Annotated in this window: 100 protein-coding genes and 1 riboswitch (2 of these 101 cut by a window edge); of the genes, 57 read left to right on the forward strand and 43 right to left on the reverse strand. The window is 72.6% G+C overall.

What is annotated here, in order from left to right; all coding sequences use genetic code 11:
• Positions 1-879, reverse strand: the 5' portion of a protein-coding gene (locus tag BR98_RS19560) for an ROK family protein (protein ID WP_035846421.1). Its footprint begins 54 nt before the window's first position; 879 of the gene's 933 nt are visible here — the first part of the coding sequence; it begins with the start codon at positions 877-879; the stop codon falls past the left edge of the window.
• A 111-nt stretch (positions 880-990) separates the two neighbouring features.
• Positions 991-1,932, reverse strand: coding sequence for an SIS domain-containing protein (locus tag BR98_RS19565; protein WP_035846423.1), 942 nt, complete (start codon positions 1,930-1,932; stop codon positions 991-993).
• A 166-nt stretch (positions 1,933-2,098) separates the two neighbouring features.
• Here BR98_RS19565 and BR98_RS19570 point away from each other — a divergent pair, with 166 nt between their 5' ends.
• From BR98_RS19570 to otsB, 4 genes are all read left to right on the forward strand, one after another.
• The gene (locus BR98_RS19570) at positions 2,099-2,893 is read left to right on the forward strand and encodes a DeoR/GlpR family DNA-binding transcription regulator (RefSeq protein ID WP_035846424.1); all 795 of its coding nucleotides are present in this window, start codon (positions 2,099-2,101) and stop codon (positions 2,891-2,893) included.
• 126 nt (positions 2,894-3,019) lie between these two features.
• A complete protein-coding gene (locus tag BR98_RS19575) occupies positions 3,020-4,309 on the forward strand; it encodes an extracellular solute-binding protein (RefSeq protein ID WP_232247464.1) in 1,290 nt (429 codons plus the stop codon).
• Positions 4,310-4,328: 19 nt separating this feature from the next.
• Positions 4,329-4,559, forward strand: coding sequence for a DUF3263 domain-containing protein (locus BR98_RS19580; RefSeq protein WP_035846425.1), 231 nt, complete (start codon positions 4,329-4,331; stop codon positions 4,557-4,559).
• A gap of 40 nt (positions 4,560-4,599) precedes the next feature.
• Complete coding sequence (gene otsB, locus BR98_RS19585) at positions 4,600-5,451, forward strand: trehalose-phosphatase (RefSeq protein ID WP_035846428.1); 852 nt, start codon at positions 4,600-4,602, stop codon at positions 5,449-5,451.
• Between the two features lie 3 nt (positions 5,452-5,454).
• On the opposite strand, the gene BR98_RS19590 is transcribed toward otsB, so the two are convergent.
• Both BR98_RS19590 and BR98_RS19595 read right to left on the reverse strand, forming a co-directional pair.
• Positions 5,455-6,903: an alpha,alpha-trehalose-phosphate synthase (UDP-forming) gene (locus BR98_RS19590; RefSeq protein WP_035846429.1), complete on the reverse strand. Its 1,449-nt coding sequence runs from the start codon at positions 6,901-6,903 to the stop codon at positions 5,455-5,457.
• 4 nt (positions 6,904-6,907) lie between these two features.
• Positions 6,908-7,939 (reverse strand): glucosyl-3-phosphoglycerate synthase, encoded by a 1,032-nt coding sequence (locus tag BR98_RS19595; RefSeq protein ID WP_232247465.1) that lies wholly within the window; start codon positions 7,937-7,939, stop codon positions 6,908-6,910.
• A 152-nt stretch (positions 7,940-8,091) separates the two neighbouring features.
• Positions 8,092-8,223, forward strand: a riboswitch (SAM riboswitch).
• Positions 8,224-8,240: 17 nt separating this feature from the next.
• Between BR98_RS19595 and thrC the strand changes: the two genes are divergently transcribed.
• The 6 genes from thrC (at position 8,241) to BR98_RS41435 (ending at position 13,328) form a co-directional block, all read left to right on the forward strand.
• The gene (thrC, locus tag BR98_RS19600) at positions 8,241-9,521 is read left to right on the forward strand and encodes a threonine synthase (protein WP_035846430.1); all 1,281 of its coding nucleotides are present in this window, start codon (positions 8,241-8,243) and stop codon (positions 9,519-9,521) included.
• Positions 9,522-9,570: 49 nt separating this feature from the next.
• Positions 9,571-9,849 carry a MoaD/ThiS family protein gene (locus BR98_RS19605; protein WP_035846431.1) on the forward strand — a complete coding sequence of 93 codons (279 nt, stop codon included), beginning with the start codon at positions 9,571-9,573 and terminating at the stop codon, positions 9,847-9,849.
• Between the two features lie 579 nt (positions 9,850-10,428).
• Positions 10,429-10,632: a cold-shock protein gene (locus tag BR98_RS19610; RefSeq protein ID WP_030057071.1), complete on the forward strand. Its 204-nt coding sequence runs from the start codon at positions 10,429-10,431 to the stop codon at positions 10,630-10,632.
• 307 nt (positions 10,633-10,939) lie between these two features.
• Positions 10,940-12,562 carry a chaperonin GroEL gene (groL, locus tag BR98_RS19615; protein ID WP_035846432.1) on the forward strand — a complete coding sequence of 541 codons (1,623 nt, stop codon included), beginning with the start codon at positions 10,940-10,942 and terminating at the stop codon, positions 12,560-12,562.
• A 134-nt stretch (positions 12,563-12,696) separates the two neighbouring features.
• Positions 12,697-13,050, forward strand: coding sequence for a hypothetical protein (locus BR98_RS41430; RefSeq protein WP_035846434.1), 354 nt, complete (start codon positions 12,697-12,699; stop codon positions 13,048-13,050).
• Positions 13,047-13,328, forward strand: a complete 282-nt coding sequence (locus BR98_RS41435; protein WP_063774807.1) for a DUF4031 domain-containing protein — start codon at positions 13,047-13,049, stop codon at positions 13,326-13,328. The genes BR98_RS41430 and BR98_RS41435 overlap by 4 nt, the downstream gene beginning before the upstream one ends.
• Here BR98_RS41435 and BR98_RS19630 read toward each other — a convergent pair.
• Entirely contained in the window at positions 13,309-13,968 is a 660-nt protein-coding gene (locus BR98_RS19630; RefSeq protein ID WP_035846435.1) for an HD domain-containing protein, read from the reverse strand. The two genes, BR98_RS41435 and BR98_RS19630, sit on opposite strands and share 20 nt — an antisense overlap.
• 66 nt (positions 13,969-14,034) lie before the next feature.
• Between BR98_RS19630 and BR98_RS19635 the strand changes: the two genes are divergently transcribed.
• From BR98_RS19635 to BR98_RS19645, 3 genes are all read left to right on the forward strand, one after another.
• On the forward strand, positions 14,035-14,394 hold the full coding sequence (locus tag BR98_RS19635) for a PadR family transcriptional regulator (RefSeq protein ID WP_035846437.1): 360 nt from the start codon (positions 14,035-14,037) through the stop codon (positions 14,392-14,394).
• Positions 14,391-15,299 (forward strand): hypothetical protein, encoded by a 909-nt coding sequence (locus BR98_RS19640; RefSeq protein ID WP_035846439.1) that lies wholly within the window; start codon positions 14,391-14,393, stop codon positions 15,297-15,299. Before BR98_RS19635 ends, BR98_RS19640 begins: the two co-directional genes overlap by 4 nt.
• Before the next feature lie 102 nt (positions 15,300-15,401).
• Positions 15,402-16,088 carry a copper homeostasis protein CutC gene (locus BR98_RS19645; protein ID WP_035846442.1) on the forward strand — a complete coding sequence of 229 codons (687 nt, stop codon included), beginning with the start codon at positions 15,402-15,404 and terminating at the stop codon, positions 16,086-16,088.
• A gap of 68 nt (positions 16,089-16,156) precedes the next feature.
• On the opposite strand, the gene BR98_RS19650 is transcribed toward BR98_RS19645, so the two are convergent.
• Entirely contained in the window at positions 16,157-18,235 is a 2,079-nt protein-coding gene (locus tag BR98_RS19650) for a HelD family protein (protein ID WP_035846444.1), read from the reverse strand.
• 296 nt (positions 18,236-18,531) lie between these two features.
• On the opposite strand from BR98_RS19650, the gene BR98_RS19655 reads away from it, so the two are divergent.
• Positions 18,532-18,747 (forward strand): hypothetical protein, encoded by a 216-nt coding sequence (locus BR98_RS19655; RefSeq protein WP_157537846.1) that lies wholly within the window; start codon positions 18,532-18,534, stop codon positions 18,745-18,747.
• 59 nt (positions 18,748-18,806) lie between these two features.
• Here the strand turns inward: BR98_RS19655 and BR98_RS19660 are convergent, their stop codons facing one another.
• The 5 genes from BR98_RS19660 to BR98_RS19680 all read right to left on the reverse strand — a co-directional run bounded on the left by BR98_RS19660 (position 18,807) and on the right by BR98_RS19680 (position 26,517).
• The gene (locus tag BR98_RS19660) at positions 18,807-20,444 is read right to left on the reverse strand and encodes a DNA repair helicase XPB (protein ID WP_035846448.1); all 1,638 of its coding nucleotides are present in this window, start codon (positions 20,442-20,444) and stop codon (positions 18,807-18,809) included.
• A 113-nt stretch (positions 20,445-20,557) separates the two neighbouring features.
• Positions 20,558-22,615 carry a glycosyl hydrolase gene (locus tag BR98_RS36445; RefSeq protein ID WP_051969945.1) on the reverse strand — a complete coding sequence of 686 codons (2,058 nt, stop codon included), beginning with the start codon at positions 22,613-22,615 and terminating at the stop codon, positions 20,558-20,560.
• Between the two features lie 43 nt (positions 22,616-22,658).
• Positions 22,659-23,081, reverse strand: coding sequence for a DUF7144 family membrane protein (locus tag BR98_RS19670; RefSeq protein ID WP_035846449.1), 423 nt, complete (start codon positions 23,079-23,081; stop codon positions 22,659-22,661).
• A 204-nt stretch (positions 23,082-23,285) separates the two neighbouring features.
• A complete protein-coding gene (gene pgeF / locus BR98_RS19675; RefSeq protein ID WP_035846450.1) occupies positions 23,286-23,996 on the reverse strand; it encodes a peptidoglycan editing factor PgeF in 711 nt (236 codons plus the stop codon).
• 10 nt (positions 23,997-24,006) lie between these two features.
• Complete coding sequence (locus BR98_RS19680) at positions 24,007-26,517, reverse strand: helicase-associated domain-containing protein (protein ID WP_035846451.1); 2,511 nt, start codon at positions 26,515-26,517, stop codon at positions 24,007-24,009.
• Between the two features lie 224 nt (positions 26,518-26,741).
• On the opposite strand from BR98_RS19680, the gene BR98_RS36450 reads away from it, so the two are divergent.
• Positions 26,742-27,608, forward strand: coding sequence for a hypothetical protein (locus tag BR98_RS36450; RefSeq protein WP_051969946.1), 867 nt, complete (start codon positions 26,742-26,744; stop codon positions 27,606-27,608).
• A 75-nt stretch (positions 27,609-27,683) separates the two neighbouring features.
• Here BR98_RS36450 and BR98_RS19690 read toward each other — a convergent pair whose 3' ends face one another.
• Positions 27,684-28,268 carry a TetR family transcriptional regulator gene (locus BR98_RS19690; protein WP_035846456.1) on the reverse strand — a complete coding sequence of 195 codons (585 nt, stop codon included), beginning with the start codon at positions 28,266-28,268 and terminating at the stop codon, positions 27,684-27,686.
• 114 nt (positions 28,269-28,382) lie between these two features.
• Here BR98_RS19690 and BR98_RS19695 point away from each other — a divergent pair, with 114 nt between their 5' ends.
• Positions 28,383-28,688 (forward strand): hypothetical protein, encoded by a 306-nt coding sequence (locus BR98_RS19695; RefSeq protein WP_063774808.1) that lies wholly within the window; start codon positions 28,383-28,385, stop codon positions 28,686-28,688.
• On the opposite strand, the gene BR98_RS19700 is transcribed toward BR98_RS19695, so the two are convergent.
• Together BR98_RS19700 and BR98_RS19705 are read right to left on the reverse strand one after the other, a co-directional pair.
• Positions 28,664-29,548: a class I SAM-dependent methyltransferase gene (locus tag BR98_RS19700; RefSeq protein ID WP_051969947.1), complete on the reverse strand. Its 885-nt coding sequence runs from the start codon at positions 29,546-29,548 to the stop codon at positions 28,664-28,666. The genes BR98_RS19695 and BR98_RS19700 overlap by 25 nt on opposite strands.
• 45 nt (positions 29,549-29,593) lie before the next feature.
• Positions 29,594-30,541 (reverse strand): ABC transporter substrate-binding protein, encoded by a 948-nt coding sequence (locus BR98_RS19705; protein ID WP_035846459.1) that lies wholly within the window; start codon positions 30,539-30,541, stop codon positions 29,594-29,596.
• A gap of 54 nt (positions 30,542-30,595) precedes the next feature.
• Between BR98_RS19705 and BR98_RS19710 the strand changes: the two genes are divergently transcribed.
• The gene (locus BR98_RS19710) at positions 30,596-31,216 is read left to right on the forward strand and encodes an HAD family hydrolase (protein WP_035846461.1); all 621 of its coding nucleotides are present in this window, start codon (positions 30,596-30,598) and stop codon (positions 31,214-31,216) included.
• Here BR98_RS19710 and BR98_RS19715 read toward each other — a convergent pair.
• Complete coding sequence (locus BR98_RS19715; protein WP_035846462.1) at positions 31,213-31,443, reverse strand: hypothetical protein; 231 nt, start codon at positions 31,441-31,443, stop codon at positions 31,213-31,215. The two genes, BR98_RS19710 and BR98_RS19715, sit on opposite strands and share 4 nt — an antisense overlap.
• A gap of 477 nt (positions 31,444-31,920) precedes the next feature.
• Between BR98_RS19715 and BR98_RS42345 the strand changes: the two genes are divergently transcribed.
• Positions 31,921-32,304, forward strand: a complete 384-nt coding sequence (locus BR98_RS42345; RefSeq protein WP_035846464.1) for a cold-shock protein — start codon at positions 31,921-31,923, stop codon at positions 32,302-32,304.
• 37 nt (positions 32,305-32,341) lie between these two features.
• Here the strand turns inward: BR98_RS42345 and BR98_RS19725 are convergent, their stop codons facing one another.
• From BR98_RS19725 to BR98_RS19740, 4 genes are read right to left on the reverse strand one after another with little or no spacing between them, the layout of a single operon-like run.
• Positions 32,342-33,190 (reverse strand): 1,4-dihydroxy-6-naphthoate synthase, encoded by an 849-nt coding sequence (locus BR98_RS19725; RefSeq protein ID WP_035846465.1) that lies wholly within the window; start codon positions 33,188-33,190, stop codon positions 32,342-32,344.
• Positions 33,183-33,884 (reverse strand): futalosine hydrolase, encoded by a 702-nt coding sequence (locus BR98_RS19730; protein ID WP_407639468.1) that lies wholly within the window; start codon positions 33,882-33,884, stop codon positions 33,183-33,185. The genes BR98_RS19725 and BR98_RS19730 overlap by 8 nt, the downstream gene beginning before the upstream one ends.
• Positions 33,881-34,483 (reverse strand): hypothetical protein, encoded by a 603-nt coding sequence (locus tag BR98_RS36455; protein WP_051969948.1) that lies wholly within the window; start codon positions 34,481-34,483, stop codon positions 33,881-33,883. The genes BR98_RS19730 and BR98_RS36455 overlap by 4 nt, the downstream gene beginning before the upstream one ends.
• A 26-nt stretch (positions 34,484-34,509) precedes the next feature.
• Complete coding sequence (locus BR98_RS19740; protein WP_232247901.1) at positions 34,510-35,838, reverse strand: MFS transporter; 1,329 nt, start codon at positions 35,836-35,838, stop codon at positions 34,510-34,512.
• Positions 35,839-36,546: 708 nt separating this feature from the next.
• On the opposite strand from BR98_RS19740, the gene BR98_RS19745 reads away from it, so the two are divergent.
• Positions 36,547-37,425, forward strand: a complete 879-nt coding sequence (locus tag BR98_RS19745; protein WP_035846469.1) for a DUF3027 domain-containing protein — start codon at positions 36,547-36,549, stop codon at positions 37,423-37,425.
• Positions 37,426-37,516: 91 nt separating this feature from the next.
• Complete coding sequence (locus tag BR98_RS19750; RefSeq protein ID WP_083976741.1) at positions 37,517-40,825, forward strand: sacsin N-terminal ATP-binding-like domain-containing protein; 3,309 nt, start codon at positions 37,517-37,519, stop codon at positions 40,823-40,825.
• Here the strand turns inward: BR98_RS19750 and BR98_RS19755 are convergent.
• Both BR98_RS19755 and BR98_RS19760 read right to left on the reverse strand, forming a co-directional pair.
• Positions 40,789-43,320, reverse strand: a complete 2,532-nt coding sequence (locus tag BR98_RS19755; protein WP_083976742.1) for a cation-translocating P-type ATPase — start codon at positions 43,318-43,320, stop codon at positions 40,789-40,791. The two genes, BR98_RS19750 and BR98_RS19755, sit on opposite strands and share 37 nt — an antisense overlap.
• An 82-nt stretch (positions 43,321-43,402) precedes the next feature.
• On the reverse strand, positions 43,403-43,657 hold the full coding sequence (locus BR98_RS19760) for a DUF2530 domain-containing protein (RefSeq protein WP_035846471.1): 255 nt from the start codon (positions 43,655-43,657) through the stop codon (positions 43,403-43,405).
• 176 nt (positions 43,658-43,833) lie between these two features.
• On the opposite strand from BR98_RS19760, the gene BR98_RS19765 reads away from it, so the two are divergent.
• The gene (locus BR98_RS19765; protein ID WP_035846473.1) at positions 43,834-45,291 is read left to right on the forward strand and encodes an NCS2 family permease; all 1,458 of its coding nucleotides are present in this window, start codon (positions 43,834-43,836) and stop codon (positions 45,289-45,291) included.
• 76 nt (positions 45,292-45,367) lie between these two features.
• Here the strand turns inward: BR98_RS19765 and BR98_RS36460 are convergent, their stop codons facing one another.
• The 3 genes from BR98_RS36460 to BR98_RS19780 all read right to left on the reverse strand — a co-directional run bounded on the left by BR98_RS36460 (position 45,368) and on the right by BR98_RS19780 (position 52,052).
• The gene (locus BR98_RS36460; RefSeq protein WP_051969949.1) at positions 45,368-48,193 is read right to left on the reverse strand and encodes a ricin-type beta-trefoil lectin domain protein; all 2,826 of its coding nucleotides are present in this window, start codon (positions 48,191-48,193) and stop codon (positions 45,368-45,370) included.
• A gap of 201 nt (positions 48,194-48,394) precedes the next feature.
• Positions 48,395-51,202, reverse strand: coding sequence for a ricin-type beta-trefoil lectin domain protein (locus tag BR98_RS36465; RefSeq protein WP_051969950.1), 2,808 nt, complete (start codon positions 51,200-51,202; stop codon positions 48,395-48,397).
• A 178-nt stretch (positions 51,203-51,380) separates the two neighbouring features.
• Entirely contained in the window at positions 51,381-52,052 is a 672-nt protein-coding gene (locus BR98_RS19780; RefSeq protein WP_051969951.1) for a hypothetical protein, read from the reverse strand.
• 33 nt (positions 52,053-52,085) lie between these two features.
• Between BR98_RS19780 and BR98_RS19785 the strand changes: the two genes are divergently transcribed.
• The 3 genes from BR98_RS19785 (at position 52,086) to BR98_RS19795 (ending at position 55,069) form a co-directional block, all read left to right on the forward strand.
• Entirely contained in the window at positions 52,086-52,994 is a 909-nt protein-coding gene (locus BR98_RS19785) for a DUF4231 domain-containing protein (RefSeq protein WP_157537847.1), read from the forward strand.
• Between the two features lie 173 nt (positions 52,995-53,167).
• Complete coding sequence (locus BR98_RS19790; RefSeq protein ID WP_035846477.1) at positions 53,168-53,602, forward strand: MarR family winged helix-turn-helix transcriptional regulator; 435 nt, start codon at positions 53,168-53,170, stop codon at positions 53,600-53,602.
• 69 nt (positions 53,603-53,671) lie between these two features.
• The gene (locus BR98_RS19795) at positions 53,672-55,069 is read left to right on the forward strand and encodes an MFS transporter (RefSeq protein WP_051969952.1); all 1,398 of its coding nucleotides are present in this window, start codon (positions 53,672-53,674) and stop codon (positions 55,067-55,069) included.
• Between the two features lie 7 nt (positions 55,070-55,076).
• Here BR98_RS19795 and BR98_RS19800 read toward each other — a convergent pair whose 3' ends face one another.
• Positions 55,077-55,622: a GNAT family protein gene (locus BR98_RS19800; protein WP_198042246.1), complete on the reverse strand. Its 546-nt coding sequence runs from the start codon at positions 55,620-55,622 to the stop codon at positions 55,077-55,079.
• Positions 55,623-55,739: 117 nt separating this feature from the next.
• Between BR98_RS19800 and BR98_RS19805 the strand changes: the two genes are divergently transcribed.
• Positions 55,740-56,756, forward strand: a complete 1,017-nt coding sequence (locus BR98_RS19805) for an ATP-binding cassette domain-containing protein (RefSeq protein WP_035846481.1) — start codon at positions 55,740-55,742, stop codon at positions 56,754-56,756.
• Positions 56,753-57,538: an ABC transporter permease gene (locus tag BR98_RS19810; protein ID WP_035846483.1), complete on the forward strand. Its 786-nt coding sequence runs from the start codon at positions 56,753-56,755 to the stop codon at positions 57,536-57,538. The genes BR98_RS19805 and BR98_RS19810 overlap by 4 nt, the downstream gene beginning before the upstream one ends.
• On the opposite strand, the gene BR98_RS19815 is transcribed toward BR98_RS19810, so the two are convergent.
• Together BR98_RS19815 and BR98_RS19820 are read right to left on the reverse strand one after the other, a co-directional pair.
• On the reverse strand, positions 57,519-60,695 hold the full coding sequence (locus BR98_RS19815) for an ATP-binding protein (protein ID WP_035846486.1): 3,177 nt from the start codon (positions 60,693-60,695) through the stop codon (positions 57,519-57,521). The genes BR98_RS19810 and BR98_RS19815 overlap by 20 nt on opposite strands.
• A 76-nt stretch (positions 60,696-60,771) precedes the next feature.
• Complete coding sequence (locus BR98_RS19820) at positions 60,772-61,518, reverse strand: DUF6215 domain-containing protein (protein ID WP_157537848.1); 747 nt, start codon at positions 61,516-61,518, stop codon at positions 60,772-60,774.
• A 68-nt stretch (positions 61,519-61,586) separates the two neighbouring features.
• On the opposite strand from BR98_RS19820, the gene BR98_RS19825 reads away from it, so the two are divergent.
• On the forward strand, positions 61,587-62,393 hold the full coding sequence (locus BR98_RS19825; RefSeq protein ID WP_232247467.1) for a DUF5984 family protein: 807 nt from the start codon (positions 61,587-61,589) through the stop codon (positions 62,391-62,393).
• A gap of 18 nt (positions 62,394-62,411) precedes the next feature.
• Here BR98_RS19825 and BR98_RS19830 read toward each other — a convergent pair whose 3' ends face one another.
• Positions 62,412-63,194: an SMI1/KNR4 family protein gene (locus BR98_RS19830; protein WP_035846488.1), complete on the reverse strand. Its 783-nt coding sequence runs from the start codon at positions 63,192-63,194 to the stop codon at positions 62,412-62,414.
• 137 nt (positions 63,195-63,331) lie between these two features.
• Between BR98_RS19830 and BR98_RS19835 the strand changes: the two genes are divergently transcribed.
• Complete coding sequence (locus tag BR98_RS19835) at positions 63,332-63,964, forward strand: AAA family ATPase (RefSeq protein ID WP_035846490.1); 633 nt, start codon at positions 63,332-63,334, stop codon at positions 63,962-63,964.
• A gap of 73 nt (positions 63,965-64,037) precedes the next feature.
• A complete protein-coding gene (gene thpR / locus BR98_RS19840; protein WP_035846493.1) occupies positions 64,038-64,628 on the forward strand; it encodes an RNA 2',3'-cyclic phosphodiesterase in 591 nt (196 codons plus the stop codon).
• A 28-nt stretch (positions 64,629-64,656) separates the two neighbouring features.
• Here the strand turns inward: thpR and BR98_RS19845 are convergent, their stop codons facing one another.
• Positions 64,657-65,253 carry a TetR/AcrR family transcriptional regulator gene (locus BR98_RS19845; protein ID WP_035846495.1) on the reverse strand — a complete coding sequence of 199 codons (597 nt, stop codon included), beginning with the start codon at positions 65,251-65,253 and terminating at the stop codon, positions 64,657-64,659.
• A gap of 78 nt (positions 65,254-65,331) precedes the next feature.
• Between BR98_RS19845 and BR98_RS19850 the strand changes: the two genes are divergently transcribed.
• On the forward strand, positions 65,332-66,099 hold the full coding sequence (locus BR98_RS19850) for an SDR family oxidoreductase (RefSeq protein WP_035846497.1): 768 nt from the start codon (positions 65,332-65,334) through the stop codon (positions 66,097-66,099).
• Positions 66,100-66,300: 201 nt separating this feature from the next.
• Here the strand turns inward: BR98_RS19850 and serC are convergent, their stop codons facing one another.
• Positions 66,301-67,422, reverse strand: coding sequence for a phosphoserine transaminase (gene serC, locus BR98_RS19855; protein ID WP_035846499.1), 1,122 nt, complete (start codon positions 67,420-67,422; stop codon positions 66,301-66,303).
• 111 nt (positions 67,423-67,533) lie between these two features.
• Positions 67,534-68,634, reverse strand: a complete 1,101-nt coding sequence (locus tag BR98_RS19860) for a citrate synthase 2 (protein WP_035846501.1) — start codon at positions 68,632-68,634, stop codon at positions 67,534-67,536.
• A 386-nt stretch (positions 68,635-69,020) separates the two neighbouring features.
• Here BR98_RS19860 and pdxH point away from each other — a divergent pair, with 386 nt between their 5' ends.
• From pdxH to fxsT, 6 genes are all read left to right on the forward strand, one after another.
• Positions 69,021-69,644, forward strand: a complete 624-nt coding sequence (gene pdxH / locus BR98_RS19865) for a pyridoxamine 5'-phosphate oxidase (RefSeq protein WP_035853116.1) — start codon at positions 69,021-69,023, stop codon at positions 69,642-69,644.
• Positions 69,645-69,931: 287 nt separating this feature from the next.
• Positions 69,932-70,111 (forward strand): FxSxx-COOH cyclophane-containing RiPP peptide, encoded by a 180-nt coding sequence (gene fxsA, locus BR98_RS19870; protein ID WP_035846503.1) that lies wholly within the window; start codon positions 69,932-69,934, stop codon positions 70,109-70,111.
• Between the two features lie 16 nt (positions 70,112-70,127).
• A complete protein-coding gene (locus BR98_RS19875) occupies positions 70,128-72,575 on the forward strand; it encodes an FxsB family cyclophane-forming radical SAM/SPASM peptide maturase (protein WP_035846505.1) in 2,448 nt (815 codons plus the stop codon).
• Positions 72,575-73,396, forward strand: a complete 822-nt coding sequence (locus BR98_RS19880) for an aminoglycoside N(3)-acetyltransferase (RefSeq protein WP_051969954.1) — start codon at positions 72,575-72,577, stop codon at positions 73,394-73,396. Before BR98_RS19875 ends, BR98_RS19880 begins: the two co-directional genes overlap by 1 nt.
• A 130-nt stretch (positions 73,397-73,526) precedes the next feature.
• Positions 73,527-74,930, forward strand: coding sequence for a TIR-like protein FxsC (locus BR98_RS19885; protein ID WP_157537849.1), 1,404 nt, complete (start codon positions 73,527-73,529; stop codon positions 74,928-74,930).
• A 73-nt stretch (positions 74,931-75,003) separates the two neighbouring features.
• Positions 75,004-78,984 carry an FxSxx-COOH system tetratricopeptide repeat protein gene (gene fxsT, locus BR98_RS19890; protein ID WP_035853122.1) on the forward strand — a complete coding sequence of 1,327 codons (3,981 nt, stop codon included), beginning with the start codon at positions 75,004-75,006 and terminating at the stop codon, positions 78,982-78,984.
• Positions 78,985-78,991: 7 nt separating this feature from the next.
• On the opposite strand, the gene BR98_RS19895 is transcribed toward fxsT, so the two are convergent.
• The 3 genes from BR98_RS19895 to BR98_RS19905 form a co-directional block, all read right to left on the reverse strand.
• Entirely contained in the window at positions 78,992-79,867 is an 876-nt protein-coding gene (locus tag BR98_RS19895) for an alpha/beta fold hydrolase (RefSeq protein ID WP_063774809.1), read from the reverse strand.
• A 90-nt stretch (positions 79,868-79,957) separates the two neighbouring features.
• Positions 79,958-80,884: a DUF4231 domain-containing protein gene (locus BR98_RS19900; RefSeq protein WP_051969956.1), complete on the reverse strand. Its 927-nt coding sequence runs from the start codon at positions 80,882-80,884 to the stop codon at positions 79,958-79,960.
• Between the two features lie 109 nt (positions 80,885-80,993).
• Complete coding sequence (locus BR98_RS19905; RefSeq protein WP_083976746.1) at positions 80,994-81,743, reverse strand: SIS domain-containing protein; 750 nt, start codon at positions 81,741-81,743, stop codon at positions 80,994-80,996.
• A gap of 174 nt (positions 81,744-81,917) precedes the next feature.
• On the opposite strand from BR98_RS19905, the gene BR98_RS19910 reads away from it, so the two are divergent.
• Positions 81,918-82,610: a metal-dependent transcriptional regulator gene (locus tag BR98_RS19910; RefSeq protein ID WP_035846507.1), complete on the forward strand. Its 693-nt coding sequence runs from the start codon at positions 81,918-81,920 to the stop codon at positions 82,608-82,610.
• Positions 82,611-83,095: 485 nt separating this feature from the next.
• Here BR98_RS19910 and BR98_RS19915 read toward each other — a convergent pair whose 3' ends face one another.
• Positions 83,096-83,815 (reverse strand): bifunctional DNA primase/polymerase, encoded by a 720-nt coding sequence (locus BR98_RS19915; protein ID WP_051969957.1) that lies wholly within the window; start codon positions 83,813-83,815, stop codon positions 83,096-83,098.
• Between the two features lie 436 nt (positions 83,816-84,251).
• Here BR98_RS19915 and BR98_RS19920 point away from each other — a divergent pair, with 436 nt between their 5' ends.
• Both BR98_RS19920 and BR98_RS19925 read left to right on the forward strand, forming a co-directional pair.
• Positions 84,252-85,628 (forward strand): hypothetical protein, encoded by a 1,377-nt coding sequence (locus BR98_RS19920; protein WP_035846510.1) that lies wholly within the window; start codon positions 84,252-84,254, stop codon positions 85,626-85,628.
• Positions 85,629-85,895: 267 nt separating this feature from the next.
• Positions 85,896-87,065, forward strand: coding sequence for a hypothetical protein (locus BR98_RS19925; RefSeq protein ID WP_051969958.1), 1,170 nt, complete (start codon positions 85,896-85,898; stop codon positions 87,063-87,065).
• 98 nt (positions 87,066-87,163) lie between these two features.
• Here the strand turns inward: BR98_RS19925 and BR98_RS19930 are convergent, their stop codons facing one another.
• A complete protein-coding gene (locus BR98_RS19930; RefSeq protein ID WP_063774810.1) occupies positions 87,164-88,447 on the reverse strand; it encodes an ABC transporter substrate-binding protein in 1,284 nt (427 codons plus the stop codon).
• Between the two features lie 161 nt (positions 88,448-88,608).
• Between BR98_RS19930 and BR98_RS19935 the strand changes: the two genes are divergently transcribed.
• Positions 88,609-89,127, forward strand: a complete 519-nt coding sequence (locus BR98_RS19935; protein WP_083976748.1) for an SCO4402 family protein — start codon at positions 88,609-88,611, stop codon at positions 89,125-89,127.
• 62 nt (positions 89,128-89,189) lie between these two features.
• The gene (purU, locus tag BR98_RS19940; RefSeq protein ID WP_035846516.1) at positions 89,190-90,068 is read left to right on the forward strand and encodes a formyltetrahydrofolate deformylase; all 879 of its coding nucleotides are present in this window, start codon (positions 89,190-89,192) and stop codon (positions 90,066-90,068) included.
• A gap of 49 nt (positions 90,069-90,117) precedes the next feature.
• Here purU and BR98_RS19945 read toward each other — a convergent pair whose 3' ends face one another.
• Together BR98_RS19945 and BR98_RS19950 are read right to left on the reverse strand one after the other, a co-directional pair.
• Positions 90,118-91,272, reverse strand: a complete 1,155-nt coding sequence (locus BR98_RS19945) for a zf-HC2 domain-containing protein (protein WP_051969959.1) — start codon at positions 91,270-91,272, stop codon at positions 90,118-90,120.
• The gene (locus BR98_RS19950) at positions 91,269-91,763 is read right to left on the reverse strand and encodes a sigma-70 family RNA polymerase sigma factor (RefSeq protein ID WP_035846518.1); all 495 of its coding nucleotides are present in this window, start codon (positions 91,761-91,763) and stop codon (positions 91,269-91,271) included. The genes BR98_RS19945 and BR98_RS19950 overlap by 4 nt, the downstream gene beginning before the upstream one ends.
• A 305-nt stretch (positions 91,764-92,068) precedes the next feature.
• Between BR98_RS19950 and BR98_RS19955 the strand changes: the two genes are divergently transcribed.
• Positions 92,069-92,506, forward strand: coding sequence for an ATP-binding protein (locus BR98_RS19955; protein WP_051969960.1), 438 nt, complete (start codon positions 92,069-92,071; stop codon positions 92,504-92,506).
• 281 nt (positions 92,507-92,787) lie between these two features.
• Here BR98_RS19955 and BR98_RS19960 read toward each other — a convergent pair whose 3' ends face one another.
• Positions 92,788-93,774 carry a GlxA family transcriptional regulator gene (locus BR98_RS19960; RefSeq protein ID WP_035846520.1) on the reverse strand — a complete coding sequence of 329 codons (987 nt, stop codon included), beginning with the start codon at positions 93,772-93,774 and terminating at the stop codon, positions 92,788-92,790.
• A 161-nt stretch (positions 93,775-93,935) separates the two neighbouring features.
• Here BR98_RS19960 and BR98_RS19965 point away from each other — a divergent pair, with 161 nt between their 5' ends.
• From BR98_RS19965 to BR98_RS19980, 4 genes are all read left to right on the forward strand, one after another.
• A complete protein-coding gene (locus tag BR98_RS19965) occupies positions 93,936-95,249 on the forward strand; it encodes an MFS transporter (RefSeq protein ID WP_035846522.1) in 1,314 nt (437 codons plus the stop codon).
• 10 nt (positions 95,250-95,259) lie between these two features.
• Positions 95,260-95,796, forward strand: a complete 537-nt coding sequence (locus tag BR98_RS19970) for a GNAT family N-acetyltransferase (protein WP_035846524.1) — start codon at positions 95,260-95,262, stop codon at positions 95,794-95,796.
• A gap of 91 nt (positions 95,797-95,887) precedes the next feature.
• Entirely contained in the window at positions 95,888-96,214 is a 327-nt protein-coding gene (locus tag BR98_RS19975; protein WP_035846526.1) for a DUF4229 domain-containing protein, read from the forward strand.
• Between the two features lie 13 nt (positions 96,215-96,227).
• Complete coding sequence (locus BR98_RS19980) at positions 96,228-97,232, forward strand: LacI family DNA-binding transcriptional regulator (RefSeq protein ID WP_035846529.1); 1,005 nt, start codon at positions 96,228-96,230, stop codon at positions 97,230-97,232.
• Positions 97,233-97,236: 4 nt separating this feature from the next.
• On the opposite strand, the gene BR98_RS19985 is transcribed toward BR98_RS19980, so the two are convergent.
• Entirely contained in the window at positions 97,237-97,965 is a 729-nt protein-coding gene (locus tag BR98_RS19985) for a TetR/AcrR family transcriptional regulator C-terminal domain-containing protein (RefSeq protein WP_035846531.1), read from the reverse strand.
• Between the two features lie 125 nt (positions 97,966-98,090).
• Here BR98_RS19985 and BR98_RS19990 point away from each other — a divergent pair, with 125 nt between their 5' ends.
• Positions 98,091-99,590, forward strand: a complete 1,500-nt coding sequence (locus BR98_RS19990; protein WP_035846533.1) for an MFS transporter — start codon at positions 98,091-98,093, stop codon at positions 99,588-99,590.
• 235 nt (positions 99,591-99,825) lie between these two features.
• Here the strand turns inward: BR98_RS19990 and BR98_RS19995 are convergent, their stop codons facing one another.
• Positions 99,826-101,034 carry an MFS transporter gene (locus BR98_RS19995; protein WP_035846535.1) on the reverse strand — a complete coding sequence of 403 codons (1,209 nt, stop codon included), beginning with the start codon at positions 101,032-101,034 and terminating at the stop codon, positions 99,826-99,828.
• A gap of 164 nt (positions 101,035-101,198) precedes the next feature.
• Between BR98_RS19995 and BR98_RS20000 the strand changes: the two genes are divergently transcribed.
• On the forward strand, positions 101,199-101,759 hold the full coding sequence (locus BR98_RS20000) for a Uma2 family endonuclease (RefSeq protein WP_035846537.1): 561 nt from the start codon (positions 101,199-101,201) through the stop codon (positions 101,757-101,759).
• Positions 101,760-101,940: 181 nt separating this feature from the next.
• On the opposite strand, the gene BR98_RS20005 is transcribed toward BR98_RS20000, so the two are convergent.
• Positions 101,941-102,144, reverse strand: coding sequence for a cold-shock protein (locus BR98_RS20005; RefSeq protein WP_030235313.1), 204 nt, complete (start codon positions 102,142-102,144; stop codon positions 101,941-101,943).
• A 347-nt stretch (positions 102,145-102,491) separates the two neighbouring features.
• Between BR98_RS20005 and BR98_RS20010 the strand changes: the two genes are divergently transcribed.
• The 7 genes from BR98_RS20010 to BR98_RS20040 all read left to right on the forward strand — a co-directional run bounded on the left by BR98_RS20010 (position 102,492) and on the right by BR98_RS20040 (position 110,205).
• Positions 102,492-103,394 (forward strand): menaquinone biosynthetic enzyme MqnA/MqnD family protein, encoded by a 903-nt coding sequence (locus tag BR98_RS20010; protein ID WP_232247903.1) that lies wholly within the window; start codon positions 102,492-102,494, stop codon positions 103,392-103,394.
• Positions 103,395-103,467: 73 nt separating this feature from the next.
• Positions 103,468-105,084, forward strand: a complete 1,617-nt coding sequence (locus BR98_RS20015) for a serine/threonine-protein kinase (RefSeq protein WP_051969962.1) — start codon at positions 103,468-103,470, stop codon at positions 105,082-105,084.
• A 96-nt stretch (positions 105,085-105,180) separates the two neighbouring features.
• Entirely contained in the window at positions 105,181-106,893 is a 1,713-nt protein-coding gene (locus BR98_RS20020) for a serine/threonine-protein kinase (protein ID WP_035846539.1), read from the forward strand.
• 55 nt (positions 106,894-106,948) lie between these two features.
• Positions 106,949-108,169, forward strand: a complete 1,221-nt coding sequence (gene mqnC, locus BR98_RS20025) for a cyclic dehypoxanthinyl futalosine synthase (protein ID WP_051969963.1) — start codon at positions 106,949-106,951, stop codon at positions 108,167-108,169.
• The gene (locus BR98_RS20030) at positions 108,169-108,696 is read left to right on the forward strand and encodes an imidazolonepropionase-like domain-containing protein (protein ID WP_035846540.1); all 528 of its coding nucleotides are present in this window, start codon (positions 108,169-108,171) and stop codon (positions 108,694-108,696) included. The genes mqnC and BR98_RS20030 overlap by 1 nt, the downstream gene beginning before the upstream one ends.
• A 158-nt stretch (positions 108,697-108,854) precedes the next feature.
• Positions 108,855-109,433: a hypothetical protein gene (locus tag BR98_RS20035; RefSeq protein WP_035846541.1), complete on the forward strand. Its 579-nt coding sequence runs from the start codon at positions 108,855-108,857 to the stop codon at positions 109,431-109,433.
• A gap of 79 nt (positions 109,434-109,512) precedes the next feature.
• Positions 109,513-110,205 (forward strand): demethylmenaquinone methyltransferase, encoded by a 693-nt coding sequence (locus tag BR98_RS20040; protein WP_035846543.1) that lies wholly within the window; start codon positions 109,513-109,515, stop codon positions 110,203-110,205.
• A gap of 54 nt (positions 110,206-110,259) precedes the next feature.
• On the opposite strand, the gene BR98_RS20045 is transcribed toward BR98_RS20040, so the two are convergent.
• Positions 110,260-110,733: a GNAT family N-acetyltransferase gene (locus BR98_RS20045; protein ID WP_198042247.1), complete on the reverse strand. Its 474-nt coding sequence runs from the start codon at positions 110,731-110,733 to the stop codon at positions 110,260-110,262.
• A gap of 102 nt (positions 110,734-110,835) precedes the next feature.
• Here BR98_RS20045 and BR98_RS20050 point away from each other — a divergent pair, with 102 nt between their 5' ends.
• Both BR98_RS20050 and BR98_RS20055 read left to right on the forward strand, forming a co-directional pair.
• Positions 110,836-111,609 (forward strand): SCO2525 family SAM-dependent methyltransferase, encoded by a 774-nt coding sequence (locus BR98_RS20050; RefSeq protein WP_232247468.1) that lies wholly within the window; start codon positions 110,836-110,838, stop codon positions 111,607-111,609.
• A 27-nt stretch (positions 111,610-111,636) separates the two neighbouring features.
• Positions 111,637-113,018 carry the 5' portion of an SCO2524 family protein gene (locus BR98_RS20055; RefSeq protein WP_035846545.1) on the forward strand. 454 nt of this gene lie beyond the right edge of the window, so the window shows 1,382 of its 1,836 coding nt (coding positions 1-1,382); its start codon is at positions 111,637-111,639; the stop codon falls past the right edge of the window.

Raw genomic sequence — 113,018 nt, forward strand, 5'->3', positions numbered from 1 at the left:
GGCGGCGGCGGTGTCTTTGAGCATGGCCGGGACGACCTTCGGGGGCATCTGGAAGGTCAACCGCTCGGCCACCGCCTGGCGCAGGGGAGTGAGGAGCGTGTCGCCGGACTCGGCCAGCCCGCCGCCGATGATCACCGTCGACGGGTCGAGCAGGCTCTGGGCCAGCACGATGCCGTCCGCGAGGGCGTCCACCGCGTTCTGCCAGACCGCCAGGGCGCGCGGGTCGCCGGCGTCGACGGCCAGTGCGCAGGCGGCGGCGTCGGCCGCCGGGTCGCCGACCGCGGCGGCCCAGGCCCGGGAGACCGCGGAGGCCGAGGCCAGCGTCTCCAGGCAGCCCTTGGCGCCGCAGCCGCAGAGCGGACCGCCGGGACGGACCACCACGTGGCCGATCTCGCCGCCGTAGCCGTGCGCACCGGCCTCGATCCGGCCGTCGATCCCGATCGCACCGGCGATACCGGTGCCGAGCGCGATGAACAGGAACCGATCGACGCCGTGGCCGGCACCGATCCGCCCCTCGGCCAGCCCGCCGGAGCGGACGTCGTGGCCGAGGGCGACCGGCAGGCCGCCGAGCCGCTCACCGAGCAGCTTGCGCATCGGCAGGTCCCGCCAGCCGAGGTTGGCGGAGAAGACCGCGATCCCGTTCTTCTCGTCGATCGTTCCCGGCACCGCGACGCCGGCCGCGAGCGGGCCCTCGCCGAAACGGCTGCGGCCCTCCTCGGCGAGGTCGGCGGCGAAGTCGAGGATGGTGGCGACGACGGCATCAGTGCCGTGCTCCCGCCCGGTCGGTCGGCGTGCTTCGAACAGCACGGAGCCGTCCTGGGCGAGCAGCGCGGCCTTCATGCCGGTGCCGCCTACATCGAGTGCGATGACGTGCTTCACGGGGGACAGTTTCCCTTGACCGAGGAGGAGAGGTCTAGTCCAGTGGTCGTATTGGTCTGATCCGGGATGGGTGAGCTTGGTCGCTCCGGCCGCCGGCGGCGCCGTTGCGGCTCAGAGCTGGACCGAGCGGGTGAGCGAGCGCGGGTTGTCCACGTCCAGGCCGCGGGCGCCGGCCAGGACGACCGCGAGGCGGTGCACCCGGACCAGGTCGGCCAGCGGGTCCAGGCCCTCGGCGGCGCGGTCGGAGCCGGCGACCAGCAGGCCGCCGGTCCGGGCGATGTCGCCGGCCAGGCCCTCGGGCAGGGCGCCGAGCATCCAGGCCGCGCGGCCGGGCGCGGTGATCGCGATCGGGCCGTGCCGGTACTCCATCGCCGGGTAGGCCTCGGTCCAGAAGACCGCCGCCTCGCGCATCTTCAGTCCGGCCTCGAGGGCCAGGCCGTTGGTCCAGCCGGCGCCCAGGAAGGTGATCTGGTCCACCTCCAGGATGCCCTCGGGCAGCGGCTCGGCCAATGCCCGCTCGGCGTCCGCGGCGGCCTGTTCCACCGTCGCCACGCCGGGCGGCAGTGCCTGCTCGGCCTCCAGGTGGGCGCGCAGCAGCGCCAGCGCGGTGGTGGCGAACCGGGTCTGCACCACCGAGCGCTCGTCGGCGAAGTCCAGCACCAGCACCTGGTCGGCGGCGGTCATCACCGGGGTGGCCGGGTCGGCGGTGAGCGAGGTGGTGGCGACGCTGCCGTGCAGCCGGCCGAGCAACTCCAGCACCTCGGTGGTGGTGCCGGAGCGGGTGATCGCGATCACCCGGTCGTAGCTGCGGCCGTACGGGAACTCGGAGGCGGCGAAGGCGTCCGTCTCGCCGTGCCCGGCCGACTCGCGCAGCGCGGCGTACGCCTGGGCCATGAACCAGGAGGTGCCGCAGCCGACCACCGCGACCCGCTCGCCGCGGCGCGGCAGGGCGGCGGCCGCCTCCTCAGTCCCGGCCAGGGCCGCGGCGCGGCGCCAGCAGGACGGCTGGGTGGCCAGTTCCTCGGCGGTCAGTGAGCTGTCAGTGGCGGTCATGCCAGTGGGCCCCTCTCTCCTGGTTGCTTAAAACTGATTGATTTATAGCTCTTTCGCGCATGATTGCGCAAGACGCCGGAAGGAGCGCGGACGTCGGCCCGAGTCGGCCCGGTGCTGTGCGACGCTGTCCCGATACGGCCTGGTCGACGAAGAGGGATGGCACGGCGTGTCCAGATACGAGCGGTGGAACGGTCTCCTTGAACTCCTTGCCGAGCACGGCAAGTTGGAGGTCGAAGAGGCAGCGGCCGCGCTGGGGGTGTCGGCCGCCACGATCCGCCGTGACCTGGATCAGCTGGCCCGCCAGCAGATGGTCACCCGTACGCGGGGCGGCGCGGTGGCGCACAACGTCTCCTACGACCTCCCGCTGCGCTACAAGACGGCCCGCAACGCCGGCGCCAAGCAGCGGATCGGGCAGGCGGTGGCCGCGCTGATCGCCCCCGGCGAGGTGGTCGGCCTGAACGGCGGCACCACCACCACCGAGGTGGCCCGCGCGCTCGCGGTGCGCCCCGAACTGACCGAGCGGGCCGAGAACGGGGCCGGCCAGCCGCTCACCGTGGTGACCAACGCGCTCAACATCGCCAATGAGCTGACGGTCCGACCGTCGGTCAAGATCGTGGTCACCGGTGGAGTGGCCCGACCGCAGTCCTACGAGCTGATCGGCCCGCTGGCCGCCGCGGTGCTCAACGAACTGACCCTGGACGTCACCGTGTTGGGTGTGGACGCGCTGGACGTCGAGGCCGGCGCCACCGCGCACCACGAGGGCGAGGCGAGCGTCAACCGGCTGCTGGCCGAGCGGGCCCGCAAGGTGGTGGTGGCGGCCGACTCCTCCAAGTTGGGCCGGCGCGCCTTCGCCCGGATCTGCGGGCTCGAGGCGATCGACACCCTGGTCACCGACGACGCGGTGGACGAGGAGCTGGCCGCCGCCTTCGCAGAGGCGGGAGTACGGGTGCTGACGGTGTGACAACATCCGCGCGAACGTTGCGTGTGGTGCAACGCGAGCGCCCACTTCGGTAACGTTCCGCGGCTGGGGCGCCGTGGTGTGGACCACTGGGGGGTGGGTTTGGCAACCTTTCGCCACCCATCCCCCGTGCGCCCGAAGGCGGTTCCCGCGTTGAAGTCCCGGCTCAGTGCTGCGCTCGCGACCAGCACGCTTCTGCTCTCCGGTTGCGGCACTCTCGGCATCGGCAGTGGTGACACCGTCACCCTCAAGCTGGTGGCTGCCGACTACGGGGACAGCGAGGCGAACAGCTCCCAGCACTACTGGGACGAGCTGGCCAGGCGCTTCGAGGCGGCCAACCCCAAGATCAAGGTCGACGTCCAGGTGATCAGCTGGAACGACATCGACACCAGCGTCGCCGCCATGGTCAAGGCCGGCCGCTCGCCGGACATCGTGCAGACCGGCGGTTTCGCCGACAAGGTCGCCGCCAACCAGCTCTACCCGGCCCGCGACGTGCTCTCGATGGACACCGAGGCCGACTTCCTGGAGGTCTTCAACCGGGCCGGGCAGGTGCTCGAGACCCAGTACGGCATCCCGTTCGTCTCCTCCTCGCGGACCTTCTTCTACAACAAGGCGATCTTCGCCAAGGCCGGCATCGCCCAGCCGCCCGGCTCCTGGGCCGACCTCAAGGCCGACGCCGCGCTGATCAAGGCCAAGGTCCCCGGGGTCACCCCGTACGCGCTGCCGCTCGGGCCCGAGGAGGCGCAGGCCGAGTCGATGATGTGGACGATGAGCGGCGGCGGCGGGCTGACCGACGAGTCCGGCGTCTACACCCTGGACAGCGCCAAGAACACGGACGCCTTCGGCTGGCTCAAGCAGAACCTGGTGGACCCGCACCTCACCTACCCCGACCCCGGCTCGGTGGACCGCAAGACCGCCTTCGACGACTTCGCCGCCGGCAAGGTCGCGATGCTCAACGGCCACCCCGGCCTGGTCCAGAAGGCGCTGCAGGGGAAGATCGACTACGGCACCGCGCCGATCCCGCGCAAGGACCCGCAGTCCAAGAACCGCACCCTGGGCGTCGCCGACTGGATGATGGCCTACACCGCCAACGGGCACCGCACGCAGATCCGCCAGTTCCTCAACTTCGCCTTCAGCAAGCAGAACACGCTCGCCTTCGACGAGCAGTACAACCTGCTGCCGGTCACCCAGGACACCCTGGACGAGATGACCAACAGCGGCAAGCACCCCGATCTCAAGCCCTTCCTCGACGCGCTGCCCGCCGCCAGCTTCTACCCGCTGGGCGACCCGGCCTGGGACACCGTCAGCGGGAAGATCAAGACCGAGATCGGCAAGGCGGTCAAGGGCGACCCGGCGGCGGTGCTCGGCGGGCTGCAGCAGTTCGCGGTGGAGGAGTCCAAGCGTCGGCGGCCGCAATGAGGTGCCCGATAATGGCCCCGTGAACGAGCTGACCGAGCGCGAGCTGGCGGTGCTGGCCCTGGAGGCCCGCCCGTGGCGGACCCAGGGCGCCAAGGAGCAGGCGGTCCGCGAGGAGCTCGGCATCTCCAGCACCCGCTACTACCAGCTGCTGAACGGTCTGCTGGACCGGCCCGAGGCGCTCGCGAAGAACCCGGTGCTGGTCAACCGGCTGCGCCGGATCCGCGAGGCCCGGCGCGCCGAGCGCCAGTAGCGGCGTTAGCGGGTGCGGCGGCGCGGGTAGGTTGGCGGCCATGGGCATCGTGCTGGAACCGACCACCCCCGCCGGCCGGGCGGGCCTGGCCGCACTGCTGGCCGATCCGGCCGGCGCCGTGCTCGCCTTCGACTTCGACGGCACGCTCGCGCCGATCGTCACCGACCCCGAGCAGGCCTTCGCGCATCCCGGCGCGGCCCCCGCGCTGGCCCGGCTCGCGCCGCTGGTCAACGCCGTCGCGGTGGTCACCGGTCGCCCCGCGCTGAGCGCCGTGCGACTCGGCGGCTTCGACCAACTGCCGGGCCTGGAGGGGCTGGTGGTGCTGGGCCACTACGGCGCCGAGCGCTGGGAGGGCAGCACCGGAAAGCTGACGGCGCCGCCGATCCACCCGGGGGTGGCCGCCGTCCGGGCCGAACTCCCGGCCCTGCTGGCTGAACTGGGCGTGCCGGAGGGCACCGCGATCGAGGACAAGGAACGCTCGCTCGCCGTGCACACCCGGCGCACCGCCGACCCGGACGCCGTGCTCGAGCGGCTGCGCGCACCGCTCGCCGAGCTGGCCGCCACCCACGGCCTGGCGGTCGAACCGGGCCGGATGGTGGTCGAGTTGCGCCCGCCGGGGGTGGACAAGGGGGTCGCGCTGAGCGGTCTGCTGGCCGAGCGGGCGGCCCGCACGGTGCTCTACGCCGGGGACGACCTGGGCGATCTGGCCGCCTTCGCCGCCGTCGAGCGGCGGCGCGCCGATGGCCGGCCCGCGCTGCTGGTGGCCAGCGGTCCGGTGACCGGCGAGCCGCCGGTGCGCGAGGTGGCCGAACGGGCCGACCTGGTGGTGCCGGGCCCGGCGGGGGTGGTCGAGCTGCTGACCCGGCTGGCCGAGGAGCTGCTCAGGAGTTGACGGTCAAGGGTTGAGGGCCGCCAGCTGGTCCAGGAACCACTGCTGCGGGGAGAGCGCGGTGGCCGCCGCCGCCAGCCGCTTGGTCCGCTCGGTCCGCTCGGCCGCGGGCAGGCTGAGCGCCCGGTGCAGCGCATCGGCGGTGCCGACCACGTCGTACGGGTTGATCCCGATCGCGTCCTCGGCCAGCTCCGCCCAGGCGCCCGCCTCCCGGGACAGGACCAGTGCGCAGCCGGCCTCGGAGACCACCGGGATCTCCTTGGCGACCAGGTTCATCCCGTCCCGGATCGGGTTGACCAGTGCCACGTCGGCCAGCCGGTAGGCGGCCAGCGAGCGCGCGAAGTCGTCCTCGACCTGGAGTATCAGCGGCTGCCAGGAGTCGGTGGCGAACTCGGCGTCGATCTCCTCGCTGATCCGGCGCACGGCGGCGGTGTAGTCGCGGTACTCGGCCAGGTCCTGCCGGGAGGGGTAGGCGAAGGCGATGTGCACCACCCGCTCGCGCCACTCGGGGCGGCTGCGCAGCAGGTGCCGGTAGGCGAGCAGGCCGCGGACGATGTTCTTGCTCAGCTCGGTGCGGTCGACCCGGACGATGGTCCGGCGGTCGCCGACGGTCTCGCGCAGCGCCGCGAGCCGCTGGTCCACGTCCGCCCGGTGCGCCCGCTCGCGCAGGAACTCGCCGTCCGCGCCCAGGCCGTGCACGCCGAGCCTGGTGGTGCGGCCCCGGTAGCTGACCGAGAGGTCGGCCCGGTCGACCGCTGCGCCCAGTACCGCCTCGCAGCAGTCGGCGAAGGCCAGTGCCCAGCGGCGGGTGTGGAAGCCGGCCCGGTCGGCGCCGAGCACTCCGGTGAGGACGGCCGTGGCGAGCGGGTCCGGCAGCAGCCGGAAGTAGTCGGCGGGCGCCCACGGGGTGTGCAGGAAGTAGCCGATCCGCAGGTCGGGGCGGAGTTCGCGGAGCAGCGCCGGGACCAGGGTCAGGTGGTAGTCCTGCACCAGCACGGCGGCGCCCTCGGCGGCCTCGGCGGCCAGCGCCTCGGCGAAGGCCGTGTTGTAGGCCTCGAAGGCCCGCCACTGCTCGGCGGCCTCGGCGTCGAAGGCGGGGGCGGCCGGGGTGTTGTAGAGCATGTGGTGCAGGAACCAGAGGGTGGAGTTGGCCACCCCGTTGTAGGCCTGGTCGAAGACCTCGGGGTCGATGTCCAGCATCCGGACGGCCTGTCCGCCGACGTCGAAGCCGCCCCGGTCGAGCCGCCCGTGCGGGGAGCGCCCGGCCGCCGCCCGGTCCGCCTCGCCGAGCGCCGCGCAGACCCAGACGGCGTTCGGGTCGTCGATCGCGGACAGCCCCGAGACCAGTCCGCCGCCCCCGCGTCGCAAGGTCAACGTCCCGTCGGGGGCGCTGGAGAAGGAGACCGGCCCCCGGTTGGAAGCCACCAGGATGCGCGCGGTCGTGAGAGCGGCCATGTGTTCAACCTTGCCGGGGTCGTCCGGTGGCAAACGTCGAGTACTCCGGGACCTCGATCATCGGAGGACGCTCCAAAGCCGTGATCGGGTGGCTGTGGGCGCTGAAGTCCCTGGTCCGAGGGTCGCGGGAGAACTGGGTGAGGACCGGACGGGCCAGGTCCTCGGCGGCCTTCAGGCGGTGGGTGCGGTCCAGGCGCTCCAGGGCGGTGCGGTAGATGGTGGCGGCCATCCGGCCCAGCGCCTGGCTGTCCTGGTGGCGGTGGTGGCGCACGCCGACGTCCACCTGGGCCAGCGCGTCCAGGCCGACCAGCTCCAGCGCGTCCACCAGCAGGCCGAGCTCCACCCCGTAGCCGGTCGGGAAGTGCAGCCGTTCCAGCAGGCCGCGGCGGGCCGCGTACTCGCCGCCGAGCGGCTGCACGAAGCCGGCCAGCCGAGGCCAGTGCAGGTTGAGCAGCGGGCGGGCGACCAGCTCGGTGACCCGGCCGCCGCCGGCCGGCACCACCGCCCCGTCGGTCTCCAGGGGCCGGTCGTACATGGCCTTGACCAGCTGGATCCCGGGGTCGGTGAGCAGCGGGCCGACGATGCCGGAGACGAAGGCCGGATCGAACTCGCGCAGGTCGGCGTCGATGAAGCAGACGATCTCGCCGCTGGTGACCAGCAGCGAGCGCCAGAGCACCTCGCCCTTGCCGGGCACCGGTTCGAGTCGGGGCAGGATCGCGTCCCGGTGCACCACCCGGGCGCCGGCCGCCGCGGCCACCTCGGCGGTGCGGTCCGCCGAGCCGGAGTCGACCACCACCAGCTCGTCCACCAGCGGCAGTCGCTCCATCAGTTCGCGCCGGATCACCTCCACGATCCCGCCCACCGTGGACTCCTCGTCCAGCGCGGGCAGCACCACGCTGACCGTGCCGGCCGGGCCGGCCGCCCGCTTGGCGGCGAGCAGCTCGGCGGTCGGCCGGTCGGCCGCGCTCCAGGACCGGCGGCGCAGCCAGTCCGCGGCCTCGGGAATCAGCGCGGGCCCGGGCTCCTCGGCAGGCAAAATCTCGCTCCTCGTGAATCTCGTCTCGCGTTGCGGACGGCCGGGGTCAGCTTCCCGGCCTTCGGTTACAGTCTTCGTACTGCGGTGAGACCTTCGCACGCCGGGGTCGGCTGCGCAGACAGCCCAGCAGATGCAGGACCACAACTTCACAGAGCTCATCCAGAGGGACTGAGGGAACGGCCCGTCGACGTCCCGGCAACCTTCTCGTCCGGCCATCGCAGGCCCCGGCGGGACAGGTGCCAATTCCGTCCTGTGGCGCGCCCGCGCCACGGGGAAGATGAGGAGAGAGGCCTCCGCCATCATGGCTACCGCTACCCCTGTCGAGTCGTCCACCGTCGACCTCGGCCCCGCCGCTTCGCTGTCCTGTCGCGAGTGCGGTACCAAGTTCCCGCTCGGTCCGAGCTTCGCCTGCCTCGAGTGCTTCGGTCCGCTGGAGATCGCCTACGACTACAGCGGCTACCAGGCCGAGGAGCTGCGCAAGCGGATCGAGGCCGGTCCGGCCTCGATCTGGCGCTACGCCCCGCTGCTGCCGGTGCCGGCCGACGTCGCCGGCAAGCCCAACCTGAACCCGGGCTGGACCCCGCTGGTCAAGGCCGACAACCTGGGCCGCGAGCTGGGCTTCACCGCCCAGCTGCACGTCAAGGACGACTCGGGCAACCCGACCCACTCCTTCAAGGACCGGGTGGTGGCCTGCGCGATCGAGGCGGCCCGTGCGTTCGACTTCACCACGCTGTCCTGCTCCTCCACCGGCAACCTGGCCGGTGCGGTCGGCGCGGCGGCGGCCCGGGCCGGGTTCAAGTCCTGCGTCTTCATCCCGCACGACCTGGAGCAGGGCAAGGTCGTGATGGCCGGTGTCTACGGCGGCGAGCTGGTCGGCATCGAGGGCAACTACGACGATGTGAACCGGTTCTGCTCCGAGCTGATCGGTGACCCGGTCGGCGAGGGCTGGGGCTTCGTCAACGTCAACCTGCGGCCGTACTACGGCGAGGGCTCCAAGACGCTGGCGTACGAGATCTGCGAGCAGCTCGGCTGGCGGCTGCCGGAGCAGATCGTGATCCCGATCGCCTCGGGCTCCCAGCTCACCAAGATCGACAAGGGCCTGCAGGAGCTGATCAAGCTCGGCCTGGTCGAGGACCGCCCGTACAAGATCTTCGGCGCCCAGGCGGCCGGCTGCTCGCCGGTCTCCGCCGCCTTCAAGGCCGGCCACGACGTGATCCGCCCGGTCAAGCCGGACACCATCGCCAAGTCGCTGGCGATCGGCAACCCGGCCGACGGCCCGTACGTGCTGGACATCGCCCGGCGCACCGGTGGTGCGGTGGAGGACGTCACCGACGCCGAGGTGGTGGCCGCGATCAAGCTGCTGGCCCGGACCGAGGGGATCTTCGCCGAGACCGCGGGCGGCGTGACCATCGGGGTGCTCAAGAAGTTGGTCGAGAGCGGGCAGCTCGACCCGGCCAAGGAGACCGTGGCGATCAACACCGGGGACGGTCTGAAGACCCTGGACGCGGTCGCCGACGCCGGTCTGACCGCGACCATTCGGCCCACCCTGGAGTCGTTCCGCGCCGCCGGCCTGGCGTCCTGACCGCTTTGCAAACTTTGCAAAGCCGAACTTTGCATTGAGGAGACACCCCATGAGCGCCACCGTCCGCATTCCGACCATCCTGCGCCCCTACACCGACGGCGCCGCCGAGGTGACCGCCGAGGGCGCCACGCTGGCCGAGATCGTCGCCGACCTGGAGAAGAACTACGCCGGGATCAGCGCGCGGATCCTGGACGACACCGGCAAGCTGCGCCGCTTCGTCAACGTCTACGTCAACGACGACGACGTGCGGTTCGCCGAGGGTCTGGCCACCGAGATCAAGGACGGCGCCGGGATCTCGATCATTCCGGCGGTGGCGGGGGGTTGCTGAGGCCTGCTCAGCGCGCTTGCGGGGCGCCGCACGGCCTTCGGGCCGGGTGGCGCCCCGTGCCGTGTCCGGGCCGGTTCTGCGGCCGGTTCCGGGGCCGTGTCCGAGGCGTGTCCGCGCCGTCGCCCGGGCGTGTCCGTGGTGCCCTCCGGCAGGGCATAGGCTGTCCCCGACTTGAGTGGCGCTCAGGGCCCGGGAAAGAGTCCGTCCGCTGAGACGCAACTGCCGATGTACCACCGGAATCATGTCGGCGACTCGTCAGAATTATCTGGACAATTCGCGGTTTTCGTCCGCTATGTCCCCGATGAATTGTCAGTTTCTGTCGCATTCATCCCCGCATATCCCTTAAGGGCCCGGTCGAATTCGGCAGGAGTGGCCCTGTTGCTCAGGGCTCCGATGCGGATACATTCAGCCGCGGTCGACGCACTCGCCTGCCCCGTTCGACGCCAACTGGCGTTCTGGGGTGGAGCGGTGCGGCATGCAGGGCCATGCCCAGGGGGGACACCTCGGGTTGGTCCGCCAGACCCGGGCCCGCGACCTGCGGGCACGTGAAGGGCCAGCACAGCACTAGGGGAGATCGGAATGGCTCAGGGCACCGTCAAGTGGTTCAACGCGGAGAAGGGCTACGGCTTCATCGCGGTCGACGGTGGTGCGGACGTGTTCGTCCACTACAGCGCGATCCAGATGGACGGCTACCGCACCCTTGAAGAGGGCCAGCGGGTCGAGTTCGAGATCTCCCAGGGGCAGAAGGGCCCGCAGGCGGACATGGTCCGCGCGGCGGGCTGACCTTTCCGAACCTCGGAGCCTCGGCTCTCACCGAGCTGGTGGACCAAGCGGCAGGCCCGCACCCGACTCCCCGTCAGGGGAGGGGGTGCGGGCCTGCCGCTGTGTGCGGCGGCTCTCGCCAGGAGCTTGCACTCGCCACCCCAGAGTGCTAATCATTGGCGTTAGCACTCGCAGTGTGAGAGTGACAAACGGACCGGCCGGTGAGGCCCCCGGGAGCGGTAGGGGACAGGACCCCCGCATACCAGGGCCGTCCGTCGCGGGCACCTCTGGTCCGAGCAGTCGACCGTGTCCTGGAGGACCACTTCCGATGGCCAAGATCATCGCGTTTGACGAGGAAGCTCGCCGCGGCCTTGAGCGCGGCATGAACCAGCTTGCCGACGCCGTCAAGGTGACGCTGGGCCCCAAGGGCCGCAACGTCGTCCTTGAGAAGAAGTGGGGCGCCCCCACGATCACCAACGACGGTGTCTCCATCGCCAAGGAGATCGAGCTCGAGGACCCCTACGAGAAGATCGGCGCGGAGCTCGTCAAGGAGGTCGCGAAGAAGACCGACGACGTCGCGGGTGACGGCACCACCACCGCCACCGTGCTGGCCCAGGCCCTGGTGCGCGAGGGTCTGCGCAACGTGGCCGCCGGCGCCAACCCGATGGCCCTGAAGCGCGGTATCGAGAAGGCCGTCGCGGCCGTCTCGGACCAGCTGCTGGCCCAGGCCCAGAACGTCGAGACCAAGTCGCAGATCGCCGCGACCGCCTCGATCTCCGCCGCTGACACCCAGATCGGCGAGCTCATCGCCGAGGCCATGGACAAGGTCGGCAAGGAAGGCGTCATCACCGTCGAGGAGAGCAACACCTTCGGTCTGGAGCTCGAGCTCACCGAGGGCATGCGCTTCGACAAGGGCTACATCTCGGCCTACTTCGCCACCGACCTGGAGCGGATGGAGGCGTCGTTCGACGACCCGTACATCCTGATCGCCAACTCCAAGATCGGCTCGGTCAAGGACCTGCTGCCGCTCCTCGAGAAGGTCATGCAGAGCGGCAAGCCGCTGCTGATCATCGCCGAGGACGTCGAGGGCGAGGCCCTGTCCACCCTGGTGGTCAACAAGATCCGCGGCACCTTCAAGTCCGTCGCCGTCAAGGCCCCGGGCTTCGGCGACCGCCGCAAGGCCATGCTGGGCGACATCGCCATCCTGACCGGCGGCACCGTGATCTCCGAGGAGGTCGGCCTCAAGCTCGAGAACGCGGGCCTCGACCTGCTGGGCACCGCCCGCAAGGTGGTCATCACCAAGGACGAGACCACCATCGTCGACGGTGGCGGCGACAGCGACCAGGTCGCCGGCCGGGTCAACCAGATCCGCGCGGAGATCGAGAACAGCGACTCGGACTACGACCGCGAGAAGCTCCAGGAGCGCCTCGCCAAGCTGGCCGGCGGCGTGGCCGTCATCAAGGCCGGCGCGGCGACCGAGGTCGAGCTCAAGGAGCGCAAGCACCGCATCGAGGACGCCGTGCGCAACGCCAAGGCGGCCGTCGAGGAGGGCATCGTCGCCGGTGGTGGCGTGGCGCTGCTGCAGGCCGGTGTCGCGTTCGACAAGCTCGAGCTCGAGGGCGACGAGGCCACCGGTGCCAACATCGTGAAGGTCGCGCTGGAGGCCCCGATCAAGCAGATCGCCACCAACGCCGGCCTCGAGGGTGGCGTCGTGGTGGAGAAGGTCCGCAACCTGCCCGCCGGCCACGGCCTGAACGCCGCGACCAACGAGTACGTCAACCTGATCGACGCGGGCATCATCGACCCCGCCAAGGTCACCCGTTCCGCGCTGCAGAACGCCGCCTCCATCGCGGCGCTCTTCCTCACCACCGAGGCCGTCATCGCCGACAAGCCGGAGAAGGCCGCCGCGGCCGCCGGCGGCGGCATGCCGGGCGGTGACATGGACTTCTGATCCTTCCTCAAGGATCGGGTGTTCTGACAGGGCGGTCTCCTTCGGGAGGCCGCCCTTTCGCATGCGGGACCGCCTTGCACGCCGGACCGCCTTTCCCGTGCGGGGCCGCCTTTCGCGTGCGGGACAATGGACGGATGGCCGACATCGAAACCGCCCTGCACGGCGCCCGGGCGCTGATCCTCGCCGACCTCGCCGCCCGGGACGTGGCGGATGCCGCCGTGGTCTCGCTGGTCGAGGACGCCGTGACGCACCGGCGCTGGTGGCTGGAGCAGTGGCCGGACGGGGCGGAGTACGTGCTGGGGCTGGTGGCGCAGGACGTCCAGGACGCGCTGCTGGAGGGGTACGGGCGGTGGCCGCTCTGCGAGGCCTGCGCGGCGGCGGACGGCGATCTGCACGCGTTGAGCGTGGAGCCGGAGCTCGGGCCCGACCCGCACTGGGTGTGCGGCAAGGAGGGCGTCCCGGTGGCGCCCGTCGGATCGCTCTCGTGATCCTGATCGACCCCCCGGTCTGGCCCGGGCACGGGCGGCTCTGGTCGCACCTGGTGAGCGACGAGTCGTACCAGGAGCTGCACGCCTTCGCCGAACGGCTGGGCGTGCCGCCGCGTGGCTTCGAGCGGGACCACTACGACCTGCCGGAGAGCCGCTACCGGGACGCGCTGGCGGCCGGCGCCGTGCCGGTCGGCAGCAAGGAGCTGGTGGCGAGGCTGACGGCGGCCGGCCTGCGCCGGCGGAAGGCCCGGACCGTCGCTACGACTCCAGCGAGCTGAGCTCGGCGGCCAGGTTGGCCCGGGCCCGCTCGGTGTAGCGCTCGACGGCGGTGGGGGTGCGGTAGAGGCCGGGCAGCGCGAGGAGTTGGCGCAGGATCGCCGCGCGGCCGGTGCGGAACGCCTGCTCGGGCACGAAGGAGTACTCCGCGCGGACGGCGGCCGCGTACGCCGCGTACTGCTCGGCGGCCCCGCCGAGGACCGCGAGATCGGCGTCGCAGAGCACCTCGCCGTCCCGGTCGCCGGGCTCCGGGTGGTGGCTGACGGTCAGCCGGACCAGCCGCGCCACCTCCTCGATCCGCGGCTCGGCCACGCCCGCCTCGCGCAGCGCGCGGATCGCCAGCTGGGCGCTGCGCTCCTCGTTCTCGCTGCGGTCCGGCTTGTAGACGGCGTCATGGAACCAGGCGGCCAGCCGGACGGTGTCCGGGTCGGCGGCGTGCTCGGCGAGCAGGTCGATCTGGTCCAGCATCGCCAGCAGGTGGTCGGTGGTGTGGTACCGGCGCTGCGGCTCGGCCCAGCGCCGGAGCAGCTCGCGGCCGTACGGCACCGGGTCGGCGGTGGTGCCGCAGCGCTGCAGCAGCGCGGTCCAGCGGTCCAGCAGGGCATCGGTCGCGGGGTGGGCCTCGGTTGCCATGACCGTCATTCTGCTCCTGAAACCCAGTCAGTCGATCACTGGACCTATATGCCGATGAACGGTATATGTAGATGCATGACAGGACGGGCCATACAGGAGCCGACGCTGCTCCTGCTCACCGCGCTGGCCGATGCCCCCAGGCACGGCTATGCGCTGATTCAGGAGATCGACGCGATCTCCGCGGGCCGGGTGAAGATGCGCACCGGTACGCTGTACGCCGCACTGGACCGGCTGCTCGACCAGGGGCTGATCCGGGTCGAGCGGGACGAGGTGGTGGACGGCCGGGCCCGGCGCACCTATGCGCTGACCGACCCGGGCCGCACGGTGCTCGCCGAGGAGGTCGAGCGGCTGCGCGCCGTGGCCGCCGAGGCGCACCGCCGGCTCACCGTTGTCCGGCCGGCCGGCCGGTCGATCGCCAGGGGGGCGTTGGCATGACGGATGATCGGACGCTGCGGCTGGTGCTGCGGCTCTTCTCGAAGCGGTACCGGGCCGAGCGCGGTCCGGAGATCGCGGCGGTCTACGCCGACGCCACCGCCGGGGCGGGCCGGTTCGTCCGGCTGCGCGAGCTGTACGGGGTCGCCGCGCACGGGGCGCGGCAGCGGCTGCGGCTGACGGCGAGCCAGCCGCTCGGGCAACTGCTCGGGGCGGCCGCGCCGCTGGTGGCGGGGATGGGGGCCGGGGTCGCGCTGGTCTGGGGGCTGCTCTTCCTGGACCTCGGCCGGGTCGGGCTGAGCGGCCTGCTCTGGCTCGCGCCGTACGGGCTGGCGCTGCCGGCCCTGCCGGCGGTGCTGCTGGGCCGCGCCACCGTGGCCCGGCTGTGCGCGGTGCTGGCCGGGATCGGGACGCTGGCCTCGATCGGTGCGCTGGTGGCCCAGGGCCCGGGGGTGATCGTGGTCCGGGACGCCGCTTCGCTGCTGCAGGCGGTGGCCGAGTACGGCGCGCCGCTGGTCTGGGCGGTGCTGCTGCTGGCCGCTCCGCGCGAGCTGGTGCGGCGCCCGGAGCGCTACTGGCCGATCCTGCTGGCCGTCGGGGCGGGTCCGCTGGTGATCGCCGGCCTGGTCGCGGTGCTGTTCGGTCACCAGGTGCCCTTCCACCTGCTCGGGCTGCTGGTCGTGCTGTTCGCGAACGCCCTGCTGGTCCTGACGGTGCGGTTGGGCGGGCTGTCGCCGGCCGCGCTGGCGGTGGGCTGGCTGCCGCTGCTGCTGCCGTTCACCGAGCTGACGCTGAGCGCCCGGGCCGGGGCGGCTCGGGTGGTGGGGCCGGTGCTGCTGCTGGCGCTGCTCGTGGGGATCGCGGGGCGCCTGTTCGGGCGCTCCCGTGCGGTGGCCGTAGGCCGCTGACCTCGCGACAGGCGGGCCCGCTCACCCCCCCGGGGTGGGCGGGCCCGCCTTTTGCCTGCGGGGGGCTCGCGGTGAGCCGGGGTGGTGTGGCAGGGTAGCCACATGTCTAGACCAATCTTCGAAGTCATCGCGCTGACCGCGCAGGATGCCAGAGCCGCGCAGTCCGGTGGTGCCGACCGCCTCGAACTGGTCACGGACATGGGCGCCGACGGACTGACCCCCGCCCTCGCCGAGTTCGCCGCTATCCGGGCCGCGGTGGAGCTCCCGCTGCGGGTGATGCTGCGGATCCGCGACGGCTTCACCCCCGGCGACCTGGACCAGCTGTGCACCCGGGCGCAGGCCCTGCGGGCCGAGGGCGCCGAGGAGTTCGTCCTCGGCTTCCTGGCTGCCGACGGTGCGGTGGACCTGCCGGCCGTGCGGGTGGTGGCCGAGGCGGTGGCCGGGTGCCGCTGGACCTTCCACCGGGCGGTCGACCACAGCGCGGACCGCGCGGCGCTGCGCGCGGCGGTGGGCGAACTGCCGGGTCTGGACACCTTCCTCACCGCGGGCGCGGCCACGGGGGTGGACGCGGGGCGCGCGGTGCTCGCCGGTGAGCTGGCGAAGGCCGGGGAGCCGGGGTACCGCCAGCAGATCCTGATCGGCGGCGGCCTGCACGAGGAGCACCTGCCGGAGCTGCGGGCCGAGGGCTTCGACGCCTTCCACGTGGGCGGCGCGGTCCGGGCCGCGGGCTGGACCACTCCGGTGGACGCCGCGAAGGTGGCCCACTGGCGGGCGCTGATCGGGGAGTGATGATCGGGGAGCGATGAGCGGGGGCCCGATCGACCAGGGCACCCGATCGACCAGGGCCCTGCGAACGGCTATCCCAACTGCACGGGCAGCGGCTGCTCGTGGAGCACGGTGAGGCCGGAGACGGCACGGGTGAGCGCCACATAGAGCCGGCGCAGGCCGGTCCGCTCGTCCGGCTCGCCCGCGACCACGGCGGCGGGCTCGTCCAGCACCACGTAGTCGTACTCCAGGCCCTTGGCCAGCGAGGCCGGGACCAGCGTGAGCCGGGCCTCCGCGGTGGTCTCGGTGCCGGGGGTGAGGAAGGCCAGCCCCGCCTCGGCGAGCGCGGCCTCGAAGAGCGGGATCCGGGCGTCGGCGGCGATCAGGCCGGTCGACCCCTCCTGCTGCAGCGCCGTCCGGCAGGCCTCGACCACCGATTCGACCAGCCCGTCAGGCGTGTGACGGATCGTCAGAGTGTCCTGCCCGGTACGGATCGAGGTGGCCGGCGCCAGCCCCGGTGCGATCGCGGGCAGCAGGCGCGAGGCGTAGGCGATCACCTCCTCGGGCACCCGGAACCCCGTGGTCAGCTCCTCGACGTGGGCGCCCTGCTTGCCCAGGTGGCGCAGCGCCTCCGGCCAACTCGCCGTCGCCCAGGGCGTGGTGCCCTGGGCCAGGTCGCCGAGCACGGTGGCCGAGCCGGTGGTGCAGCGCCGGCCCACCGCGCGGTACTGCATGGGCGACAGGTCCTGCGCCTCGTCCAGCACCACATGGCCGAGCGAGGGGGTGCGCTGCACCAGATCGGTCGCCTCGTCGACCAGGACGGCGTCGGCCGCCGTCCACGGCGCGGTCTTCACCGAACGCCCCGGCTTGGCCCAGAGGATCTCGGCCTGCTCCTCGGCGGTCAGGATCCCCTCCGCGCTGGCCGCCAGGAACTCGGCGTCGCTGAGTAGCCGGAGCACCAGCTTGGCCGGGTCGACCGGCGGCCAGCAGGCCTTGACCATGGCCTTGACCTCGCGCGAGCGGGCCACCGCGTCCTGCACCCGGTCGTCCGGGGCCTCGCCGCCCTGCTCCATCTTCAGCAGCACGGCATGCGAGATCCGCTGCGGCAGGGCTTCCATGGCCGCCCCGTAGCGGATCTCCCGGCTCGCCAACTCCTCGATGATCTCGACCAGTTCGTAGACCGGCACGCGCCAGCGCCGGGAGCCGCGGACCACCACGCAGGGCTCGGTGGGCAGCGTGATGCCGGCTCGTACGGCCCGGCGCAGCACCTCGGCCAGCCGCGCGTCGCCCTTGATCCTGGCAGCCGGCGCGGAGTCGGTGCCGCGCACCTCGACATGCGCCACCAGCTCCTGCACGGTGGCCTGGGCGACATCCAACTCGCCCAGGGCCGGTAGGACTTGCTCGATGTAGGAGAGGAAGGAGCTGTTCGGCCCGATCACCAGGGTGCCGGACTTGGCGAGCCGGTCGCGGTGCGCGTACAGCAGGTACGCCACCCGGTGCAGGCCGACCGCCGTCTTCCCGGTGCCGGGCGCGCCCTGCACGCAGACGGTGCCGCCGACGTCGGCGCGGACGATCTCGTCCTGCTCGGGCTGGATGGTGGCCACGATGTCGCGCATCGGGCCGACGCGCGGCTTCTCGATCTCGGCCGCGAGCAGCGCGGAGGCGGTCTCCAGCTCGGCCGGGTCGCTCAGGTTCTCGTCCTCATAGGCCGTCAACTCGCCACCGGTGTAGCCGAACCGGCGCCGCTTGCCGATGTCCATCGGGTCCTTGCGGCTGGCCCGGTAGAAGGACTGCGAGACCGGCGCCCGCCAGTCGATCACCATCGGGTCGCCGTCGGCGTCGTGCACATGGCGCCGGCCGATGTAGAAGCGCTCTCCGCCGGCGCCCTCGGAGGCGTCGGTCGAGATGGCGTGCAGGAAGTCCAGCCGGCCGAAGAAGAGCGGGGTGTGCAGCAGGTCGGCCAGTGCGGCGATCCGTCGCTGGATCTGGTTGTGCAGGACCTGCTGGGTGACCCAGGAGCCGGCGACGTCGGAGATGTCCAGGGACTCGGCGTCCTGGCGCATCGCGCGCAGGGCGGCCCTGGAGGCGGCGAGATGGTCGCGCTCGCGCTGCAGCGGGTCGTCCGAGGCGCCTGGGGTGGGAGTGGCGGCATGGGTGGCGGGGGAATGCACAGCGAACCTTCCCGGCCGCGCCGTCCGGGGCGCGGCGGACTCGTCGTAGCTCACAGTGGGAACCTGACCGGTTGCCGAGCGGTCAGGGCCTCCCACGACTGCCACGAGGGGCGGCGGAGGTCGCTGTGGGAGGGGGCAGACCGGACAGCTTAGACCTGTCGTTCGTCCGCGCGCCAACGGATATTCGCCGGATAAAGGCCTCAGGGTCCCGTACTCCTCGGGGACGACTTCGGTCCCGAGCTTTCGGACCTTCGGACTGATGCCGTTCCGACCGTGCGAAAACTACGGTGGAACACATGAGCACCGTACACATGACGGCGCCCCCGGCAGCGGCCAAGACCCCCCGGGCGCGCACCACCACCGAGTCCCTGACCCCTACTCCCGCCGGCGCCACCCTCGCCGACCACCCCCGCCGGCGCAAGCCGCTGGCCACCGCCGTGCGCAACCTCGGCATCGCCCTCGACACCGCCGCGCGGGTGGTCTTCCTCGGGCGCGACGGCGTCAAGTACTGACAGCGACCTGCTGCTTACAGCACGTCTGCTTACCGTACGTCTGGTTACAGCACGTCTGCTTACAGCACGTCGTCCGCGTCGATGATCCGGTACGCGTACCCCTGCTCGGCCAGGAACCGCTGCCGGTGGGCGGCGAAGTCCTGGTCCACGGTGTCCCGGGCCACCACCGAGTAGAAGTGGGCCGAGTGTCCGTCGGCCTTGGGCCGCAGCACCCGTCCGAGCCGCTGGGCCTCCTCCTGGCGGGAGCCGAAGGTCCCGGAGACCTGGATGGCGACCGTCGCCTCCGGCAGGTCGATCGAGAAGTTCGCCACCTTGGAGACCACCAGCACGCTGATCTCCTTGGAACGGAAGGCCTCGAAGAGCTTCTCGCGCTGGGCGTTGCTGGTCTCGCCCTTGATCACCGGGGCGTTCAGCACCTCGCCCAGCTCGTCCAGCTGGTCGATGTACTGCCCGATGATCAGCGTCTGGTCCTTCTCGTGCTTCTTGACCAGCGCCTCCACCACCCGCCGCTTGGTCGCGGTGGTGGAGCAGTACCGGTAGCGCTCCTCCGGCTCGGCGGTGGCGTACGTCAGCCGCTCGGAGTCGGTGAGCGTGACCCGGACCTCGCAGCAGTCGGCCGGCGCGATGTAGCCCTGCGCCTCGATCTCCTTCCACGGCGCGTCGAACCGCTTGGGCCCGATCAGGCTGAAGACGTCCCCTTCCCTGCCGTCCTCACGGACCAGGGTCGCGGTCAGCCCGAGCCTGCGGCGGGCCTGCAGGTCGGCGGTGAACTTGAAGACCGGTGCGGGCAGCAGGTGCACCTCGTCGTAGACCACCAGGCCCCAGTTGCGGGCGTCGAACAGCTCCAGGTGGGCGTAGGTGCCCTTCCGCTTGGTCGTCATCACCTGGTAGGTGGCGATGGTGACCGGGCGGATCTCCTTCTTCGTCCCGCTGTACTCGCCGATCTCGTCCTCGGTGAGGGAGGTCCGCTTGACCAGCTCGTGCTTCCACTGCCGGGCCGAGACGGTGTTGGTGACCAGGATCAGCGTGGTCGACTTGGCCTCGGCCATCGCCGCCGCGCCCACCAGCGTCTTGCCCGCGCCACAGGGCAGCACGACCACGCCGCTGCCGCCGTGCCAGAACCCCTCCACCGCCTGCTGCTGGTACGGGCGCAGCTGCCACCCGTTCTGCTCCAGCTGAATCGGGTGCGCCTCACCGTCCACGTACCCCGCGTGGTCCTCGGCCGGCCAGCCGAGCTTGAGCAGCACCTGCTTGACCTGCCCGCGCTCCGACGGGTGCACGACCACCGTGTCCGGATCCACCCGGGCACCGACCAGCGGAGCGATCTTCTTGGACTTCAGCACCTCCTCGAGCACCGGCCGGTCGGTGGTGGTCATCACCAGACCGTGCACCGGGTGCTTGAGCAGCTGCAGACGGCCGTAGCGGGCCATCGTGTCGGCGACATCCACCAGCAGCGCGTGCGGCACCGGGTACCGCGAGTACTTCACCAGCGCGTCGACCACCTGCTCGGCATCGTGCCCAGCGGCACGGGCGTTCCAGAGGCCGAGCGGGGTCACGCGGTAGGTGTGCACATGCTCGGGCGCGCGCTCGAGCTCGGCGAAGGGCGCGATGGCCCGCCGGCAGTCGGCGGCGCTGGGGTGGTCGATTTCGAGCAGCAGGGTCTTGTCGCTTTGGACGATCAGTGGCCCGTCGTTCACGTTGAGCAGTCCTCCGTCGGATCAGGCGCAGACTCTCCAGTGTCGCGCATCGGCGGAGTGAATGGGGGCGGTGTGAGCGACGGGGCACTGGAACGGGTGGCGGGCGGGCGGTCTTAGCGGAGGGTGGCGTTGTCCAGGTAGATCGAGGACTGGCCCGAGGCGCCCTTGGCGGGGACGAAGTCGACGCCGATCTCGCAGACCTGGTCGCGGTTGGGAATTCCGCCGAGGTTGAGGAAGAGCCGGGTGCCGTTGGAGTCCACGGACTGGCCCCTGTTGTCGTACCAGGTGAGGGGCCCGCTGCAGCTTGGGCCGGTGCGCAGGTAGAGCTTGGCGGTGGTGCCGCCGGCCTGGTTGCCCCAGGGGGCGGTGCGGGCGGTGACGGAGAGGGTGAGGTGGCCGCTCAGGTCGGTCGGGGTGCTGTAGTGGCGGTTCAGGATGGACTCGTGCCGCTGGTCGAGCATGACGTCGGACTTGAGCGAGTGCGTCCCGGTGGCCGCCCACTCGGTGACCGACCAGGGGACGGAGTTGATGGTCTGCCAGTTGCTCCAGCCCTCCACCCCGGTCTCGAAGTCGGCGAGCAGGGTGGCGGGTCGGGCGGCGGTGACGTCGTCGACGTACACCGAGGCCGGGCCGGTGGCGCCGGTGGCGGGGGTGAAGTCGACGCCGATGTCGTGGACGTCGTTGAGGTTGGGGATGCCGGCGAGCGACACCGTGAGCATCACGCCGTCCGGGCCGATCACGGTGGCGCCGCTGTCGTACCAGGCGTTGCCGGAGCCGGTGCGCAGGTAGAGCTTTGCGGTGGCGCCGCCGGCCTGGTTGCCTCCTGGGGCGGTGCGGGCAGCGGCCGAGAGGGTGGCGTAGGCGCTGAGGTCGAACTGGCCGTGGTGGTAGAGGAAGAGCTGCTTCTGCTGCGAGAGGTCGGTATCGGCCCTGAGCGAGGAGCTGCCCTGTGAGGACCATTCGTTGACCTGCAGCGGCCCGTTCGCCTGGTTGTAGGCGGTCCAGCCGTCGGCGCCGGTCTCGAAGCCGTTCAGCAGCTCGACCGGGTCGGCGGGCCGGGCCGGGCCGGCTGCCTCGGTACGGGCGGAGCGGTCGAGCTCGCCCAGGTTGACCGTCCACGGGTCGTTCATCAGGGCCTTGGCGCCATCCGGGATCTGCTGGGTGAGGCCCCAACTGTCGTTCCAGGAGAGGAAGTAGCTGGTGGCCGGGTAGCGGTGGTGGATCGCGTCCGACCAGCGGCGGAAGTCGAAGCTGTTCGGGTCGGCGGCGGGCGGGGTGAGGTTGTTGTCGGTCGGTGCGCCGATCTCGGCGAACGCGAACGGCTTGCCGAGGGCGGTCATCGCGTCGTAGCCCTGAGCGGCGGACGGATCGGCCGGGTAGCAGTCGAGGCCGACGATGTCGGTGTACGCGGCGCCCGGGTAGTAGCCGGCCGGGTCCGAGGTGTCGCAGAGCGAGGAGTAGACCCAGAGCAGGTTGTGCAGGCCCTTGGTCTGGGTCAGGTAGGTGTACATGTTCCGCCACACCGCGATGAAGTCGGAACGCTGCTGCCCGCTCCACCAGAAGGCCTGCTGGTACGTGGAGTTCATCTCGTGCAGCGGACGGAACAGCACCGGCACACCCGCCGCGTCGAGCTGCTGGAGCCCGGCGGCCACCTGGTCCAGGGTGGCGTGCCACTGCTTGCCGACGGCGGTGGTCGGGTCGGTGATCTGCGCGAAGTCGTCCAGGTGGACGAAGAGCCCGCCGGTGGGCTGCGCGGGGTTGGGTGCGTGGAAGCTGACCGAGGCCAGGCCACCCTGCTGCCACCAGTTGATCAGGCCGCTGTTGCAGGAGGTGTCGATGCTGGAGCTGCCGTTGGCGGCATAGTCGCAGGCCAGCAGGCCGGGGTTCTGGCCGGTCGCCGTCTGAAGCTTCCCCAGCTGGGTGGGCTGCCCGTCGGTGGTGGTCCGGTCGGCCGAGAAGGTCGAGCCGCTGTAGCCGCCGAAGAAGCCGGAGAGCACCCGGTTGCCCGCCCGGTTCGGTAGTTGGGCCAGCCAGTCGAGCGCCTGCGCGGCGGCCGGCGTGGCCTGCGGGTCGGACGGGGCCGCGGTGGCCGCCACGGCGGACGGGGCTGTGGCGAGGAGCGGGAGGAGGAGCAGCGCTGATATCAGCGCGGTGCGGAGTCTGCGCAACATGATCCCCAGTTCTAACAGAGGATCAGATCGGCCAGGAGACGGCTCAGTAGTCCGGGCCGGCGCGGTTGGGACGGACCACGCACAGGCCCCAGATGACGAAGGCGCAGATCGCGATCACGATGATGGACCAGAACGGGTAGTAGGGGATGGACAGGAAGTTCGCGACGATGAGCAGTGCCGCGACGAGTACACCGACTGTCCGGGCCCAGAGCGCCAGTCGGAGCAGGCCGACGGTCACGCCGAGGGCGAGGACGCCGAGGACCAGGTGGATCCAGCCCCAGCTGGTCAGGCTGAACTTGAAGACGTAGTTCGGAGTCCGGACGAAGACGTCGTCCTCGGCGATCGCCATGATGCCGCGGAAGATGTTGAGCAGGCCGGCGATCGCCAGCATCGTGGCGGCGAAGACGACCAGGCCACTGGCTATCACCGGGGATTTGTCGTCGCGGGTGTTCGAGGGTGCGGACATGGCGTGCCTCGCTTCCTGCCGTGAGGTCCTCCTCGCGGAGGCGGGGCGGCCGCGGCCTGTCGGGACGAGGGGCCCGACGAGGGGCCCGACGCGTCTGCCCCTGGTTTCGACCATAGAGCACTCCTGCTCGCGCGCATCTCAGTGCAGTTGGGGCGTACTGGCGAGCGGGGCCGAGCCTGCAGCCCGGCTGGGCGGGCGCAGCCGTCAGGTCAGCCAGATGTAGGCGGCGAAGCGGCCGGTGGCCTGTTCGCGGCGGTGTGAGAAGAGGTCCGCGTCCTCGATGGTGCAGCGCGGGTCGCGGCGGATCTCGGCGACTCCGGCGCGGGCCAGCTGCGCGGTGATGCCGGCGGGGAGGTCCAGGGCCGGGGTGCCCTGGCGGGTGGTGGACCAGACTTCGGGGAGGGCGGCGGCGGCTTCTTCGCGCATGGCGGCCGGGACTTCGTAGCAGTGGCCGCAGGCGGCGGGGCCGATCAGGGCGACCATGCGGGAGGGGTCGGCACCGGCCTCGGCCATGGCGGCGACCAGGTTGGGGGCCACGCCGTCGAGGGTGCCGGCACGGCCGGAGTGGGCGGCTCCGATCACTCGGGCGACGGGGTCGGCGAGGAGGACGGCGGCGCAGTCGGCGCCCAATGATGCGAGCGCCAAGCCCTGCTCGGTGGTCCAGACGCCGTCCAGGCCGGGGGCGTCGGTGCCCCATGGGGCAGTCACCCGTTGCACGGTGGCGCTGTGCACTTGGCGCATCCAGACCACGCGGTCCGGGGCAACCCCAAACTGACTGGCAGTCAGTTCTCGATTCCGCAGCACGTTCTGGTAGTCGTCTGCGGTGGCGCCGCCGAGGTTGCGGTCGTACGGTGCCGGGCTCACGCCGCCGTGGCGGTCGGTGATGGCGTAACGGATGCCAGCTGCGAGGTCCATGGCGTCGACCCTAGCCTTCGTCCAATTCCGCGACGCCGGTGATCCGGTGCAGGGCGAAGGTGTTCAGCTTCTCGGCGTGGTGGTCGAAGGCCGTCACGTACCCGCCTTCCACCTTGACCGGGTCGATCACCCGCTGTGAGGCCAGCCCCTCCGCGTTGATGTAGCCGATCCACATCCGCTCGCCCAGCAGCACCGCGGTCTGCAGGGCGGCGAGTGTGTCCGCGGCCGCTGTGCGCGGGAGTTGGCGGGCGGCGGCCGGGCCCGGGACGGTTTCCCGGCGGACGGCGGTGGCCGCGTGGTCGCCGGCGCGGATCGCCTTCACGGCGGCGCCGAGCAGCACGTCGTCCGGGGTGGCGGGCCCGTCGGCGACCGGGACCGGGGCGGCTCGGAACGGCGTGCGGTGGCTGTCCGGGCGGGTGATCACCAGATCGCCCTCGGCCGATTCGGCGGCCGGCGCGTAGCCCATGCCGCGCAGCACGGCCAGCACGGTGTCCGGCCCGGCCTGGGCGGCCAGCACGGTGGGCGCGAGCAGGCGCAGGCGCAGTTCGACGGCCCGCCGGTCGGCCATGACCTCGGCGAGCACCGCCGGATCGTCGCAGCGCAGGTAGGCGGAGGCGGCACCGACCCGGAGGACCCCGTGCCGCCGCGCGACGTCGTCGATCAGGTAGCTGAGCGGCTGCGGGACGGCGGTGCGGGAGTGCTGTTCCAGGAAGGAGTGCAGGTCGGCGGCGGTGCGGCCGGCGTCCAGGGCACGGCGCACCGATTCGGCGGTGAAGCGGTAGACGGTGGCGCCGCCCTTGGACTCGATCTCGGCGCAGAGTGCGAGGGCCTGGGCGAGCGGGGTGAGCAGCGGGCCGGGCGCGATCGCGGTCAGGTCGGGCTGCAGGATCACGTGGTCCAGCGGCTGCGGGAGGAGCGGATCCAGCAGCGGCACCGGGTCGGCGCCGGCCAGCAGTGCGCGGGCCGGGGCGCCGAGTGCGCCGCGCCCGGTGATGCCGAGCAGCTCGGCCTCGGCGAGGGTGAAGTCGGTGAGCTGGTCGCGCAGGTCGCGGCCGTCCGGGCCGGTGGCGCCGCCGCGCAGTGGGCGGTACCAGCGTTGGACGGGCAGCAGGGTGGCGGCGTCTGCGACGGCGCCTTGCGGCAGTTCGGCGAGCAGGCCGAGGACGGCGCGGCGGGTGGCGGGGGCCAGCACCCGGTCCAGTTCCGGGCCGAGGGGGGCGCGGGTCTTGCCCTTGCCGTCGGGGGTGCCGACCAGTCCGGGCACCCGGGTGGCGGCCAGCCAGCTGCGGGCCAGCAGCGTCCAGCGTTCGGCCACCGGCTGCTGCAGCCACAGGTCGTAGGCGGGGGTCGGGGCCCACACCTCGCCGGTCCTGGCGGTGCTGTCGATGGTCTCGCCGTCGGGGGCGAGCAGGCCCGCGCCGTAGGCGAGTTCGAGCCAGAACGCGGCCTGCGGCTCGCCGGTCTCCAGGGTGACGGCGGCCCGCTTGAGGTCGCGGACGCCGAGACCGCCGGCCCGCAGGGTGGGGGGCGGCTGCAGGCCCCACAGGTCGAGCAGTTCCTCGACGGTGCGCACGGCCGTGTAGGCCTGGCCGGCCGCCGCTTTGTCCACAGCCTGTGGATCGCGCTCGACGGTGGGCACCAGCGGCGGCGGGGTGGGCTCGACGGAGCGGTGGCTGCGCCCGCCGCGCAGGTGCAGGGCCAGCTCGCGGGGGAGCACCACGCTGCCGGGACCCGAGGGCAGCAGCAGGCCGCGGGCGAGCAGCCACTCGACGGGGCTGCGGGCCTCCTCGGCTGTGACCGGGCGGGCGGCGTCCGGCACGGTGCCGGTGGGCGGGCCCCAGAGCAGCTTCTCCAACACGCCGAGCGCGGCCGCCGGGGCCTCGGCGAGCAGCTCGGCGCACCGCTTGCGGTCCTCCAGCAGGGCGGTCAGCGCGGCGACGCCGGTCACCGGGTCGGCTGTGCCGGGCAGTCCGGCGCCGGCCAGCAGCTGCTGCAGCCGGGCCGGGGACATGCCGAGGGTGGCCTCGGCCAGCGCCGGGCCGAGTCCGGTGCCGCCCGGGCTGGCGGCCGACGGCGCGAGCGCCTCGCGGACCGCGATCACCAGGCGCAGCGCGTTGTCGGGGCCCCAGAGCAGGGCGCGTTCGCGCAGCGCGGCGAGGGCCTGCGGGAGGGCGGCGATCACCGCCTTGCGGTCCACCGGCTCGGCGCCGGGGTGCGGCTTGACCCGGGCGGGGCCGGCGAGCAGGTCCCGGACCAGCGTGTCGGGGCTCGCGTCGGGGGCGGCCGCGAGGGCCTCGGCGACCTGCAGGGTGAACCGGTCGAGCCGCTCCAGCGCGCGCAGGGCCGAGGCCCGGCTGGAGAGTCGGGCGGCGAGCTGGGTGAGGTCGGTCGGCACCGGGTTGAGCAGATCGGGGCGCAGGCGCAACAGGGTGGCGAGCGCCTGGTCGCTGCTGGCGCGCAGTTCGTCGGCGAGGGTGCGGGTGCGGGTCCTGCCGGGCTGCCCGTTCGGCTCGGTGGTCATCCGATCCAGAGTAGTCGCAGTCGGTTGCCCGTGGGGGCGGCCGGCGGGAGGGCCGGGTGCTGTCCCAGGTGGCGGCGGGTGGTGGGCGGGGGCGGGCCGCCGCAGGTGGTGGGGGTGGCGGGGAGTCGGGTGGGGCATAGGCCGGGTAGCTCTCGCGTGGTTGGACGCCAGTCGGTAGCGTCAGCGGACGGCGGGGCCTGGAGCACGGAACAGGGTGGCGGGCGATGGCGGGTGAGCAGTCGGGCGGACGGCCGCAGCAGCGGTCCGACACGGCTTCGGGCGGCGGCGCGGGGCAGCAGCCGGCACAGTCGTCCCCGCCGCAACCGCCCGAGCGCCCCGCCGAGGCGTTGACCGGCGGCCTCTCCGGTGGCGAGTGGTGGCGGGTGGAGGGACCCTGGCGGGTCTTCGGCGCCGCCCGGCCCGAGCCCGAGGAGGAGAGCGTCTACGCCCCCGCCCCGCAGGTCCCGGTGGAGCCGGCGCCCGCCAACGGAGAGGCCGCCGGGGGTGCCTCGGCCTGGCTGATCGCACCGGCCACGCCCGGCCCGTTCCGGGTGCCGACGGTCGCGGACTTCCCCGGCTGGGACGCGGTGACCATCGAGTTCCCGCTCGACGAGGTCGAGCCCGCCGAGGCCGTCGCCGACCCGAGGCTGATCCCGGACCAGCGGGCGGGCGAGGAGGCCCCGGCCGAGGTCGAGCCGACGGGGGAGGTGGGGGAGGGGGCGCTCGCCAGGGGGCTGCTGACCGGTCGCCGCCCCTCGCCGCTGCTGCTGCTCGCGGCGGCCGTGCTGCTGGGCGGGGCGGTCAGCGGGTTGATCCTGGTGTTGCTGGCCGGCTGGGGCCTGGCCTACCTCTCGGCCCGACTCGGCGACCTGATGAAGAAGTTCGTCGTCTTCGGCATCCCGCTGCTCACCATGAGCGGTTCCAGCATCTGGTTCTGGGGCCGTGCCCAGGGTCGCTGGGGCGAGCCGCTGGCCAAGGGGTCGCCCGCGACCCACGCCGCCTTCGCCGCCGCCCCGGGCGTGCTGCGGGTCGCCGCCGTGGTCTCCGCACTCGTCCTGCTCGCGGTCGCGTTGCGCCGGCGCAGGGCCTGACGAAAAGTCGGGCAGGGCCTGGCGAAGAGTCGGGCGGGGCCTGACGAAGAGTGGGGAGAGCTGCCTGACGGACCGTCAGGAACCGAGCTTCTGGGCCAGCTTGACCAGCGCCGCGCGCCGCGTCGCGAGGCTGTCCTCGGGCAGGTCGGCCATCACCATGGTGATCACCTTGGGGACGGCGAACCACCAGGCGGAGAGCGCGAAGACGGCGTACAGCAGGTGCTGCGGCGGGAACTCGTCGGAGAAGGTGCCGGCCCGCTGCGCCTGGGCGATGGCGGTGACCCGCTCCGCGTAGTAGGCGGCGCGTTCGGAGTCGCGGGCGGTGGGGCCCGACTCGACCAGCAGGCCCTCCCAGCGCAGCAGGCGCAGGAAGGTCGGGTGGGTCGAGTGCCAGTCGAACAGCAGGCCGGCGAACTCGCCGAGGTCCTCGCAGCGTTCGGGCAGTGGCGAGGCGGCCTGCATCACCTTGGCCAGCTCCTGGTCGACCACGTGGCCGAAGAGCTGCTCCTTGTTGCCGAAGTACTGGTAGAGCCGCTCCTTGTTGACGCCGGCCTTCTTGGCGATCCGGTCCACCCGCGCGCCCTCGGGTCCGTACTCGGCGAACTCGTGTACGGCGGCGTCCAGTAGCAGCTGCTTGGTCTTCGCGGTGTCCCATGCCATGGGCGCAAGTCTACGCACCCGAGCGGCATCTCCAACCAAGTAGTTGGACAAGCGTGGCCGCCCGTGGAAGACTCCAACCAACCAGTTGGTTGGAGTTTCTGGAGGGGGTCCACCATGTCCGTTCCCAAGGTTCCCAGCGTTCCCACCGTGCACCAGCGCGCCGTGATCACCTGGCTCGCCGTCTATCCGACGATCACCACGGCCCTGGCCCTGATCGGCCCGCACACCACCCACCTGCCGCTCTTCCTGCGCACCCTGATCCTGACCGTGGTCGTGGTCCCGGTGGTGGTGTACGGGCTGATACCGCTGCTGCTGAAGGCCCGCGGCGCCGCCCTGACCCGCAGCGCGAAGCACGGTCGGGAGCAGCGCGACGAGGCCGTGGCGGAGCCGGCCGGCTACTCCCGCAGCGCCGTCGTGTAGCGGATCGCCGTGCGCCGCACCAGGCTCCCGTCGGGTGCGCCGAGCGGGGCGAGCGCCGCCAGCGCGGCCTGCTTGGCCTCGTCCAGCCGCCCGGCCGGGATCGCCTCCAGCACCCCGCGCCAGCCGCCGGCCCGCTGCGAGCGCCACCAGGCCTCGGCATCGGGGTAGTGGGTGGCGGCCGGGTACTCGATGGTACGGACGTCGGTGAAGCCCGAGCGGTGGAGCAGTTCGGCCGCCTCCTCGGGGCTGCGGCCCAGCGGGTTGAACCTGGCCGCCCGGCTCTGCCGCAGCCGGGCGGCCTCCGGCGGCAGGAAGGCGTTGAGCGCGGCGCCCGGCCGCTCCCAGCCCGGTTCGTCCGCGCCGAAGGCGGTGAAGCCGAGCCGCCCGCCGGGCACCAGCACCCGGTGCAGCGAGGCAAGCGCGGCGGCCGGGTCGGGGGTGAAGATCACCGCGAAGGAGGAGAGCGCGGCCTCGAAGGAGTGGTCGGGAAAGCCCAGCGCCTCGGCGTCGTCCACCCGGACGCTGACGTTGCGCAGGCCCCGCCCGGTGGCCTCGGAGCAGGTGGCGCGGACCATCCCGGGGGCCAGGTCGACCCCCACCACGTAGCCCTCGGGGCCGACCTCGGCCAGCGCCGCGAAGAGTACGGCGCCGCGCCCGCAGCCGACGTCCAGCACCCGGTCCCCGGGCCGCAGTCCGGCCAGGCCCGCGAGCTTGGCGCCGATCGGATTGAAGAAGCCGCCGTTGGCCTCGTCGTACTCCTCGGCGGCGAGCGAGAAGGCGTGGGCCAGGGCCTGCTTGCGGCGGTGTGCCGCCTGGGCCGGGTCGGCGGGTGACTCACCTCGGAGCTGAGTGTTCGTCATACCGTCATGGTGGTCCGGTGTGTGCTGCATCACAAGAGTCCGGCATCAGGCGCCGAGGAGGCACTGGAGCTGAGTGAGGATCAGGTTCGCGCCGGTGTACCCGATCCCCTCGAACCAGAGCTGGTCGTCCACCGGGAAGGCCCGGTGCGCCCTGACCGCCCCCAGGGCCCGCCAGGCGGGGCCGGCCAGCACGGCGTCGGTGCCGGCCGCGCCCGGGTCGCCGTAGGTCGAGTAGAGCAGCAGGTCGCCGTCGGCCCCGCCGAGCTGGTCGGGGTTGACCTCGACGTCGAACTGGTCGACGTTCTGCGCGTCGGGCCGGCCGAGCTGCAGGTCGGCGAGGATGGTGCCGAGGAAGTTCTGCCGGCCGTAGAGCCGGATCCGCCCGCCCTGGACGAACCGCACCAGGCTCACCCGGCGTCCGGTGGCGCCCGCGCCGGCCAGGGCTCGGGAGACCGTCGCCAGCTGGCCGCGGTAGGCGCCGGCCACCGCGTCGGCCGCCGACTGGCTGCCCAGCGCCCGGGCGTGCACCAGGAAGTTCTCCCGCCAGGGGAAGCCGGTGGTCGGGGTGAGCACGGTCGGCGCGATCGCCCGCAGCGCGTCGTAGTGGGCGCCGTCGCGGGTCTGGTTGCCGAGGATCAGCTCCGGGCGCAGCGCGCGGATCTGCTCGTAGTGCGGGGCGCCGACGGAGCCGGCGGTCGCCACGGCGGTCAGCCGGGAGGCCGGCCAGTAGCCGGGCAGCTCGTGGTCGGCCGCCGGGCGGCAGGCGCCGACCGGGGTGATGCCCAGGGTCATCGCGGAGTCCAGCTCGGCGGTGTCCAGGGCGACCACCCGCACCGGCTCGCCCGGCACCACCACCGGGCCGTTGGCGGCGGTGACGGTGGCGCTGGGCACCGGGGCGGTGACGTCCGGCAGCGGTTCCCCGATGCCGGGGGCCCGGCCGCAGCCGGTCAGCGCGGCGGCCAGGGCGGTGGTGAGCACGGTCCGGCGGTGCATGGCTGGACTCCTCCGCGGGCGAGGTCTCGGGGCGCTGCCATCTAGGCTGGCGGCATGTCTGCGCTCACCATCGGTTTCGACCTCGACATGACCCTGCTGGACACCCGTCCGGGGATCAGGGCCACCCACCTGGCCCTGTCCGAGGAGACCGGCACCTACATCGACGCGGACCTGGTGGTCACCCGGCTCGGCCCGCCGCTCACCCAGGAGCTGGCCAACTGGTTCCCCGCCGACCAGGTCGAGGCCGCCGCCGACCGGTACCGCGTGCTCTACCGCGACCACGCCTTCGAGCCGACCGTCCCGCTGCCGGGCGCGCTGGATTCGGTGGCGGCGGTGCGCGCGGCGGGCGGCCGGGTCGCGGTGATCACCGGCAAGTACGGGCCGAACGCCCGGCTGCACCTGGAGCACGCGGGCATCGCCTACGACGCGCTGGTCGGCGACCTGTGGGCGGAGACCAAGGGTGTGGCGCTGCGCGAGCTGGGGGCCGCGGTGTACGTCGGCGACCACCTCGGCGACATCGTGGGTGCGCTGGCGGCCGGCGCGGTCGCGGTCGGCGTGACCACCGGGCCGTACGGCGCGGCCGAACTCACCGAGGCCGGCGCGCACGTGGTGCTGGCCGACCTGACCGAGTTCCCGGCCTGGCTGGCCGGCTACCGGGCCTCGGACAGGTCCTAGCTCGCGTTGGCCGCGTTGGCGCGGCGGCGCTGGGCGCGGGCCGAGCGGAACAGGCCGGTCAGCGCGAGCAGGAAGCCCAGCGGCATCAGCATGCTCGCCCAGTAGGCGGCGCTGGGCAGCGGGGTGAGGTGGAAGAAGAGCGGCACGAAGGTCACGATCGTGGCCAGCGCGCCCAGCACGAAGACCACCGCCCCGACCCGGACCAGGCCCTCGCCGGTTTCCTTCACCGCAGTACTCCTCACCAGAAGGGGATCTCGCCCCCAGTCTCGCAGAGCCGCGAAATCCCCGGTCGCGGGCCTCACCGGCGGCGTAAACTGACCCCCCGTCACCTGGGCGGATGTGTGGCTCGTCACTGCCTGCGGTTCGCCGGGGACAGGGAGTTTCGACCGCCCGTCGGCGGGGGTATGCAGGTCTCGCACGGGGTCGCCCGACCCCGATTCCAGGCAGGGGGTGTGCGCCATGACGATCGCCGCGTCGCAGTCGTCCGGCCGTGCCGTGCCCTGCCCGGGCTGCCGCGGCAGAGTCCGGCAGCGAGTCGGGGACGTGTGCGAGTGAAACCCTTGAGCGGTCGTCAGCCCCGCTGACCGCCCGCCGTACTCCGGTCCCGCCGGCCACCGTGGCGCCCCGCCCGGACCACCTCCCTCCCCACCAGGCCCCCGACGACGCCGTCGGGGTGCCTCCACACCACACCGAGGACATTCGAGATGCCCACCGGCCAGGTCAAATGGTTCAACGAGACGAAGGGTTTCGGCTTCCTGTCGCGCGACGACGGTGAGGACGTCTTCGTCCACAGCAAGGCGCTGCCCGCCGGGGTGAGCTCGCTCAAGCCGGGTCAGCGGGTGGAGTTCGGCGTGGTCGCGGGGCACCGTGGCGAGCAGGCGATGGGGGTCACCCTGCTGGACGCGCTGCCTTCGGTGGCCGTCGCGCAGCGCCGCAGCGCGGACGACATGGCACCGATCGTGCAGGACCTGATCACCATGCTGGACGCCGTGCTGCCCGGACTGCAGCACGGTCGCTACCCGGCGAAGCCGAACGGACAGAAGCTGGCCACCGCCTTGCGCGCGGTGGCAGATCAGTTCGATGTCTGAGCGGTTCGACGTGTAGACCGCTGGGGCCGGACAGGCCCTAGGGGAACGCCAGCGCGTCCGGCTCGATCGCCGGCACCAGGCCTTCGTCCGCCGCCCGGGTGAGCAGCGCCCGGACGGCGGCGTAGCCCTCCTCGCCGAGCTCGGCGGTGAACTCGTTGACGTACAGCGCGATGTGCTGGTCGGCCACCGCCGGGTCCATCTCCTGGGCGTGCGCGAGCACGTACTCCCGGGAGGCCGCCGGGTCGGCCCAGGCGGCCCGCACCGAGGCCGAGACGGCGGCGGCCAGCTCGCGCAGCCGGGGCGCGCCCAGCGAGCGCTTGGCGATGATCGCGCCCAGCGGGATCGGCAGCCCGGTCTGCTGCTCCCAGGCCTCGCCCATGTCGGCGAGCTTGACCAGCCCGTACTGCTGGTAGGTGAACCGCGCCTCGTGGATCACCAGTCCGGCGTCCACCCGGCCGTCCCGGACCGCCGGCATGATCTCGTGGAACGGCAGCACCACGATCCCGCCCAGTCCGCCGGGCACCGCCGTGGCCGCCCAGAGCCGGAACAGCAGGTAGGCGGTGGAGCGCTCGCTCGGCACCGCCACCACCTTGCCGCCGAGGTCCGTGCCGGTCTCCGGTCGGGTGAGCACCAGCGGCCCGCAGCCGCGGCCGAGCGCGCCGCCGCAGGGCAGCAGCGCGTACTCGTCCAGCACCCAGGGCAGCGCCCCGTAGCTGATCTTGAGCAGGTCCAGCTCGCCGCGCTCGGCCTGGCCGTTGGTCACGTCGATGTCGGCGAAGCTCACCTCGGGGGCCTCGGCGCCCGGCACCAGGCCGTGTGCCCAGGCGTGGAAGGTGAAGGTGTCGTTCGGGCAGGGCGAGTAGGCGATCCGCAGCGGCTCAGCCATGTCGGGCCTCCGGAAGCAGTAGGTCGTACGGCAGCACCGCGAAGGCGTGCTGCAGGGCGGTGAGCGCCTCGCCGATCCGCCAGGCGGCCCGGTCGCGCGGGCCGACGGTGTTGGAGACGGCGCGCAGCTCCAGGGCCGGCACCCCGCGTCGGGCGGCCGCCTCGGCCACCCCGAAGCCCTCCATCGCCTCGGCCGCCACGCAGGGGTGGCGGCGGGTCAGCTGGGCGGCGCGGGCGGCGCTGCCGGTGACGGTGGAGACGGTGAGCACCGGCCCGACCACGGCGCCGGTGGCCGCGGCCAGCAAGGTGACGGTGTGCGGCGGCGGCGTGTGCCGCACGGTGCCGAAGCCGAGCGCGGCCACGTCCTGGAAGCCGTCCGGGGTCTCGGCGCCCAGGTCGGCGGCGAGGATCGCGTCGGCGACCACCACCGAGCCGATCGGCGCGTGCGGGGCGAAGCCGCCGGCGATGCCGGCCGAGACCACCAGCGGGTGCTCCCCGTCGGCCAGCGCGAAGGCGGTGGCGGCGGCCGCGGCGGCGGGGCCCACCCCGGCGGTCACCACGGTGACCCGTCCGGGCGGCGCGCCGCGCAGCACCGCCTCGGCCTCGGCGGCCACCGCGACGACGACGAGCAGCCGACCCCCCGCCTGTTGGGCGCGGGGGATCGGCTGCTCGTCGGTGGACTGCGGCAGGGTCACTGGCCCTGCGAGGGGTCCTGACCCTGGCCCTGGCCCTGGCTGGAGTCCTGGGACTGGGCGGCGCCGGCCGGGGCGGCGTCGTTCTTCAGGTTGAGGAACCAGACGGCGAGGATGCCGGGGTTCTGCGACTCGGCGGTCTTCGGGTCGAACTCGATGACCGTCAGGGTGGTGTCGCGGACCTGGGTCAGCACGTTGACCGCGGGGACCAGGCCGGAGAAGGTGTTGTCCTTCTGGTACGGGGCGACCGAGGCGTTGCCCTGGCCGGCGCCGCCGTTGGTGTAGGCGCGCCAGCCGTTCTTGGCGGTGTCCGGGTCCACGCCGACGCCGATCCGGTCCGCGGTCTTGACCGAGACCGTCTTGAACTTGGCGACCTGGGTGGAGAGCAGCTGGCAGGCCTTGTTCGCGGCGGCGTCCAGCGGCTTGCCGGCGTTGTAGCAGGACGGTTCGAACCGGTGTGAGTCGCGGCCGACGGTGACGGTGGCCTGCGTCTTCAGCGGGGCGTCCTGGCTGGAGGCGTAGGCGATGGACCCGCCGAGCGTGCCGGCGCCGATCACGACCACGGCGCCGAGGGCGGCGATGACACGGTTGTCGAGGCTCATGGACGAAGGCTATCCAACTCCGGCGATCACGCGACGCGGGGGTGCGGTGTGCCGCTGCGAACCCCCAGGCGGACCAGTGCCAGCACCGTCCAGAGCAGCGCCACGCCGAGCAGCGCGGCCGCCACCGACAGGCCCAGCACGCCGTCCAGCGGCAGCAGGATGCCCAGCGCCCCGCCGAACACCCAGGCGAGCTGCATCAGGGTCTCCGAACGGGCGAAGGTCGAGGTGCGGACCGCCTCCGGCACGTCGCGCTGGATCAGCGCGTCCAGCGCCAGCTTGGCCAGCGAGTTGGCGATCCCGGCCACCGCGGCCACCACCAGCACCGTCGCGACGCCGTACCAGATCGCGGCGGCGGCCGCGGCGCCGGTGGCCAGCAGCAGCATCAGGGTGATGGTGGCCTCGGAGCCGCGGGTGCGCAGCCAGGAGCCGAGGACCGAGCCCAGCGCGTTGCCGCCGCCGGCCGCCACCGCGAGCAGGCCGAGCGCGGCGGTGGGAGCCAGGCCGCCGACCGGGTCGACCCGCAGCAGGAAGGCCAGGAAGAGGGTGAGGAAGCCGCTCAGCCCGCGCAGCGAGGCCACCGCGCGCAGGCCCAGCACCACGGCGGGGCCGACCGTGCGCAGGCTCGCCTTGGCCCGCGGGGTCGGCTCGGTGGGCACCGGCTCGCCCGGGTTCAGGTGCGGCTCGGCGTGCAGCACGGCCCGCTGCTCGCCCTTGGCGGAGTCCACCTGGTGCGGCAGGTGAAAGGCCATCAGGGTGCCGATCACGAAGACCAGGAAGGCCCCGCGCAGCGGCCAGGACGGGCCGATCAGGTGCAGCCCCCCGCCCACCGCGGCGGCCACGCCGGTGGCCAGCAGGCCGGCCAGGGTGACCCGCGAGTTGGCCTTCACCAGGGTGATCCTGGCCGGCTTGAGCCGGGGCACCACCACGCTGCGCACCACGCCGTAGGCCTTGGAGGCGACCAGGCAGCCCAGCGCCTCGGGGTAGAGCGCCAGGTCGCCGTCGGTGATCGAGCCGGCCATGGTCCAGGCGAGCACCGCGCGGGCCAGCATCGCCATCGCCATCGCGGCCCGGCGGCCGTGCGGCAGCCGGTCCAGCAGCGGCCCGATCACCGGGGCGAGCAGGGCGAACGGCGCCATGGTGACCAGCAGGTAGAGCGCCACCCGGCCGCGGGCCTCGCCGGTGGGGACCGAGAAGAAGATGGTGGAGGCGAGCGCGATGGTGATCAGCATGTCGCCGAAGGAGTTCAGCGCGTGCAGCTCGATCAGCTTGGCCAGGCCCGACTCGCCGGCGCCGTCGGCCGAGGTGGCCCTGCGGATCCGCCGACCGGTGCCGTGCACCACCTTGCCGGTGCGCAGGCCGGCGGCGGAGGCGCCGCGGAAGAACAGGTTGCGGTGCACGGGAGTGTCCACCGGAGCCGTCTCGGGACCGGCGTCGGGATCGGCTTCGGTCTGGTCCTCGGCCTGGGCCTGGGCCTGGGCCTCGGGCAACTCCTCGGGCAACTCCTCGGGCAGCTCCTTGGGCAGCGGGGACCCGTCCGCCGACTGTGGAGTCGTGTCGTCCACAGGGGGGACCGAGAGCTGCTGTCGCGGCACGGCGCCCGGCTCCTCGGGAGTCGGTGCGTGCAGAGCGTGCTGCGACGGGGTTTCGTCCGCCACACCCGCAATCCTGCCTGACAATCCGGGCTGCGACGAGGGATTGGCCCCGGCTCGGCGCGGCCCGCACCGCCGGGCGGGCCGCTCGGGCTGTCGCACCGGCACGCCCGACGGGTAGCCTGCTGTTCGCGTGCTGCTGCGGCGGAGCGCGTGGCGCAACCCCTCGGCCCGGCCCGACGGCGGCGCGGCCGGTCCCCGCAGGGCTCCCGGTCACGCAGAATAGGGTCGGTACCACCAGCGAGCGGTACCGGCGGTTCGTTCGAACGACGCGATGGCTCCGGGCTGGTGCCCGCCGGGCCCGGCTCCGGCGGCCCGGGCGGACCACGACGGTCCCGTACGGCCCGGGTGAGCCACCGGGCGACTAGGCTGCAGGTAAGAAGACTGGAGAGAACCGACGCCGTGAGTGCTGCGATGCGAAGCCGTACCCCCGACCGGCTCTGTGCCGAGGCCGTCGAACTCGCCAGGCAGGCAGCGGTCGAGGCGGTCGGCGCCGAGGCCGTCGGCGCGCACCTGTCGGCCACTGCCGAGGGCGAGCGCGTGGTCACCCACACCTTCGAGTGCCTGGACGCCGCCTACCGCGGCTGGCACTGGGCGGTGACCGTGGCCCGCGCCCCGCGCGCCAAGCTGGTCACCCTGGACGAGGTCGTGCTGCTGCCCGGACCCGACGCGGTGCTGGCACCGCAGTGGGTGCCGTGGAGCGAGCGGCTGCGCCCCGGCGACCTGGGCCCCGGCGACCTGCTGCCCACCGACGCGGACGACCTGCGGCTCGAGCCCGGCTGGACCGGCGACGACGAGCCGGCCCCCAACTCGGCCGTCTACGAGGTCGATGACGACCTGGAGCTGTCCGACCCGCACGTCCAGCCGGCCCCGGCCCGGGCGCAGATCGGCGCGGTGGCGGACGAGCTCGGCATGGCCCGTCCCCGGGTGCTCTCCCGGATGGGCCTGCACCTGGCCGCCGACCGTTGGGAGAAGGCGCACGGCCAGCAGACCCCGATGGCCCAGTCGGCCCCGGCCTCCTGCACCAGCTGCGGCTTCCTGATCCCGATCGGCGGCTCGCTGGGCCAGGCCTTCGGTGTCTGCGGCAACGAGTTCGGCCCGGCCGACGGCCAGGTCGTCTCGCTCGCCTACGGCTGCGGCGGCCACTCCGAGGCGGCCGTGCTGCCGGCCCCGCCGGTGCCGGCCGAGCTGATCCTGGACGAGACCGTGGTCGAGCCGCTGCACCTGCACCCCGACCGCGCCGGCGGCTCGGTGGAGCCGGACGCGCCCGCCGAGGAGCTGGGCCACTCCTGATCGCGCCCCGGGCGATCAGGAGCGCCCGGACGAGAGACAATGCCCCCCGTAGCAGTGTCCGGTGTGACAGACGGGGAAGGCGGCGGGTTCAGTGGAGCCTCGCATCATCGGTGGCGGCAGTGACGAGCAGGGAGACCGGTTCGAGACGGCCGAGCTGCGCCGCCGTGTGCTGGACGCCTGGGGGGCCTCGCCGGCCCGGTTCCGGGAGGACGCCAACGCCGAAGAGGAGTTGGCGCTCGGCGGCTACCGCGACCGTCTGATCGTCGAGCTGGCGCAGAACGCCGCCGACGCCGCCGCCCGAGCCGGACACGGCCCGGGGCGGCTGCGGCTGACCCTGCGGGACGGTGTGCTGGCCGCCGCCAACACCGGTGCGCCGCTGGACGCTGCCGCCGTGGAGTCGCTGGCCACCCTGCGGGCCTCCTCCAAGCGGGCCGACGCCGGCCCGACGGTGGGCCGGTTCGGGGTCGGCTTCGCCGCCGTGCTGGCCGTCAGCGACGAGCCGGCCATCGTCGGCCACGCCGGCGGGGTGCGCTGGTCGCTCGCCGAGGCACGTGAGCTGACCAGTCGCCAGGCGGCCGAACGGTCGCAGTTGGCCGATGAGTTGGTCCGCCGCGAGGGCCATGTGCCGCTGCTCCGGCTGCCCTTCCCGGCCGAGGGCGAGCCGCCCGCCGGATACGACACCGTGGTGCTGCTGCCGCTGCGCGACGGCGCCGCCCAGGACCTCACCCGGCGCCTGCTCGAGGGCATCGACGACGCCCTGCTGCTCACCCTGCCCGGCCTGGCCGAGCTGGTGGTGGAGACCCCGGACGGTCGGGTCCGCACGCTCACCCGCTCCGCCGTCGAGCGCACCGAGGACGGCCTCGGCGAGGTGCTGCTCACCGACCGGGACGCCGACCGCGACTCGCAGTCCCGCTGGCAGACCGTCACCGCCACCGGCGCGCTCGCTCCCGAGCTGCTGACGGACCGTCCGGTGGAGGAGCGGGCCCGCCCCTACTGGACGGTGACCTGGGCCGTCCCGGTCTCCGCCACCGGCACGCCCGAGCCCGTCCCGGTCGCCCCGGTGCTGCACGCGCCCACCCCGAGCGAGGAGCCGCTCGGCGTCCCGGCCCTGCTGATCGCCTCCTACCCGCTGGACTCCACCCGCCGCCACATCGCGCCGGGCCCGCTCACCGACTACCTGACCGAGCGGGCCGCCGAGGCCTACACCGACCTGCTGCGGGCCCGCGGCGCCGACCTCGGCTCGCTGGCCCTGGTGCCCGCGCCGCTCGGCCAGGGCGCGCTGGACAACGCGCTGCGCGGCGCGATCCTGTCCCGGCTGCCCGGCACCGCCTTCCTGCCGCACCCGGCCCCCGTCGAGGAGGGCACGCCCGCGCTGCGCCCGAAGGACGCCACCCTGGTGGAGGGCGCCAACCGCGAGGTGGTCGAGGCACTGGCGCCGATCTTCCCCGGCCTGCTGCCGGCCGGTCTGGAGCGCCGGGCCGAGCTGCGCGCGCTGCAGGTGCGCCGGCTGCCGCTGGCCGAGGTGGTGGACCAACTCGGCGGCCTGGAGCGGGAACCGGCCTGGTGGCGCAGCCTGTACGGGGCGCTGGCCGGGGCCGACCCGGAGGCGCTCGGCGCGCTGCCGGTGCCGCTGGCCACCGGGCGGGTGGTGACCGGCCCGCGCCGGGTGCTGCTGCCCTCCGACGACGCCGACTGGGCGGGTTTCCCGGGCTACCCCGAGGCGCTGGCCGAGGCGCTGGACCTGCTCGATCTGCGGCTGGCCCACCCGGAGGCCGCGCACCCGCTGCTGGCCAAGCTGGGCGCCACCGTCGCCACCCCCGCCGGCGTCCTGCAGACCCCCGAGCTGCGCGCCGCGGTGGCCCGTTCGCTGGATGTCGGTGACGAGGACTTCGACGCCGCCGCCGACCTGGCCGACGCCGTGCTCGGCCTGGTCAAGGCCGCCGAGGCGAAGGCCGGCGACCACCCGTGGCTGGCCCGGCTGGCGCTGCCGGACGACGAGGGCGAGCTCAGCCGGGCCGGTGAACTGATCCTGCCCGACAGCCCGTTCGCGCAGCTGGCCCGTCCGGAGGACGCGCCCTATGTGGACGAGGACCTGTTGGAGCGCTGGGGTCCGGAGGTGCTGGCCGCGGCCGGGGTGCTGAGCGACTTCGTGCTGGTCCGGGCCGAGGACGCGGTGCTCGACCCCGACGACCTGGAGCGGCTGGACCCGACCGCACCCGCCGACCGCGCCGTCGGCGGTTCCCCGACCGGCCTGCTGGACGAGGCCCCCGACGGGCTGGCCGACTGGTGCGAGGAGGCGCTCGAGGCCCTGCACGCCGACGACGCCGACGACCTGGGTGTGCCGCCGGTGGCCGCCGAGCTGCTGGTGGTGCGCGACCTGGACCTGGTGGACGACCAGGCCTGGCCCGAGGCGCTGGCCCGGCTGGCCCGGCCGCCGTACCGGGACGCCGTGGTCACCCCGGTCCGCGCGCTGCTGCCGGACGGCAGCTACACCGACCTGCCGCCGTACACCGCCTGGTGGCTGCGCGACCACCCGGTGCTGGACGGCCGGGAGCCGGCCGGTCTGCGCGCGGCCGGCGCCGACCCGCTGCTGCGCGGCCTCTACGACGAGGCCCGCACCACGCTGGACCCGGAGTTCCTGCACGCCCTCGGGGTGCGCACCACGCTCGCCGCGCTGCTCGCCGAACCGCACGGCTCGGAGGAGCTGCTGGACCGGCTCACCGACCCGGTCAGCGAGGTGACGCACCGCCAACTCCACGGCATCTACACGGCGCTGGCCCAGGTGGACGCCGAGCCCATCGACGTGGTGCGGGCGGTGCCGCCGCTGGACGAGGAGACCGGACGCCGTCCCGGGCACACCGTGGTGGTGGACGCCACCGAGGCGGTGGTCGCCGACGCCCCCGACCTGGTGCAGCTGCTGCACCCGTACCCGCTGGTCCCGGTGGCCCCCGCGCTGGCGCCGGCGCTGGCCGAGCGGCTGCACGTCTCACTGGCCAGCGAGATCGCCGGCGGCCGGGTGCTCTCCGAGGGCGCGCTGCACCGGGTGCCGCCGTTCGTCCGCGAGCTGCTGCCCGGCTGCCCCGCCGCCTACGAGGAGCACGAGGAGCTGCTGGTGGTCGGCCCGGACGGCGAGGAGGCCGCGGTGGACTGGCGCTGGGACACCTCGGCGCCGACCCCCGAGCTGCCCTACGACCCGGACGCGGCCGACGAGGCGGACGAGGACGACGAGTTCGAGGTGCCGCCGGTGCCGGGCCTGCTGCACGCCGCGACTCCGGAGGGCCTGGCGGCCGGCCTGGCCTGGTCGGTGGGTCAGTGGCACCGGCGCTTCGAGGTGCTGGCCGCGCTCGCCGAGCCGGACCGGGCCTACGAGCTCTCGGCGGCCCGCGACTTCGAGGGCTGACCGGGCGTCGAGGGCTGACCGGGCGTCGAGGGCTGACCGGGCGTCGAGGGCCGGCGGGGCTCGTTCGCGCCGGGGGTGTCGCTGCGTTTGACGAAGTACCAGACCACCTCCAGCACCAGCCCCGCCACCAGCGCGATCGCCACGCCGGTCCACGGGTCCCGGATGCCGGCCAGCTTGAGCTGGAAGAAGTTCGACAGCGAGGGCACGATCATCACCAGGGCGAACGCCCCGCACATACCGGCGATCAGCAGCACCCGCCACCAGCTGTACGGCCGCGCCACGATCGCCAGCACCCACATCGCGACCAGGAACAGGGTCAGGGTGGCCACGCTGGTGTCGGCCTTCAGATCGGTGGCGTGGTTGGCCCGGGCCAGCGCGTAGGCGACGAAGGTGGCCGTCCCGGCGATCACCCCGCCGGGGACGGCGAGCCGCAGCACCCGGCGGACGAAGCCGGGGCGGGCCCGCTCGGTGTTCGGGGCCAGCGCCAGGAAGAAGGCCGGGATGCCGATGGTCAGCGAGCTCAGCAGGGTGGAGTGCCGGGGCAGGAACGGGTACGGCACCTGGGTGAAGACCACCAGCAGCGCCAGCAGCACCGAGTAGACCGTCTTCACCAGGAACAGGCTGGCCACCCGTTCGATGTTGCCGATCACCCGCCGGCCCTCGGCCACCACCGAGGGCAGCGTGGCGAAGCTGTCGTTCAGCAGCACGATCTGCGCCACCGCCCGGGTGGCCTCGCTGCCCGAGCCCATCGCCACGCCGATGTCGGCGTCCTTGAGCGCCAGCACGTCGTTGACCCCGTCGCCGGTCATCGCCACCGTGTGCCCGCGCGACTGCAGCGCGCCGACCAGCTCGCGCTTCTGCTGCGGTGTCACCCGGCCGAAGACCGTGGTGCGCTCGGCGGCGTCGGCCAGCGCCTCGGGCTCGGCGGGCAGGGTGCGGGCGTCCAGCGGGTGCTCCGCGCCGGGCAGGTCCAGGCTGCCGGCCACCGCGCCGACCGAGACCGCGCTGTCGCCGGAGATCACCTTGGCCTCGACCCGCTGGTCCGCGAAGTAGCGCAGGGTGGTCGCGGCGTCCGAGCGGACCCGCTGCTTGAGCACCACCAGGCCGCGCGGCTCCAGGTCCTTGGCCGGGTCGGGGGCGTCCAGCGGGACCGGGGTGCGGCCGAGCAGCAGCACCCGCAGGCCCTGGGAGCCGAGCTCGTCCACCTCGGCCAGGGCCGGGTGCTCTGCGGGCAGCAGCACGTCAGGGGCGCCGAGCAGCCAGCTGGCCTCGGCGCCGCCCGGCTCCAGCAGCTGCACCCCGCTCCACTTGCGGGCCGAGGAGAACGGCATCGCCTCCAGCATCCGCCAGCGGTCCCGGTCCGGGCCGCCGTCGCCGTAGGCGTCCAGCACCGCCTGCATGCTGGGGTTCGGCCGGGCGTCCGCACCGGCGAGCACGGCGAGCGCCTGCTTGAGCACCGCCTCGCCGTCCGGCACCCCGTCGGTCTCCGGGACGGCCAGCGTGCGCAGTTCCAGCACGTCCATGCCGCCCTCGGTGAGGGTGCCGGTCTTGTCCAGGCAGACCGTGTCCACCCGGGCCAGCCCCTCGATCGCCGGCAGCTCCTGCACCAGGCACTGCTTGCGGCCCAGCCGGATCACGCCGATCGCGAAGGCCACCGAGGTGAGCAGCACCAGGCCCTCGGGCACCATCGGCACGATGCCGGCCACCGTGCGGCGCACCGCCTCGCGCCAGTCGTTGTGCTCGACCGTCCACTGACTGATCACCAGGCCGATCGCGGTCGGGATCAGCAGGTAGGTGATGAACCGCAGGATGGTGTCGATGCCGGTCCGCAGCTCGGACTTGACCAGGGTGAACCGGCTGGCCTCCTCGGCCAGCTGGGCGGCGTAGGCCTCGCGGCCGACCTTGGTGGCGGTGAACGCGCCGGCCCCCGCGACCACGAAGCTGCCGGACATCACCTGGTCGCCAGGCTGCTTGAGCACCGAGTCGGGTTCGCCGGTGAGCAGCGACTCGTCGATCTCCAGGCCGTCCGCCTCGGTGACCTCGCCGTCCACGATCACCTTGTCGCCGGTGCCGAGCAGCACGGTGTCGTCCAGCACGATCTCGGCGACCGAGACCTCGACCGCCTGCCCCTCGCGGCGCACCTCCGGGCGGGCCTCGCCGATCAGCGCCAGGCTGTCCAGGGTCCGCTTGGCGCGCACCTCCTGGATGATGCCGATCGCGGTGTTGGCCACGATCACCAGGCCGAACAGTCCGTCCTGGATCGGGCCGACCACCAGGATCACGGCGAACAGCACACCGATGATCGCGTTGAACCGGGTGAAGACGTTGGCTCGGACGATCTCCTTGACCGAGCGGCTGGAACGCACCGGTACGTCGTTGACCTGACCCTTCGCCACCCGCTCGGCCACCTCGGCGCCGGTCAGCCCGCCGCGGCGGACGGGCGCGAGGCCACAGGCGTGGGCACCGGGCGCGGTCTGGTCCGAGGGGTGCGTCATGGCACCGACTCTACGGGCGGCAAATGTCCGATGCGTCCTCCTATGGGCCGATGGCGGGTCGGCCGGTAGAAGGGGGCGACGGCTACTCCTGCTCGGCTGCCCTGTCCCGCTGGATGGCGGCCCGGCGGGCCCGGCAGTACCAGAGGCCGATCAGCCCCAGCAGCCCGCCGGACAGGCAGATCCACGGCCAGTTGCCGTGGTTGTGCGCGGAGAGCGTGTGCTGGAACGGCAGCAGCACCACGAAGCCCAGGAACCAGAGCGCCGTGCCGCCGCCGACGATCGCGACGTCATTGGCTTCCATGGCCGGCGGGGAGGGGCGCAGCGGGGTCTTCGGCATGGCACGTAGCGTACGGGGTCGGCGAGGCCGGGCGGCATGGGTCTGCGGGCCTGTGCGCATGGGTCTGAGGGCCGGACGCCATGGGTCCGCGCACTTGTCTACGCGCGAAGATGGCGCGTGCACAACCAGCCAATTCATACTTGAAGCTCTCCTCAGCCCCCACCAGAGGACAACGCATGCCTTCCGAGGCCCAGCCGACCCTAGAGTCGCCCGAGCCCGCCGCGCCCACTCCCCCCACCGGCGCCCTCGACCGCTACTTCCGCATCTCCGCGCGCGGCTCCAGCCTGGCCCGGGAGATCCGCGGTGGCGTCGCCACCTTCTTCACCATGGCCTACATCCTGGTGCTGAACCCGATCATCCTGTCCAACGCCGTGGACATCAACAAGCACGCGCTCAGCTTCCCGCAGCTGGTCACCGCCACCGCGCTGACCGCCGGGCTGACCACGCTGCTGATGGGCGTGATCGGCAACGTGCCGATCGGACTGGCCGCGGGCCTGGGCGTGAACACCATCGTGGCGCTCCAGCTGGCCCCCAGGATGACCTGGCCGGACGCGATGGGCATGGTCGTGCTGGCCGGCTTCTGCATCATGCTGCTGGTCGCCACCGGCCTGCGCGAGCGGGTGATGAACGCCGTGCCGTTGGGCCTGCGCAAGGCCATCGCGATCGGCATCGGCATGTTCATCACCCTGGTCGGCCTGGTCGACTCCGGCTTCGTCAGCCGGATTCCCGACGCCGCGCACACCACCGTCCCGCTGCAGCTCGGCGTCGGCGGCCACCTGCACGGCTGGCCGGTGCTGGTCTTCGTGCTCGGCGTGCTGCTCACCATGGTGCTGGTGGTGCGCAAGGTGCCCGGGGCGATCCTGGTCTCGATCGCCACCATGACCGTGGTCGCCGTGATCATCGAGAAGGCCACCAACCTGCCCGCCGACGCCTGGGGCCTGACCGTCCCGAAGTGGCCCGGCAACCCGGTCGCCGCCCCCGACTTCGCCCTGATCGGCAAGGTCAGCCTGTTCGGCGGCTTCCACTACGTGAGCATGCTGACCGGCATCCTGTTCGTCTTCACCGTGCTGATGAGCTCGTTCTTCGACGCGATGGGCACCATCCTGGGCGTCGCCGACGAGGCCCACCTGCTCGACGAGAACGGCGACCTGCCCGGCATCAACCGGGTGCTGATGGTCGACGGCGTCGCCACCGCCCTCGGCGGCGCCACCTCCTCCTCCGCCAACACCTGCTTCGTGGAGTCCACCGCCGGCGTCGGCGAGGGCGCCCGCACCGGCTTCGCCAGCCTGGTCACCGGCGCGCTCTTCATGGGCGCGCTCTTCCTGACCCCGCTGGCCACCATGGTCCCGGCCCAGGCGGCCACCCCGGCCCTGGTCACCGTCGGCTTCCTGATCCTGGCCAACTCGATCCGCGCGATCGACTGGGACGACTACACGATCGCGATCCCGGCCTTCCTGACCATGGTGCTGATGCCGTTCACCTACTCGATCACCAACGGCATCGGCATGGGCTTCATCACCTTCTGCGTCCTGCGGATCGCCGCCGGCCGCTGGCGCACCGTGCCGGTGGCGCTGTACGCGGTGGCGGTGGTGTTCGCGTTCTACTACATGATGCCGGCGCTGGGGCTGACTTAGCGGCTTCGGTCCTGATACGGCGTGAGCCCGGTCCCCGCTGGTGCGGGGGCCGGGCTCAGGCGTTTGTGGCGGTGGGTCAGTACTGGCCGTTGGTGTTGCTCGCCCAGATCGGGTGGGCGTCGGCGTCGTAGAGGACCAGGTTGTCGTCGTTCTGGACCACCAGGCTGGTGCCGGGGTGGCCCCAGGTGTTGGAGGACCACATCGGCCAGCCTTCGGCGGCGTAGACGACGAAGTTGCCGTCGGCCTGCATCACGGCCGTGGCGCCCGGGTGGCCCCAGGTGTTGGAGGACCAGATCGCCCGGCCGCCGGTGGCGGTGCTGTAGAGGACCAGGTTGCCGTCGGCCTGCATGATCAGGTGGCTCGGGAAGTACTGGATGGCGTTGTACACCGTGTCGCCGGCGTGCATCACGGCCGGGGCGCGCACCGAGGTGCCGAGCCAGACGGGCACGGTGTTCTCGGTGTGGCTGGCCCAGGGGGCCTTGCCCCCGACGTAGAGGACCAGGTTGTCGTCGTCCTGGAGGACCAGGTTGGCGCCGCGCTGGCCGGGGGTGCCGGAGGCCCAGAGGGCGCGGCCGTCCGGGCCGTAGAGGACGAAGTTGCCGTCGGTCTGCATGGTGGCCGTGGCGCCCGGGCGGCCCCAGGTGTTGGTGGACCACAGGGCGCGGCCGGTGACCTTGGAGTACAGGACCAGGTTGCCGTCCGGCTGCATGTCCAGGTGGCCGGCCTTGGACTGGACGCTGTCGCCGGCCCGCAGCACGGTGCCCTCGGCGATGGAGTAGCCGCGGCTGGTGACGCCGCCGTACCAGGTGTCGGTGGTCCAGGCGGGCAGGCCGTCGGCGCTGTAGAGGACGAAGTTGCCGTCGTTCTGCACGATGGCGTGGCCGCCCGCGTAGCCGTTGGTGCCGGGGGCCCACATCGGCCAGCCCTGGGGGGCGTAGACGACGAGGTTGCCGTCGGGCTGCATCACGGCGGTGGCGCCCGGGTGGCCGGGGGTGCCGGAGGTCCACAGGATGTGGCCGGTGGACTGGTCGGCGAGCACCAGGTTGCCGTCGGTGCCCATGGTGAGGGTGGTGTGACCAGCGGTCAGGACGTCGCCGCCGTGCAGCACGGTGCCGGACATGATCGGGTGGCCGGTGGTGTCGTAGGCCGGGTCGTAGGTCCGGGTCGACCAGATCGGCACGTTGTCCGGGGTGCGCACGATGGCGTTGCAGTCGTCCCCGAGGGTGAGCGAGCCCGCCGACATGCTGTAGTTCGCGGTGCCGCTGGACCAGAACTTCTGGGTGCCGTACTGGTCGTAGACGACCAGGTTGCTCCCGCTGTCGAGCTGGGCGTAGCTGCCGGGGTGGCCGGCGGTGCCGCTGGACCAGAGCGTCTTGCCGGTCTTCCAACTGGTCAGCACCAGGTCGCCGTCCGCCTGCATGGCGAGGCCGGCGCAGGCGGAGTAGAGGACCTGGCCGCTGTTGAGGCGGTTGCTGTACTGAAGGGTGGAGCCCGGTGTGGCGAGGCCGCCGAGCGAGACCGGCGAGCCGAACTGGGCGGCGCCGTTGACGGCGGGAGCACCCGGGTACTCGTAGACGAGGGCACCGGTGGTGGCCTGGAACTCGTTGACCAGGAGGTCGGGGTTGCCGTCACCGTCCAGGTCACCGGGCGAGGAGATGCCCGTGAACCCGTAGTCCGACGGCGTGTTCACCGCCAGCACGGGCTGCGCCACGAGCGGCGCACCGGGGGTGGGCTGCTTCGGGTCGAAGGATCCCCAGGTCTGGTTGGCGGCCCCGGTGCAAGCGAGGGGGACGGTGCGGTACCAGGGATTGGCGATGTTGTCGGAGGCGGTCAGGCACTGGCCGTCGGAGTCGACCAGCGTGCCGCCCGGGCCGACGGTCCACTTCTCGGCGGCCCGCCCGTCACAGGCGGCCAGCATGGGGTGTTGCAGAGCGGGGACCTCGGTGAGGCACTCGCCGTAGGTGCGCAGCGTGCCGTCCGTGCCCAACTGCCAGTGGTCCGGGTAGGCGTTGCAGTCCAGCGCCCGTACCGGGTTGCCGTTGGCGAGCAGGCAGATGCGGTTGCCGGCGTTGTTCAGCACCCCGCTCTGGATCAGGGTCGGGGCAGGGGCCGTGAGCAGGGCATTGGGCGTGCCGTCCGCCTTGAAGCCGAGCTGGTAGCCGGTCAGGGCGCCGCTGTCGGTGCTGCGGACCAGGAGGGTGGGGGTGCCGGCGACCTTGCCCGGGGCGATGAGCGTGGCGTCGGTCCAGTTGCCGGTGCCGAGGAGGACGGGGCTGCCGAGCAGGGTGCCGGTCTTGCCGGGGTAGTACCAGAGCTTGCCGTTCTCGACGGTGAGCAGGTCGGGCAGCCCGTCGGCGTTGTCGATGCCGTTGGTGGCGAGGACCTGGGTGGCGGTGTTCCACGTCGGGTCGTAGCCGGTGCAGTCGCTGCCGGGCGCGCAGGTGGCGGGCTTGGCGACCTTGGCCGCCTTGTCCTTGTGCGTGAAGTGCCCGGGGGTCCCACCGAAGTTGGCGTCGTTCGGGTAGGCGTAGAGGGTGTGTGAGGCGGGGGCGAAGACGTACAGGTCGTCGGTCTTCGAGCCGGTCAGGCTGCCTCGGGAGCTGCTCTGGTACTGCGTCCAGTTGAGCCCCTCCGGGCTCTGCTCGGGGGCGGCAGCGGTGAACGGCGCACCGTGGGACGGGCGGACCGTCAGGTTGATGGCCTGGGTCAGCACCGAGGGCGCCCCGTCACCGGTCAGGTCACCGGGGACGCCGGCGGTGGTGGCCGCAGTCGTGCTGGTTCCGGCCGGCTTGCTGTCGGCGAGCGACGGGCTTGCCGTACCCCCGATGGCAAGGGTGGTGAGTACGGATATGACGGCCAGGCTGCGGCCGAGGCGGCGTGGGGCGCGGGTGCGCTCCCTCATGCGGGTTCCTCCCCGAGGAGCGCCGGCCGAGTGGGGCCGGCGGTGAAGTGTGCGTGGCGGGATCTGTCGGTCACTTGATGGGTGAGCGGTGAAGATCCTGGCGCCAAGGGCGAAGGCTATCGGGCGGATGTTCGGGGCGGCAACGGGGTTGAGCCCGGTCCCGCGTGGTGCGGGGCCGGGCTCGGGGGTGGTGAGGGTGGGTCAGTGCCACCAGTTGGTGTTGGTGGCCCAGATGGGGACGGCGTCGGGGTCGTAGAGGACGAGGTTGTTGTCGTTCTGCATGATGAGGTTGCTGCCGGGGTGGGTCCAGGTGTTGGAGGACCACATCGGCCAGCCCTCGGGGGCGTAGACGACGAGGTTGCCGTCGGCCTGCAGCGCGGCGGTGGCTCCGGGGTGGCCCCAGGTGTTGGAGGACCAGAGCACGATGTGGTTGGGGGCGTAGAGCACCAGGTTGCCGTCGGCCTGCATGACCAGGATGCTCGCGCGGTTGGGCACGGTGTTGGCCACCATGTCGCCGGCGTGCAGGACGGCCGGGGCGCGCAGGACGCCGCCGCGTTCGACGGGCAGGGTATTGGGGGTGCCGCTGGCCCAGAGACCGGTGCCGTGCGCGTAGAGGACGAGGTTGTCGTCGTCCTGAAGGACCAGGTTGGTGCTGCTGTGGTTCCAGGTGTTGGAGGACCAGAGCGGCCAGCCCTGGGGGGCGTAGACGACGAGGTTGCCGTCGGGCTGCATCACGGCCGTCGCGCCCGGGTGGCCCCAGGTGTTGGACGACCACCGGGCATGACCGGTCGCCTTGGAGTAGAGGACGAGGTTGCCGTCGGCCTGCAGGTCGAGGTGGCCGGCCTTGGACTGGACGCTGTCACCGGCGTGCAGGACGGTGCCGGCGGGGATGACGGTGCCACGGCTGATGACGCCGCCGTACCAGGTGTCGGTGGACCACAGGGCGCGGCCGTCGGCGTTGTAGAGGACGAGGTTGCCGTCGTTCTGCAGGGTGGTGCGGCTGCCGGGGTTGCCCTCGGTGGCGGGTGCCCAGAGCGGCCAGCCCTGGGGGGCGTAGACGACGAGGTTGCCGTCGGGCTGCATCACGGCGGTGGCGCCCGGGTGGCCGGCGGTGCCGGAGGTCCACAGCACGCGACCGGTCCAGGCGTCGGCGAGGACCAGGTTGCCGTCGGTGCCCATGGTCAGCGTGGTGCGACTGGCCGTCAGGACGTCGCCGCCGTGCAGCACCGTGCCGGACATGATCGGGTGGCCGGTGGTGTCGTGGGCAGGGTCATAGGTGCGGGTCGACCAGACCGGGGTGTTGTCGCGGCTGTACAGGACGGTGTTGCAGTCGTCTTGGACGACCAGGTGGTATCCCCGGCTCGCCGTGTTGCTGGCCCAGGTCGTGCCGCCGTTGGCGTTGGAGACGACGAGGTTGCCGTCGTTCTGCAGTGCCGCGTAGCTGCCAGGGTGGCCGGCGGTGTTGCTGGACCAGAGCGTCTTGCCGCTCTTCAGCTCGGTCAGCACGAGGTTGCCGTCGGCCTGCAGGGCCAGTGCGGCGCACTTCGAGTAGAGCACCGCGCCGGTGGGCATCCCGTTCCCGGCGAACAGGTCGGTGTCGATGCCCGATGCCTTGCCGAGGCTGACGTCGGAGCCGAACTGGGCGAGGCCGTTGACCGCCGGACGACCGGGGTACACGTGGATCGTCTCGTCGGTCATGAGCAGCGGCGGGTTGCCGTCACCGTAGCGGTCACCCGGAGAGTTGTAGGCCGGGTCGACGAAGACCTTGGACCTCGGGTTCTGCTGAAGGACGGTCTGCGGCGCCGGAAGCGGACCGAGGGTCTGGCCGTTGGCGGCTCGCCACAACTGCTGGGGGCTCTTGGTGCACGGGTAGAGCTTCAGCGAGCTGGAGGCCTCGGACAGGACCTGCGCGGTGAGGCACCACCCGGTGGGGCCATGGACCAGGCTGCCGCCCGAGCCGATGCTCCACTTCTGCGTGGCCCGCCCGTCACAGGCGCTCAGTCCGACCGACGAGTCGGTGGCCGAGGACACGCCTTCAAGGCACTCCCCATCGGCGTGCAGGGTGCCGTCGGAGCCCAGCAGCCAGTTCTGATCCCAGTCGCCGTTGCCGCAGGCAATGGTGGCCGGATTGAGGAAATCGACGCCGGCTCGGATGCAGAGCCCCGTGGGGGTGCCCGTCGTGACCGCTTGGATCACGGTGCTGGTCGGTGCGGCGAGGGTGCTGGTCGGGGTGCCGTCGGGGTTGAAGGCGAGTGGGTAACTGGCAATGGCGCCGGTGGTGTTGTCCCGGGCCCAGAGGGTGGGGCTACCGCCCACCTTGCCAGGGGCGATGAGCTTGGTGTTGGCCCAGTTGCCGGTGCCGAGGAGGACGGGGTTGCCGAGCGGGGCGCCGGTCTTGCCGGGGTAGTACCAGAGCTTGCCGTTCTCGACGGTGACCACGTCCGGGAGGCCGTCGGCGTTGTCGATGCCGTTGGTGGCGAGGACCTGGGTGGTGGTGTTCCACGTCGGGTCGTAGCCGGTGCAGTCGGCGCCGGGGGCGCAGGTGGCGGGCTTGGCGACCGTGGTCACCTTGTCCCGGTGGGTGAAGTACCCGGGCGTGCCACCGAAGTTGGCGTCGTTCGGGTAGGCGAAGAGCTTGCTCGTGCCGTGGTCGAACGCGTACAGGTCATCGGTGGCCGAGCCGGTCAGGCTGCCCCGGTAACTGACCTGGTACGAGGACCAGTAGTAGCCCTCGGGACTGTTGAAGCCTTGCGACGCCGTGTAGGGGCCGGCGTGTGAGGGGAACACCACCAGACCGAGGCCGGTGTTCCCGATCACGTCCGCCACCCCGTCCCCGTCCAGGTCGCCCGGGACGCCTGCGGTGGTGCTCGTGCTCGGTGGGGCGGGCGTGGTGTCGGCGAGGGCCGGTGTGGCGGTGCCGGCGAGTGTGAGTGCCAGTGCGGCCGCTGCTGTGGATCTGCTGATCAGTCCGCCGAGTCGGCGGCGTGGGGCGCGGGTGCGCTCCCTCATGCGGGTTCCTCCCCCAGGTGCGCCGGCCTGATTGGGGCCGGCGGCGAAGTCTGCGGCGGGGATCCTCGGGTGCGCGGTGGGCGAACGGTGAAGATCCTGGGCCGGAGGGGAAGGGTATCGGGCGCCAGTTCGAGCCAGCAATGGGGTTCGGACAAGTACCAACGGAGCTGAGGATCAATCAGGACAAGAGCCCCGTTACCTCCCCTTCCGTCCACCTCCCGGCCGCTCCCGGTCGGGTGCTGAGGTAGTGCGCGATCCGTGCCGTGTCCCAGCCGTGCGACTCGCGCAACCCTGCCCCGAGGTGGCGCAGGTAGGACGCCGACGGCGGGTTCAGCGGGGCCTCGGCGGTGCGCCAGGGGGCGGTGAAGGTGAGCAGCGGGTGGCCGTCGAGGTGGCCGGCGCAGACCAGGGTCTCGTAGCGGCCGGTGCCGTAGTGGGCGCGGCCCTGGGTGAGGGCGGGGCGCAGGTCGAGCTCGGTGCCGGGTGGGCGGTGCATCTCCTGGGCGGCGAGGTCGGCGAACTGGGCGCTGGTCAGCAGGTATGCGCGGGCGGGGGTGCGGCCGGTGTCGAGGGGGTCGTAGAAGGCCATGCCGCCGGTCCACACCAGGGACTCCAGTGCGAAGTGCAGTCGGCCGGGCAGCTCGACGGGCTGGTCGCGGCGAGGCGGGCGCGGGTCGCGGCAGCCGGGGTAGGCGGGGAAGGTGTCGGCGCCGCCGGGTGGGTGGCCGCCTGCGAGGTAGGCGGTGAAGCGGGCGAAGTGCAGGTTGGAGCCGTAGGCCGCGTACCAGACCAGGTCGGGTGCGGGCGCTGGCTTGAAACGGTGCTGTGTAGCCCAGTTGAGGAGGGGCATACTGCCTCCTGAGTCGTGAGGGGGCACTGGCTGATGGTGCGATGGGACCCAACCGGGATCGACGAGGCGGACTTCCTGCCGGAGCCGTTCCAGACGGCCGACCAGGCCTCGCTCGCCGGGCAGCGGCAGACGTTGCGGTGGTACCGGGGCATGATCCTGATGCTGGTGCTCGCGGCGGTGGTCGGCGCGGTGACCACGGGCCGGGGCGCCGCGCCGCTGGTCTCGGTGGCGGCCTTCCTGCTGGCCGGCTACTTCTGGTCCCGGCTGCGGACCGCCAACCCGCAGGCCCGCTGGTACCAGGCGCGGGCGGCGGCCGAGTCGGTGAAGACGCTGGCCTGGAAGTACACCGTCCGGGCCCGGCCGTTCGGCGGGCCGGCCGACTCGCCCGAGGTGGACGAGGAGTACCGTGCCCAGGTCGCCGAGGTGCTGCGGACCTTCGAGGACTCGGGCGTGATCGAGCCCGGTGCGGCGCCCGAGATCACCGACGGCATGCGGGAGTTGCGGGCGGCCGACCTGCCGGCGCGACGGACCCTGTACCTGCGGGTGCGGGTGGAGGGGCAGCGCACCTGGTACCTGGCCAAGGCGGATGCCTGCGAATCGCAGGCGGTCTCCTGGGGGTTGGGCACGGTGGCGCTGATGATCGTGGGCGGTGCGGCGGCGGTGGCGCAGGCGCTCGGGGCGATCTCGGTCAGCATCTTCGGTGCCTGTTCGGCGGCGGCTGCGGCGATCATCGCCTGGACCCAGCTGAAGCAACTGCGCCCGCTGGTCTCGGCGTACCAGTTGGCCGCCAAGGAACTCGACGAGGTGTGGGGCAAGTTGACCGCCCTGGACCTGTCCGGTCCGGAGGCGGAGGCCGACTGGGCGCGGCTGGCGGGCGACGCGGAGGACGCGGTGGCCCGCGAGCACACCAGTTGGCGGGCTCGGCGGGCCTTTCCGCGCTGAGGCCGAGGCCGCTGCCGGAGACGCATCGGGTGATCCCTGTTCTACGAAGCGTGAGTGCGGGATCACCCTAGGGCGGGGCGAAGCGGGTGAAACGGTTCTCCTGGGGGTGCTCGCGTGTCGCGTCACCGTCAATGGATTTTCCTTAGCGAGGGTAATGACGTAAGCTAAGGATCATGTCCGAGATGTCCGAGGCCGATCTCGCCGCTGTCAGCCAGCTGCGGTCGTCCGTGATGCGCCTGGCCCGCCGCCTGCGGCACCAGCACGTCGAGCAGTCGCTCAGTCCTACCGAGATGGGGGTACTGGGGACGTTGGCTCGATGTGGCAGCGCCACACCGGGGGAGTTGGCACGGCGGGAGCATGTGCAGCCGCCTTCGATGACGCGGATCATCGCGATGTTGGAGGAGAAGGGGCTGGTGCGGCGGGAGCCGCACCCGGAGGACCGGCGGCAGGTGGTGGTCAGCATGACCGAGCAGGCCGCGGAGATCCTCGACGAGAGCCGTCGGCGGCGCAACGCCTGGCTCGCGGAGCTGGCCTCCCAGCTGACCGAGGAGGAGTGGGCCACGGTCCGCGCGGCCGCGCCCGCGCTGTACAAGCTCGCGCATCTCTAGGACGAAGGGCCACCGGCCGACGAAGGGCCGCAGGCCGAAGAGGGCGAACGAGAGGAACTGGAACCACATATGAGCAAGGGAAGCCATACCGCCGACCCCGACGAACGCACCGCGGCGGTCACCACCGCCGCACCGAGCCCCACGGCTTCTCCAGGGGCAGGATTCACCCGACCCGGAGGCATGTTCTCCTCGCTGCGGGTGCGCAACTACCGGTACTTCTTCGCCGGACAGATCGTCAGCAACACCGGCAGCTGGATGCAGCGCATCGCCCAGGACTGGCTGGTGCTGAGCCTCACCCACAGCCCGCTCGCGGTCGGTATCACCACCGCGATGCAGTTCCTGCCGACGCTCGCGCTCGGCCTCTTCGGCGGAGTGCTCGCGGACCGGATGTCCAAGCGCCGACTGCTGATCGCGACCCAGGGCGCGATGGGCCTGCTGGCCGCGGGACTCGCCGTGATGACCATCACCGGCACCGTGACCGCGTACTACGTCTACCTCTTCGCGCTGCTGCTCGGCCTGGTCACGGTGGTCGACACGCCGACCCGGCAGGCCTTCGTCTCCGAGATGGTGGGCCCCAAGGACCTCAGCAACGCGGTGAGCCTGAACGCCGCCAACTTCCAGACCGCGCGCCTGGTCGGCCCGGCGGTCGCCGGCCTGCTGATCGCGGCGGTCGGCAGCGGCTGGGCGTTCGCGCTGAACGCGGTCTCCTTCGCGGCGGTGATCGGCGGGCTGCTGGCGATGCGGCCCAGCGAGCTGCGCACGGTGGACCGGATCCCCCGCGAGAAGGGCCAACTGCGCGAGGGGCTGCGGTATGTGAAGGACCGTCCGGACCTGATGTGGCCGCTGGTACTGGCCGCCTTCATCGGCACCTTCGGCTTCAACTTCCCGACCCTGCTCTCCGGTTTCGCCTACGGCACCTTCCACGTCGGCCCGGGCGAGTACGGACTGCTGAACACCGCGATGGCGCTCGGCTCGCTGGCCGGCGCGCTCTACGCGGCCCGCAGGGGCAACCCGCGGCTGCGCTGGCTGACCGGTGCGGCGCTGGGCTTCGGGGTGCTGGAGGTGCTGGCCGCCGGCGCGCCCGGGTACTGGACCTTCGCGGTGCTGCTCACCCTGGTCGGCGTCTTCGGACTGACCTTCAACACGGCGGTCAACTCCTATGTGCAGCTGGCCACCGACCCCGAGATGCGGGGCCGGGTGATGGGCCTGCTGGTGCTGGTCTTCACCGGCGGCACGCCGGTCGGCGCCCCGCTGGTCGGCTGGGTGACCGACGCCTACGGGGCCCGGGTCGGCCTGCTGGCCTGTGGAGCGGTCTCGGCGCTGGCGGCCACCGTGGTCGGCCTGGTGCTGGCCCGCTGCGCGGACCTGCGGCTGCGGGTGAACCTGCACCGGGGCAGCCGGGTGGTGGCCTTCGTGCCCAGGACGACCACCAGCCAGTCGCGGTCCCAGCTCGCCACCGCCTGCTGACAGGAAGTCAGAGGCGGATTTCGAGGAGCTGTCCCGGCCAGGGCGTGCTGTCCGGCCGGGGCACCTCGAACGGTTCGGTCTCGGTGAACCCGAGCGCCCGGTACTGCTGGACCAGCTTGCGGTCGTCGCCCGCGTAGCAGTCGACGCGCAGCAGGCCGAGACCACGCCGGACGGTCTCGGCCCGCGCGTCGGCGATCAGTGCCGCGCCGATCCCTCCCCCGGCCTTCGGCCGGGAGGGGCCCTCATCCTTGCGCGAGCGGTCGGTGACCAGTAGCCGGATGAACAGCTCGGGGACGTCGGCCGGCGGTACGTAGCTCGACAGGTCCTCCGCCAGGACGCAGCAGCCGACCGTGCGGCCCTGCTCGTCCTCGGCGATCCGCACCAGGTAGTCCCGGGTGTACATCTCCACCCGCTCCACCGCCGCCGGCCGGCTCGACCAGGAGACGCTGCCCCACTGGCCGGTGCGCCCCTGGCCGGCGAGCCAGGCCACGGCGGAGTCGAGCAGGGCGAGGATGTCGGGGACGTCGGCAGGGCCGCCGGTGCGGATCTTCATACGAACAGTTCTACCCGCACATGGGCTCATCTGTCTGCGCCGCCCGGCTCCAGGGTTCCAGGGCGCTGAAACCGTCGTGAAGCCGCGCTGAATGCGCCCTGCCGCAATCTCTGCGGCATGACGAAAACGACATCGCACTCACTCGCCATCGCGGCCAAGGGGCTGCGCAAGGCCTACGGGGACAAGACGGTCCTCGACGGTATCGACCTGGCGGTGCCGGCCGGTACCGTCTTCTCCCTGCTCGGCCCGAACGGCGCCGGCAAGACCACCGCCGTCAAGATCCTCTCCACCCTCGTGACCGCCGACGCCGGCGAACTGCAGGTCGGCGGTCACGACCTGGCGGCCGACCCGCAGGCCGTGCGGGCGGCGATCGGCGTCACCGGGCAGTTCTCCGCCGTCGACGGCCTGATCACCGGCGAGGAGAACATGCTCCTGATGGCGGACCTGCACCACCTGTCCAAGCGCGAGGGGCGGCGGGTAGCCGCCGAACTGCTGGAACGCTTCGACCTCACCGAGGCCGCGAAGAAGCCCGCCGCCACCTACTCCGGCGGTATGAAGCGCCGCCTCGACATCGCCATGACCCTGGTCGGCAGCCCGCGGATCATCTTCCTCGACGAGCCGACCACCGGCCTCGACCCGCGCAGCCGCCACACCATGTGGGGGATCATCCGCGCGCTGGTCTCCGGCGGCGTCACGGTCTTCCTCACCACCCAGTACCTGGAGGAGGCCGACCAACTCGCCGACCGCATCGCGGTACTGAACAACGGCAGGATCGCCGCCGAGGGGACCGCCGGTGAGCTGAAGCGGCTCATCCCGGGCGGGCACGTCCGGCTGCGCTTCACCGACCCGTCCGCGTACCAGTCCGCCGCCGTCGCCCTGCGCGAGGGCAGCCGGGACGACGAGGCACTGTCGCTGCAGATCCCCAGCGGCGGCAGCCAGCGGGAGCTGCGCGCCATCCTCGACTGGCTGGACTCGGCCGGCATCGAGGCGGACGAGCTGACCGTGCACACCCCCGACCTCGACGACGTGTTCTTCGCCCTGACCGGCGGCACCGGCGGCACCACCGGCACCGGCGGCACCACCGGCACCGGCGGCACCGATGTCCCCAACCAGCCCAAGGAGACTGTCCGATGAGTACCTTCTCGCTCGCCGTCCGCGACTCGAACACGATGCTGCGCCGCAACCTGCTGCACGCGCGGCGCTACCCGTCCCTCACCCTGAACCTGCTGCTCACGCCGATCATGCTGCTGCTGCTCTTCGTCTACATCTTCGGCGACACGATGAGCGCGGGCATCGGTGGCGGCGGCCGCTCCGGCTACATCGCGTACATCGTCCCGGGCATCCTGATGATGACCATCGGCGGCACCGTGGTCGGGGCCGCGGTGTCGGTCTCCACCGACATGGCCGAGGGCATCATCGCCCGCTTCCGCACGATGGCGATCCACCGCGGGTCCGTGCTCATCGGGCACGTCGTCGGCAGCGTGCTGCAGTGCATGGCCAGCGTGGTCCTGGTCGGGGCCGTCGCGGTGGCCATCGGCTTCCGGTCCAAGGACGCCACGGCCCTGAAGTGGCTGGCGGCGTTCGGGCTGCTCGCACTGTTCGCCCTGGCGCTCACCTGGATCGCGGTCGGGATGGGCATGGCCAGCCCGAACGCCGAGGCGGCCGGCAACAGTGCGATGCCGCTGATCCTCCTCCCGCTGATCTCGAGCGCCTTCGTCCCGGCCCACGCGATGCCGGGCTGGTTCCAGCCGATCGCCGAGTACCAGCCGTTCACGCCGGCCATCGAGACCCTGCGCGGCCTGCTGCTCGGCACCGGGATCGGCAACAACTGGTGGATCGCGATCCTGTGGTGCGTCGGCCTGACCGCGCTCGGCTACCGCTGGTCGACCTCGCAGTTCAACCGCGACCCGAGGTAACCGCCATGACAGCGCGGGCTGCCTCCCGCAGTTCGTCCCGCTCCAGGGCGGCGTACTCCGACACCGCGTCGGCGTAGGCCGCCCGGTCGGCGTGCTCGGCCGCCTGCCGCGCCCGGGCCTGCGACATCGTCGGCTGGAACTCGCGCAGCACCCGCAGCCGTTCGGCCAGCGCGATCATCCGCACCGCCCCCGTGGCGCCGGACCCGAGCCCCGCCATGCCGAGGGCGTGCAGCACCGTCCCGAGCACCGGGAGGTCCATGGGCGAACCGGGCGGGCCGGAGAGCAGCGTCCGCAGTCGCTGCCGCAGCCGCTCGACCGGCCCCGCGACGAGTTCGAGCCGGCCGGCGTGCGCGTGCGCCGTGACCATCGCGGACTGGATCTGCAGCGCCCACGGGTCGAGCCAGGCGTCGCCGCTGTGCGCCGAGGCGGCCGCGAGCATCCGCTCCACGGCGCTGCGCCACAGGCCGAGCCCGACCTCCGTCAGTCCGCGGGCCAGCGCGATCTCGGCGCGCCCGCCGAGGTCGGGCCGGTAGAAGGCGTCCTGCGGCGGGGTGTTGTCGCTCTCCACCTGCCGCAGCCAGTACTCGGCCTCGTCGGCGTCGCCGCGCTGCAGGCAGGCGAGGACGAGCAGCGAGCGGATGCCGATGTAGTCGTGCCCGTCGCCGAGCCGCGGCAGCACCTCGAGCGCCGCTTTGAGATGCCCGTGGGCCTCCTCGCCCTGCCCCGTCCGCAGGCACAGCTCGCTCAGCCGGGAATGCACCGTGAGCTGCACGGACGGATTGTCGATCGGCGCGAGTTCGGCGACCATGCGGCGGGCCGAGGCGAGCGCGCGGTCGATGTCGTGCTCGTACTCCCAGACGTAGCAGGCGATGCACTCGGCGATGCCGGCGACCAGCGGCTGCTCGCTCTCGCAGAGTCCCCGCAGCACCTCGTAGTCGGGAGGCAGCATCTCGGGGACCGCACTCAGCACGACGGCGGTGGCGCGCAGCAGCGTGTCCGGCGGGGCCGGGGGCAGCCGCCGGAGGGTGACGAGCTGGCGCACCGCACTCGGGCCGTGGCCCATGAACAGGCTCGCCGCGCACAACACCGCAGCGGCGCGCGCGACTTCGACGTACTCGGGCTCGGGGTGGTAGTGCGACAGCGGCGGTCCGGTGTCCTCGGCGAGGGCGACGAGGCGGGGGAAGTTGGAGTCGGTGGACCACAGGGCGGCGAGGACGGCGGTCAGCGCGGCGATGGCGGGGCCGTCGGTCCGCGCCAGGGCGTGCCGCAGGGCCAGCACCAGGTTGTCCTGCTCGGCCTTGATCCGCCCCCAGGCGGCCTCGGGGCCTCCCCTGTTCGAGCGGAGCGAAGAGCTCGGGGAAGGCTGCGATCCGAACAGCGCGTCGTGGTACTCGACTCCGAAGTCCCGCGCCCAGGCCAGGAACCGGCCCACGGCCACCTCCTCCTCGCCCGCCTCCGCCCGCCGGGCCGCGCTGAACTCCCGTACCGTCTCCAGCATCCGGAACCGCACCCCGGCCGGGGTGTCGGCCGCGGTGATCAGCGACTGGTCGGCCAACTGCTCCAGGAGGAACAGCGCGTCCTCGCCGAGCACCTGCTCCGCCGCCTCGCCCAGGAAGCCGCCGGGGAAGACCGACAGCGTGCGCAGCGCCGCCCGGGCGTCCGCCGCGAGCAGGTTCCAGCTCCACTCCACGACCGCGTGCAGCGTGCGGTGGCGCTCCGGGGTGTCCCGCGCCCCGCCGCGCAGCAGCGCGAACCGGTCGCCCAGACGGCGGGCGATCTCCGGCACCGACAGCACCCGCACCCGTGCCGCCGCCAACTCCACGGCGAGCGGCAGCCCGTCGAGGTGGCGGCAGAGTTCGGCCAGCGCGTCCGGCGGCAGCTCCACGGCGGGTCGGGCGGCCCGGGCCCGCTGGGTGAACAACTCGACCGAGGTGTCGAGGCGGAGCTCCGGCAGCGCGTACACCGCCTCCGAGCTGAGGCCCAGCGGAGCCCGGCTGGTGGCGAGCACCCGCAGGTCCTTCGACGAGGAGACCAGGGCCTGCACGAGGTCGGCGGCGCCCCGGACGATCTGCTCGCAGTTGTCCAGCACCAGCAGCGCGGACCCGGAACCGAGCACGCCGAGGATGCCGGCCACCGGGTCGGCCCCGGCGTGGCCGCTCACGGCGCCGGGCCGCCCCTCGCCCGCGCCGAGCGCGGCGGCCACCTCCGCGGCCACGTCCTCGTCCGCGGTGACGCCGGCGAGCGGCACGAAGTACACCACCCGCTGCTCGGCCCGGCGGCTGACGGCGTGCGCGAGCCGGGTCTTGCCGAGGCCGCCGGGGCCGACCACGGTGACGGCGCGGGAGGCGCGCAGCAGCCGTTCCACCGCCGCGATGTCCTCGTCCCGCCCGAGCAGCGGGTTCGGTTCGTGCGGCACGCCGTGCCGGACCACCGGCGGCTCGCCGCTCAGCAGCTCCTGCTGCACGGCCTTGAGCCCGGCACCCGGATCCGTGCCGAGCTCGTCGCGCAGCTCGCGGCGGTACGCCTCGTACCGGGTCAGCGCGGCGGACGGTCCCGCCGTCGCCGCCTCGCCGCGCAGCAGCTCGGCGAGCAGTTCCTCGTCGCGCGGATGCTCCGAGGCGGCCACGGCCAGCGGCCCGGCCGCCTCCGCATGCCGCCCCAGCCGGGCGAGCGCCAGCGCCTGCGCGCGGACCAGCGTGTCGCGGACGGGGGCGCGCTCGGTGCGCAGCGCGGCCACGGGGTCCTCGGAGTCGCCGGCCCCGTCAGGGGTGCCCGCCCACAGTGCGAGCCCGGCCTCGGCCGCAGCCAGCGACCCGGCGTGGTCGCCGGCCCTGGCCCGGTCGGCGCTCGCGGCGGCGTGCAGCAGCAGGGCCGAGCTGTCGACCTGCTCCTCGGCGAGGGCGAGCCGGTAGCCGGTCGGTGTGCTGGCGATGACCTCGGCGCCCAACTGCGTCCGGGTCCGGGAGACCAGGACCTGCAGCGCCTTGCCCGGCCGCTCCGGCAACTCCTCTGCCCACAGTCCCGACACCAGCCGCTCGGTGCTGCACCCCGTGCGCAAGTCGCCTGCGAGCAACGCGAGGAGAGCCCGGAGCCGGGGCGCGGTGACCTCCTGTCCGCGATAGGCGACACGCGGCAGCAGGGTCAGGTCGGTAGTCACCCGTGCAGACTAGCCAAGCCGCCGACCACCGGAACTCCCGCTGCGCGGAGGGCTACTGGACTGTCTCCGCCGCCAGTCACGGGGTGGCGGGCGGAGCGCTCGGGGCAGTGGTGCCCGCGACCCATCCCGGCAGTGTCGGCAGTACCGCTTCGGCGATCCGGTACAGGCTCGCGTCGTCCGGTGTTCCGGTGTCCTGGCGCCAGATCGCGAGCTCGTAGGAACCGCCGCGCCCGTCCGGGTGCTTGCCGATCACGAGGTTGTGCGCGACCCCGCTCGGCGCGCGCGAGGTCGAGCTGCCGCCGCCGAGCGAGAAGCTGAAGCCGATGGTGTTCATCTCGTAGGTGGTACTCAGGTGGCCGAGCACCGGGGCGCGGTGGTGCGACGCGGAGCCGAGGATCTCGGCATCGGTGACGTCCAGGTCGTCGTCGTCCGTGAGGCGCACGGAGATCTGCCCGATCTGGACCTCGGCGCAGTGGATGACCTGCTTCGTGCCGTCCGCGTTGGTCCAGTGCGCGAGGCCCGGCCCGGCGACCGTGACCCGGTCCGTGGGTGCCCCGACCAGGATCGGCAGGTCGGGCCGGTTCAACGCGGCGCAGAGCGCCGGGTACCTGGGGGAGTCGTCGGCCGTCGGGGCCGTGCAGGTCACCGCCGGGGCGGACTTGTTCGCCGCCTCCTCGCGGTGCTGCAGCACGAGGAACCCGGCGACCAGCACCCCGCCCATCGCCAGGGCTGCCGCCACCTGGGCACCCGCCCGCATGCCCGGTTCCTTGCCCGGCCCGCTGGCCGGCTCTGCCGGCAGCTCCGTACCCTGCTGATCAGTCACGGGCGAACGGTATCCGACGGTCTGTTCGAGTGCACCGGACTTATCGGAGCGTCAGCTACCGTTGATCGGTGATCCACACCGACCCCGCGATTCGCTTCCGCTTCGGACTGACTCCGTTGGAGAAGGTCAAGCCGTGGGGTGCCGAGCGTCCCGTGTTCCACTGGTTCGGGCTGACCGACGGCTGGTACGGCATCGACCTCGCCGGCCATGAGGTGCTGCGTTACTCCGAGCGCAGTGTCCGGGAGCTCCGGAGCGACAGCGACGGTGGCCAACCGCACCCGTACGTGGACTACTACGTCGCCCGCCTGTGGGAGGACGTGATCGCGCTCGTGTCGGAGGCGATGGAACCGCTGCCACCGGACCTGGTGGACGTCGCGGCCGACACCTCACCGGACTGGACGTGGCTTGAGGCGCCGGAGGCCGAGGCCGCACTGAGCTGGCACAGCGCGGGCTACCTGGACACCGGCTATCTGCGCATCGCGCCGCGCATCCGTTGCTGGCGCACCGTCATCGGTGAAGGCGACACGGTGACCATCAGCTGGGAACATCAGGCGGACCCGGAGGGCGTGATCGAGTTCGTCGGCCCGCGGACGGGGCGGGTGACCGTACCGACGGGTGAGTTCCTCGCGGCGGTGACCGAACTCGACCGGGCGCTGTTGGCAGCCATGGACCGACGCATCGGCGAACTGGAAGAGGCCGGTCCGGTGCCCGGTGTCGAAGTGGACGTGGAGCAGTTGCGCCGCGAGCACCGGGACCGGACGACCTGGTTGCAGCGCGCCCGGGACCGCGAGCCGGGTACGGACTGGGACGCCGTACGTGTCGGTGCGCGCATGCTGCTGGCCCCTGGGGCAGCAGAGAAGGACCAGGCGGGGTAGGGAAGTTGCCCGACCGACTCAGGTGGCGCCGGTGGACAGCCAACTGAGGAGGTCGTCGGTCAGCCATTCGCCGACGCCGGGGGTTTCGATGTCGTTGTCGCCCGCGCCGAGGTCGAGGCGGTAGACGGACGGCCGGTCGGCGGTGCTGCGGCGGATGAAGAGGCCGTTCCCGCCGCTGTCGTCGCCGATCAGGATCCAGTCGGGCTGGTACTCGCCGACCTCGTAGGTCTCGTTGCGTTCGAGGATGTCCTGCGGGCCGTAGATCGTGATGCCGTTGGGGAGTTGGACACCCGGTGTCGAGCGCCAGAGGCGGGCCAGCGCGGGGACGGGTCCGCCGCCGAGTCCGCTGGTTTGGGCCACCTGGACGGTCAGGAAACCCGCGAACGTGTCCGCCACCAGGTCCTCCGCACCGCTGTGGCGGCCGCGTCGGACGACGGCGTGCTCCGCCGGACCGTCGAGCACGAGGTGGTAGGTGTCGCCGCCGTCCGCTTCGGCTGCGGCGTAGAAACAGAGCCGGTCTCCGTCGAGACGCCAGCCGGCGGTGACATCGTCGGCCCCGCCTTCGCCGGCCTCGCCTTGGCCGGCCTCGCCTTCGCCGGGCGGGCCGAGACGCGCGAGCGGTGCGCCGTGGAGCGAGCCGTCGTTGTACTCGGCCAGCCACCAGCGGTACGAGGGGGCGAGCGGGCCGAGGGCCGATTCGGCCGAGCGGATCCACGCCTCGGGCGCGCCGCACTCGGGGCGGTTGGTGATCGCGGGGGAGCTGTCGATCAGGGCTCGGAGGAGGACGAGGTCGGGCGTCATTGCCGCGAGTCTGGCACGCGGTCAGGGGTAACGCAGGGCGAGGGTGAGGAGGAGGGTGGCGAGGGGGAGCAGGGCGGCGAGGGTGACGGTGTAGGCGGCGGACTCACGGCGGGCTGACCGCGCAGTAGGGTCTTGCCATGCTCCTGTGGATCAACGGCCCCTTCGGTGGCGGCAAGACGCAGACCGCGCACGAGATCCAGCGACGGCTCCCCGGCAGCGTCATCTGCGATCCCGAGCACGTGGGTTTCGGCCTGCACCGGATGACGCCGCCCTCGCTGCGTGGGGACTTCCAGGACCTGCCCGCTTGGCGGCAGGGCGTGAACGAGGTGCTGGACCGCGCGCTCACCGAGTACCCGGGCACGGTGATCGTGCCGATGACCATCACGGAGCCGGCCTACTTCCGCGAGACCGTCGGACGACTCCGCGAACGCGGCCATGACGTACGGCACTTCGCACTGCTGGCCGATCGCGCGACAGTGCTGCGGCGGCTGCGCGAGCGCGGCTTCGGGCATCTCGTGCAGTTCGTCGCCGGGAAGGACGCCCCACTGCGCCGGGAGAGCTTCGCGCTCTCGAAGCTCGACCTCTGCCTGGAGCGCCTGCGCGAGCCGGAGTTCGCCGAGCACCTGTGGACCGACGACCTCACGATCCGGCAGGTCGCCGACCACATCGCCGCCACGTCCGGACTGACCCTCACCCCGAACAGCGACAGCCCGCTCCGCGGCCGCCTCCGCCGGGCCTGGACCGGGGCCAAGCACATTCGCTTCGACTGACTCGGCCACGACCCCCTCGTGCCCGGGATCGCCGACAGGCCTCACCCCCGACCCGAAGTGGACAATGGGAGCCATGAGGCTCTTCGTGGCGGTCCGGCCGCCGATCGAGGTGCTCGCCGAGCTGGAGTCGGCCGTCGCGCCGTTGCGCGCGCTGCCCGGGGCCGAGCGGCTTCGCTGGACGCTGCCGGAGGCGTGGCATCTGACCCTGGTCTTCCTCGGCGAGGTGCCGCAGGAGAGGCTGCCCGAGCTGCGGGACGGGCTGGCGCAGGTGGCGCTCGGATACGTCGTGCACCAGGTGCGGCTGGCCGGTGGCGGACGGTTCGGGGACCGGGTGCTCTGGGTGGGGCTGGCCGGGCAGACCTGGGCGTTGCGCTCGCTGGCTCGGGCGGTGACCCAGGTGGCGAGCGAGGTGCTCGCGGTCGAGGAGGAGTTCTCGTACCACCCGCACCTCACGCTGGCGCGGGCCGGCGGGCGCGGGCACCACAGTCACCCCGGGCGCGAGGAGCGGGCCGCGCTGCATGAGGCGGCCGAGCGGCTGGAGACCTTCGAGGGGGCCGAGTACTCGGTGACGAGCATTCAGCTGATGAGGAGTGACTTCGGCAGCGGGCACGGGCCCGTGCACTACACCAGCGTCGGCAGCTGGGATCTGGCCTACCCGCAGTAGCCCGCAGCGGCCCGCAGCAAGCGGGCGCTCAGCTCGGCCAGGCCGCCATCGCCGTCTGCGCGATCAGCTCCAGTTCCTCCCGCGACGCCCCGTCCCTGGCCTGCTGCGACATCCCCTGCACCACCGCTGCCGTGAAGCGCGCCAGCGCCCTCGGGTCGGTTGCCGCCGGCTCCTCCCCGCGCGCCACCGCCGCCGCGATCCGTTGCTCGAAGTCCTCGAGGTTGGCCTTCCGCAGCACCAGCAGCGCCTCCCGCACGTCGGGGCTGCCGCAGTTGGCGGCCGCGCTGACGACCAGGCAGCCGTGCGGGCGTCCGGGCGCCGTGTACTCCGCCGCCGCCTCGCGCAGCAGTCGCGCGATGCCGGCCCGGACCGTCGGTTCCTCGGCCAGCGCCCGGGCGCCGAAGGCGCCGTAGGTCTGCCCGTAGCGGGCCACCACCTCGTCGAAGAGCGCCCGCTTGTCGCCGAAGGCGGCGTACAGGCTCGGCGGCCGGATGCCCATGGCCTCGGTGAGGTCGGCGATCGAGGCGGCCTCGTACCCCTTCTCCCAGAACAGCAGCATGGCCGCGGCCAGCGCCGCCTCGCGGTCGAAGGACCGGGGGCGGCCGCGGGTCGGGGTGCTGGTCATGCCCCGATTCTATATCGCTCGCTACAGAAAGCGTGTTACGGTCCTTTCCATAGTGATCGCTACAGAAAGGGCGGGGCGATGGGCAAGCTTTCGGGCAAGACGGCGCTGGTCACCGGCGGCAGCCGGGGGATCGGCAAGGGGATCGCGCTGCGCCTGGCGGCCGACGGCGCCTTGGTCGCGGTGCACTACGGCAGCAACGAGGCGGCGGCCAAGGAGACGGTGGAGGAGATCACGGCGGCCGGCGGCCAGGCCTTCGCGATCGGCGCCGAGCTGGGCATACCGGGCGACGCGGCGGCGCTCTGGGCGGCCTTCGACGCCGGCCTCGCGCAGTACGGGGGCCGGCCGGGGCTGGACATCCTGGTCAACAACGCGGGCATCTCGCTCTGGGGCAAGGTCGGCGAGGTGACCGAGGCCGACTTCGAGCGGGTCTTCGCGATCAACGTCAAGGCGCCGTTCTTCATCGTCCAGCAGGGCCTGGAGCGCCTGCGCGACGGCGGCCGGATCGTCAACGTCTCCTCCGGCGTGACCCGGATCGCGTTCCCGGCGATCACCGCGTACTCGATGACCAAGGGCGCGCTCAACACCTTCACGCTGACCCTGGCGCAGGACCTCGGCGCGCGCGGCATCACGGTCAACGCGGTGGCGCCCGGCATCATCGACACCGACATGAACAGTTGGCTGGACGACCCGGAGGCGCGGGCCGACGCCGAGTCGTACTCGGTGTTCAACCGGGTCGGCACCGCCGGCGACGTGGCCGACGTGGTCTCCTTCGTGGCCAGTGACGACGCCCGCTGGGTCACCGGCCAGTACCTGGACGCCACCGGGGGCTCTTATCTGGGGAAGTGACCGCGCCGGGTACCGTAGGGAAGCGTGGACCCCAAGACTCGCATGCGTATCGTCTCCGGCGCCCTGGGCCTGATCCTGGTGGCCGTGCTGATCGGAGCGCTACTCGGTAAGTAACGCGAAAAGCCTGCGCGGACAGCCTGCGCGGACAGCAGGAAGGGCCGCTGCCGGTGAACCCGGCAGCGGCCCTTCAGGTGCCGGGACTCAGAGCTGCTCGACCACGTAGTCGATGCACGCGGTCAGCGCCTGCACGTCCGCCGGGTCGACCGCCGGGAACATCGCGATCCGCAGCTGGTTGCGGCCAAGCTTGCGGTACGGCTCGGTGTCCACGATCCCGTTGGCCCGCAGCGCCTTGGCGATCGCGGCGGCGTCGATCGACTCGTCGAAGTCGATGGTGCCGACCACCTGGGAACGCTCGGCCGGCTCGGCGACGAACGGCTGCGCGAACGAGGACTTCTCGGCCCAGTTGTACAGGTGCGCCGAGGATTCAGCCGTACGAGCGACGGCCCAGTCGAGCCCGCCGTTGCCGTTCAGCCAGTCCAGCTGGTCGGCGAGCAGGAACAGGGTCGAGATCGACGGGGTGTTGTACGTCTGGTCCTTCGAGGAGTTGTCGATCGCGGTCGGCAGGTCGAAGAACGGCGGGATGTAGCGGCCGGAGCCGGCGATCTCGGCAGCCCGCTCCAGCGCGGCCGGCGAGAACGTGGCCAGCCACAGACCGCCCTCGGCCGCGAAGGACTTCTGCGGCGCGAAGTAGTAGACATCGGTCTCGGTGATGTCCACCGGCAGGCCGCCGGCGCCCGAGGTGGCGTCCACCAGGACCAGCGAGCCGTCACCGGCGGTGCCGGCCGGGCGGCGGATCGGCATCGCGACGCCGGTCGAGGTCTCGTTGTGGGTCAGCGCGTAGACGTCCACGCCCGCCTCGGCGACCGGCAGCGGGTGGGTGCCCACCTCGCTCTTGATCACGGTCGGGTCGTCCAGCCACGGCACGGACTTGACCGAGGAAGCGAACTTGGAGGAGAACTCGCCGAAGCTCAGGTGCTGCGACTTCTGGCGGACCAGACCGAGGGCGGCGATGTCCCAGAAGGCGGTGGAACCGCCGTTGCCGAGCACCACCTCGTATCCCTCGGGGAGCGAGAAGAGGCTGGTCACGCCCTCGCGCACGCGCTTCACCAGGTTCTTGACCGGAGCCTGGCGGTGCGAGGTGCCGAGCAGCGAGGTACCGGTGGCGGCGAGGGCAGTCAGGGCCTCGGGGCGCACCTTGGACGGGCCGCAGCCGAAACGGCCGTCTGCGGGCTTGAGGTCAGCGGGGATCTGGATCTGGGCCACGCGCGCAGCCTACTGCTCCGCATGGTGGAAGTCCGCGCATTGTCCGGCCGCTGAGATGTGATCTTCAGCGGCCGGACCCCACGGTCCGTCAGGTGACGAGTCGGCTCGCGATCAGTGCGCGATCGACTCGTAGCCCTCGACCTCGCGCGGGCTGCGCGGGCCGGGACCGATGTAGCGGGCGGCCGGGCGGACCAGGCGGCCGGTGCGCTTCTGCTCCAGGATGTGCGCGGACCAGCCGGCGGTGCGGGCGCAGGTGAACATCGAGGTGAACATGTGCGCGGGGACCTCGGCGAAGTCCAGCATGATCGCGGCCCAGAACTCGACGTTGGTGGCCAGCACGCGGTCGGGGCGGCGGTTGTGCAGCTCCTCCAGCGCGGCCTTCTCCAGCGCCTCGGCGATCTCGAAGCGCGGCGCGCCGAGCTCCTTGGCGGTGCGGCGCAGCACCCGGGCGCGCGGGTCCTCGGCGCGGTAGACGCGGTGACCGAAGCCCATCAGGCGCTCGCCCTTGTCCAGCGCGTCCTTGACCCACTTCGCGGCGTCGCCGGTGCGCTCGATCTCCTCGATCATGCCGAGCACCCGGGACGGGGCGCCGCCGTGCAGCGGGCCGGACATCGCGCCGACCGCGCCGGACAGGGCCGCGGCCACATCGGCGCCGGTGGAGGCGATGACCCGGGCGGTGAAGGTGGAGGCGTTCATGCCGTGCTCGGCGGCCGAGGTCCAGTAGGCGTCGATCGCCTTGACGTGCTTGGGGTCGGGCTCGCCGCGCCAGCGGATCATGAACCGCTCGACGACCGTCTCGGCCTTGTCGATCTCGCTCTGCGGGACCATCGGCAGGCCCTGGCCGCGGGCCGACTGGGCCACGTAGGACAGTGCCATGACGGCGGCGCGGGCCAGGTCGTCGCGGGCCTGCTCGGCGGAGATGTCGAGCAGCGGCTTCAGGCCCCAGACCGGGGCGAGCATGGCGAGCGCGGACTGGACGTCGACCCGGATGTCGCCGGAGTGCACCGGGATCGGGAACGGCTCGGCGGCCGGCAGGCCGGGGTTGAACTTGCCGTCCACCAGCAGGCCCCAGACGTGCCCGAACGACACGTGCCCGACCAGCTCGTCGATGTCCACGCCGCGGTAGCGCAGCGCACCGCCCTCGCGGTCGGGCTCGGCGATCTCGCTCTCGAAGGCGACTACTCCCTCAAGCCCGGGTACGAAATCGGACATCACGCGGCTCCTCAGTGACGTGACAGGCCTCGCCGCCGTTGGTGGGGCAGCAGGGCCGGTGACCGTTTTGGTGTTTGGCACTCGGTGCCAGAGTGGCAGGCACGGGGTGCATTGCGCCATACACCACTGCGGTGATGTTTCCCTAAGGCCCGCTCGACCTCACGTCGTACCCGGCGAAAACCGGGGATTTTCCGGTGAAACCGGCCACTACCGGACAGAGTTCCGGCCCGCGAGCTGCTAAGCGGTGGCGAGCCACCATATCTCTTGATGTCGAGATTCCATAGGCGGAGCGTGGTTCCCCGCTTGTCGTACGGGATGATGTTGGCGTGCAGACCCCGGAACGCGCCCAGCCCGCGCACCAGACCTCCGCCGCCAACCTCGCCCGGATGCGCCGTCAGTACGCCGAGGAGGGACTCGCCGAGCAGGACCTGGCCGCCGATCCGGTGACCCAGTTCTCCCGCTGGTTCGCCCAGGCCGAACGGGCCGGGTTCCTGGAGCCCAACGCGATGGTGCTCTCCACCGCCGACGCCGAGGGCCGACCCAGCTCGCGCACCGTGCTGCTCAAGGGCTTCGACCCGCGCGGCTTCGTCTTCTTCACCAACTACGGCTCCCGCAAGGGCGCCGAGCTGACCGCCAATCCGCACGCCTCGCTGCTCTTCCCCTGGCACCCGATCGACCGTCAGGTGATCGTCTCCGGTTCGGTGGAGAAGACCGGGCGGGACGAGACTGCCGCCTACTTCCGCACCCGCCCGCACGGCTCCCAGCTCGGCGCCTGGGCCAGCGAGCAGTCCAGTCCGGTCGCCTCCCGCGAGGTGCTGGAGCAGCGGTTCGCCGAGCTGGCCTCCCGCTACCCCGAGGGCGAGGGCGTTCCGGTCCCGCCGTTCTGGGGCGGCTTCCGGGTGGTGCCGCGCACGGTGGAGTTCTGGCAGGGCCGGCCCAACCGCCTGCACGACCGGCTGCGCTACACCGCCGAGGGCGAGGGCTGGGCGGTCGAGCGGCTCTGCCCCTGACCGAGAGCGGGGCGGGTACGCCACGAGTAGACGCCACTGAGCCGTTCGGGCCATGGCCATACGCGGATTGGACTAGCCTGCTCGGGCGGTCTTCTATGGCCGAATCGGGCCATGAAGTACGCGCCCTCGCAGGTCCGCGCAGCTCGGGACCTACGTACCCCGAGCGGGGTTGCGACGCGTAGGCACTCCGGCAGATCCGCCGTTCTGCTACGGGGGCCACCGGGAGCTACCTTTTACCCACACTCGGTGCCCTTGAATCGCACCACCTGTTGAAGAGGATCTCCGCCATGACCACTGCCCTGGTTCTTGAGTCCGCCGAGTACGTCGGCCCGCAGGCCGAGCCTCGGACGTCCCTGGACCAGTTGGCCACTCTGGGGGTGGCGGAGCTCACCGCTCAGCTGCACCGGGCGCTGCCGGCCGAGGAACTGGGGCAGGTCCCGGTCGCCGCGTTCAACTCCTCGATCTGACGGTACGTCAATCGCGATGGTGCCGTTCTCGCAGGTCGTGCTGAAGGTGCACAGCCGGTGCGACCTGGCCTGCGACCACTGCTACGTCTACGAACACGCCGATCTCAGCTGGCGTGGTCGCCCCCGGGTGGCGAGCGAGCGGGTACTGGCGCAGGCGGCGCACCGGCTCGCCGAACATGCGAGGGCGCACCGACTCGCCGCCGTGCACGTGGTCCTGCACGGTGGCGAGCCACTGCTCGCCGGGCCCGCGGTCCTGCGGCGGGCAGCCGAGCTGTTACGCGCGGCACTGCCGCCGGGCTGCGCGCTGGACCTGCGGATCCACACCAACGGGGTGCGCCTGGACCGCGCCTTCTGCGAGCTGTTCGCCGAGTTGGGGATCCAGGTCGGGATCTCCCTGGACGGCGACCGGGCGGCCAACGACCGGCACCGCCGGTTCGCGGACGGCCGCAGCAGCCACCCCCAGGTGCTCGCCGCTGTCGAACTGCTGCGCACTCCCGAGTTCCGGCACCTCTACGCCGGGCTGCTGTGCACCATCGACGTCGAGAACGACCCGATCGCGGTCTACGAAGCGCTGCTGGCACTGCAGCCGCCGCGGATCGACTTCCTGCTCCCGCACGCGACCTGGGACACCCCGCCTCCTCGACACGGCCGCGACACCCCGTACGCGGACTGGCTGTTGGCGATCCACCAGCGCTGGGAGGCACAGGGGCGGCCGGTCCAGGTGCGGACCTTCGACTCGGTCCGGCGCACCCTGCGCGGCCAGTCCAGCCTGACCGAGTCGCTCGGCCTGGAGCCGTCCGACCTGGTGGTGATCGAGACCGATGGCACATTCGAGCAGGCCGACAGTCTGAAAACGGCCTACGACGGCGCACCTGCGACCGGTTTCGACATCTTCGCGCACAGCCTGGACGAGGTGGCCCGGCACCCTGGGATGATGGCCCGTCAGTCCGGGCTCGCCGGGCTCAGCGCGCAGTGCCGGGCCTGCCCGGTGGTGCTCAGCTGCGGCGGCGGGCTCTACGCGCACCGCTGGCGCACTGGCTCCGAATTCGACAATCCGTCCGTCTTCTGCGGAGACCTCATGCGGTTGATCACCACCATCCGGGACCGGGTGACACCCACGGCGCCGCTCACGGCCCAGCCCGGTCGCGAGCCGACGGAGGATCAGCTCGACCAACTGGCCCACGGGTACGGCGACGGCGCGACGGTCGACGTGCTGGCGGCCGGGCAGCTGGACCTGACCCGCCGGCTGCTGGCGGCGGTCGGCCCGGCGGCCGGCGAGGCCTGGCAGCTGCTCACCGCGCTGGACAGCGAGTCCCCGGCGGCCGTGGACGCGGTGCTCCGCCACCCGTACGTACGGGCCTGGGCGGTGCGCTGCCTGCGCGGGGCGGACGGCGAGCAGGCCGACCTCGGCGGACTGGCCGAGATCGCCGCGGCGGCCGCCGTGCGGGCCGGGCGGAGCGTCGAGCTGCGGGTGCCGGTCCGCGGCGGCGCCGTCCAGCTGCCCAGCCTGGGACGGGTGCTGGTCGGCGGTACGGGGGAGGCGGTGCTGCGCGGCGGACCGGACAGCTTCACCGTGCGGACCGTGGGCGGCGCCGAGCAGGTGATCGCCTTCGACCAGCAGGGCGGCGAGCGCTGGCTCCCGGTCCGCCGCCTGGGACTGCCCGGCGACGGCCGGCTGCCCGGTGACGCCCGGCGGTTCGGCGAGGGCCGGCCGCCCGGCAGCTGGACGGTGGCACTGGAGGACACCGATCCGCAGCGCGACAGCCACCAGTGGCCGGTGGAACAGCGGCTGACCGACCCGGCGGTGGCGGACTGGACCGGCGCGCTGCGCGAGGCCTGGGAGCTGATCCAGCGCGACCTGCCGCAGTACGCCGCCGGCATCGCCGCCGGACTGAGCACCATCACCCCGCTGCGCCCGGGACCGAGCGGACGGGACGTCAGCGCCGCCGCCCGGCAGGCCTTCGGCGCGGTCGGCATCGCCCGCCCCGCCACCGCGCCGATCCTGGCGCTGCTGCTGGTGCACGAGTTCCAGCACGTCAAGCTGGGCGCCGTACTGGACTTCCACGACCTCTACGACAGCACCGACCAGCGGCTCTACCACGCGCCCTGGCGCCAGGACCCGCGCCCGCTGGAGGGCCTGCTCCAGGGCAGCTACGCGCACCTGGCGGTCTGCGAGTTCTGGGGCTCCCGGGTGCGGGCCTACGACGGGCTGGCCGGGGCGCCCGCCGAGCTGGCCAGGCGGCAGCTGGCGCTCTGGCGCGGGCACACCGACCGGGCGATCGACACGCTGCTCGGCTCGGGCTCGCTGACCGTGCTGGGGGAGCGGTTCGGGCACGGGCTGCGGGCGAGCCTGGACCGCTGGCTGCGGGTGGAGGTCGGGGCCCGGGCCGAGGCCGCCGCCGAGCAGGCGGTGGCCGAGAACCTGGCCGAATTCCGGGAGCGACGCACCCCCGCCGACGTCTGATGCGCACCCCGCAGGAGCTGACGGCGCAGCTGCGTGGCCTCGGCGTCGGCCCGGGCACCGGTGTGCTGCTGGTGCACGCCGCACTGCGCTCGCTCGGCCCGGTGGTCGGTGCCTCGGCCGGCGTGCTGGCCGCGCTGCGGGCCGCGCTGGGCCCGGACGGCACCCTGGTGGCGTACACCGCGACGCCGGAGAACTCGGCCACCTCCCGGCTGCACCAGCAGGCCACCGCCGGGTTCTCGCCGGTCGAGCGGGCCGCTTACCTGGCCGCGATGCCGCCCTTCGACCCGCTGCGCACGCCCTGCTCACCGACGGTGGGCCGGCTCTCCGAGGAGCTGCGCTGCACCCCGGGCGCGGTGCGCAGCACCCACCCGCAGACCTCCTTCGCGGCGCTCGGCCCGCGGGCCCGCCCGCTGCTGGCCCAGCACCCGTACCACTCGCACCTGGGCGAGGAGTCCCCGCTCGGCGCCCTCTACCGGGCCGGCGCCTCGGTGCTGATGCTCGGTGCGCCGCTGACCACCTGCACCGCCTTCCACCTGGCCGAATACCGGATCCCCAGCCCGCCGCAGAAGCGTTACGGCGCGGTGGTGCGCGGTCGCGGCTGGGTCGGCTTCGACGGGGTGGACCTGGACGACCGGCACTTCGCGCGGATGCTGGAGACGATCCGGCCGCGGCTGCGGGCCCGCTGCGGCCGGATCGGCGGCGCCGAGGCGCTGCTGATGCCGCTGCGACCTGCGGTGGACGCGGCGACCGAGTGGCTGCGGGCGGAGCTGACGCCCGATGAGACGGGTGGGGCGGACCGGCAGATGCGGGCAAACTCCTGACAGTTGACGGCGCACTGACGCATGATCAGTGAGGCAGGGAGGTTCGGTGCTATTCCCCTGGGGAAGCTGACCTTCCTACACTGAAAACTCCCCTGCGGGGGATCAGGCGGTCGGCGCCGGGGGAGGCTGCGTGAACGACGCTGAAGGCGGGCGGAAGGCCTCGGCGAAGCCGCATTTCTTCCTTTCCTACGCGCATATGCCACCGGTCGGTTCGCGCAATCCCAACCTGCGGGTCAGCCAGTTCTACGAGGACCTGTGCGAGGCGGTGCTGCAGCTGACCCCGCTGCCCACGGCCGAGCCGGTCGGGTTCATGGACGAGACCATGCACCAGGGCGACAACTGGGCGATCAAGATATCCGAGGCGTTGGCCACCTGCCGGGTCTTCGTCCCGCTCTACCACCCGCGGCTGTTCCGCAGCACCCCGTGCGGCCAGGAGTGGTACACCTTCGCCCAGCGGGCCGCGAACGCCCCCGGCGGGCCGGCGCACAACAGCGCGATCGTGCCGGTGCTCTGGGTGGGGATGCGCGAGGGCGCACTGCCGCCGGTGGCGAGCGCCGTGCAGTACAACCACTCCAGCTTCCCGCGCGCCTACACCGAGGACGGGCTGTACGCGCTGATGGCCCAGCGCCACCACCAGGGGCTGTACGAGAAGGTGGTCTACAAGCTGGCCCGGCGGATCGTCGAGGTGGCGCTGGAGACCGTGGTCCCGGTGGTCGAGCCGGTCGACTTCACCACCAACCCGTCGGCCTTCCCCGGCCGTTCGCCTGCCGACGAACTCACCATCGCGGTACTGTCGTTCAAGGACAGTGAGGTGCCCGAGCACCGCGACCCCGGTTACTACGGCCCGGCCCGCACCGACTGGCAGCCGTATGTGCGCGGCGGGGACACCGCGCTGGCCGAGAAGGCCGCGCAGCTGGCCCGGCAGTGCGACCTCAACCCCACCATCCACGAGTTCGACGCCCGGGCGGAGCACCTGATGGAGCTGGAGCGGCCGCAGGGCCCCGGCGTGGTGCTGCTGGACCGCTGGGTGCTGCAGGACCCCCGACGGGCCGCCCTGGTCGCCGAGTTCGCCCGCCGCAACCCGGCCTGGGTGACGGTGGTCGAACCGTGGAACCGGGACGACCCGCAGTGCGCCGCCCAGACCGCTCCGCTGGCCGCGCTCAGCGCCCAGGTGCTGCGCCGCAGCACCGCCCCGCCCCGGCCGACCTTCCGGCCGGTCGCCGGGGACGGCACCGACCCCGAAGGCATCCCGACCGCACGGGACTTCGGGCTGCTCTTCCAGCACGCGGCGATCCGGGCGCAGAAGGCCTTCAAGGAACGCGGGCTGACCCGGCCGCCCGGCACCGGCGAGACCAGGCCCCGGCTGCGGGACGCGTTCGGCCCGCCGGGACGGCCGCCCAACGGCAGCACTGGCAGCACCGGCAGCACCGGCAGTACTGACAGCACCACCGGCACCAACAGCACGAACAGCACCGAGGACGAGATCAACGAAACAGACCACGACAGCACCGGTGGGGGAGACCATGACGTCTGAGCGGACCCGCAACCTTCGGGTCGGCGGCCGCGGCCCGGCGCCGCAGACCGCACCGGTGGTCGGCCCCCGGCCCTTGGACGAGGACCGGCAGGGCCGGATCATCACCTTCTACTCGTACAAGGGCGGCACCGGCCGCACCATGGCGCTGGCCAACACCGCCTGGATCCTGGCGGCCAACGGCTACCGGGTGCTCACCGTGGACTGGGACCTGGAGGCCCCCGGGCTGGCCAAGTTCTTCCACCCCTTCCTGGACCCGGTCGAACTCGCCGAGGCACCGGGCGTGATGACGCTGATCAACGACTACCGGGAGGAGGCGCTGCGGGAGACCGAGCTGCACGCGGACGCGCTGCTGGAGCCCGAGCGGTACGCCCAGGAGCTGCGCGAGATCGGCCACCACCCCGGCTGGCACCTGGACTTCGCCAAGGTCGCCGGGCACGCCGTACCGCTCTCCTGGGGCGGCTTCCCGGTCGGCGGCAGCATCGACTTCCTGGCCGCCGGCCGCCAGGACCGCGACTACTCGGGCACCCTCGGCTCGCTCGACTGGGACCTGTTCTACGAGCGCTTCGACGGCGGCCAGTTCTTCGACGCCCTCCGCGCCGACATGCGCAAGCGCTACGACTACGTGCTGATCGACAGCCGCACCGGCCTGTCCGACACCGCCGAGATCTGCACCGTGCAGATGCCGGACGAACTGGTGGTCTGCTTCACGCTGAGCGACCAGAGCATCGACGGTGCGTCGAGGATCGCCCAGCACATCGCCGACCGCTACCGGGACCGCGGCATCCGGATCCTGCCGGTCCCGATGCGGATCGACGACTTCGAGAAGGACAAGGCCGACGCGGGCCGCTCGCTGGCCCGGATCCGCTTCGAGGGGCTGCCCTCGGGCCTGTCCGGCGAGGAACTGGTGCACTACTGGGGTTCGGTGGAGATCCCGTACCGGCCGTTCTACGCCTACGAGGAGATCCTGGCCACCTTCGGCGACCAGCCGGGCACCCCGACCAGCATGCTCTCGGCCTGCGAGCGGCTCACCGACGTGATCACCCAGGGCCGGGTGGCCGGGCTGCCGGCGATGGACGAGGAGGTGCGGCTGCGCTACGTGGAGGCGTTCACCCGCCGCCGCCCGGCCGTGCCCGCCGACATCTACCTCAGCTACGTGCCCGAGGACCGGATGTGGGCCGACTGGATCGAGTACGTGCTCGGCGCGGCGGGCTTCCGGGTGCTGCCCCGGGACGTCGGCGCCGGCGCGGACACCCGGGCCGACACCGAGCGCTCGGTGGACGCGGCCTTCCGCACCGTCGCCGTGCTCTCGCCGGCCTACCTGCGCTCCCCGCAGGCCAGGGCGCTGTGGGAGTCGGTGGTCGGCTCCGACCCGTCCGGCACCCGGCGCCAGCTGATCCCGGTCCGGGTCGGCTCCACCCCGCTGGCCGCGCCGTTCAGCAGCCGCAACCCGGTCGACCTGGTCAACCTCAAGGAGCCGCAGGCGCTGGCCGCGCTGATCAAGGCACTGGGCCGGGAGGAGGTGCCGACCGTGGACACCGCGAGCGGCCCGCGCTTCCCCGGCACCCAGCCGGAGATCTGGAACGTGCCACCGCGCAACAGCTACTTCACCGGCCGGGCCGAGGTGCTGGAGCGGCTGCGCAACCAACTCGGCGGCGGCGCCACGGCGGTGCTGCCGGTGCCGCAGACCCTGTACGGCCTCGGCGGCGTCGGCAAGACCCAGGTGGCGCTGGAGTACGCGCACCGGTTCATGGCCGACTACGACCTGGTCTGGTGGATCTCGGCCGAGCAGGAGGACGAGATCCAGGGCCAGCTGGCCGAACTCGCCCGCAAGATGGGCCGCTCCACCAACGAGCCGGTGGCGCACGCCACCGAGATCGCGCTGGAGGCGCTGCGCCGTGGTGAACGGGCCAAGCGCTGGCTGCTGATCTTCGACAACGCGGACGAACCCGGCGAGATCCGCCGCTACTTCCCCGGCGGCTCCGGCCACATCCTGGTCACCTCGCGCAACCAGGCCTGGGCCACCCACGCCGAGGCGCTCACCATGGACGTCTTCACCCGCCCGGAGAGCATCGACCACCTGACCCGGCGCACCGGCGGCGCCCTGGGCCGGGCCGACGCCGACGCGGTGGCCGAGGCGGTCGGCGACCTGCCGCTGGCCGTCGAGGTGGCCGGTGCCTGGCTGAAGGCCACCGGCACGCCGGTCCCGGACTACATCGCGGCGCTGCAGAACGAGGCCGCCCGGGTGCTGGAACTCGGCCGCCCGGTCGACTACCCGATGACGGTCGGCGCCACCTGGCGGGTCTCCATCGCCCGGCTGCGCGAGCAGTCCCCGGCGGCGGCCCGGATGCTGCAGCTGTGCGCCTACTTCGCGCCCGAGCCGATCTCGATGAACCTCTTCTACAGCGACCAGATGATCCGGGCGCTGGTCCCCTACGACCCCGGGCTGAGCGACAAGTTCCTGCTCGGCCGGGTGATCCAGGCGATCGGCCGGTACGCGCTGGCCAAGGTGGACGCGGCCGCCAACAGCATCCAGGTGCACCGCCTGGTGCAGGAGGTGATCCGCTCCGAGATGACCACCGCCGAGCAGGAGACCACCATCCACGAGGTGCACCGGATCCTGATCGGCGCCCGCCCGGTCGTCGGGGACACCGACGACCCGGCCAACTGGCCCGCCTTCGAGGAGATCTGGCCGCACCTGTCGCCCTCTCGGGCGCACGACTGCGACGAGTCGGACACCCGGCAGCTGATGATCGACCGGGTCCGCTACCTGTGGAAGCGCGGCGAGTTCGTCCAGGCCCGCCGGGTCGGCCACCTGCTGGACGAGGCCTGGACCGCCAAACTCGGCGAGGACGACCGGCAGACCCTGCTGCTGCGCTTCCAACTGGCCAATGTGATGCGCTCGCAGGGCCAGTACGCGAGCGCCATGGAGCTGGACGAGGACACCCTGGAGCGCCAGCGCCGGGTGCTCGGCGCCTACCACCCGTACACCCTGATGACGGCCGGCTCGCTGAGCGCCGACCGGCGGGCCCTGGGCGAGTTCGCCAAGGCGCTGGAGCTGGACCGGGAGATCCTGGACCGGTTCCGCGAGCAGTTCGGCGAGGACAACCCGCGCACCCTGTCGATCGCCAACAACCTGGCCATCGACTACCGCCTGGTCGGGGACAGCAAGTCGGCCCAGGAACTGGACCAGGACACCCTGGACCGGCGCGCCCTGGTGCTCGGCCCCAAGCACCCGTACACCCTGTCCAGCAAGTCCAACCTCGCCCGTGACCTGCGCGAACAGGGCGACTACGAGGGATCGGTGACGATCCACCAGGAGGTCGACGAGGCCTACGCCGAGGTGCTGGACATCGACGTGCCGGAGATCCTGCGCAACGCCAAGGCGCTGGCCGTGGCGCTGCGCAAGGCCGGCCGGCAGGCCGAGGCCCGCCGGCTCACCAAGGAGACCTACGAGCGCTACCTGGAGCGGTACGGCGAGAACGCGCCGGACACGCTGGCCTGCGCGCTCAACCTGGCCGCCGACTACAGCGCGGGCGGCGACAAGGACGCGGCCCGCGACCTGGCCCGGCAGGTCTACGTCGGCCACCAGCGGCTCTTCGGCCACGAGCACCCGTTCACCCTGGCCTGCGCCAACAACCTGGTGATCTACCTGCGCGGCAGCGGCGGGGTGGAGGAGGCGGTCTCGCTCGGCCGGGCCACCGTGGCCACCCTGACCAGGGTGCTGGGCGCCGACCATCCGTTCACCCTGAACGGGATGATCAACCTGGCGAACGCCTACGGCGACCTCGGCCACCTGGGCGAGGCCGAGAACCTGGAGCAGTCCGCCTACCGGGGCCTGTGCGAGCGCTACAGCCCGCGCCACCCCGACGCGGTCGCCTGCCAGGCCAACCTGGCGGTCACCATGCGCGCCCAGGGCAGGGTCAACCAGGCCGCCGAGATGCGCTCGCGCGCGGTGACCGAGCTGATCCGCCAACTCGGCGAGGAGCACCCCAACACGGTGTCGGCGCGCGGCTGGAAGCGGATCAACCGGGACCTGGAGCCGCAGCCGGTCTGACGATCAATCAGGTCGGGCTGCCCGCCGCCCACTTCAGGGCGGCGGTGAGCACCCGGAAGGAGCTGAAGTGGGCGGCGCCGGGCTCCAGGAAGAGCGTGGCGTCGGGGATGTGGGCGGCCAGCCAGCGGGAGTGGTCGACCGGCGAGAACATGTCGTCGGCGCCGTGCCAGAGCCAGGTGGCCGCCGTGACGTCCTGCGCCTTGAAGCCCCAGTCGGTGGTGAAGGCGAGGACGTCGTCGATCCAGCCGTCCGCGTTCTGCCGGAAGGCCTCGCGGTAGTTGCTCTGCAACAGCCGGCGGATTCCGGCGTCCGAGACCACCGCCCGGTCGGTGCCGGAGAGTTCGCGGCGCAGATCGGCGATCAGGGTGGCCGGGTCGTCGCGGATCCGGCGGGCCCGCTGCTCCATGGTGGCGGCGATCCGCTGGTGGTCGCGCTCGGCGGCGCGGTAGGCGCGGACGTTGGACGCGGTCATCCCGGCGTACCAGTCCAGGCCCTCGGCGTCCCGGGGCGCCAGGCTGACCAGCGCGGCCACCCGGTGCACCCGGCCGGGCAGCAGGGCGCCGCAGGCCAGCGCGTGCGGCCCGCCGCCGGAGCGGCCGACCACGGCGAACCGTTCCAGGCCGAACTCGTCGGCGATCGCCCGCACGTCCGCCGCCGCCGAGGCCACCTGCCGGCCCCGCAGGCGGTCCGAACCGCCGTAGCCCGGGCGGTCGAAGGCGATCAGGTGGACGCCGAGGTGGTAGAGCACGGTGCTGCGCGGGGTCGGCCCGACCTTGCTGCCCGGGGTGCCGTGCAGCAGGAAGACGGGGCGGCCGGCGGGGTCGCCGAAGGTCTGCACCGCCAGGGTTCGGCAGTCGGCGGTCTTGACCAGTCGCGGCTGCACGCCGGGGCCTCCAGTAGGTAGCGGACGGGGCGGTACGGGCGGGGGTCTTCGGGCGGGGCGGTACGGGCGGGGGTGTTCGGGCGGGGCTGCTCAGTGGTTGGGGCCGCGGACCTCGCGGCGGGCCTGCCAGGTGGTGTGCTCGCGCGAGACGGCGTCCTCGGCGTCCCGGGCCAGTCGGGCCCAGAGCTCCTCGGAGCCGCCGGCGGCCAGGTCGAGCTGGGTCAACTGGGCGCGGACCAGCTCCAGTTCGTCGGCGGCCAGCCGGTAGGCGGCGGCCAGTGGCCGGTACTGGCGCAGTTGGGCCCAGGCGGCGACCGAGGCGGCCACCGCCGAGACGGTGCCCAGCGGGTCGAAGCGCAGCGTGCCGACCGCCCGCAGCACGGCGAGCAGCAGGCCGACGGCCGGCAGCGCGATGCCCAGCCACTCGGTCACCCGCCCGGCCCGCTCGCAGTAGCCGGCCTTGGCCCGGTACCAGTCGTACTGCACCTGCACCCGGTCGCGCAGGTACACCTCGCGCCGCACCTCCAGCGGCTGTTCGCGCAGCTCGCGCATCGCGGCGGTGACGCCGGCCTGCTGCTCGGCGTCGGCGGGCAGCGCCGCGCTGTGCCGGAAACCGCGCAGCAGGCCGCGCAGTTGGAGCTGGTAGAGGCCCTCGGCGTCGGGCAGCGTGGTCGGCGGTGGCTGATAGGCGTCGGCCCGCACCGCGTACTTCCAGGCCAGCGTCTTGACCGACTCGGCGGCGGCCCGGCCCTCGTACCACAGGCCCAGCGGCTGCTGCCGGGTCAGCGCCACGGCCAGCGTGGCGGTGGCCAGGTAGCCGGCCGCCGCCGCCCAGGCGAAGCCGCCGCCGCCCAGCGAGCCGACGGCCGCGGCCGCGGTGAGCAGCAGCAGCTCCCAGCGGACCAGGGTGATCGAGCGCCGCTGGGCGAGCAGCGAGGTGGAGTCGGCCGCGTGGAAGAGCTCCGGCAGCAACTCCCGTTCACTGACCGGATCAGTGGGTGGTCCGCCGGCCGCCATCCCGTCCCCCCGAGTGCGCGTGGTGTCCGCTCGTTGCAGTATGAGCGGTCACCGTGGCCGCGCACAGGTGTAGTACGCGCCGTTCTGCTCGGGTCGGGGATCGGGTCGGTCAGAAGGAGTAGTAGATCCGGTCCGCGTGTTCGACCATCAGCTTGGCGTTCCAGTCGGTGCCGCCGTCCACGTTGCCGGAGCGGAACAGCGGCGGGGTGATGCCCTGGTCGGCCAGCCGGCCGACCGCGCTCGCCACCACTGCCTGCATCAAGGCGCTGGTCACGATGGTGGAGACGGAGCCGAAGCCGGTCTCCACGCCCGGGTGGCTGAGTTCGTGGTCACCCACCTCGATCTTGTTGTCCAGCACCACGTCGCAGTGGTCCTTGAGGTACGTCCCCGAGGGGTGCTGCGAGCTGACCCGGCCCGGGTAGTCGAGCGAGGTGACCCCGACCACCCGCAGGCCGCGGGCCCGGGCGTGCGCGGCCAACTCCACCGGCATCACCTGCCGGCCGGACAACGAGATGACGAAGAGCAGGTCACCGGCGGTGGCCGGGGTCAGGTCCAGGGTCGCGGTGGCCAGCCCGGAGACCCGCTCCAGGGCGCTGCCGAGCGGCGCGGGCATCACGTTGACGCCGGTCATGCCGGGCACGTTCAGCAGGTTGAAGACCACCAGGCCGCCGGCCCGGTAGACCACGTCCTGGGCCGGGAGCGAGGAGTGGCCGGCGCCGAAGGCGAAGATCCGCCGGTTCTCCGCGACCGCCTCGGCGAGCAGCGCGGCCGCCCGCTCGATCGCCTCGGCCTCCTCGGTGCGTACCCGCTGCAGGTGTGCCACCGCAGCGTCGAAGTACTGCCCGACCAGGTCGTTCATCGCGATCTTCCCTCTTGGCCAGTGGAGAAAGCTACGGCGAGCACCGTGCTGCCTGGACGGGCCCGCTGTCAACAGGGACGAAACCGAGCGGGAAGGGGGGCCGGGCGGGATCGGTTGTCTGTGCGGTACGTCAGAATTGGCGGTGACGACACCGAGGGAACGGAGCCGGCGGCGATGTCTGGGCTGATCGACACGACTGAGATGTACCTTCGCACCATCCTGGAACTGGAGGAGGAGGGCATCGTCCCGATGCGCGCCCGGATCGCCGAGCGCCTGGAACAGAGCGGTCCCACGGTCAGCCAGACGGTCGGCCGGATGGAGCGGGACGGTCTGCTCCAGGTCGCGGGCGACCGTCACCTGGAACTCACCGAGGAGGGCCGCCGGCTCGCCGTGCGGGTGATGCGCAAGCACCGGATCGCCGAGTGCCTGCTGGTCGACGTGATCGGCCTGGAGTGGGAGCAGGTGCACGAGGAGGCCTGTCGCTGGGAACACGTGATGAGCGAGACGGTCGAGCGCAAGGTGCTCGCCATGCTCGGCCACCCGACCCAGTCGCCCTACGGCAACCCGATCCCCGGCCTGGACGAGCTCGGCGACACCAAGGCCGAGGGCGAGGGCTTCGACGCCGCCCTGGTCACGCTGGACGCGCTGCACCCGGGCGAGGCCGGCGCCGATGTGGTGGTCCGCCGGATCGGCGAGCCGATCCAGACCGACGAGGTGCTGATGCGCACGCTGCGCCGGGCCGGGGTCCGCCCGGGGGCGACGGTGCGGGTGGCGCCGATGGCCGGCGGGGTGCTGGTCGGTGCGGGGGAGGACGCCGCCGAGCTCGGCAAGGAGATCGCGGCGCACGTCTTCGTCGCCCAGGCGTAGCACTCGTGGCCCGGTAGCCGGGCGGTCGCGCAGGCCGGGCGGTCGCGCAGGCCGGGTAGTCGCGTTGGCCGGGCAGCCGGGCGGAGACGTTTTCGGGCCCGGCGCGTCCCCGCGCGCCGGGCCCGACCCCCCGTTTTCCCTCCCGTTCCCCTCCTGCTCCCTCCCGTCCCCTCCCGACCCCCCTGTGCCGCCGCCCGGCTTCCCCGTCCAGGCGTCCCCTCCGGCATCCCCCGGCCTTGGTGCGTCCGGCCCGTTGCTGCCCCTTTCGTCTCGGTTTGGGCTGTTCGCGTCTCGGGGTGGATCATCCCCTCGGCAGCGCGGGGCAATCCTTGAGCGTTGTCACTCGTACGAGCGGCTTGTCATCCCGGCCGCCGGGTACACCGATGTCTTATGTCCGAACACGCCACCGAGCGGGCCGGTGGACACCGGCCCGCTCAGCGGTTTGACGGATCGTCAGCAGGGCTGACGCTCGGGATGGCGGTGCGTCAGCGCCTCGGCGCCGCCGGCACCGGGCTGGGCGCGGTCACCCGGGCAGCCGGGGCCTCCCGGCCGCAGGCGTAGGTCAGCGGGTTGATCAGCTCCTGCGCGTCCGGCAGCCAGCGGTTGGCCGCGGACGGCTTGCGGGCCCACTGGGCGAAGCCGTACGCGCCGAGCCGGGACGGCGGGGCGACGATCCAGTCGCCCTCGCCACGGCCGGTCAGGTCCAGCCGGCCCGGACCCCAGCCGAGCCGGCGCAGCATCTCCGGCAGCTTGGCCAGGGTGCCCGGCAGCACCAGGAAGAGCAGCCGCCGGCCGCGCTGCCCGGGCGGGGCCGGCGCCTCCAGTACCGGGCCGAGCTGCAGGTCCATCCGCTCCATCCGGGCCAGCGCCAGGCAGCCGGCCCGCTCCGGCACGTCCAGCGCGTCGAAGGAACGCCCGGTCGGCAGCAGGATCGAGGCCTGCGGGTTCTCGGTCCACCAGCGCCGCACCACGCCGGGGCCGGCGCTGGCCCGGCGCTGCCAGTCCTGGGTGACCGGGTGCGCGCCCGGCATCGGGCAGGCCGGGGCGCCGCAGGAGCAGCGCGGCGGCCCGTCGTCCTCGATCAGGTGGGTGCCTGGCACGACCTCCCAGTGCCGCTCCTCCGCATAGCGGACCGCTTCGATCAGCAGCGGGGAGATCGGCTTGCCGTCACTGCCCTGCTCCGGGGCTCCTGGGGTCTCTTCCACGTGCTGCTCAACTACCGGCCGTTGGGCGGGTTACGGGGCGGGGGCGGGCGGGCGCCCCGAAGCACGGAATGTCACTCGAACCGGTGATCAATGCAGCGGGCGTGCGAAGCCGGTGCCAGGTCGCGAGGGGTGGCGGGCCCTGGCGCGGAACATGGCGCCCCACAGGCGTCCATCCGGCGTTGGCCTGGCGTTGGGACCCTGTCGGCCAGGTGGGCGCAGCGGGGGCGCACAGGAGCATTTTCCAGGGCGCGCATGGGGAACAGGTCGTCCGCATGGGTATCCCGATGGTGTCGTTGATCGCTAACCTGGCCTCAAGTTCCTTCACTGGCCGGGTAGTCGGCACGCCGTTCGCTGTCATGGAAAGCGTCGGCCGGTACCAGAGCAGCAGAGTCGACGCCCGCCGGCCGGAACCGGGGGCGCTGGGGAGGCGAAGCCCATGGCCGCGAGACCACTCGTCGCACGACAGCCCAACGAGCGTCTGCAGTCGCTGATCCAGGAGGCGAGCTGCTCCAACGCGGGTCTCGCCCGCCGGGTCAACCTCTGCGGCGCCGAGCACGGGCTCGATCTGCGCTATGACAAGACCTCGGTCGCGCGCTGGCTGCGCGGCCAGCAACCACGCGGCCAGGCACCGGCCGTGATCGCCGAGGCGCTCGGCCGCAAACTCGGCCGCGGCGTGACCGTGGACGAGATCGGCATGGCCGACGGCAAGAACCTGACCTCCGGCGTCGGACTGCAGTTCGCCGCCACGCTCAGCGGAGCCCTGGAACAGGTCTGCGAGTTGTGGCGCAGCGACGTCAGCCGCCGCGACTTCCTGGGCGGCGCCTCGGTGGCCGCCTCCGCCCTGGTGGAGCCCAGCCGGGACTGGCTGATCACCCCGCCGGACCCGGTGGTGGCGCGCACCGGCGGCCCCCGGGTCGGGCTCTCGGACGTGGCCGCGATCCGGGCCACCACCGAGATGCTGGTCGACCTCGACCACCGGTTCGGCAGCGGGCACGTCCGCCCGGTGGTGGTGCACTACCTCAACAGCGTGGTCTCCGGACTGCTCAGCGGCGGCTACCGCGAGGAGACCGGCCGCCAGTTGTTCGGCGCGGTGGCCCGGCTGACCGAGCTGGCCGGCTACATGGCGGTGGACACCGGGCAGCCCGGACTCGCCCAGCGGTACTACATCCAGGCCCTGAGGCTGGCTCAGGCCGCCGACGACCGCGGCTACGGCGGCTACGTGCTGGCCGCCTCGATGAGCCACCTGGCCGCCACCCTGGGCAATCCCCGGGAGATCGCCCAACTCGCCCGCGCCGCCCAGGAGGGCGCCCGCTCGGTGGCCACCCCCACCGCGATGGCGATGTTCTACGCCGCCGAGGCGCGCGGCCACGCGCTGCTCGGCGACATCCGCTCCTGCGAGCTGGTCGCCGCCAAGGCCGTGGCCGCGATGGGACAGCGCAACCCCGAGGACGACCCGGACTGGATCGTGCACTTCGACGAGGCCTACCTGGCCGACGAGTTGGCGCACTGCTACCGGGACCTGGAACAGGCCAAGCAGGCCGAGCGGCAGGCCAGGATCGCACTCGAACTGCACCCGCCCACCCGGGTCCGGCGCCGCGCGGTGGACTTGGTGCTGCTGGCCACCGCGCAGTTGCAGCAGCGCGACATCGAACGGGCCTGCGAGACCGGTGCGCAGGCGATGCGGCTGCTCAACGGGCTGCGCTCGAACCGCGGGGTGGAGTACCTGGACGACTTCCGGCGGCGGCTGGAGCCGTTCCGCGAGCACCGGGTGGTGCGGGAGTTCCAGCAGCGGGCGGAGATGGAAGCGGCGTAGCGGTGGGGCGGCGGGGCGGCTGCGGGTGCTCGCAGCCGTGGAACCGCCGCCCGCGTGGTCACCCGAAGCGGTGAACCGGTAGCGTGGGCGCGACGTTCCGAGGAACCCCAGCAGAAGTGGTCCGCCGTCAGCTGAGCGCGCGGAAGAACCGAGGAAGGCCAGGGTGCTCATACCGCACAGACAGCGCGGGCGATCCGGACCACGGACCGCCCGGACACCGCTGACCGTGTCGGCGTGCCCAGGGCCGTGCACAGGTGAGGATTCGCGTTGAGCCAGCGCCGCTCGTACCCCAACTCCGGTGACTTCAACCTGGACGACCTGTTCCGTCCGGAGCCGGCCGCGCCAGGCGGGGCCGGTGCGCCTGCTGCCGGTGCGCCCGCGGCACCCCAGGAGCAGCCGCCGCACGGCGCTCCCGAGTACCTGGCGCCCGGCGCGTCCTGGGGCGAGCAGCAGGGCGGGTACCAGGCGGAGGCGGCCGCGCAGCCCGCGCCGGAGACCCAGTACCTGCCGCCGTACCCCACCAGCGAGCCGCCGCAGCCCAGCTACGGCGGGCAGCAGGGCTTCGGCGGGCAGCAGACGTTCGGGGGCCAGCAGACGTTCGGGGGCCAGCAGAGCTTCGGCGGTCAGCAGGGCTTCGCGGACCAGCAGGGCCTCGGGGGCGCGCCGGTGCCGCCGCAGCCCGGCTACGGGGGCCAGCAGGGCTTCGGCGGGCAGCAGGGTCTCGGTGGCTACCCCCAGGCACCCGCCGAGCAGACCACCCAGCTCGGCCGGGCCAACGCCCCGCGCGGCGGCCGCTCCCAGGGCCTGTCCCGCAAGGCCGTGATCGGCGGCGTGGTCGCCGTCTGCGCGATCGGCGGGATCCTGATCGGCGTGCTGGCCGGCGGGGGCAGCGACGACAAGGCCAAGCCCAAGGCCGGTGCCAAGGGTGCGGTGAGCTCGCCCGTCGCCCAGACCAGTGGCAGCGGCAGCCCGTCCGCGCTGAGCCCCGACGCGCAGGGCCAGGCGCAGGGGCTCTCCAACCTGCTCGGCACGGCCAACGCCAGCCGGCAGGCGGTGATCGGAGCGGTCGGCTCGATCAAGAGCTGCGAGAACCCGGGCGCCGCGCAGACCGCCCTCACCCAGGCCTCCACCCAGCGCAAGCAGCTGCTCACCTCGCTGGCCGCGCTCAAGGTGGACAAGCTGCCCACCGGCCAGCAGCTGGTGGACCAGCTCAACCAGGCCTGGCAGGCCTCCGCCAACGCGGACGACGCCTACGCGGCCTGGGCCGGCGACGCGGCCGGCGGCTGCGACCCCGCCAAGCAGAACGACAACCCGCACCGCCAGGCCGGCGACCAGGCCAGCGGCACCGCCAGCACCGCCAAGAAGCAGGCCTCCACCCTGTGGAACGCCATCGCGACCCAGGCCGGCCTCCCGAGCCTCTCGGAGTCCCAGCTCTAGGGCCGGAAGGCCCTGGCCGCTCGCTGCGGTGGGTAAGGGCCGGCCCCGCTCAGACACTGAGCGGGGCCGGCCCTTACCCACGGGTCCCTGCGGCTGCCTCAGGAGGCCGGGGGCTTGCCGCCGGTGAGGACCCAGCGGACGTCGACGAAGCCCGGTTGCTGTTCGACCAGGCGGCCGCCCTGGACCTGCTGGAAGGTGACCGAGGTGTTCACCAGGCGCGGGGAGTCGGCGCTGGCCAGCATGCTGGTCAGGCCCCAGCTCAGCGGCGGGGTGGCGCCCCCGGTGTCGATCGGGCCGCCGTTGTCGAGGGTCTCGCGCAGCGACTGCGGGGTGACCGGGTGGGAGCCGAGCCGCTGGACGGCCTTCAGGAAGACCTGGTAGCCGACCCAGGTGGTCTCGACCCCGGGGTCGGCGTCGTCGATGTTCACGTCGGCGGCCCCGTGGGTCCGTACGGTGGCCCGCAGCGGGTCCCAGACCGCCGAGGTCTCCGGCGGGTACCAGCCCGTCGCGTAGGCGCCGCCGAGCGGCCCCGTGTCGCCGCCGGTGGAGTCGACCACCGACTGCTGGAAGCTGCCGATCACCGAGGCGAGCCGGGTGTTCTTGTGCGGCTGGCGGCGCAGCGAGTCCAGCAGGTTGAGGGTGGGCACCGGGCCGAGCGCCGCGGTGACGCAGTTGTTCGGCTTGTCGTCGCCGATCGCCTGCTTGGCCTGCCCGGTGTAGTCGGTGGACTTCTCCCCGGTGCGCACGTCGGTGAGCTTGACCCCGGCCGGGTTGAGTGCCCCGGCCAGCGCGCCGACCAGGTTGTCCCCGGCGGGGGTGTCGGGGCGGATCAGCGACACCGTCCGGCATCCGGCGGCGACCAGCTGCCGCCCGCTGCCGGCGATCAGCGCGGGGGTGCCGCCGGCCACCGGGTAGGAGATCGGGCTGGTGAACTCGGGCCGGGACAGGCCGTAGCCGCCGATGTACGGGATCCGGGCGTTCTCCAGCAGCGGCATGAAGGTGTCGCCGAACTGGCTGTACGAGCCGACCACTGCGACCGCGCCCGCGTCCACGGCCTGCCTCGCGCAGGCCGCGGCGCCGTCGGCGGTGTTGTGCTCGTTGCATGTGAGCACCTTGAGCCGGTGGCCGGAGATGCCGCCCTGGGCGTCGATCTCGGCGCCGATCGCGCCGGCCAGCGCGGTCATGCCCGGGCGGTCGGTGGCGCCGGTGCCGGCGGGGGCGAAGGTGAGGACGGTGAGCTCGGACTTGCCGGTGGCGGCGTCCGCGGGTCCACCGCAGGCGGAGGTGGCGAGCAGGGCCGGCAGTAGCGCGGCCGTGGCGGCCAGGGCCAGGTAGCGGCCGCGTCGGCTGCGCCGTTGAGGCGCACGCATTGCGTCGGTCATCTCGGGGTCCCCTCCCAATGTGCAGTTGGTCGGAAACCCACCCTCACCCGGGGTTCACACCACGAGAGGGCAGGAAAACGAACGTTCACCCAACATGGCATGAACTCGCGATGCGGACGCGTGTAGATGGGGGATGGATGGGGAACGTACGATCTCTGCCCATGGCGGTCACCACAGATTCTTCGAACAGCTCTGCTCGAAACCCTTCTCGTTCGGGGCGCCGCTCCAGCACCATGGGCGGCATGCCGCTCAACGATCTGCCCTGGTGGCGCTGGCGCGCCCGGCTTCGCTCCGCCCTGCACATGCTCGCCGACCCGGCCTTCCAGCACGAGTACTGGGCGACCGGCCGGGAAGGCTACGGCGATGTCACCGACGCGGTCTACCGGCTGGTGGAGGACAGCTGGTTGGACCGCTGGTCGGCCGAGAAGTACATCGGCACCGTGGTCCGGGACGCCGCCGAGGCCGCCCTGGTGGACGCCGCGGTGCTGCGGGTGCTGAGGATCCTGCACGAGGTGGGTGCGGACGCCCCGGCGGCCGTCTACCTGGCCCACCCCGACTGGCCGGAGGCGGTGGCGGCGGCCCGGGCCGCGCACGAACTGCTGGCCCGCAACGACGGCGAGGACCCGGACACGGCGCCGCGTTCGCTCGAAGTACTGAGGATTCTCACCCGAATCGGCTGACCGGTCGCGGACTGTGCCAGGCTAGGGGGATTGACCAGCGGGAGAGACGAGAAGGACCAAGCGTGGAGCAGCAGACCGCAAGCGAGTCGAACCAGTACGTGCTCACCCTCTCCTGCCCGGACAAGCAGGGGATCGTGCACGCGGTCTCCAGCTACCTGTTCATGACCGGCTGCAACATCATCGACAGCCAGCAGTACGGCGACCGGGACAGCGACAGCGGGCTCTTCTTCATGCGGGTGCACTTCTCGGCCGAGCGCCCGGTGACGGTGGAGAGCCTGCGGGCCAGCTTCGCCGCGATCGGCGCCTCCTTCGCGATGGAGTGGGCGATCCACCCGGCGGCCAGCCGGATGCGCGTGGTCCTGATGGTCAGCAAGTTCGGGCACTGCCTCAACGACCTGCTGTTCCGCACCTCGATCGGCGCGCTGCCGGTGGAGATCGTCGCCGTGGTCTCCAACCACACCGACTTCGAGGAGCTCACCGGCTCCTACGGGATCCCCTTCGTGCACATCCCGGTCACCCGGGACACCAAGGCCGAGGCGGAGCGGCAGCTGCTCGACCTGGTGGAGGCCGAGGGGGTCGAACTGGTGGTGCTGGCCCGCTACATGCAGGTGCTCTCGGACGACCTGTGCAAGGCGCTCTCCGGCCGGGTGATCAACATCCACCACTCCTTCCTGCCGAGCTTCAAGGGCGCCAAGCCGTACCACCAGGCGCACGCCCGGGGCGTGAAGCTGATCGGTGCCACCGCCCACTATGTGACGGCCGACCTGGACGAGGGGCCGATCATCGAGCAGGAGGTGGCCCGGGTGCAGCACGATGTGACGCCGGACCAGCTGGTCGCGCTCGGCCGGGACGTGGAGTGCCAGGCACTGGCCCGCGCGGTCAAGTGGCACAGCGAGCACCGGGTGCTGCTGAACGGCAGCCGCACCGTCGTCTTCGCCTGAGTCGCCGTCGTCTTCCTCTGAGCCGCCTGCGCCCGAGCCGTCTTCGCACTCACGGCCGCGACAGCAGCGGCACCGCCGTCAGCAGCTCGCGGATCGCCGCCCGGTCGCCGTACTCGCCGACCGGGAGGTGCTCCGGATCCCGGTGCGCGGCCGCGAGCTGGCAGAACTCCACGCCGTCCATCACCAGTTCGGCCACCGGATCGGCCTGTGGCGGTTCCGGTGAGGCCTGCCGCGCCGGGCCGTCCAACGGGATCAGCCACTCGCCGGAGGCCGGCCCCTCGATCACCAGCCGCAGCACCCGGCCGTCGCCGGTCTCGGCGGGCCCGCCCGCGAAGGCGGCCTGCCGCCGCCCGGCCAGCGCGGCCGGCAGCATCCGGGCCGCCAGGTCGACCATCAGCCGCAGGTGGCTCGGCGACGGCAGCGCGTACGGGTAGTCCACCGCCCGGGCCACGTCCTCGCCGTGGATCCAGGTCTCGAAGGCGCGGTCGATGAACGCGTCCCGCACCGGGACGGTGGCGAAGCCGTAGTCCACCTCGAGGGCGGCGGCCGGTGGTTCGGCGAACCGCAGCACGGCCTGGGTCTGGCTGCGCCAGAGCAGCCGCACCTCCTCGGTGGAGGCCTCCGCCTGGGCCCGGGTGAGCCGTTCGGTGCGGTCCAGCAGTCCGGCCCAGGGTCCGGCCGGCTGCCCGCCCTGCCGGGGCACCTGCGGCTCGGTCGGCTTCACCGGATCGGGCAGGCCGAGGGTGGTGGCGAGCAGTCCGTCCACGGCGGCCAGGTGGCACAGCACCTCGGCCGGGTTCAGCCGTAGCACGCCGCCGTGCCAGGGCAGTTCGGCCACCTCCCGCCACTCGGCCCGGCCCAGGTCGCGCAGCAGCGCGTCCAGCTTGGCGGTCTCGGCGGCGAACGGCGCGGCCCAGGGGGCCAGCGGATGGGCCGGTGCGCGGCGGGCGAGGCAGAAGTCCAGTACCTGCTGGCGCAGCCCGTCCGGCTGGTCGAGTGGATCGTCGATGCTCAGCCGGCCGGCGGCCCGGCGCAGCCGGTCGCCCTCCTCGGCGCAGTCGGCGCAGCCGGCCAGGTGGCGTTCGAGTTCGGCGGCCTCCTCGGGCTGGCAGGCCCGCAACGCCCAGGCGCCGAGCAGGCTGCGCAGGGCGTCGTGCTCCTGCCCGGTCCAGCCCTGCCCGGTGCCGCCCTGCTCCGTCGTCACGAGCCGAACTCCAGTTCAGTGGCGAGCAGTTGCAGGCCGAGGCGGAGCCGTTGGCGGGCCACCTGCTCGGTGATGCCGAGCTGCCGGGCGGTCTCCTGGTAGGTGCGGCCGTCGTACCAGGTGGTCTCGAGGGTCTCGCGCAGGGCCGGCGGCAGCGCGGCCACCACGTACTGCACCTGGGCGGCGGCGGCGCGTTCGTGGATCTCCTCGGGGCCGAGGTCGGCCCGCTGCAGGCGTTCGACGGCCCGCCGGTGGGTGAGTTCGCCGACCCAGGAGCGCAGTGACCGCTCGGGGTCGAACTCCTCGGGGTGCTCCCAGAGATGGCCGAAGACCTCGCGGGTCAGCTGGGCAGCGGCGGTCTCGTCGCCGAGGATCTTGCCGGCCAGGCCGTGCACCAGGGGCGAGAGCTGGTCGTAGAGCTCGCCGAGCGCGCTCTCCTCGCCGCGGGCCAACCGCGACCGCATCTGCTGGTCCCAGTCCGGCGCGGTCATGGGGTCCACGGTATAGCGTCAACCCGGGCCCGGGAGAGCGATTTGTAGGAAGAACGGTTCGCCAGTGTCCGCCGCGTGGCCGATGCCGGTGGGCGGTGGTTGAGCGGTAGGTTTCGTCACGCCGGTGCGAAGGTCGTTGCGATGCTCGGCAGAGCGAGCGGGACAGTATGCGGTGCCGTGTCCCCCGATCGCTGGAATATGCCCGAAGCGCTTGTCGGCCCGGTCCTCGCGGATCATCCTGGGCCGTATTCGTGCCGACGTCATGGACAGTCCAACCGGTAGCTCGTCATGCAGGTGGTGGAGCGGTGCAGGTGCTTCAGGTACAGCTCGCGGTGGCCGCCGACCCCGCAGAGGTCGGTCGGGCTCGGCAGTGGGTCCGCGCCAGACTGCTCGCCGTCGGGGCCGACCCCCGGGCCGGGTACGCCGAGACGCTGGTGCTGGTGGTCTCGGAGCTGGTGACCAACGCGGTGGTGCACACCGGTCGTCCGGCGGTGCTGCGGCTGCTCTGGCCGGAAGGCGACCGCGCGGTCCGGGTCGAGGTGACGGATGCCAGCGGAGCGGCCCCGCTGCCCCGGCACGCGTCCGGGGACGCCACCAACGGCCGGGGCCTCGAACTGGTCGACCTGCTCTGCGAGCGCTGGGGCTGGTACCCGCACGGCTCGGGCAAGTTGGTCTGGTGCGAGATCGACCGGATCGGCGTCGCTGGCGGTGCCTCGGTAGCCGAGTTCCTGACCGTGCACTGAGAGTTGACCGTGTACTGGCGGCCGAATTCCGATCACTACCCGACCGAAAGCCACCGCAACCATTCCGAATTTCGGACAAACCCATTGACGTGACGTATCCAACTGATCACTCTTGGGTCAGCTCTCCGTCGCGAGGGGACGCCAAGGTACGCACGGCCCGGGGGGATCGGCCGGCCCTTGGCGAGTACGGAGCGCCCGTTGTGCGGGTCAGGGCCCGTACCGGGTGGCCGCCGAGCAGGGGTGCTCGCGCGGCCGCCCTCGGGTAGGCCACCGGTTCGCCGTCACCCAGCCGACCGAAAAGTCCGCCGGTAGGCGCTCGGTGGCAGGTCGAGCCGCCCGCGCAGCTGCAGCCGCAGCGAGGCGGCGGTGCCGAAGCCGGACTCCCTGGCCACCTGGTCGATGCTCAACTCGGTGCGCTCCAGCAGCTCCCGGGCCCGCTCGGTGCGCTGCACGGTGAGCCACTGCCCCGGGCTGGAGCCGGTCTCCTCGCGGAACCGCCGGGTGAAGGTGCGCACGCTCATCCCGGCCCGGTCGGCCAGTTGGTGCAGCGTCAGCGGCTCGGCCAGGTGTCCCAGCGCCCATTCGCGCACCGCCCCGGTACTGCCGCCCGGATCGGCCGCCGCCGCCACGAGCAGGTCGACGTACTGCCGCTGCCCGCCCTCCCGCCAGGGCGGCACCAGGCTGTTGCGGGCCACCTGGTTGGCGATCGTGCCGCCGTGGTCGCGGCGGACCAGGTGCAGGCACAGGTCCACCCCGGCGGCCACGCCCCCGGAGGTGAGCACATCGCCGTCGTCCACGTACAGCACGTCCGGGTCCAGCCGGACCTGCGGGAACCGGCGGGCGAACTCCTCGGTGTGCCGCCAGTGGGTGGTGGCCGGGCGCCCGTCCAGCAGCCCGGCGGCGGCCAGCACGAAGGCCCCGGTGCAGATCGACACCACCCGGGCGCCGGGCCTGATCCGGGCCAGCGCGGCGGTCAGCTCCGGCGGCAGCTCCCCGCTCGGATAGCGCTCCTGCAGACCACGGGCGGCCGGCAGCACCACGGTGTCCGCCCGCTCGAGGAGTTCGGGGCCGTGGTCCACCGCGATCCGGAAGTCGGTGCTGGTGGCCACCGGCCCGCCGTCCACCGTGCAGGTCGCGACCTGGTAGAGCGCAGCCCCGTCCGCCGCCCTGGCCGATTCGAAGATCCGCGAGGGGATGCCGAGTTCGAACGCGATCACGCCGTCCAGGGCCAGTACGGCGACGCGGTGCGGAGCCTGGGGAGCCGTCATCCACGCATTGTCACCCGAAGAACCGCCACCCGAGGAACTGCTACCCGGAAAGGGTTGGAAATGCCTGGCTCGATGCCTGGTCCGATGCCTGGCCCGATCCTTGCGGAAGATGGCAGTCAGGCCACTCGTCCGCGCGTTCGGGTCTCGGGAGACTCGTCTGCGTGACCGAGCTGACCGAGACTCCCGCCCCGCTCCACGACCGACGCCCCGCCCCCAGGCTCCACTACGCCTGGGTGATCGCGGCCCTCTCGCTGCTGGTGCTGGTCGGCTCGGCCGGCTTCCGCTCCGCGCCCGGCCTGATGATGGACGCCTGGAACAGCCAGTTCGGCTGGTCGCACGGCCTGATCGGGATGGCCGTCTCGGTCAACCTCACCCTCTACGGGCTCACCGCGCCGTTCGCCGCCGCGCTGATGGACCGCTTCGGGGTGCGGCTGGTGACCGTCTGCGCGCTGCTCACCATCTCGGTGGGCTCCGGCCTGACCGTGCTGATGACCCACCCCTGGCAGCTGATCCTCTGCTGGGGCGTGCTGGTCGGCCTGGGCAGCGGCAGCATGGCCGGCGCCTTCGCCACCACCGTCACCGGACGCTGGTTCAAGGCCCGCCAGGGCCTGGTCACCGGGGTGCTCACGGCGGCCGGTGCGGCGGGCAACCTGATCTTCCTGCCGGTGCTCTCCTGGCTGGTCCAGGCCGAGGGCTGGAAGGCCGCGGTGGTCGTGGTCTCGCTGTGCGCCACCGCCGTCTCGGTCCCGGTGCTGCTGCTGATGCGCGAGCGGCCGGCCGACGTCGGGCTGCTGCCGTACGGCGCCGCGCCGGGTGACGAACTGCCGCCCGCGACCAGCGGCCGGGCCGTCTCCCGCACCCTGCGGGTGCTGCGCGAGGCCTCCCGCACCCGGCAGTTCTGGCTGCTGGCCGGCTCCTTCGCGATCTGCGGCGCGACCACCGTCGGCCTGGTCGGCACCCACTTCATCCCCGCCGCGCACGACCACGGGATGCCGGAGACCACGGCGGCCGGCCTGCTGGCGATGATCGGCGTCTTCGACGTGATCGGCACCGTGGCCAGCGGCTGGTTCACCGACCGGGTCGACTCGCGGCGCCTGCTGGTCGTCTACTACGCGCTGCGCGGCGCCTCGCTCTGCTTCCTGCCGCAGCTGTTCGCCGGCAGCGTCAAGCCGCCGTTCCTGGCCTTCGTGATCTTCTACGGCCTGGACTGGGTCGCCACCGTGCCGCCCACCGTGGCGCTCTGCCGCCGCTACTTCGGGGCGGATGCGCCGATCGTCTTCGGCTGGGTGCTGGCCTGCCACCAGATCGGCGCCTCGATCGTCTCCACCGCGGCCGGGGTGATGCGGGACAAGTTCGGCGACTACGACCTGGCCTGGTACGGCGCGGGCGGGCTCTGCCTGCTGGCCGTGCTGCTCTGCCTGGCCCTGCGCAGCCGGCCCACCTCGCCCGCGCTGACCGTCGCCGCGGCTCAGTAAGCTCGACGGCATGCCTTTGCACTTCGCCCTCGACCCCGAGCTGACCGACGAGCTGCGCGCCGAGATCGTCACGCTCTGGACGGACGTGACCAACGCCGGCGGCGCGGTGGGCTTCGTCCCGCCGGTCACCGAGGAGCGGGTGTGGCCGACCGCGGAGAAGCAGTTCCGCGGCCTGGGTGCGGTGGCCGACCCCGACGCCGACCGGCTGCTGATCGCCCGCGAAGGGGAGCGGGGCCCGCTGGTGGCGGTGCTCTTCTTCGAGAGCATGCGCTTCGAGCTGATGGACCACTGGCGGCTGCTCAAGCGGGTCATGGTCTCCCCGAAGCACCAGGGCCAGGGGTACGGGCAGCAGCTGATGGCCGAGGCCGAGCGGGTCGCGCGCGGCTGGGGCCTGGCCGGCCTGCGGCTCACCAGCCGCGGCGGCCAGGGCCTGGAACGCTTCTACACCGGCTGCGGCTACACCGAGGTCGGCCGGGTGCCGGGCGCGATCCGGGTCGCCCCCGGGGACGACCGGGACGACATCACCTTCTGGATGGCGCTGCACTGACGGGTGGCACGGGCCCGAGGCCCGTCATGATCTCCACGACCGGCATGCTTCACTGGGAGAGCTGTCGTACCCGTGAAGAAGGAAGCCACCCGTGAGCAGCAAGTCGCACGCCACGCTCCGTTACACCTCGCTGCGGGCCAGCATCTTCCTCGCCTGCCTGCTGGTCTTCACGCTGCTCGGGCACTTCGGGATCATCCCCGTGGTCGGCGCCACCGGCTTCGTCTTCCTGGTGCTGCTGGCCGGCCTGGTCTCGGCGCCGATCAGCTACGTGGTGCTGAGCAAGCAGCGCGACGAGATGTCCGAGCAGATCGTCGGCAAGGTCTCCACGCTCAAGGCCCGCACCAAGCAGCGGATCGCGGACCAGAACGCCGAGGAGGACGCGGCGGACGAGGCCGCGCGCGCCGCCGTTCAGCAGTGACGACGCCGGCGACGTGACTGGTACCCCGGCCCGCCGCCCCACCGGGCGGGACGTGGCCCAACTGGCCGGCGTCTCGCAGGCAACCGTCTCGCTGGTCTTCTCCGGCGGCGAGGCCGGCCACCGGGTCTCGGCCGGCACCCGGGAACGCGTGCTGGAGGCCGCCCGGGGCCTGGGCTACCGACCGCAGGCGGCCGGGCGCCAACTGCGCCTGGGGCGCAGCGGGATGGCCATGCTGGCAGTGCCCAACCTGCAGGGCCCGTTCTTCGGCCGGGTGCTGGAGGGAGTGCACGAGGAGGCGGCCCGGCACGGCCTCGACGTGGTGGTCAGCTCCGGCTGGAGCGCCGCGACCCTTGCCGAGGCGGCGACCAGCAGCCGCTTCGACGGACTGCTGATCTGCTCCCCGGACGACAGCCAACTCGGCGCGCTGCCCTCCGGTACGCCCGCCGTCTTCCTGGACGCCGACCCGGCCGCGGCGGGTGGCGCCCCCACCGTCGAACTGGACCTCGCGGGCGGCATGGCCGCCGCCGTCGCCCACCTCGGCGCCCTCGGCCACCGCCGGCTCGGGCGGCTGCGCTCCACCCACAGCGCCCACACCTTCCGGGTCCGCCAAGCCGCCTTCGAACGCGCGGCGGCCGGCTTCGAGGTCCTGGAGTACGGCGTCTCCCTGAACCGCGGCGAGACCGCCGCCCGCGCGGCCGCCGCCGAACTGCTGGGCCGCCCCGACCGCCCGCACGCGGTGGTCTGCGACGACGACGTGGTCGCCTCGGGGCTGTACCAGGCAGCGGCGGACCTGGGGCTGCGGATCCCGGAGGACGTGTCCGTGGTCGGCATCGACAACATCGCGGTGGCGGCGCTGCTCACCCCGCCGCTGACCACCGTCGACCTCCCGGGCGAACAGCTGGGGCGGGTCGGCATCGCCGCCCTGGCCGAGCTGCTGGCGGGGCGGCCGGCGGCGTCGGTGGCGCCGCTGGAAACCTCACTGATCGTCAGGTCCTCGACGCAGCGGTCGACTTCCTGAGCTGTCAGCCGGCCGCCTCGGGGAGCCGCAGCGCCAGGCCGTCGAGGACGACCTCCAGCCCGTAGCCGAACTTGCTGTCGCGGATCTCGACCGGGTCGACCGGCAGGGGGGCGGCATAGGCCTCGGCCAGGTGGTCGTGGTCGGCGGCGGCCTGCTGGGCGGCGGGCATCAGGCGGGCGATGAACGCGGCTTCGGTCTCGCCGGAGCGGGCGATGGTGGTGAGCCAGGCCGCCTCGGTGGTGCTCATGCCGATCACGAAGGACAGCACGGTGTCGATCGCGCGGCTCGGTTCGGGGAAGCCGGCGGCCGTGAAGAGGGCGGCCAGGCGCTCGGAGAAGGCCATCAGGTTGGGGCCCAGGTAGGCCAGGCCGGCCTGGCCGAGGACCGAGGACAGCCAGGGGTGACGCAGGGCCGTCGCCCGGAAGGACTGGGCGGCCTCGGTGACGGCGGCGCGCCAGTCGGGGGTGCCGGGGGCGGGGACGACGATCTCGGCCACCACCTCGTCCACCACGAGCTCCATCAGCTCGTCCTTGGTGGCGACGTGCCGGTAGAGGGAGGTCGCGCCGGCGTTCAGGCGGGCACCGAGCTTGCGCATGCTGAGCGCCTCGATGCCGTCGGTGTCCAGCATGGCGATCGCCTCGCGGACGATCGCGGCCTGGCTGAGCGCGGGCTGGTCGGGCTCGCGCTGCTGTCGGGTCCACACGGACGGGCTCTGCTTCGTCTTGGCGGCCATGGCGCTCCTTCGTGCGTACAGCGTTCGCATTCAGCGTACATCGAAGAGGGGTTGCGCACACTGTTCCGCTGTGCGTACAGTGTTCGCAACGAAGGAACAGTGTGCGCAAGCCGGAAGGAAGTCCCATGGAAACCCGCAACCCACGTCGCTGGTGGATCCTGATCGTGCTCTGCCTCAGCTCGCTGGTCCTGGTGGTCGACAGCATGGCGCTGACCGTCGCGGTCCCGGCCATGACCCGCGACATCGGGGCCACGGCCCAGGACACCCAGTGGATCCTCGACTCCTACGTCCTGGTCTTCGCCGGCCTGCTGCTCACCTCGGGCAGTCTCGGTGACCGCTTCGGGCGCCGGAAGATCATGATCATCGGCCTGCTGCTCTTCGGAGCCGCCTCACTGGCCGCGACCTTCTGCACCAACCCCGGCGAACTGATCGCCGTCCGCGTGGTCATGGGCGTCGGCGGCGCGCTGATCATGCCGTCCACCCTGTCGATCCTGATCACCGTCTTCCAGGAGGACGAGCGCGGCAAGGCGATGGCCGCCTGGGGCTCGGTCTCGATGCTCGGCCTGGTCGGCAGCCCGGTGCTCGGCGGCGTGCTGATCGCGCACTTCTCCTGGCAGTCGATCTTCTTCATCAACGTCCCGGTCGTTGTGCTGGCCGTGCTGGCGGGCCTGACCCTGATGCCGGAGTCCAAGGGACCGTGGCGCAAGCCCGACCCGCTGGGCGCGGTGCTGTCCGCGGCCGGTATGACCGCGCTGATCTGGTGGATCATCGACATCCCGCAGCACGGCGCCTTCGCCGGCCGGTCGGCGATCACCCTGGCCGTCGCGGTGCTGGCCCTGGGCGGGTTCGTGGTCTGGGAGAACGTCACCCCCGCTCCGATGGCGCCGCTGGTCCTGTTCAAGAACCGCAATTTCAGCGGCGGCTCGCTCTCGCTGACCCTCGTTCAGATCGGCAACGGCGGCCTGCTGCTGGTCCTCACCCAGTACCTGCAGTTCGTCCTCGGCTACTCGCCGGTCAAGGCGGGCCTGGCCTTCGTGCCACTGGCGGTCGCCGCGCTGATCGGCAACAGCGCCGGCGCCGGCCTCGCCGCCAAGATCGGCAACCGCCTGCTGGTGCTGGTCGGAATGCTGGTGATGGCCTCCTCCTTCGCGCTGCTGACCACCGTCACCGCCGACAGCGGCTTCACCGTCCCGGCGGTCGCGCTGGGCCTGCTCGGACTGGGCGCCGGCCTGGCGATGCCGGCCGCGGTCGGCGCGCTGATGGGCACCATCCCGGCGGAGCAGGCGGGCGTCGGCTCCGCCCTCAACGACACCATCGGACAGGCCGGCACCGCGCTCGGCATCGCCATCCTCGGCTCGCTGCTGTCCAGCGGCTTCGCCCACCAGATGCCCGCCGGCACCTCCGACCAGGCCAAGCACTCGATCGCCGGCGCCCTGGCCGCCGCCCACGGCGACACCGGCCTGATCCACACCGCCCGCCAGGCCTTCACCGCCGCGATGTCCACCACCTTCACCATCAGCGCCGTCGGCGTCCTCGCCGCCGCCGTACTGGCCGCCCTGGTCATGCGCGACACCAAGCCCGAGCCCGCCGAGACCCCGGCCGAGGAGCAGGCGCTCGCCGCCTGAGCGGAACGAGTACGGAAGAAGGCCGGCGCCCCTGAGGGGGTGCCGGCCTTCTTCCGTACTCAATGTCCTAGCTGCACCGGTGTGACCCCCACGGCCAGTGGAAGTCCGTTGCCGCGGACCGGCAGCGGCGGACCGGGCGGGCTGGGCGGCGTGAGCGGCGGCAGCCGGACACCCGGTGGCCCGGTGTGCTGCGCGGGCGCCTACCGCCGGCCTCGGCGGGGTGACTGACAGGCAGTCAAACAGCGACCAGCGGCGCCGCGATCCGTGCGGCGACCGGCGGGACCAGGCGCCGGCGGGCGGCGAACAGCAGCAGGCCGCCGAGCGCCACCCCGCCGACCGAGCAACTGGCCACCGCGGTCAGCGAACTCGCCACCAGCGAGCCGGAGACGGCGTAGCCGAGCGCGTTGCCGGTGGCGAACAGGGTGACCAGCCAGGCGAAGGCCTCGGTCACCGTCCCGCTCGGGGCCAGCTCGGCGACCAGTACGAAGGCCGCCGCGAGCAGCGGGGCGAGCGCGAGGCCGGAGAGGAAGGCGAACCCGACCATCAGGACCGGGCCCGGCAGGGCGACCAGCGGCAGGTAGCAGGCGGCCATCAGCAGGCCGAGCGCCCAGGTGCGGGTGGCGGTGCTGCTGCGCCAGCGGATCGCACCGTAGCCGAGCGCGCCGAGCAGGCCGGCCAGCGCGGCGGTGGCGAGCAGCAGTCCGGCGCCGCCCGGGAGTTGGTGCGGGTGCTGCTCGGCGTAGGCGATGAAGAGGACGTTCTGCGCGCCGACCGTCCAGCCCGCGCCGGCCAGGCCGATCAACAGCAGCACCAGACCCGGGGACCGCAGCGGGCCGAGCAGTCCGGCGCCGTGCTCGCGCGCCGGAGCCTGCCAGCGGCGGGCGGGCGCGGCGGTGGCGACCACCAGGGCGCCGAGGAAGCCGAGGCCGGCGGCGGTCCAGAGGGCAGCGGTCGGGCTGACGGCGCCCGCGATCCCGGCCACCGCCAGCGGGCCGGCGACGTACAGGATCTGCTGCGAGGCGGAGTCGAAGGCGTAGGCGGTGTCGAGCTGTTCGGCCTTCACCACGTCCGGCCAGAGCGCCCGCAGGCAGGGCTCGAGCGGCGGCATGGCCAGCCCGGCGATCGCCGCGCCGCCGATCGCCGCGAGCGTGTTGCCGGGCGCCAGCGCGAGCAGCGCGTAGCCCAGTCCGGCGACCAGCGCGGAGCAGAGCAGCACCTTCGGCTGCCCGGTGCGGTCGACGATCCGCCCGAGCACCGGCCCGCCCACGGCGGCGGCGATCGCATAGGCGGCGGTGGCCAGGCCGATCCTGCTGTACGCCGTCCCGGCCTCGCGCAGCGCGAGCGCGATCACCAGGGCGGTCATGCCCGCGGGGAGCCGGCCGAGCAGGGTGCCGAGCAGCAGACGGGTGACGTGCGGGGCACGGAGCAGGGCGAGGTAGCCCACGGGGGTCTCCCGGGGTTGGGGGCGGGGCAGATTAACCAAGTTATACGTATAACTTGGTAGGTGCAACTAGGTCGGCGAGGCCCTGAGGTTCGCTCGTTGGGGTGAGGCGGGAACCGAGGCCACCATGCCGGGGCTACCTTGGCTGAGGATCTGAGGAGGAAGCCGTGGGCGCAACGGACAGTGCACGGAGCTACGAGGTCGGGGACCCGGAGGCGTCGCTGAAGTTCGCCATCCGGCACATCAAGGGTGATCGAACGCAGATCATCGAGGGGGTCATCGAACCTGTGTCGCCGAGTTGGGCCCACGAGTCAGCGGCCGACGTCATCCGCGAGCAGCTCGCCCAGCGGGTCCGGGAGCTCGACTGCCGGATGGGCTCGGGGGATCTGGACCTCCCCGGGAGCAGCAACTGGTACATCCCCGACATCGCCGTCGTCCCCCGTGCACTGGCGAAGGAGGCCGGCTCGCTGCTGCCTGACCAGACCCTGCTCGTGGTCGAGGTGACCTCGGACTCCAACGGCGACACCGACCGCGTGGTCAAGCGCCGTCGCTACGCCGAGTACGGCGCGCCGCTCTACCTCCTGGTGGACCGTCAGGAGCGGGCCTGCACCCTGCTCTCGGAGCCGGGGCGGCTCGGCTACACCCGGGCCGAGGGTCCGCATCCGTTCGGTACCCCGATCATCTTGCCCGAGCCGTTCGGCCTGGAGCTGCAGACCGGGGAGTTCTGAGCGGACGTCACCCCCCACGACGTCACCCCCCGACATCACCCGCACGGGGGAGCGAAACGGCAGGGGGCCCGCTCAGCGGGCCCCCTTGGTACTGCTAGTCGTGCTCGTGCGGCCCACGGGAGGGCCGTCCATGGACCCGGCGCGGGGCAAGGTCCTGAGCGATCAGGTGATCAGAGAATGATCAGATGGCGGTGACGTTCTCCGCCTGCGGGCCCTTCGGGCCCTGGGTAACGTCGAAGCTGACCGCCTGGTTCTCCTCCAGCGAGCGGAAGCCGTTCGCGTTGATGGCGGAGTAGTGGACGAAGACGTCGGGGCCGCCGCCCTCCTGGGCGATGAAGCCGAAGCCCTTCTCAGCGTTGAACCACTTGACGGTTCCCGTGGCCATGCCGTTCTCCTTGCGAGGGACGTGGTGGATACCACACCGTGTGGCATCCGGGTCCGCTGCGCTGATCGCCCCGCCTCCGGATGTGGGCCCGGAGTTTTTCGCATAATGCTGAAAAACTACAAAAAGCCCGCGGTTACATGCTCCGCAGGCTTCAAGTACTGCAAGGGGAATCAAACTGCAACTGAGTGAAACCGTAGCACGCAGGCGCGGGCTCGACCAGGGGTGTCTCGAGGTCCCCGAGGGGCGTGTCGGGGGTGTGTCGCGCGGGGGTCCTGCCAAGCGGTGACCGGCCCGGGCATACCCTGCGAAGACAGGACGAACGGGCAAGGGAGCACGCGGTGGCTGATCTGCTGGAACACGCCGGCGACACGGGAAGCACGGGAACCGCCGGGCCGCGCGCCCCCCGCCCCAGGGTCGGCCACATCCAGTTCCTGAACTGTGTCCCCCTCTACTGGGGGCTGGCCCGCACCGGCAGTCTGCTCGACCTCGACCTCACCAAGGACACCCCGGAGAAGCTCAGCGACCTGCTGGTCGAGGGCACGCTCGACCTGGGCCCGATCACGTGCGTGGAGTATCTGCGGCACGCGGACGAACTTGTCGTACTACCGGATATTGCGGTTGGCAGTGACGGCCCGGTGATGTCCTGTGTGATCGTCAGCAAAGTGCCACTCGGCGAGCTGGACGGTCGAAAGGTCGCGCTCGGCTCCACCAGCCGTACCTCGGTGCGGCTCGCCCAGCTGCTGCTGGAGGAGCGCGAGGGGGTCCGCCCCGAGTACCTCAGCTGCCCGCCGGACCTGGAGGCCATGCTGGCCCGGGCCGACGCCGCCGTACTGATCGGCGACCCGGCGCTGCGGGCCACCCTGGAGGCGGACCGGCACAGCGAGTACACCGTGCACGACCTCGGGTTGATGTGGAAGGAGTGGACCGGCCTGCCGTTCGTCTTCGCCGTCTGGGCGGCCCGGCGCGATTTCGTCGAGCGGCGGCCCGAGCTGGTGGCGGCCGTGCACCGGGCCTTCCTGGAGTCCCGCGACCTGTCGCTGCGCGAGGCCGACCAGGTCGCGGCGCAGACCGCCCGCTGGGAGGACTTCGACGCGGCGGTGCTGGAACGGTACTTCAGCCAGGCCCTGGACTTCTCGCTCGGCGAGCGCCAGCTCGCCGGCATCGCCGAGTTCGCCCGCCGGGTCGGCCACGACAGTGGTTTTGCCCCGGATGTGACGGTTCGTCTGCTCGAGGTCAGTCCGATCGTCTGACCGCTCGCTCAGGCTCGCCCCGAACGGGGTACCGTCAGCCCGCAGTTCGGGGACGGTACGGAGGGGCGGGACGATGGAGCCACTGGAGTCGGACGATCCACGACAGGTGGGCGGCTACCGGCTGCTGCGGCGCCTGGGCGCCGGCGGGATGGGCCGGGTGTACCTGGGCCGGACGGCCGGCGGGCGCACCGTGGCCGTCAAGCTGGTCCGCGGCGAGCTGGCCGAGGACGGGGAGTTCCGGGCCCGGTTCCGCCGCGAGGTCGAGGCGGCCCGGCGGGTCGGCGGCCGGTGGACGGCGCCGGTGCTGGACGCCGACACCGAGAGCCGCCACCCGTGGGTCGCCACCGGCTACGTCGCCGGCCCGACCCTCGGCGCGGCCGTGCGGGAGCACGGCCCACTGCCGCCGGACTCGGTGGCCGCGCTCGGCACCGGCCTGGCGCAGGCCCTGGTCGCGGTGCACGGGCTCGGTCTGGTGCACCGCGACGTCAAGCCGTCCAACGTGATGCTGACGCTGGACGGTCCGCTGCTGATCGACTTCGGCATCGCGCGCGCCCTCGACGCCGGCAGCACCAAGTTGACCCAGTCCGGGTACGCGATCGGCTCGCCCGGGTTCATGTCCCCCGAGCAGGCCCGCGGCGAGCCGACCGGGCCGGCCGGCGACGTCTTCTCGGTGGGCGCGGTGCTGGCGTACGCGGGCACCGGCATCGCGCCGTTCGGCGAGGGCATCAGCGCGGCGGGCATGCTGTACCGGCTGCTGTACGAGGAGCCGGAACTCGGGGCGCTCGACCCGCAGTTGCGGGTGGTGGTGCAGCGCTGCCTGGTGAAGGACCCGGAGCAGCGACTGACGCCGGCCCAGCTGCGGGACTGGCTGGACGCCGGCGGCGCGGCCACGGCGGTGCTGGGGCGGGCCAGCGGCTGGCTGCCGCCGGCCGTCTCGGCGGCGGTGGGGCGGCGGGCGGTGGAGCTGCTGGCGCTGGACGGTGGCCCGGCGCCGGCGGAGCCGACGGCGCTGGCGACCGTGGTGGAGCGCGCCGAGCGGCCGGCCGAGCCGGTGCAGCCGATGGCCGAGCCCGAACAGGCCGTCAAGCCGACCGTGCAGCCGCCTGATCCGGGCACCGTGCGGCTGACCCCCGCCCCACCCTCGGCGCCCCCGGCCTTCACCGTCCAGCACTCGCAGCCCCGGCACTCGCAGCCCCAGCACTCGCAGCCCCGGCACTCGCAGCCTCAGCCCTCGCAACCCCGGCGCCGGCGCGGGCCGCTGGTGGCCCTGGCCGTCCTCGTCCTGGCCGGCGTCACCGCGGGCGCCGTGCTCTGGGCCAACCAGCGGCAGAACGCGAACGGCACTCCGAGCGCCTCGCAGTCCACCCTCGTCGCCACGGTCCCGGAGGCGTTCCGCGGCCAGTGGCAGGGCACCCTCGGCAGCGGCACCGACGCCCGTGCGTTCTCGGTCGTGGTGTACCAGGGGCAGACCGGCCAGCAGGTCGCCACCGTCACCCGGGCCTACCTGGGCAGCCTCACCCACTGCAGTCAGGCCGGCGAGCTGGTGGCGGCGACCACCAGCCGGCTCGACCTCAAGGTGATCAGTGCCGAGGGCGCCTGCGAGTCGAGCACCGGCACTCTGGTGCTCGCCCTCGACGGAGACCGACTCCACTTCGACGGGGACGGCCTGGCCGGGGACCTGTCCCGGTAGGGAGGGCGCGGCGGCGCACCCGGTACGGTCGTCCCGGCCGGCGACGGCCGGCGACGGCCGGCGACGGCCGGCAGCAGGGCGGAGCGGAGGAGCGCGATGGAGCCACTGGAGGCGCAGGACCCGCGGCAGGTCGGCGCGTACCGGCTGCTGCGGCGGCTCGGGGCGGGCGGCATGGGACGGGTGTTCCTGGGCCGCTCGACGGGCGGGCGCACGGTGGCCGTCAAGGTGGTGCGCGCGGAGCTCGCGGACGACGCGGAGTTCCGCGCCCGGTTCCGCCAGGAGGTGGCCTCGGCCCGGCAGGTCGGCGGCCGGTGGACGGCGCCGGTGCTGGACGCCGACACCGAGAGCGCGCAGCCGTGGGTGGCCACCGGCTATGTCGCGGGCCCGGCGCTGGGAACGGCCGTGCAGCAGTACGGCCCGCTGCCCGAGGAGGCGGTGCGGGTACTCGGGATCGGGCTGGCCGGTGCGCTGGCGGCGGTGCACGGGCTCGGTCTGGTGCACCGCGACGTCAAGCCGTCGAACGTGCTGCTCGCGCTGGACGGGCCGCGGTTGATCGACTTCGGCATCGCGCGCGCCCTGGACACGGCTTCGCTCACCCAGTCCGGCTTCGTGGTCGGCTCGCCCGGCTACATGTCACCGGAGCAGGCGAACGGACAGCCGGCCGGCCCGCCGAGCGACGTCTTCTCGCTCGCCGCCGTGCTCGCCTACGCGGCCGCCGGGACGGCGCCGTTCGGCGAGGGGGTCAGCGCGGCCGTACTGCTCTACCGGGTGATCCACGAGGAACCGGACCTGGCCGGGGTGCCGGACGGTCCGCTGCGCGAACTGCTGGCGGCCGCGCTCACCAAGCGGCCCGAGGACCGGCCGACCCCGCAGGAGTTCGGGCAGCGGCTGGCCGCGCTGGGCCCGGCGGGGGAGGCGGCGACGGTCAAGCTCGGGCGGGGCGGCTGGCTGCCCCCGGCGGTGGCCGAGGCGGTGGCCCGGCAGGCGGTGGAGCTGCTGGAGCTGGAGCACGAGCCGCAGGAACCGGAGACGACCACCGGTGGCACGCCCGCCACGACCGAGCCCCGCCGCGCGGCGAGCAGCGGGGCGGGCGGTGGCGCGGGCGGTGAGGCAGGACATGGGGCGGGCGGTGAGTCGGGACGCGGGGCGAGAGGCTGGGCGCCGGCAGCCGTCGCGGTGGCGGCGGTGCTGGCGCTGGGCGGCGGGCTGCTGGCCTGGCAGCCGTGGGCACCCGCGACGCCGAAGACGCCGTCCTCGGACAGCGACAGCCCGACCGGGACGCCGACCGAGACACCCACCAGGGGCGCGGCCGGGGGCGCGACCGACAAGCCGACCGAGCAGTCGTCGGACAGCCCGACTGACACCTCGTCGGACTCGCCGTCCGCGACCGACATCGAAACTCCCGCGGCCCCGCCGTCCCCGGGCCCGAGCACCCCCGACGCGATCCCGGCCGCCTTCCTCGGCACCTGGTCCGGCCTCGACAGCACCGCCACCCTCGGCCAACTGGTCGGCGAGACCACCACCGTCACCATCCGCCCGGCCGCCCTCGGCGCCGAGAACGCCACCAGTCTCAACACGGCCTCCGGCGGCCTGCTGAGCATCACCTGTGAGGGCGCCTGGAAGCTCACCTCGGCCGGCCCGCGCAAGCTGGTCTTCAGCTCCCGCCTGGTCCGCGAGAGCGGCAAGGGCTTCTGCTCCGGCGGCTCCAGCACCGAGCAGTTGGAGCTCAACGCCGACGGCACCCTCACCTACACCTCGGTCGACAGCGCGGCCGGCAACCCGACGGCCACGCTGCACAAAGTCCGCTGAGCGCCCTGGCGTAGGCTGGTTCGGTCGTACCCTCTGGAAGAAAGTAGGCCGCCAGGTGACCGAGCTCGCCGCGCCCCACGCCGCGCCCAGCACCGACCTGCAGGCCGTCCTCGACCGGGCGGCGGCAGGAGGGCGGATCAGTGCCGAGGAGGCGCTCGAGCTGTACCGCTCGGCGCCGCTGCACGCGCTCGGCTCGGCGGCCGACGCGGTGCGCCGCCGCCGGTACGCGGGCACCGAGCACATCGCCACGTACATCATCGAACGCAACATCAACTACACCAACGTCTGTGTGACGGCCTGCAAGTTCTGCGCGTTCTACGTGCCGCCGAAGAGCGAGAAGGGCTGGTCCCGGGACCTGGACGAGATCCTGCGCCGCTGCGCGGAGACCGTCGAGCTGGGCGGCACCCAGATCATGTTCCAGGGCGGCCACCACCCGGACTACGGGGTGGAGTACTACGAGAAGCACTTCTCGGCGATCAAGCAGGCCTTCCCGCAGCTGGTGATCCACTCCCTCGGCGCCTCCGAGGTCGAGCACATGGCGCGGATCTCGGGCGTCTCGGTGGAGGAGGCGATCAGCCGGATCCACGCGGCCGGCCTGGACTCCTTCGCCGGCGCCGGCGCCGAACTGCTGCCGGAGCGCCCGCGCAAGGCGATCGCCCCGCTCAAGGAGTCCGGCGAGCGCTGGCTGGAGATCATGGAGACCGCGCACCGCCTCGGTGTCGAGTCCACCTCCACCATGCTGATGGGCACCGGCGAGACCAACGCCGAGCGGATCGAGCACCTGCGGATGATCCGCGAGGTGCAGGACCGCACCGGCGGCTTCCGGGCGTTCATCCCGTACACCTACCAGCCGCAGAACAACCACCTCAAGGGCTCCACCCAGGCCACCGTCTTCGAGTACCTGCGGATGATCGCGATCGCCCGGCTCTTCCTCGACAACGTGGCGCACATCCAGGGCTCCTGGCTGACCACCGGCAAGGAGGCGGGCCAGCTCTCGCTGCACTACGGGGCGGACGACCTGGGCTCGGTGATGCTGGAGGAGAACGTCGTCTCGATGGCCGGTGCCAAGCACCGCTCCAACCTGACCGAGCTGATCCACCTGATCCGTGCCGCCGGGCGCACCCCCGCGCAGCGCTCCACCACCTACCAGCACCTGCGGGTGCTGGACGACCCGGCGAACGACCCGGTGGACCCGCGGGTCGCCTCGCACATCGCCTCCACCGCGCTCGAGGGCGGCACCGCGCACCCGGAGCTGAAGATCCTCTCCGCCAACTGATGCTCACGCTGCATCGGGCCGGGGACGCGGCGGTCCTGGTGCGGGACGACCGGATCGCCGGGCTCGGCCCGTACCAGGAGTTGGCCGCCGCGCACCCGGACGCCCGGGTGCGCGAGTGGCCCGGGGCGAGGATCACCGCCGGGCGGGTGGAGCCGGACGCCGTGTGGCTGTTGGAGCACCGCTACCACCCGGACCCGCGCGAGGAGCTGGGCACCGAGCCGGTGGCGCTGCCGGACGGGCTCGACGAGGGCCACTACGGCGGGCTGGGCGGCAGCGCCCGGCGCGGGTTGCAGCGGCTGTTGGCCGGCGGGACGACGGCGCTGGTCGGCCCGTTCGAGCAGCCGGCCGTGCGGGCGGCGGTGCGGCGCTCGGGGCTGCGGGTGGTCGACTCCACCGCGCACGGGTCCGCCGCGTTCGAGTGTGTACCAGCGATCGGGGAACGAGCGGATTTCGCCGTCTTCGATGCCGTGGAAGATCACTGTCTGGCAACCGTACTGGCCGGTAGGCTCGTCTTTCGGCGCCGCTGACTGTCCGTCGGGCAGTGCGCGGAAGGATCGTCAGCACTCGAACTCCGTTTCACCGCCGATGGCCTGATCCCCCCTCGCCGTGACCTGAGGGGCCGCCAGCGGTTACGATCCCGGTCGGTCCCGCGTACCCGTCCCCGGAAGCCAGGTCACCCCAGCCCATGCGATCCCCGACCCCGTCCGTCGCTCCCCGGATCGGCCGCGGCTGGTACCTCGCGGCGGTGCTCAGCGCCGTGGTGGCGCTCGGTATGTGCCTGCTGGGCTGGCGGCAGACCGAGTTGGCCGACAAGATCGGCGCCGACCCGGTCCGGGTCGAGGGCACCATCACCCAGCTTCCCGGCGGCAGCGCCAGCTACAGCACCGTCAGCTACCAGGCGGACGGTCAGCACCGCACCGCGGCCGACCTCCAACTCCCGGCCGACGCCAAGGTCGGCGACCCGATCTGCCTGGAGCACGCCGCGACCGACGCCGGCGCGGTGCGGCTCTGCGACCAGAAGTACCCGCAGGCGGCCGGGATCCGGCTGGCCCAGATCAGCGTGCCGGTGGCGCTGCTGGTCTGCGGCCTGTGCGTGCTGCGGATCCGCCGCCACTTCCGCAGCGCGGCGGCGTTCACCGGGCGCACCCGGGTGGTCGCCACCATGGCGCTGGCCACCGAGGCGCTGGCCGACGGGATGCCCGCGATCACCCACGGCAAGCGCTCCCGCCGCCGCCACAAGAGCGGGCGGCGAGCCCTGCGATAAGCATCCTGCGGGCCCTGCGGGAGGCATCCCGTAGGGCCCTGCGCCGAGGCTGACGGCGGCAGGGTGAAGAATGGGGTGCGTGACCCGAGCCAACCTGGACAAGCAGCCCCACGAAGTCGCCGCCATGTTCGACGACGTCGCGGCCAAGTACGACCTCACCAACGACGTGCTCTCGCTCGGCCAGGCCCGCGCCTGGCGGCGGGCGGTGGCCGAGGCGGTGGCGGCTGCCCCCGGGGACTTGGTGCTCGACCTCGGGGCCGGTACCGGCACCTCCTCGCTGCCGTTCCTGGCGGCGGGCGCCAAGGTCGTCCCGTGCGACTTCTCGGTCGGGATGCTCAGCGAGGGCAAGCGCCGGCACCCCGAACTCCCGCTGACCGCCGGTGACGCCACCAGGCTGCCGTTCGCCGACGGGTCCTTCGACGCGGTGACCATCTCGTTCGCGCTGCGCAACGTGCACGACACCGACGCCGCGCTGCGCGAGATGCACCGGGTCACCAAGCCCGGCGGCAAGGTGGTGATCTGCGAGTTCTCCACCCCGACCTGGACCCCGCTGCGCACCGTCTACACCGAGTACCTGATGCGCGCGCTGCCGCCGGTCGCCACCCGGGTGAGCAGCAACGCGGACGCGTACGTGTACCTCGCCGAGTCCATCCGGGCCTGGCCGGACCAGGCCGCGCTGGCCGCGAAGCTGCAGCAGGCGGGCTGGACCAAGGTGGCCTGGCGCAACCTGACCGGTGGCATCGTCGCCCTGCACCGCGGTTTCAAGGCCTGAGCGGCCCGAGCGGCCTGCGCGGCCCGAGCGGCCTGCGCGGCCCGAGCCGCCCGATCAGCCGCCCAGCGTCAGCTGCATGATCAGCCGGTCGTCCCCGGGCCCGAAGTACGACGGCCGGTGCCCCAGCACGGAGAAACCGAGCGACCGGTAGAGCTTGATCGCGATCTCGTTGCCGGGCTCGACGCTCAGTCGCAGCTCGGCCACCCGGTCGGCGGTGAGCAGGTCGATGCTCTCCTCCATCAGCCGCCGCCCGTGCCCGAGGCCGCGGGCGTGCGCCACCACGCCCAGGCCCAGCACCCAGCACTGCTGGTGGTCGGGTGCGGTGGCGAGCAGCGAGTAGCCGGCGAGTTCGCCGCTGTGGTCGAGCACCAGGAACCGGGAGCCGTGGACTTCGAACAGCTGGCGCAGCACGAAGAACGGATAGGGCTCGTCGGTGAAGATGGCCTGGTCGATGAGGCTGAGCCGATCGAGGTCCTGTTCGCTCGCCAGTCGAACGATCGCTGACTGTCGCTGAGTTGATCGACGCACTGGTTCTCCTCCAGCTCGTGGCACATCAACTGCCTTACCCCTACGCTAAGCTGACACCCGTTTGGGCGATAGCCGCGTGCACTCGGGGGGCGTTAACCAGCCGTGGATCTCATCTCTGGCCTCGACGAAGAGGCCCAGACGAACAGCCAGGCACCCTGGGACAAGTTCGACGCGAAGGACTACTTCAGCCACAACTACCGCACCCTTCGCGAGGACGACCGGCAGATCCTGGCTGCCGTCCGAGACCACTTCGGTGCGCTGCTGGCGGCGAGCGGGGCGACCGGGCTGCACGGGCTGGACCTGGGTGCCGGCACCAACCTGTACCCGGCACTGGCGATGCTGCCCTGGTGCTCGGCGATCACGCTGTTCGAGCGGGCCCCCAAGAACGTCGACTGGCTGCGCAGCGAGATCCAGCAGTACGGCACCAACTGGGACGAGTTCTGGCAGGTGCTGACCGAGCACCAGGCGTACCAGGGAGTGGCGGACCCGCGCGCGCGGCTGAAAAGCGCCGCCGATGTGCGCCCCGGTGATCTGTTCACCGAACTTCCCGAGGGCGGCGCCGACATCGGCACCATGTTCTTCGTCGCCGAGTCGCTCTCCACCTCCTACACGGAGTACCGCGGCGCGATCGACCACTTCGCCCGGGCGCTGCGACCTGGGGCTCCGTTCGCGGTCGCGTTCATGGAGAACTCGGTCGGCTACGAGGTCGGCACGCACACGTTCCCGGCCTGCAAGGTCGGGCAGTCCGACGTCATTGACAGTCTGCAGGGTTACGCTGACAGTGATCTGACGGTCAGTCGGATCGATGTCCCGGGGCAGCCGCTGCGGCCCGGCTACACCGGAATGCTGCTCGCGCTCGGACGGATGCGCGACTGACCCAAACAGGCAGAACCGAGGTGGGACGTGCGGATCAAGCCACGCCAGCAGCTGCTGGAGATCTGGGAGGCGGTCGCCGACCAGCTGCAGCACCACGGCCTGGAGCACGCGGTGGAGGGCACCGAGCCCAACAGCGTCAGTGAGACCGAACGGCTGCTCTGCCTGCTGTATCCGGCCACCGAGGTGCCGGCGCTGCGCCTGGACGTGCCGGACGAGACCGCGGACGACGTGCTGGCCGCGCTGCGCAAACTCGGCGACAGCGTGGAGATCCCGCGCGCCCTGCTGAACGGCATCACCGAGTACTTCGACCGGAACACCGTCGGCGGCGCGCCGGTCTTCGCGGGGGGCGACTACTACGACTCCTACGAGCCCGGGGTGGAGGTGACCGAGGAGCAGCGGATGCTCGGCGTGGTCGACTCCTACTCGCTGTCGATCACCCTCTGCCTGGCCACCCTCGGCTTCCTCAAGGTGTTCAGCCGCGGCCTGAGCCGCCCGGACCTGCGCCGCCGCGCGGACGAGCTGGCGGCCGCCACCAATGTGCGGCTCTCCGCCGCGATGGTCGCCCTGCTGCGCAGTTTCTCGGTGAGCGCCTTCGAGGTGGACTCGCCGGAAGGCCGGTCGCTCTGCTCGCTGCTGAACCGCTCGGGCGAGTCCAACCGCGTGGTGGTCGAGCAGTTGCAGCGCCGGCTGCGGCCGCTGCGCGCCACCATCCGCGACTACTTCACCATCGGCCTGACCTCCACCGACGCGCTGGAGAACGAGAACCTGCTCTTCGAGTGCGGCTGGTCCTGGGGGATCGTCGACGGCGCGCCGCCGATCCAGACCAGCGAGGAGGTCGGCCCGCAGGAGCCGGGGCTCGCACAGGACGCGCCGTACCTCTACTTCACCGTGGTGGCGCTGGACGGCATCGCCGACCTGTTCTCCGACCGCACCCTGACCCTCGGCCTGCTCAACGAGGAACAGCAGCGGCTGGCCCAGGCGCTGCGGCTGCGCTGGGAGCTGACCCAGCGGTACTGGTCGGCGCTGGCCCGGTTCGACGACCAGGCCTGGCCGCTGGAGAACATTCCCTGGCGCACCACGGACCGTCAGGAGTCGCTCTACTTCAGTCTGCTGGTCAGTTCCATCCTGGTGCAGGACCTGGTCCGCCGGCGGGCGCCGGACACCGACCTGGCCCGTACCGTCGCGGTGCTGGAGGAGCTGGCGGTGCGGTCCAAGACCACCCGTCGGATGGTGCCGGGGGACGCCGCGCTGGCCCTGCACAGTCCGGGGGTCGGGCTGACCCTGCAGGGCAGCGAGCGGCTCGGTCCGCTGCTGCGCTGGTCGGTCACCGACTTCTCGGCCCAGCTGCTCAAGCGCACCATCCAACTCGGCGGCCTGTCACAGAACATCACCTCGCACGACCGGCTGCT

This window comes from Kitasatospora azatica KCTC 9699, assembly GCF_000744785.1.
Taxonomy (GTDB): Bacteria; Actinomycetota; Actinomycetes; order Streptomycetales; family Streptomycetaceae; genus Kitasatospora; species Kitasatospora azatica.

Coding starts and splice junctions, on each gene's coding strand:
- BR98_RS19565 (WP_035846423.1), bottom strand. CDS start 1,932: ATGACCGCCACTGACAGCTCACTGACCGCCGAGGAACTGGCCACCCAG.
- otsB (WP_035846428.1), top strand. CDS start 4,600: ATGGGCATCGTGCTGGAACCGACCACCCCCGCCGGCCGGGCGGGCCTG.
- BR98_RS19590 (WP_035846429.1), bottom strand. CDS start 6,903: ATGGCCGCTCTCACGACCGCGCGCATCCTGGTGGCTTCCAACCGGGGG.
- thrC (WP_035846430.1), top strand. CDS start 8,241: ATGGCTACCGCTACCCCTGTCGAGTCGTCCACCGTCGACCTCGGCCCC.
- BR98_RS19605 (WP_035846431.1), top strand. CDS start 9,571: ATGAGCGCCACCGTCCGCATTCCGACCATCCTGCGCCCCTACACCGAC.
- BR98_RS19610 (WP_030057071.1), top strand. CDS start 10,429: ATGGCTCAGGGCACCGTCAAGTGGTTCAACGCGGAGAAGGGCTACGGC.
- groL (WP_035846432.1), top strand. CDS start 10,940: ATGGCCAAGATCATCGCGTTTGACGAGGAAGCTCGCCGCGGCCTTGAG.
- BR98_RS41430 (WP_035846434.1), top strand. CDS start 12,697: ATGGCCGACATCGAAACCGCCCTGCACGGCGCCCGGGCGCTGATCCTC.
- BR98_RS19630 (WP_035846435.1), bottom strand. CDS start 13,968: ATGACGGTCATGGCAACCGAGGCCCACCCCGCGACCGATGCCCTGCTG.
- BR98_RS19635 (WP_035846437.1), top strand. CDS start 14,035: ATGACAGGACGGGCCATACAGGAGCCGACGCTGCTCCTGCTCACCGCG.
- BR98_RS19640 (WP_035846439.1), top strand. CDS start 14,391: ATGACGGATGATCGGACGCTGCGGCTGGTGCTGCGGCTCTTCTCGAAG.
- BR98_RS19645 (WP_035846442.1), top strand. CDS start 15,402: ATGTCTAGACCAATCTTCGAAGTCATCGCGCTGACCGCGCAGGATGCC.
- BR98_RS19655 (WP_157537846.1), top strand. CDS start 18,532: ATGAGCACCGTACACATGACGGCGCCCCCGGCAGCGGCCAAGACCCCC.
- BR98_RS36445 (WP_051969945.1), bottom strand. CDS start 22,615: ATGTTGCGCAGACTCCGCACCGCGCTGATATCAGCGCTGCTCCTCCTC.
- BR98_RS19670 (WP_035846449.1), bottom strand. CDS start 23,081: ATGTCCGCACCCTCGAACACCCGCGACGACAAATCCCCGGTGATAGCC.
- pgeF (WP_035846450.1), bottom strand. CDS start 23,996: ATGGACCTCGCAGCTGGCATCCGTTACGCCATCACCGACCGCCACGGC.
- BR98_RS19680 (WP_035846451.1), bottom strand. CDS start 26,517: ATGACCACCGAGCCGAACGGGCAGCCCGGCAGGACCCGCACCCGCACC.
- BR98_RS36450 (WP_051969946.1), top strand. CDS start 26,742: ATGGCGGGTGAGCAGTCGGGCGGACGGCCGCAGCAGCGGTCCGACACG.
- BR98_RS19690 (WP_035846456.1), bottom strand. CDS start 28,268: ATGGCATGGGACACCGCGAAGACCAAGCAGCTGCTACTGGACGCCGCC.
- BR98_RS19695 (WP_063774808.1), top strand. CDS start 28,383: ATGTCCGTTCCCAAGGTTCCCAGCGTTCCCACCGTGCACCAGCGCGCC.
- BR98_RS19700 (WP_051969947.1), bottom strand. CDS start 29,548: ATGACGAACACTCAGCTCCGAGGTGAGTCACCCGCCGACCCGGCCCAG.
- BR98_RS19705 (WP_035846459.1), bottom strand. CDS start 30,541: ATGCACCGCCGGACCGTGCTCACCACCGCCCTGGCCGCCGCGCTGACC.
- BR98_RS19710 (WP_035846461.1), top strand. CDS start 30,596: ATGTCTGCGCTCACCATCGGTTTCGACCTCGACATGACCCTGCTGGAC.
- BR98_RS42345 (WP_035846464.1), top strand. CDS start 31,921: ATGCCCACCGGCCAGGTCAAATGGTTCAACGAGACGAAGGGTTTCGGC.
- BR98_RS19725 (WP_035846465.1), bottom strand. CDS start 33,190: ATGGCTGAGCCGCTGCGGATCGCCTACTCGCCCTGCCCGAACGACACC.
- BR98_RS36455 (WP_051969948.1), bottom strand. CDS start 34,483: ATGAGCCTCGACAACCGTGTCATCGCCGCCCTCGGCGCCGTGGTCGTG.
- BR98_RS19745 (WP_035846469.1), top strand. CDS start 36,547: ATGCGAAGCCGTACCCCCGACCGGCTCTGTGCCGAGGCCGTCGAACTC.
- BR98_RS19755 (WP_083976742.1), bottom strand. CDS start 43,320: ATGACGCACCCCTCGGACCAGACCGCGCCCGGTGCCCACGCCTGTGGC.
- BR98_RS19760 (WP_035846471.1), bottom strand. CDS start 43,657: ATGCCGAAGACCCCGCTGCGCCCCTCCCCGCCGGCCATGGAAGCCAAT.
- BR98_RS19765 (WP_035846473.1), top strand. CDS start 43,834: ATGCCTTCCGAGGCCCAGCCGACCCTAGAGTCGCCCGAGCCCGCCGCG.
- BR98_RS36460 (WP_051969949.1), bottom strand. CDS start 48,193: ATGAGGGAGCGCACCCGCGCCCCACGCCGCCTCGGCCGCAGCCTGGCC.
- BR98_RS36465 (WP_051969950.1), bottom strand. CDS start 51,202: ATGAGGGAGCGCACCCGCGCCCCACGCCGCCGACTCGGCGGACTGATC.
- BR98_RS19780 (WP_051969951.1), bottom strand. CDS start 52,052: ATGCCCCTCCTCAACTGGGCTACACAGCACCGTTTCAAGCCAGCGCCC.
- BR98_RS19785 (WP_157537847.1), top strand. CDS start 52,086: ATGGTGCGATGGGACCCAACCGGGATCGACGAGGCGGACTTCCTGCCG.
- BR98_RS19790 (WP_035846477.1), top strand. CDS start 53,168: ATGTCCGAGATGTCCGAGGCCGATCTCGCCGCTGTCAGCCAGCTGCGG.
- BR98_RS19795 (WP_051969952.1), top strand. CDS start 53,672: ATGAGCAAGGGAAGCCATACCGCCGACCCCGACGAACGCACCGCGGCG.
- BR98_RS19800 (WP_198042246.1), bottom strand. CDS start 55,622: ATGAAGATCCGCACCGGCGGCCCTGCCGACGTCCCCGACATCCTCGCC.
- BR98_RS19805 (WP_035846481.1), top strand. CDS start 55,740: ATGACGAAAACGACATCGCACTCACTCGCCATCGCGGCCAAGGGGCTG.
- BR98_RS19810 (WP_035846483.1), top strand. CDS start 56,753: ATGAGTACCTTCTCGCTCGCCGTCCGCGACTCGAACACGATGCTGCGC.
- BR98_RS19830 (WP_035846488.1), bottom strand. CDS start 63,194: ATGACGCCCGACCTCGTCCTCCTCCGAGCCCTGATCGACAGCTCCCCC.
- BR98_RS19835 (WP_035846490.1), top strand. CDS start 63,332: ATGCTCCTGTGGATCAACGGCCCCTTCGGTGGCGGCAAGACGCAGACC.
- thpR (WP_035846493.1), top strand. CDS start 64,038: ATGAGGCTCTTCGTGGCGGTCCGGCCGCCGATCGAGGTGCTCGCCGAG.
- BR98_RS19845 (WP_035846495.1), bottom strand. CDS start 65,253: ATGACCAGCACCCCGACCCGCGGCCGCCCCCGGTCCTTCGACCGCGAG.
- BR98_RS19850 (WP_035846497.1), top strand. CDS start 65,332: ATGGGCAAGCTTTCGGGCAAGACGGCGCTGGTCACCGGCGGCAGCCGG.
- BR98_RS19860 (WP_035846501.1), bottom strand. CDS start 68,634: ATGTCCGATTTCGTACCCGGGCTTGAGGGAGTAGTCGCCTTCGAGAGC.
- pdxH (WP_035853116.1), top strand. CDS start 69,021: ATGCGCCGTCAGTACGCCGAGGAGGGACTCGCCGAGCAGGACCTGGCC.
- fxsA (WP_035846503.1), top strand. CDS start 69,932: ATGACCACTGCCCTGGTTCTTGAGTCCGCCGAGTACGTCGGCCCGCAG.
- BR98_RS19875 (WP_035846505.1), top strand. CDS start 70,128: ATGGTGCCGTTCTCGCAGGTCGTGCTGAAGGTGCACAGCCGGTGCGAC.
- BR98_RS19880 (WP_051969954.1), top strand. CDS start 72,575: ATGCGCACCCCGCAGGAGCTGACGGCGCAGCTGCGTGGCCTCGGCGTC.
- BR98_RS19900 (WP_051969956.1), bottom strand. CDS start 80,884: ATGGCGGCCGGCGGACCACCCACTGATCCGGTCAGTGAACGGGAGTTG.
- BR98_RS19905 (WP_083976746.1), bottom strand. CDS start 81,743: ATGAACGACCTGGTCGGGCAGTACTTCGACGCTGCGGTGGCACACCTG.
- BR98_RS19910 (WP_035846507.1), top strand. CDS start 81,918: ATGTCTGGGCTGATCGACACGACTGAGATGTACCTTCGCACCATCCTG.
- BR98_RS19920 (WP_035846510.1), top strand. CDS start 84,252: ATGGCCGCGAGACCACTCGTCGCACGACAGCCCAACGAGCGTCTGCAG.
- BR98_RS19930 (WP_063774810.1), bottom strand. CDS start 88,447: ATGACCGACGCAATGCGTGCGCCTCAACGGCGCAGCCGACGCGGCCGC.
- BR98_RS19935 (WP_083976748.1), top strand. CDS start 88,609: ATGGCGGTCACCACAGATTCTTCGAACAGCTCTGCTCGAAACCCTTCT.
- BR98_RS19950 (WP_035846518.1), bottom strand. CDS start 91,763: ATGACCGCGCCGGACTGGGACCAGCAGATGCGGTCGCGGTTGGCCCGC.
- BR98_RS19960 (WP_035846520.1), bottom strand. CDS start 93,774: ATGACGGCTCCCCAGGCTCCGCACCGCGTCGCCGTACTGGCCCTGGAC.
- BR98_RS19970 (WP_035846524.1), top strand. CDS start 95,260: ATGCCTTTGCACTTCGCCCTCGACCCCGAGCTGACCGACGAGCTGCGC.
- BR98_RS19985 (WP_035846531.1), bottom strand. CDS start 97,965: ATGGCCGCCAAGACGAAGCAGAGCCCGTCCGTGTGGACCCGACAGCAG.
- BR98_RS19990 (WP_035846533.1), top strand. CDS start 98,091: ATGGAAACCCGCAACCCACGTCGCTGGTGGATCCTGATCGTGCTCTGC.
- BR98_RS20005 (WP_030235313.1), bottom strand. CDS start 102,144: ATGGCCACGGGAACCGTCAAGTGGTTCAACGCTGAGAAGGGCTTCGGC.
- BR98_RS20015 (WP_051969962.1), top strand. CDS start 103,468: ATGGAGCCACTGGAGTCGGACGATCCACGACAGGTGGGCGGCTACCGG.
- BR98_RS20020 (WP_035846539.1), top strand. CDS start 105,181: ATGGAGCCACTGGAGGCGCAGGACCCGCGGCAGGTCGGCGCGTACCGG.
- BR98_RS20030 (WP_035846540.1), top strand. CDS start 108,169: ATGCTCACGCTGCATCGGGCCGGGGACGCGGCGGTCCTGGTGCGGGAC.
- BR98_RS20035 (WP_035846541.1), top strand. CDS start 108,855: ATGCGATCCCCGACCCCGTCCGTCGCTCCCCGGATCGGCCGCGGCTGG.